We start from the raw sequence: 113,162 nt of genomic DNA, 5'->3' as shown, positions 1-113,162 counted from the left end.
TTCAAAGGTGATGCTGCGCCCTGAATCGACTTTTCCGACTCGATAAGGGCCGCTGCCCAGTGGTGGTTCATAGCCGCCCCCCCCGGCGAAATCGCGGCTCTTCCACCAATGCTCGGGGAATACCGGCAGGGTCGCGATGTCCAGTGGCAGGGTGCGGTTTTCATTGCTCTTGAAGTCGAAACGCACGGTCAACGGGCCTTCCACTTCGACGCCTTTGACGTCAGCAAACTGGGTGCGATAACGCAGGCTGCCCTGGGTCATCAATAAATCGTAGGTGTAGCGTACGTCTTCGGCGGTAATCGGCTTGCCATCAGCAAAACGTGCCTTGGGATTGATGAAGAACCGCAGCGACAGACCATCGTCCGAGCGCTCCATCTTTTGCGCGACCAGTCCGTAAACCGTGTAAGGCTCGTCCAGCGAACGCTGAGCCAACGGCGAATAGAGCAAACCATCGATCTGCGTGACGCCGATGCCTTTGTCTATATAAGGAAGGATGTGGTCGAAGTGGCCGATCTCGATGGCCGAACGGCGCATCGTCCCGCCCTTGGGCGCTTGCAGGTTGGTGTAGTCGAAGTGGCTGAAACCGGCAGGGTACTTGGCGGGTTCGCCATAAACGGTCAACGCGTGTTGCGGTGCAGCGTTCGCGCCGGCGGTGCCCGTCAGCAGGGCGAGGGCGGTGAGCATCAATGTGGGGAAAACCAGTCGCATTGTCAGCCTTGGAACCGGGAAATCGATAAGCGCAAGTTGTACGCGAGAGGCGCGTCAGTCGCCAGCCGTATATGTAACTGAAACACAACGGCCCACCAGAAGGCGGGCCGTTGGTGAGCAATCAGGCGACGGATCAGTCCTGACGGCTGGTGACTTCCAGCAGGTGATAACCGAACTGAGTCTTCACCGGACCTTGCACGACATTGATTGGCGCGCTGAAGACCACGGTGTCGAATTCCTTGACCATCTGGCCAGGACCGAACGAACCCAGATCACCGCCCTGACGGCTGGACGGGCAGGTGGAGTTGGCCTTTGCGACTTCGGCGAAATCGGCGCCGCCTTCGATCTGGGCCTTGAGTTCGTTGCACTTGTCTTCGCTGGAAACCAGGATGTGGCGGGCAGTGGCTTTAGCCATGGGGAAACTCTCCAATCTATTTCAGTAAAGTGTGGAGCCTACCGGATTCAGTGGGCGAATTCTCGGCAAAGTTCCGTTCGGTTGTCCGTGGCTTTGGTCAGAGATTCGCGGCACGCAGACGTTCGGCGTGTTCAACGTACAGTTCAATCGGGTCGGGCAGCGCAGTCACGGGGCCGGCCGAGCGACGCAGACTGTTCAAGTGGTCCAGCGGATAGTCGGAGCGGATCACTTGCCCCAGGTGAGAGCTGAAACGGCCGACGAAACCATCATTCTGTTCGGTCTCGGTCATGAAATATTGCGACAGCGCATGGCATACGTTTCGGGTCGGATCGAGTGTCGACGGACTGTCGGCGGGCAGGACGCCGCTCCAGGAGTAATAGCGCACACCGTTGACCTGTTCCGCGCCGTGCCCGCCCCAGGTGCTGGGCAACCCCTGCGGAAACCTGTCGTTGAAATCGCCCACGCCTTCGGTCGTCAGCGCATTCAGCGCCGCCAAAGCGTTTTGCGGCAGCGTCACACTGCCACTGAGCAACGAAAGAAAATTGCCAAACAGTGTCGCCACATTCTGGGCGACCGCCTCTGGCAGTCGTCCAGGCACTAATGCCTTGCGCAGAAAATCGGCCAGCTCCGAACCGTGATTCGGGCCGCTGACGGAAGTCACCGAAGCTACGGCGTGTGGCGCGAGCGCCGCAGCGTATCGGGCAGCCAGTGCTCCTTGACTGTGGCCGATGAGGTTGACTTTGTCGGCACCTGTGCCTCGCAGAACACGATCAATCTGTGCAAGCAGTTGTTCACCCCTTGTTTCGTTTTTATGAGTGGCGGAAAGGTGGGGAACAAACACTCGGCTGCCGGCCATCTTCAGAGCGTCCTTTACTTCATGGAACAGCTCGAAATGACCGATGCGCTCGAATCCGAACAGACCGTGTACCAGCAGGATGGGATAGCGAGTTGAAGCATTCCGTTGCATGTTCTTACCTTTTTCACAGAAGTTCATCGGGGGAATCCGGAGGCCACTCTAAAACACTCATCCCGTTGAAGAAGTAAGAAGAGGCTTCTCTTGGCCGTTGAATCTGGACTAGGGGCTGTACGAATTTTCAGATACTTGTGAGATCCGAATCGGAAGTTGAGGACATCTTTCGCTTGGTTGAGGGCGGTTTTGCTCACTTTTGCCTACCCCGCTGGAGGCGTTTGCCGGGTGTCTGCGGCGGATCGGGCTGACATCGAAAATATCGGGAAGCGCGTTAAATGTTGGCTGTCGACGCCGTCCATGAATGCGGCGTTTTTCCAAGGAATGGAGCCACTAATGAACACGCACGAAGTCGAGTTTTGCTACCGGATGCGCCACCCCGTCACTCCCTGTGTTTCGAGCGAACTACTGCCCGCGGCGACCCTTGATTATCCGGGGGGGACGGTGCTTGATCCTTCGCTGTGCAAGGTTGTTGTGCGTATCGCGCCTTATGCAAACATGACCTGTGGCGACCAGTTGCTGTTGAGTTGGGAGGGGCTGGATATAGAAGGCTTCGTCTATCAGCATGAAATGGTGCGCTATGTCAGCGAAGCCCAGGTCGGCAAGGATGTCGTTTTCGTTATCAAAGGCATGCACATCGCCGCACTGGATGGCGGTTCGCTGGAGGTTTACTGGAAACTGCTCAGTGCGAGCTCGTCAGTCCCAGCGTTATCTGCACGCGTGCAATTGTCGGTGGGAGATACACGGCCGCAGTTGCTTGCACCAATTGTCGAGGGAGCGATAAGGGGAACACTGGATCCGGAGCGAGTGGCGGACGGCACGCTTGTCGTGCTTCAGCCTTATGCCCGAATGGCGGCGGGGGATCGGGTCACATTGCTGTGGGGCGCTGAAGCAATGCCGGCAACGTTCAGCGACAGCCTGAAGGTCGAAACCTTTGCTGTCGCTGACGTGCTGTCATTTTGGGTTGACGGGGCGCACATCGCTGCACATCTCGGTGGTGAGGTGTCGGTGCGCTATCGAGTGGAACAGTCCGGTGGCGCGGTTCGAGAATCCGAGTCGGCAAGAATCCTCGTCACGCCGTTCCTTCGTGGTGAGCTGGACGCTCCCGACGTGCTTGAAGCTGAAGATGGCGTGTTGCTGAAAGAGGATTCGATCGACGGGGTGACCATCGTGATTGGTAATGCACAGACGCATGAAGGTGAGCTGGTGTATCTCAAGTGCGACGGAGATCTTTTCAATCACCGGGATGACCGCGAAATCACGCGGGAAACGGCGGGAAAGCCGCTGATCTTTATCGTGCCGCACCGATTCTGGCGTGAGCACGATGGCACGACCGTGCGGGTAGCCTACACAGTCGAGCGTCTGGACGATGTCAGTCAGGAATCTGCTGCCACACCGGTCCGAGTAGAGGCGTAGCGGGACCGACCATCCCTCCGGCTTGCCATAAGTCCGGAGGGATGGTCTGCAAGTCAGTCTTTGGCGTGTTCGGCGAGGCGCTGAGCGGCGGCACGCAGCAAGTGTTCTGTTGCGCTGAAACCGAGGCAGCCATCGGTGATTGAAACCCCGTAGCGCAGGGATTGGGTCAGCGGTTGGCAGCCTTCGAACAGGTGAGATTCAATCATCATGCCGATCAGCGCGCGATCACCTTGCAAGCGTTGCTCAAGCACTTCGTTGAAGACGCCTGGCTGACGCAATGGATCCTTGCCACTGTTGGCGTGGCTGCAGTCGACCATGATTCGGCTCGGAATCTTCAGCCTGTCCAGGTCCGCGTGGATTTTTGCCACGCTCTCGCGATCATGGTTCGGCCCTTTATGGCCCCCGCGCAGGACCAGATGAGTATCGGGGTTGCCAGGCGTTTGAATGACGGCCGGATGCCCTTGGCTATCGACGCCGAAATGTCGGTGCGGATGGGCTGCCGAACGCATCGCGTCAACGGCAATGGCTGCGCCACCGTCAGTGCCGTTCTTGAAGCCTACCGGCATGCTCAGTCCACTGGCCATTTCACGGTGGATCTGCGATTCAGTGGTACGCGCGCCAATGGCCACCCAGCTCAACAGGTCATCGAAGTACCCGGCCGCCATCGGTTGCAGTAATTCGGTGGCCACCGGCAAGCCGAGGCGGATCATTTCCAGCATGAGTTCCCGCGAGAGGGTAAGACCGCCAGCCATGTCATCACTGCCGTCCAGATGCGGGTCATACGCCAGGCCTTTCCAGCCGACCGTGGTACGCGGTTTTTCGACATAGGCGCGCATCACCAAAAGCATTTCGCTGCTGACTTCTTCAGCCAGTCGAGCGAGCTTGCCGGCGTACTCGAGTGCGGATTGGGGGTCGTGGATAGAGCAGGGACCGACGATGACCAGCAGACGCTGATCCTGGCCATTGAGAATGGCGCGAACCGCTTGGCGATGGGCGGCGACTTGCAGGCTCAAGGGATTGCTCAGAGGCAATTGCTGTTTGAGTTGCAACGAGCTGGGCAGACGCAGGGTCAATGCTTCGTTGGCAGAGTTCAGAGTGGACAGTGGCAGAGCAGAAACGGACGAGTTCATATTCGGTTTTCCTGGGCTGGCGGCGGGTGCTTCCCGCTCGCTCGGCCCTACTGGGGTGTTCGACAGTTGGCCGTATTGGCTACGTGTGTGTGCTTGCCACCTGAAGGTGACCGATCGGAGGCGGCAGGCTGTCCCGAGCGGAGGCTGGTAAATCGCCAGGCGCTAAAGCTGTCGTAACGGTAATAAGTGGCGTAGTTCATTTCGTGATTCCTCAAAGTGTCTGGTGTGCTGCTGAAAAAGTTGGGGCTGAAAAAACAAAACCCCCGGTCGGGAGGCCGACCGGGGGTTGAGAATTCTCTGGTAGGCGACCCGTTGTCATGGGCGCCGTTTGGGTATCAGGCGCGCCAGTGGCTAAACCAATACCCAAAATAAAAGCTGACCGGAGCGCAAACGTCATTCACCCGGGCAGCCGCAACCGAGCGCAGGGCGCTGGTGGTAGGAAGCTGTGAGAGGGCGATGAACATGGTCTGTCTCCAATGAATGGGCCGAGCTTACTAGAGGCCGATACGCCTCAGCAATCAGAAATTGCTATCGCATTATCAACAAAATGCCTATTGCCTGATTTGGCCAAGAGTGGTGACACTCAGCATTTCGCATGATTGCCAAGGATGAACCGTGTCGACACTGACCATTGCCGCTGCCCAAAGCCTCTCCCTTGCCGGGGACCTTCCCGGGAACATTGCCCGACATTGCCGCTTTATTGAGGCAGCAGCGGAGCAGGGTGTCGAGTTGCTGGTTTTTCCCGAGTTGTCGCTGACGGGCTATGAAGGGCAGGATGCGGCAGCATTGGCGATCGACCCGCAAGATGCTGTGCTACGTCCCCTGAGGGATTTGGCCCGAGAGCTTAAGGTGACTGCCGTTGTCGGTATGCCTATCCGGTTGGAGGGCAGTGTTTCGGTGCTGATCGGTGCTCTGGTTCTGGGCGCTGACGGCTCTCTCGGTGTTTACAGCAAACAGCATCTGCACACAGGCGAGGACCTCGTTTTTGCACCCGGTTCTGGCGGGCCAACCCTGAACATTGGCGAGGAAGTGGTCGCATTGGCGGTATGTGCCGATTTCTCTCATTCCAGTCATGCCTTGGCGGCTGCAGGTCAGGGCGCTGGCTTATACGCCGCCGGTGTCTTGATCAGCGAGAAAGGCTACGCGGCCGACACAGCGATACTTCAAGGCTACGCCCGGCAACACTCGATGGCTGTGCTGATGGCCAATCACGGTGGGCTGACCGGCGGTTGGCAATCCGCCGGGCGCAGTTGCGTCTGGTCTGAAGACGGTTCGCTGATCGTTGCTGCGCTGGGAACGGGCGATTTTCTGGTCGTCGCTCAACGTAACAACGGTGTATGGCAGGGACGGGTTGTTCCTGTTACGCAAGCCTGATGACATTCCACTTACGTCCTGCGGCCCCAGAAGACCTGGAATTTGCCCGCGATCTCACCTGTCAGAACATGCTGCGCTACTACATTCACCATGACCTGTTATGGCAGGACGAGGCGTTTGACGTGGCGTGGCCGGGGCGGCAGAACTGGCTGATAGTGCAGGGTGATGTGCCGGTGGGTTTTCTCAGCCTCAGTCGGGATATGCGCGCGCTGTACATTCGTGAACTGCAGATTGCTGAAGCGTTTCAGGGGCGGGGCGCGGGTTCCTGGGTGATTGATCAGGTTATCGACCTGGCCCGCAAAGAAAGACGCCCCGCTTTACGCCTGACCGTATTCGACAATAATCCGGCGAGAAACTTGTATGAAAGAAAAGGCCTACAGGCTCAGGGCGCGGACGAGTGTTTTCTGCGAATGCAGCTTGATATAAGTACACATGTGCTCTGAAACCCACGGCCGGCAAGCCCTCAATGATGAATTGAAACTTTTTAAATGACGCTTTCCGCTAGGTCTGTGGGGTACTTTTTGCTAAGGTGTCCGGCATCCCAATATGACCATATCGCGAGGTGTCTGCTTGATTAGGGTGCTAGTGGTCGATGACCATGATCTCGTTCGCACAGGCATTACACGTATGCTGGCCGATATCGATGGCTTGCAGGTGGTTGGCCAGGCCGAATCCGGGGAAGAGTCCCTGATCAAGGCCCGAGAGTTGAAGCCCGATGTGGTGCTGATGGACGTCAAGATGCCTGGCATCGGCGGCCTCGAAGCCACGCGCAAACTGTTGCGCAGTCATCCGGATATCAAGGTGGTCGCAGTGACGGTGTGTGAAGAGGATCCTTTCCCGACACGCTTGCTGCAGGCTGGTGCTGCGGGTTATCTGACCAAGGGCGCGGGTTTGCCGGAAATGGTTCAGGCCATTCGCCTGGTGTTTGCCGGCCAGCGCTATATCAGTCCGCAGATTGCCCAGCAATTGGCGATCAAGTCCTTTCAGCCGTCCAATGATTCGCCTTTCGATGCCTTGTCCGAGCGGGAAATTCAAATCGCGTTGATGATTGTCGGCTGTCAGAAGGTACAGATCATTTCCGACAAGTTGTGCCTGTCGCCGAAAACCGTGAACACCTATCGCTACCGTATTTTCGAGAAGCTTTCGATCAGCAGCGACGTCGAGTTGACACTGTTGGCGGTTCGTCACGGCATGGTTGATGCCAGCCTCTGACCATGACTGAAACATTCGATTCCGGCGCGTTTCTGTCGACAGTCAGTGGGCGCCCGGGCGTCTATCGCATGTTCGACAGCGATGCGCGCCTGTTATACGTGGGCAAGGCCAAGAACCTGAAAAAACGCTTGGCCAGCTACTTCCGCAAAACCGGTCTGGCGCCCAAGACTGCCGCGTTGGTTGGGCGCATTGCGCAGGTCGAAACGACCATCACCGCCAACGAAACCGAAGCGCTGCTGCTTGAGCAAACGCTGATCAAGGAGTGGCGGCCGCCGTACAACATTCTGTTGCGCGACGACAAATCCTATCCCTATGTGTTTCTGTCCGACGGCCAATTCCCGCGCCTGAGCATTCATCGCGGGGCGAAAAAAGCCAAAGGCAAATACTTCGGTCCCTATCCGAGCGCCGGCGCCATACGCGAAAGCTTGAGCCTGCTGCAAAAGACCTTCTTCGTTCGCCAGTGCGAAGACAGCTACTACAAGAACCGTACCCGGCCATGTCTGCAATATCAGATCAAACGCTGCAAAGCGCCTTGCGTCGGGCTGGTCGAGCCTGAGGTCTATGCCGAAGACGTGCGTCACTCGGTCATGTTTCTTGAGGGGCGTAGTCACGCGCTGACCAACGAGTTGTCGACGGCGATGGAAGAGGCGGCAATCAACCTGGAGTTCGAGCGAGCTGCCGAGTTGCGCGATCAGATCGCGCTGTTGCGCAGGGTCCAGGATCAACAAAGCATGGAAGGCGGCACGGGAGATATCGATGTCATCGCGGCATTCGTCAACCCGGGTGGTGCCTGCGTGCATTTGATCAGTGTCCGTGGCGGACGCGTGCTGGGCAGCAAGAATTTCTTCCCGCAAGTCGGGATCGAAGAAGACGTGTCGGAAGTCATGGCCGCGTTTCTCGGCCAGTACTTCATCAGCAGCCCTGAGCGCGATTTGCCGAGCGAACTGATCGTCAACGTGGTGCACGAAGATTTTCCGACGCTGATCGAAGCGATCCATGAACTGCGTGGGCGCGAATTGGCCATCAGCCATCGGGTGCGTGGTACGCGTGCGCGCTGGCAGCAACTGGCGGTGACCAACGCAGAACAGGCGTTAGGCGCACGCCTGGCCAATCGTCAACACACCGCAGCGCGGTTTGAAGCCTTGGCCGAAGTATTGAACCTGGATGAGCCGCCGCAGCGTCTGGAATGCTATGACATCAGTCATTCCAGTGGTGAGGCCACGGTTGCTTCTTGTGTGGTGTTTGGCCCGGAAGGCGCGATCAAGTCGGACTATCGGCGCTACAACATCGAAGGCGTCACGGCGGGTGACGACTACGCCGCCATGCACCAAGCCCTGACGCGACGCTTCAGCAAACTCAAGGAAGGCGAGGGCAAGTTGCCGGACATCTTGCTGGTGGACGGTGGCAAGGGTCAGCTGTCGATGGCTCGAGATGTTCTCAACGAGTTGGCCGTACCGGATCTGATTCTGCTCGGCGTCGCCAAAGGCGCTACTCGCAAGGCGGGCTTCGAAACGTTGTATCTGAATGATGCGGCGCACGAGTTCACCTTGCGTGGCGACTCGCCGGCGCTGCACTTGATTCAACAGATCCGCGATGAGGCCCACCGTTTTGCAATTACCGGACACCGCGCACGCCGAGGCAAAACCCGCCGTACGTCAACGCTGGAAGGCGTTGCGGGCGTTGGGCCAACCCGACGTCGCGATTTGTTGAAACATTTTGGTGGATTGCAGGAGCTGACTCGTGCAAGCATCGAAGAGATCGCCAAAGCCCCGGGGATCAGTAAAAAGCTCGCAGAGTCGATTTATGCGAACCTGCATAGCGAGTAGAATGCCCCTTCACCTCGTAGCCAGTTGTGCCGATGAATATCCCTAATCTGATTACCGTTCTACGCGTCCTGCTCATCCCGATCTTCATTTTGCTGTTCTATCTCCCTTACCAGTGGAGTTACATGGCCTCCGCCTCGGTGTTTGCCTTTGCGGCAGCAACGGACTGGCTGGACGGTTATCTGGCCCGTCGTCTCGAGCAAAGCACTCCGTTCGGTGCGTTTCTCGATCCGGTCGCCGATAAACTCATGGTTGCAGTGGCTCTGGTGCTGCTGGTCCAGGAACACGGCAATCTCTGGCTCACTCTGCCGGCTGCTGTCATCATCGGTCGCGAGATTGTGGTGTCGGCCTTACGCGAATGGATGGCCGAACTCGGCGCCCGTGCTCACGTAGCCGTTTCAAATCTCGGCAAATGGAAAACCGCCGCGCAGATGCTCGCGCTGGTGATCCTGCTGGCCAATCCAAAGGACTTCAGTTTCTGGGTTATCCTGGGTTATGCCTTGCTGATGGTCTCTGCTGGCCTGACATTGTGGTCGATGGTTCAATACCTTCGCGCTGCCTGGCCGCACCTGAAGACCGATGTTGAAAAGAAATAAAACTTTTTTGAATCAAGGGGTTGACGGAGCTTCTTAATTCTATAGAATGCGCATCACCAAGCGGGAATAGCTCAGTTGGTAGAGCACGACCTTGCCAAGGTCGGGGTCGCGAGTTCGAGTCTCGTTTCCCGCTCCAAGTTTAAAACGCATTTGTTGTTGTGCTACTGATAACAAATGTTTTGAGGCCGAGTAGCAAAATGGTTATGCAGTGGATTGCAAATCCACCTACGCCGGTTCGATTCCGACCTCGGCCTCCACTCTTAAAAGCCCCGTAGATCAGTGATCTACGGGGTTTTTTATTGCCTGCGGGAAAGGTGGTCTGCGCCAAAAATTTTCTTAGGCGTCACGTAAACAACCAGTTGTTTGTACTGAATTGTTCATCATGTGCTGGTTCAACCTGCCTACTTGGCAGAGGCATTACCAGCTCTGGTTTTAATAGCCCTTCTCGAACGGTCAACGCCGATCATGGCTACGAGCCTGCTGAAGATGGTGCAGCTCTTTCTCGGGGGGGAAGGGCATCCCCTCGGAGTGGCAAGAGCTGCCATCGCTCGAATAGACTAAAAATCCTGACTATCCGTTTAAGGTTGTTGAATAACTCTTAGTTTCATACCTTTTGAAATCTTTTCGCCTTTTTTCCTAAGTGGTGTCTCAATGAATCTGTAGTTCAGTTCAGAGAGAGCGAGTGTGAAGAATATAAAAACGAAAACGTATGACGCGACGCTCAGTGTGTCGTAGTTAGTATTTGTTGAGCTTTCTGCGGGGCTGAACATAAGCTGGCGAACTGTAAACAGGACTATAAAGTGGACCAGGTAGATAGCATAAGATCTTGAGCCCAGGTAATCACAGAAAACCTCCACTGGTTTCCAGCGCGTAAAGTAATTTTCGTTGTAGCTAGCAGCCCAAACGAGTAAAAACGCCCCGACAGAAGTAATCCCCATAGCAAACGGAATTGGTGCCACAGGAATCGTTATGGCTCCCAATCCGGCGATCATCAGCAATAGCAGGAGAGTGCAAAGTGGGCCGTTTCGTAGGAAGTCTGGCCTTGCGCGTTGATATGAAGCATGTTTCTGCCAGATGGCCAGGACGACGCCGAGGGCAATGGCATCAGTTCTAAATGCCCACAAATAGGGGGTTGGGTCGGTCAATTGCCTTGATAAAAAAAACTGTGCAAGGAAGACCGCACCGAAGATCATCGCCATCCGCCGCGTTCCGGCCAATACAGCGATGACAGGTAATATCAAGTAGAACTGATTCTCAAGCGAGAGGCTCCAATATATACCAACAGTGCCGCAAGTACTGGCGTCCCGGCATGCTGGGAATATGACGTTAAAAAACTGAAAAGCCGCTGCAAACGCCGGCCACGCGAAATCCTTCAGTTTAGGGATATACCCTTCGCCGCCATGCCATGCGGATAGCAAAAGACCCATCAATACCCAGAAGAACGCGGATGGCATCAGGCGCCAGAATCTTCGAGTCCAGAACGGAATAGAGAAGTCGAGAATCGATTTGAGGCTTCTTGAGGATGGTATTTCGTTGATTATTGATTTGGTGATGATAAATCCGGATATGCAAAAAAATACGTCAACGCCGTAACCAAATCGAAAGTAGGCGAGAACTACTCGGTATACAGAGTCAGGAGACAGCAAAGCAGAGATATGGGCGAAAATTACAAGAATAATTGCGAGCGTTCTGAGCGCTTCGATATCACTATTCTTTCTGAGCGTGGTGTGAGCTGTTTGCATGGGTGACTCATTCAACATACGGTTCGTGTTTTCAGCAATAGGCCATTCTGTTTTCAAAGTAATTCGTCTGAATCTTTGACGTGCATGAAGGGCCGCGATTGGTCTGGATTCTATCAAGGGCCTCCATGTCGCGGGGGGCTTTTTACCCTGGAGACAATCAGCGTCTAGCAGGTTCGGCTGCGCGCAAGCCCCGAATAACCTGACCATGGCAGCGGCAGGTAGAGTAGGACAAGCGACTCGTGCTCGGTCCGCGAACGGCAGGCAAATAAAAAACCTCGAGAAAATCACAAATACGGTCTTTAAGCGGACTACCTCCGCAGAGATAGCATTTCTCGATCGAAGCAGGATCTATTACTTCCCGAAAAATACCCTGTTGTATTGCGTCGCCCGCAGCGCGTTAAAAATCAGTAGCTTGCGAAGCGGGTATAGTGCTAACCTATTGAAATACGTAGCTTTATAGGTGGTTTGCAATCCACCTTCGCCGCCTTGGTTTCCGACCTTGGCTGTTACTTCAAGCAAGCTCCGTAGAACCATGATTTAAAGCACTTTTTATTTGCAGTGTTCGCAGGATTCAGATTTGAAAAACGCCCACTGCAAGCTTGCTTCACCGGGAAGTGATGTATATATTTCCCGCACTGCTGTTCAAGGTTGATCCTGTCAGGATCGCGACTTTGCCGCAGAAAGCAACACCGCGCTACCGCCCGAATGGCGAAACTGGTAGACGCATGGGACTTAAAATCCCCCGCTCGTAAGGGCGTGCCGGTTCGATTCCGGCTTCGGGCACCATGAATATCAAAGGCCTGCATGAGTATTCTCATGCAGGCCTTTTTTTGTGCCTTTTTTATGAGGGGCTAAACGAACGTCTGCCCGCTAAAGCCCCGAGGCAAGCGCTGAAGTCCGGCCATTGCTGTCAGCCGTTCGATCCATTCTGCGCGCCAGTTTGCTTCGCTGTGCGTGGCTTTGGTCTGGCGGGCCATTCTGCGGGCGGCATTGCGCTGATCTTTTCGTGCCTGCTTGTAGGCATCGGTATTGCGGCAGCTGCGGCATTTCACACGATTGAGTTCTCGGCTTGCCGACAGTTGTTTGCCTTTGTGACCACAGGCCAGATGCCCGTCAACGTTGAAATGGATAACCATGAACTGTCTCCTTTGCGACGTGTATTGCTTTTGACAACTCACGTACTGTGCCGTTCGGCGATGGGGCGCAGGCAAAAAAACACCCGCATGCGGGCGGGTGAGAGGGGTGTTTTGCAAAGGAGTGATTTCACTGTAGACGCGTAGATGTGATCGTTATGTGAAAAAGCGCAATCCCGGGAAGAAAATAAACATCTCGGACAGGCAAATGCGCGGTGACCTGTGTGTCACCGCTTCTGAGGCGAATTCCTGAGACCTTGGCGAGGTCGCTGTCATCTGAACCGTGGCAGTGGCCGATCGACAGGCTTGAGCGCCGACAGCGTATTGCGAATCAGCGGAGCATCCTTCTCGATGTCGTTCAGCCGGTCACGGATGCGCAGGGCGGTAGGGTGTCCGCCTTGGTGGTCGACCCAGTCGGCGATCTCTTTGCAGGCAGCCGCGAGGCGGGCTTGCCGAGCGTCGAGCAGGGTGAGGAGGGTGGTGATGGACTCTTTTTCGGACATGGAACACCTCCGTTCTATGAAACCTGAGCTGCAGCAAAAAGCCCGCGTGTTGCGAGCCTTATGCCGTGGGGTGCTGCTCCTTCAGCTGGTTTCAGTATAGACCCGCTTCCGATCGGCATCAGATTGAAGACTGGCGGGCCGGTGATGGGGAACTGGCTGCGTTGAGGCGTTTGCATTCACGTCGTGCGTCCTCTTCCGCGTCGTAGCCATCGCCGATGAAACCGTCAGTACGCGTGTCGCAGATGCGAAACCAGCTCTGCGCTTTGGCGGGATCATGCTGGCTGTCACCGGCGCGTCGACCGTAAATAATGATCTTGTTGCAACGCTTCACGACGAAAATGTCTTCCATGGCGTCACCGCAGCTGATTCGTGTCAGATCAACTATAGAAGCCCTCGGCAATCGTGCAAAAAATACACAGCTCAGCTCGTCGGTTGCCATCGCCAGCCTTCAGGGTGCCAGGTCAAATGATGGCTCGGGTTTAATGCATGAAGAAACTCTTGATCGTGGGAAACCGCGACAATCGCACCGGGAAAGTTCTGCAGGGCTTGTTCGAAAGCTTCCACCGACGCCAGGTCCAGATGATTGGTCGGTTCATCCAGCAGCAGTAATTGCGCGGGCGTCTGGCGCCACAACGCCAACGCGAGGGCTGCCTTCAAGCGTTCGCCGCCACTGAGTGAGGCGCACGGCCGGGTTACACGCTGCGCATCCAGTTGCAGTTGCGCGAGGTAGCTGCGCAACGTGCCTTCGCTCAGGGGCGTTTGCTGTGCCAGCAATTGATCGACAATCGATGTACCGGGATCCAGCAGTTTCAACTGTTGATCGAGAAAGGCGAAAGGCACATGCGTGATGCACTCGCCACCCACAGGCGCCCACTCGCCGGCCAGCAGTTTCAACAGCGTCGATTTACCACAACCGTTGGGGCCGCTGACAGCGATGCGCATCGGCCCTTGAATGGCGAGGTCAAGCCGAGAGCTGGGCGCATCCGCTGACAACCAAGGCAAACAGGCGTCGATCAGCGTGCACACACGGCGGTAACTCGGAACCGCACTGCCCGGTAGATTGATCAGCACGCCGTCGTCCGGCTGGACGTTTGCGTACGCCTCACGGACGCGTTCATCCAGATCGGATTTGCGTGCCTGATGGCCGACCTTTACGTGTCCCATGATTTCCCGCGCGGCCGCTTTCATCGCCGCCCGCTCGAAGCCCGTGACGTTGGCGGTTTGCGCATTGCGCCGGCTGCCCGCCGCGTGGCGCTGGATGGTGTCGTGCTCGCGTTGTAACCGTGTGCGTTCGCGCTGACGCTCGGTGCGAGCCTGATCGAGTTGCGCCTGTGCTGCCTGTCGATGTATTCGGCGCTGCTCGGCAAACTCCGAAAATCTTCCGCTGAAAACGCTTGCCCCCGTAGGTGAAAGTTCGACGATTCGCTGCATCTGCTCGAGTAATTGGCGATCGTGACTGACGATGATCAGTCCGCCACGCCAGCGTTCCAGCGCGCTCCTCAGCCATTGCCGACCGGCGTTGTCGAGGTGGTTGCTCGGCTCGTCGAGTACCAGCAATTGCGCCTGACTCAACAGTGCGCCGATCAAGGCAATTCTGGCCTGCTGACCACCGCTGAGATTTTCGCTGAGATCCGAAGTGGTGATATCGGTTAGCCCGGCCTCATCAAGCATCTGCCGCAAGCGCTCCGCCAGATCCCAGCGTTCGCCGATGAGGTCGAAATCGTCGGTTATGGCACAGCCGAGTTTCAGTCGTTCCAGCGCGCTGAAAACTGTGGCCGTTCCTGTCGCCTCGGCTACGGTTTGCCCAGATGTGGTGACGAAAGTTTGCGCGACGTAATGCGCGGAAGCTGAGCGTGCCACGCTGCCGGAAGTGGGCTGCAAATGCCCGGCGATCAAGCGTGCGAGCACACTTTTGCCAACACCATTATGCCCGACGATAGCGGTCGGTTGACCATCAAAATTGAGGTTCAGGGCTTCGAACAGTGTTGCGCCGTTGGCAAACTGAAAACCCAGTTGATTCAGGGATACGAGCGCGGGTGTACGCGAGACGTGAGTCATCGGCACCTCGAAAAAATGTCGTGAAAACTGACAAGCGCCTGAAGCGGCGTGTCGCGATTACATTTTTAGAAGGCTGGATTGTTCACTTCTGCAGTCGTCCGGAGGGTGAGAAGGTGGCTAGCCTAGACGACGCTGTGCAGCGGATCAAGGCACGTCGGTCATTTCGCTCATTCGCTCAAGAAACATCGCCAACGCCACTTCCTCGGCACGCAAGCCCTTGCGCACGCGCGGACGTGGCAGTTCAGCGAGGGCGCCGAGCATGAATTTTTCCACTACGGCGGGGTGGATGTAGCATTTTCGGCAGACCGCCGGGGTGTTGCCCAACTGCTTGGCGACGCCTTTGACCATCTCCACCACATGCCGTTTGGCCTCGGTTTCGGACTCCCATTGCAACTCGCGCAACACCGCCAGAGCCAAAGCGCTACCGGCCCAGGTGCGGTAATCCTTGGCGGTGAAATCGGCGCCGGTCAGGGTTTGCAGGTAGGCGTTGACGTCGGAAGAACTGACGGTGTGTCGCTCGCCGTTTTCATCCAGATACTGGAAGAGGTTCTGCCCGGGAATTTCCAGACAACGCTTGATAATGCGCGCCAGGCGTCGATCCTTGACGGTGATCTGGTGTTCGATGCCGCTCTTGCCGCGGAACTGAAACAGGATCGCGCTGCCGTTGACCTCGACATGTCGGCTGCGCAGGGTGGTCAGGCCATAGGAGCGGTTATCTCGGGCGTATTGTGTGTTGCCGACCCGAATCAGCGTGGCGTCGAGCAGGGTGATCACCGTGGCCATGACCTTGTCGCGACTGAAGCCGGGCGCCGCCAACAACGCTTCCAGTTGCTTGCGCAGTTTCGGCAAGGTCAGACCGAACTCGCGCAGTCGCGAATACTTGTCGGCATCGCGCACTTCGCGCCAGCGCGCGTGATAACGATATTGCTTGCGGCCACGGGCATCACGGCCGGTGGCTTGCAGATGACCGCGCGGGTCGGGGCAGATCCACACGTCGGTATAGGCTGGCGGCACCGCGAGGGCATTGATGCGTTTGATTTCGTCCGGATCGTTGATGCGTTGGCCTGAAGGTTCGAAATAGCTGAACTTGCCGCGCAGTTTTTTGCGGGTGATACCGGGCTGGGTGTCATCGACGTAATGCAGGTCGGATGGCAGTTCGGCAATCAGCTCGGTATCGGGCATGGCGGTTTCCTTCGGTGGCGCGACGGTCTGTAAAACCATTGACCGCACACCGCTGCCGTGGTGCCGAATGATTTAGGCGAGGACCGCGACCGCTTTGATCTGCGCCCACAATAACTGGCCCGGGTGCACGGCCAATTGATCTCTGGAATAGCGGGTGATGCGCGCGACTAACGGGGTGCCGCCAGCATCGAGACGAATCAGCACGTGGGCGGCGTTGTCTGCCGACTGCTCGCTGACCACCGTGACCGGCAGTCGATTGAGAATGCTGCTGAACTCGCTGTTCTGCAGTGTCAGGCTGATATCCCGGGCGTGTACTTTGCAACGCAGTGTCTGGCCGATCTTCATCGGTGCATGTGTGACGCGAATGCTCATCTCGGTAGCTGGTAATTGCAGGCTCAGCAACTGATATTGCGCATCGTAAGCGCTGACCTGGCCTTCAATGATCACACCGGCGTCATCGCCCATCGCCATTGGCAGATCGAGACGCGCGAGGGTTTCACCGATCGGGCCGCTGGCCAGCGCTTTACCTTCGCTGAGTAACACCAGATGGTCAGCCAGCCGCGCGACTTCGTCCTGCGCATGGCTGACGTACAGCAGCGGAATATCCAACTCGTCATGCAGGCGTTGCAGGTATGGCAGGATTTCACTTTTGCGCTGACTGTCGAGGGCCGCCAGGGGTTCGTCCATCAGCAGCAGTTTCGGGCTGGTCAGCAGTGCGCGGGCGATGCCGACGCGCTGGCGTTCGCCACCGGACAAATGCTGCGGATGACGTTCGAGCAAATGGCCGATGCCCAGAAGTTCGGTGGCCTGGGCCATGTCGACCCGACGCTGTGACTTGGCAATGCGCTTGAGGCCGAACTGCAGATTGGCCAGCACCGACAGGTGCGGAAACAGGCTGGCTTCCTGAAACACATAACCGAGCGCGCGTTTGTGTGGCGGGACGAAAATGCCGTTGTCGCTGTCCTGCCAGACTTCGTCGTTGATCTGGATGAAGCCATGTTCAGCGCGTTCAAGCCCGGCGATACAGCGCAGGCAGGTCGTTTTACCCGAGCCGGAGTGCCCATAAAGCGCAGTAACGCCACGGCCGGGCAAGTTCAGGTCGACATCGAGGCTGAAGCCCGTATAGGCCCGTTTCAGACGTACATCAATCATCGATCAGCTCCAGCCTGCGCGGGTCTTGCGGCTGGAGTACAACGCCAGCAACACCAGAAACGAGAACACCAGCATCGCCCCGGCCAGCCAGTGAGCCTGTGCGTATTCCAGCGCTTCGACGTGGTCGTAGATTTGCACGGAAACCACGCGGGTCTTGTCGGGAATGTTGCCGCCAATCATCAGCACCACGCCGAATTCACCGACGGTATGCGCGAAGCCGAGGATCGCCGCCGTGATAAAACCGGGGCGCGCCAGCGGCAAAATCACGCTGAAAAAAGTGTCCCACGGATTGGCGCGCAAGGTCGCGGCGACTTCCAGTGGGCGGGTGCCGATCGCCGAGAACGCGTTCTGCAACGGCTGCACCACGAACGGCATGGAATAGATCACCGAACCGATCACCAGGCCGGTGAAGCTGAAGGTCAAAGTGCCCATGCCCAGCCATTGGGTAAATTGGCCGAGAAAGCCGTGCGGCCCCATCATCAATAACAGATAGAAACCGATCACGGTCGGTGGCAACACGAGGGGCAGGGCGACGATCGCCCCGATCGGGCCGCGCAGCCACGAGCGGGTGCGCGACAACCACAGGGCAATCGGAGTGCCGATAACCAGCAGGATCACGGTGGTCAGGGACGCCAGTTTCAGGGTCAGCCAGATCGCCGCGAAATCGGCACTCGTCAGCGACATTTTAGAGCTGGTAACCGTAGGACTTGATCACCGCAGCGGCTTTCGGGCCTTTGAGGTATTCAACCAAGGCTTTGGCAGCGGCGTTGTCTTTGCCTTTGTTCAGAATGACCGCGTCCTGTTTGATCGGGTCGTGCAGGCTCGCAGGGACGATCCACGCCGAACCGCTGCTGACTTTGCCGTCCTTGTAGATCTGCGACAGGGCGACAAAGCCCAGTTCGGCGTTGCCGGTGGAGACGAATTGGTAAGCCTGCGTGATGTTCTGGCCTTCAACGATCTTGGCTTTGGTGGCTTCGGTCAGTTTGAGTTTTTCCAGCACTTGCGTGGCTGCCAGGCCGTAAGGCGCCGCTTTCGGGTTGGCGATGGACAGGTGCTGGTACTCGTTGTTTTTCAGCACCTCGCCTTTGGCATCGACATAACCTTCTTTCGCCGACCACAACGCCAGGGTGCCGATGGCGTAGGTGAAGCGAGAACCTTTGACGGTGTCGCCTTCTTTTTCAAGTTTTTCCGGGGTGGTGTCGTCAGCGGAGAGGAACACTTCAAACGGCGCGCCGTTTTTGATCTGAGTGTAGAACTGGCCGGTTGCACCGTAGGCTGCGACCAGTTTGTGCCCGGTGTCTTTTTCGAAATCGGCGGCGATGGCCTGGATTGGTGCGGTGAAGTTGGCTGCAACAGCTACCTGTACTTCATCGGCCTGAGCCGCGCCGATGGCGAAGACGGCGAGCAATGAGGCCAGACAGGTAGGGGCAAAACGTGAGGCACGAGTGGTCATGTAACAGCTCCGTTGTTGGCGGGTGCAGGGGGCAGTTATTGTTGGAGGTGGACTGCGCCGATGCGAGGGGGTGAATTCGCTATATAGCGGAATATATAGCGAAATGCCGCCAAACAGGAAGTGTTGGTTGAAACCCGTGTGAGGATGCCTGAATTCTCACAATGGGCAGCTTCAATGACGAGTAAGTTTTGCCAGCGCACCTTCAGCCAGTTGCCGGGTCAGTTCAGCGCTACCAATGTCTTTGCCCAAGGTGAATGCCTGACCGGCCCAGAGGTTGGCAAACTCTGCCTCGTTGATCGCTCGCAACGGCATCAGCGCACCACCGGCCAAAGGAAACGCCGGTGCTTTCGGCGACATCGGTCCCAGCTCACGCATGACGCGGTTGAGAATGCCCCGCGCCGGCCGCCCGGTGAAAATATTGGTGACCGCGGTTTCGCTTTCCTTGGCGGTGCGCAACGCTTTGTGGTGAGCGGCGCTGACTTTGGCTTCCGGCGTGAACAGATAGGCCGTGCCGACCTGAACCGCCGATGCGCCCAATACAAGCGCCGCCGCCACGCCGCGTGCATCGGCAATAGCCCCGGCGGCAATCACCGGCACTTTAACCGCATCGACTATCTGAGGCACCAAGGCGAACGTGCCGACCTGACTGCTCAGGTCATCACTGAGAAACATGCCGCGATGGCCGCCGGCCTCGTAGCCCATGGCAATAATCGCGTCGCAGCCATGCTGTTCCAGCCAGATCGCTTCATCGACAGTGGTAGCCGAGGAGAGGATTTTCGCCCCGGTTGCCTTGACCCGATCCAGCAGTGATTTCTCTGGCAGGCCGAAGTGGAAACTCACGACTTCAGGTCGAAATTCTTCCAGCACCTCGCAGGCTGCCGCATCGAACGGTGCCCGGTTGGACACGGGTGTCGGTGCAGCGAAATCCACGCCCAGTTCGCGGTAATACGGTTCCAGCAAACTCTTCCAGTCACGCGCACGTTGCTCATCGACTGCCGGTGGCTGGTGGCAGAAGAAGTTGACGTTGAATGGCTTGTCGGTGTGTTGGCGAATGGTTTTCAGCTCTTCGCGCAATTGCTCGATGCTCAGCATGGCTGCCGGCATCGAACCCAGGCCGCCGGCGTTGCAGACGGCGATGACCATGGACGAATTCGTCGCACCGGCCATCGGGCCCTGGATGATCGGCAGTTGAATGCCGAGCAGGTCGAGAATGCGCGTGTCTGGCCATTGGCTCATGAGGGAAGTTCTCCGAACGGTGTAGCGGGCAGGGGGCATAGCCGGTTTTTAGCAGCAAAACCGGATTCGGGGCCAGTTCGAAATTCAGAACAACCCGTGCAGTTTTTCAGCGTCGATGAAATCCGCCGTTCTCCGGCCTTAAGAAGCGTGATGAAAATTGCTGGTACGCCGGTGGTCGCGGCAATGGCGGACTCTTTAAAAATTTCGGCGAAACCACGACCGTCAAAAAAGCATAGTCGCCCGCCATGGAAATACTCGGTGGATTCGGCGATTGGCGCAAAGTCGAATGTGGCAGGGTGTTGCGATGTGGTATTCCAAGGCACGACATTCTGAAAACAGTCATGCGAGGCAGTCATGTTCAACGCCATTGTGATCGACAAAGACGACAGCGGTTATCGCGCCAACCTGCAGCAGATCAACGAAGAGCAATTGCCCAAAGGCGATGTCACCGTCGCTGTTGCGTATAGCACGCTGAACTTCAAGGATGGTCTGGCGATTACCGGCAGCAGTCCGGTGGTGCACAAGTTTCCGATGGTGCCGGGGATCGACCTGGCGGGCACTGTAGAAGCCAGTTCGCATCCCGACTATAAGGTAGGTGATCAGGTGGTGCTCAATGGCTGGGGTGTCGGCGAAAATCACTGGGGCGGTCTGGCGCAGAAGGCGCGACTCAATGGCGATTGGCTGATTCCGTTGCCCAAAGCCTTTACCGCGGCGCAAGCCATGGCCATCGGTACGGCTGGGTATACGGCGATGCTGTGCATTCTCGCGCTTGAGCGTAATGGCGTGACGCCGGATCAGGGTGAAGTGTTGGTCACGGGGGCCAATGGTGGCGTTGGCAGTTTCGCCATCGCTTTGCTGAGCAAGCTCGGCTATCGCGTCGTCGCATCCACCGGCCGTGTTTCCGAGCATGAGTATCTGAAGCAGTTGGGCGCCGGTGAAATCATCGACCGCGCGACCTTGTCAGCGCCCGGCAAGCCACTGGCCAAGGAGCGCTGGGCAGCGGTGATCGATTCGGTCGGTAGTCATACTTTGGCCAATGCCTGCGCGAGCACTCGATCGGAAGGCACCGTCGCCGCTTGTGGTCTGGCGCAAGGCATGGATTTCCCGGCTTCGGTGGCACCGTTCATTTTGCGTGGCGTGACCCTGGCCGGCATCAACAGCGTGACCCAGCCCAAGGCTCGTCGTCTGGAGGCGTGGGATCGTTTGGCCAGGGATCTGGATTTCTCCTTGTTGGCCTTGATCAGCCATGAAATCGGCCTGAGTGAGGCCATCGATGCAGCGCCAAAATTGCTCGCCGGGCAACTTCGCGGACGGGTTGTGGTGGACGTCAATCGTTAAGCCTGGGTCTCGCGTTCCAGCAACTGACGCTTGCGCTCAACCCCCCAGCGGTAGCCCGAAAGATTGCCATCGCTGCGCACCACGCGGTGGCACGGGATCGCCACCGCCAGACGGTTGGCCCCGCAAGCCTGCGCCACCGCGCGCATGGACGTCGGTGCGCCGATGCGCTGGGCAATTTCGGCGTAACTGGCCGTGTGGCCCGCCGGAATTTCCCGCAGCGCCTGCCACACGCGCTCCTGAAACGCCGTGCCGCGAACGTCCAGTGGCAGATCGAGACCAAGCGCCGGGGCTTCAATAAATCCCACAACCTTGGCGATCAATTGCTCGAACCCGGCATCGGCGCCGATCAGGTTGGCTTGGCGAAACTGATCCTGCAGATCGCACACCAGTTGATGCGGATCGTCACCCAACAGAATCGCGCACACCCCGCGCTCGCTTTGCGCCACCAGAATCGCGCCGAGCGAGCATTGGCCAACGGCGAAGCGGATGTCGTTGTTCTTTCCGGCATCGCGATAGTCGCCCGGTTTCATGCCCAGCAAATGATCCGCTGATTCATAGAAACGGCTGTTGGAATTGAAGCCCGCGTCGTACAGCGCATCCGTCACCGAACCACCGTCTGCCAGGCGCTCACGGACTTTGCGCGAGCGATGGGCCGTTGCGTAGCCCTTGGGCGTCAACCCTGTCGCGGCTTTGAATACGCGATGGAAATGAAACGGACTCAGGCCGGCGGTTTTTGCCAGTTCGTTGAGCGCCGGCAACGTCTCGGCGGATTCGATATGGCGGCAGGCAATGGCGACGGTCGCGGCATGCTGCGCGGCGACATCACTCTGATCCTTGCTGGTTCGTTTGCTCGGACGATAGCCGGCAGCTTCGGCCTGCTCAGCGGTATCGAAAAACTCCACGTTCTGCGGTTTCGGCAAGCGCGAGAGGCTGCTCGGGCGGCAGTAGATGCCAGTGGTTTTCACCGCGTAGACAAATTGCCCGTCCGCCTGTGGATCTCGCGCAACCACGGCGGCCCAGCGTGGATCGTTTTCGGTGTTGAAGGTGGTCGAAAGCGTTTTCATGAGGGGTTATCCGTTGACCTGTTTGATTCAGGTTAACCAGCGTCGCAAGGCACAACACTCCGGGCCTTGCGGTCAAACTTTTGCAGGTTATCCGGCGACGCGAAAGGTCAGATTGATCCGCTGTTCACCCAGACGTGGATGCCGACCCTGCTTGATCGGCAACACACCGTGATAACGCAAGCGATCAACGCCGCCCCAGACCACCATGTCGCCATGCAGCAAGGCAATGCGCTGGCTCTTGTCGCTGCGATTGAAGCTGCCAAAGAGGAACATCGCCGGCAACCCGAGTGACAGCGAAACGATCGGCGCGCTGTAGGCTTTTTCGTCTTTGTCCTGGTGCAATGACATCTTGGCGCCGGGGACATAGCAGTTGATCAAGCAGGAATCAGCGTTGAAGTCAGCAAATCCGGCTTGCGCCGCTGCCGAGTTTGCCAGCGCCGAGAATACTTCCGGCATCGCTGGCCATGGCAAATCACTGAGCGGATCGACGCTTGAGTAACGATAACCGTGGCGATCAGTGATCCAGCCCAGAGCGCCGCAACTGCTGGTGCCTACCGACATGCTGAAACCACCCGGCGTAACCATGTGGCGCAAGGGCGCGGCGGCTAGAATCGCATCCAGCGCCGGCAGAATCTGCTCGATCAGCGGCAGGGCGAAACCATGCAGCACCGACGATTGCTCGCCAATCTGTTCGGTGCGGGGGCGTTGCTCGGATTCATGATCGGCGAACAGATCGAAAGTGTTCGGGTGCATGGTGGTCAGGTGGCGTCGTGAAAGATGATGCCTAGGGTATGCCTTTTTCCACTGTGCAGGCGACTGACGCCATGACGCATCGTCACCCGATAATCACCGCGCACGCCTTTGACCGGGCGCTGGTTGACGGCAAAGATTACTGCGTCACCTTTCGTCAGGTTCAGCACGTGAGGTCGGGATTGCATGCGCGGGCGTTGTTCGGTGAGCACGAATTCTCCTCCGATAAAGTCTTGCCCGGGTTCTGACAGAAGAATCGCCACTTGCAACGGAAAAACCGATTCGCCGTACAGGTCCTGATGCAGGCAGTTGTAGTCCTGCGGGCCGTACTGCAATAGCAGAGGAGTCGGGCGGGTCTGACCGGCGGCATGACAGCGCTGTAGAAATTCGGCGTGATCCAGCGGAAAACGCTCGGTCAGGTTCATGCGTTCGTACCAGCGATTGGCCAACGTAACCAGGCGCGGGTACAGCGCGCCGCGAAGGCGTTCTACCGCTGTCGGCAGGGGGTAACGAAAATATTTGTACTCGCCGCGACCGAAACCGTGGCGGGCCATGATGACCTGCGAACGAAACGGTTCGGTCTGCGGATACAGCGCACTCAATTGATCACAGGTTTCGACCAGCAGCAGCGAACGGATGATCGCGTAGCCGTGCTGATCCAGTTGCTGCTCAAGGCTTGCCCAGTCGAGTGAATCCAGCCGGGAAGGGGACATCGACATGCTGACTCCTTGACTCATGGTCGAAGAAAGTCAGTCTAGGCAGGGCCTCGCGGCAGAACACTCCGCCGCTTGCGGTCAAATTCCTGTCGATACTTACAGCGCTTTGCTGACGGCGATGTCGCTGATCACGTCTTCAGACGAGCCGTGAAGCGCATCCAGAGCAGCCTTGGCTTCTTCTTCAGTGCCGTTTTCCAGTTGCGCGAACTCGAAGCGGCGTTCACCGTTGAGTTTGTACTTGATGACGTATTTGGTCGTTTGGGCCACGGTCATGCATTCCTTTCTGGTTGGACGGCGTGTCTCAGCTGAGTTTGGTGCTGGAACGACGGATGATCTTGATCGAGTGGGTCAGCGTCGGCTTGCGCGTGACGCTGATCGGCCGACGGTTGACGGTGTCGATGGTGATGTTCCAGAAACCGGTGCTCGGCGCGGTGATACGGGCCGGGAAGGTGTCGAAGGCGCCGCCGTGATAGGTGTGACGGCCGCCATTCTTGAAGCTGCGGAAGTTGGCGTCGTTCATCAGACGGATGTTGCACATTTGCGAGCATTGGATGACGACGATGTCGTCTTCGTTGAGGTGTTCGCGCTGGTGAATGTATTTCATGGGCGCCTCCAGAAGGGCTTTTTCTACAAAATCAAAACGATAGCTTGTAATTGCGCGCAGTTTATCAGCCCGCACGGGTTATTATCTGGCCGTCGGGCGTTGGTTTGACAATTTTGAACAGATATTCGCAATCGGATGCGGGTTAAATGCAGAAGGCCCCGGAGAAAAACGGCATTTGTGCTGTCGGACGGTCTTTAACGGAGGTTTTGTATGAAGTGGGGTGTGGTGTGTCTGCCGTTGGTTCTGGCTGTGGCTGGTTGTGCGAGTGTTTCCGAAATCAATGAAACGCTGCCGACCATGAGCGTGATCTCCGGCAAGAAACCCCATGAATATGCCCAGTGTCTGGCCGAGAAACTGGCAGACAGCCGCGGCGCGCTGCAAGTGCAGCCGCACAAGGACGGGGTTCGGGTCATCGTGCCGGGGAAACTTTCTACCGGTGCGGCAGCGGTGTTTGATATCGAAGATCGCTCCGGCGGCAGCAGCATCAAGCTGCATGAGCGCATGTCGAATGTGCCGGTTCGCCCGCGTGACGTGCAAAAGGCCGCCAATGCGTGTATTTCCGGCTGATAGACTGGCAGTCATCAGCACCGATGCCGTCGCAGTCATGCTGTGACGGCATTTTCATTTCTGGAGTCGCGATGAAGCGAGAGCAAGTACGGGAGCGCCACGTAGAGGGCCTGATCTCTGCCACCCATGTCATCCAGAACCCGGCGAATCCGGGTGAGTGGATCGTGTTTTTCAAGAAGAGCGCCGGCCGCAGTTACTTTCTGGTCGACGATAACGACGAAGTCGAATCCTTCAACCGCCTCGACGATCTGATCGAAGTGGTGCGTGGACTTGGGATCAAATTCGCCGAAATTCATATGTAAGGTCTATTTGCAGACCACGACAACGCTGCGGTTCTTGTAATTGCCGACATCGACGCCCAAGGTTTTGTCGCTCTCTTTGGGCTGGGGCGTGCCGTCAGTGCCAACGATGCGATAACCGGTGCCCGCGCAGGACGCATCGGCTTTTTCATAGCAGGTCGCCCAGGAGTTGGCTTCGCCGGAGCAATCGATCGACAGCCCCTGTTCGCCGTTGTTCAGGTACGTGGGTTGAGAGGTGGCACAGCCGGCCAGTGCCAATACCGCAATCAGCGGCAGGAATTTTTTCAGGGTCATGTTCATGGTCTTCAGCGAGGGGGACTAGACGCTCTGACAGCGCCGGTGTGAAAAGGTTATAGCGTTTGGCCACTTGTTTGTACGTGGGCACAAAAAAGCCCTGCTCAAAGGCAGGGCTAGGCATATCGCAGCAGATCAGTCCTGATCTTTGCCACGGCGCTTGGCCGATGCCGGAGTGTCGGTGAACACGGAAGCAACATCGGTCGCCATTTGCTCGCTGTCGAAAGGCCCGGCGATGTGCTCGCCATTGGTGGTGGTCAGGGTCCACTTGCCGTCTTTCTTGTCGATCACATACCCGTTGATGATTTTTACCGCGGCCATCTATCTGTCTCGTTCGCTGGTTCAAAGGCGCCATGATACCGGCAAATGCTCGCATTGGGGGGCGATGAGCGTATGGTGATTCAGTTTACCGGCAGCTTTGAGCTACGCTGATCTGGCTGCGCCCGGATGTCGATGGAACTATCGGCGAGAATATTTCTCTATGTTGGCATCGGTTAGCCAGTGCGGGGCATTGTAAGGTGCACGCCGCCTGATTAGACTGCGCCGAAACTCGTACACACAGCCCTTTCAAGGACTTATATGATCAAGAAATGCTTGTTCCCAGCAGCCGGTTACGGTACTCGCTTCCTGCCAGCGACTAAAGCCATGCCTAAAGAAATGCTGCCGGTGGTAAACAAGCCACTGATCCAGTACGGCGTTGAAGAAGCTCTGGACGCTGGCCTGACGGAAATCTCCATCGTCACCGGTCGTGGCAAACGTGCTCTGGAAGACCACTTCGATATCAGCTACGAGTTGGAAAACCAGATCAAAGGCACCGACAAAGAGAAATACCTGGTCGGCATCCGCAAACTGCTCGACGAGTGCTCGTTCTCCTACACCCGTCAGACCGAAATGAAAGGTCTGGGCCACGCGATCCTGACCGGTCGCCCGCTGATCGGTGACGAACCATTCGCCGTGGTCCTGGCGGACGACCTGTGCGTCAACCTCGAAGGCGACGGCGTGCTGACCCAGATGGTCAAACTGTACAAGCAGTTCCGCTGCTCGATCATCGCCATCCAGGAAGTCGATCCGCAGGAAACCAGCAAGTACGGCGTGATCGCCGGCGAGATGATCCGCGACGACATCTACCGCGTGCACAGCATGGTCGAGAAGCCAAAACCGGAAGATGCGCCGTCGAACCTGGCGATCATCGGTCGTTACATCCTGACTCCGGACATCTTCGACCTGATCGAACAGACCGAGCCAGGCAAGGGCGGCGAAATCCAGATCACCGACGCCCTGATGAAACAAGCCCAGAACGGCTGCGTCATGGCCTACAAGTTCAAAGGCAAGCGTTTCGACTGCGGTGGCGCTGAAGGCTACATCGAAGCGACGAACTTCTGCTTCGAGAACTTCTACAAGACTGGCAAGGCTTACTAAGAGCGCTTGATTGGTTTGCAAGAAAAACCCGCTTCGGCGGGTTTTTTCATTTTACGCCCCCATATGACTGGCAGTGCTTGCCCAATGGGTGTCTGCAGGTATGCTGATCCCCTGCCGAGGAGATAGAAATGGCCTACGATTTTGACCTTTATGTGATTGGTGCCGGTTCCGGCGGTGTGCGCGCTGCGCGTTTTGCGGCCGGTTTTGGTGCGAAAGTGGCGGTGGCGGAGAGCCGTTATCTGGGCGGGACCTGTGTCAACGTTGGCTGCGTGCCGAAAAAGCTGCTGGTGTACGGCGCGCATTTCGCCGAAGACTTCGAGCAGGCGTCCGGTTTTGGCTGGAGCCTGGGTGAGGCGAATTTCGACTGGGCGACCTTGATCGCCAACAAGGATCGCGAGATCAATCGCCTCAACGGCATTTATCGCAATCTGCTGGTCAACAGCGGCGTGACCTTGCACGAGGCGCACGCGAAAATCGTTGGTCCGCATGAAGTCGAAGTGAATGGCGAGCGCTTTACCGCGAAAAACATTCTGATTGCTACCGGTGGTTGGCCGCAGATTCCGGAGATTCCGGGGCGCGAGCACGCGATCGGTTCGAATGAGGCGTTCTTCCTCAAGGAGCTGCCAAAGCGTGTGCTGGTGGTTGGCGGCGGTTACATCGCGGTCGAGTTTGCCGGGATTTTCCACGGCCTCGGCGCCAATACGACGTTGTTGTATCGCGGTGATCTGTTCCTGCGCGGCTTCGATGGTTCGGTGCGCAAGCATTTGCAGGAAGAACTGACCAAGCGTGGTCTGGATCTGCAATTCAATGCCGACATCGCGCGTATCGACAAGCAGGCTGACGGCAGTTTGAAAGCCACCCTCAAGGATGGTCGTGAGCTGGAGGCAGATTGCATTTTCTACGCCACTGGCCGGCGTCCGATGCTCGACAATCTGGGCCTGGAAAACACCGATGTGCAGCTCACTGACAAAGGCTTCATCAAAGTCGACGAGCAGTATCAGACCAGCGAGCCATCGATTCTGGCGCTGGGCGATGTCATCGGTCGTGTGCAACTGACGCCCGTGGCGTTGGCGGAGGGCATGGCCGTGGCGCGGCGTCTGTTCAAGCCTGAGCAATACCGTCCGGTGGATTACAAGATGATCCCGACGGCGGTGTTCAGCTTGCCAAACATCGGCACAGTCGGTTTGACCGAAGAAGAAGCGCGCGAAGCTGGCCACGATGTAGTGATCTTCGAAAGCCGTTTCCGACCGATGAAGCTGACTTTGACCGAGTGTCAGGAGAAGACCCTGATGAAGCTGGTGGTCGACGGCAAGACCGACAAAGTCCTCGGCTGTCACATGGTCGGCCCGGACGCTGGCGAGATCGTTCAGGGTTTGGCGATTGCGTTGAAGGCTGGCGCGACCAAGCGTGACTTCGACGACACGATCGGGGTACACCCGACGGCCGCCGAAGAGTTTGTCACCATGCGTACGCCGGTCGGCGCTTAAGCGTCTTTCGGTTTGGCCGAGTCTGGCGCTGCCGCAACGGTAGCCGCCAGACGCTGGCTTTCTTCCAGGCTTGCCTGAGCCTTGTTCAATTCCTTCTCCAGTGACTGGTTGAGCAGCGTCTGCTCCTCGACGCTCTGTTTGAGTGTCTGGCTTTCCAGCGCCGCTACTCGCAGGCGTTCCTGGAGGAGGGTGCGTTCGCTGTCGACGCGGGTCGCTTGTTCGAGCAGTTGATCCTGGCGCTGATTGCTCTGCTTGAGCTGGTCCTGCATCAGGCTCAGTTCACGCTGCGTGCCACGGTTTTCCGTGAGCAGGCGTTCGTTGTCGCGGTGCAGTTGCGTGATCTCGTCCTGGCGGACCAGCGCACTTTGCTGCGCCTGACGCAACTCGGCCTGAATCTGCTGCACCTGTGCTTCGTGACGGCTCTGTTCCTGCTCGCGCTGCTCTTTGGTGGCGTTGCGATAGTGCTCCAGTGCATCGCGAGCGTGCAGGTGTTTTTCTTCCAGTGAGCGGATCTGCTCGTCCTTGTCCTGCAAGCGCAATTCAAAGTCGGCCAGTGCCTGATTCAGCCCGGCATTACGGGTCTGTTCGGTTTGCAGCATCGACCGTGTGTTGCCAAGCGCTTCGGACTCACGCGCCAGTGCCGCGCCCTGAATGTCGTGATCGTGTTCGAGCTTTTCCAGCGCCTGGCGAGTCTGTTTCAGCTCCGACTCCAGTGCTTCGCGCTGTTCCTCGAACTGCTCGCGGGCCTGCTCGATAGGCTCTTGCGCCTGTTCTTTGAGGCGTTGGGCGAGGCGCGAGACGAGGGCGCTCAGCTCGTCATCAATGGGCTCTGCCGAGGCTTCAACCGGCTGCGCGCCGTCATCCAGTTCTTTCAAATAGCGATGGATCGTGGTTTTCGAGCCGGTGTTGCCCATTTCAATGCGTACTGCATCGATGCTCGGGTGTTCGCCACGGGCGAGGATTGCTGTGCGCGCGATCTGCACCAGGGCTTTGGTAATGCCGCCACGGGCCATGTGAACTCCTACGGTTACGTACTGTGGTACATGCCACTAAAGTACGCAGTGTACCATTCAGAAAATAAAGGTAAACCTTTGATAATAAAGACACGGGATATACTGGTATTACCCAGTGTCAGACGGCAAAATGCGTTTCTGCATCCCTGTCTCAGTACGCCAGCGAGAAAACAGCCCATGAGCGATCTGGATCGCTATCTGCAAGCCGCCACCCGTGACAACACCCGCCGTAGCTATCGCGCGGCTATTGAGCATTTCGAAGTGAAGTGGGGCGGGTTTCTGCCGGCGACGGCTGATAGCGTTGCGCGTTATCTGGTGGCGCACGCCGAAGAGTTGTCGATCAATACGTTGAAGCTGCGGCTATCGGCGCTGGCGCAGTGGCACAACAGTCAGGGCTTTGCCGATCCGACCAAGGCGCCGGTGGTGCGTAAGGTCTTCAAGGGGATTCGCGCGTTGCACCCGGCACAGGAGAAACAGGCAGAACCGTTGCAGTTGCAGGATCTGCAGCGAGTGATTGATTGGCTCGAACATGAAGTACAAACCGCGAGAGAGCAGCAGGATCGGCCCTTGCTCCTCAAGGCTTACCGTGATCGCGCACTCATTCTGCTGGGCTTCTGGCGCGGCTTTCGCAGCGACGAGTTGTGCCGCTTGCAGATCGAGCACGTGCAGGCGCACGCCGGCAAAGGCATCACCTTGTATTTGCCGCGCAGCAAGGGTGATCGAGAAAACCTCGGGCAGACTTATCAAGCGCCGGCGCTGCTCAAGCTCTGCCCGGTGCAGGCCTACATCGACTGGATCACCGAAGCGGCGCTGGTGCGTGGCCCGGTTTTTCGCAGCATCGACCGCTGGGGCAATCTGAACGAGGAGGGGCTGCATGCCAACAGCATCATTCCGCTGCTGCGCCAGGCGTTGCAGCGCGCGGGCATTGCCGCCGAAAACTACACCAGCCATTCCTTGCGTCGAGGTTTCGCAACTTGGGCGCACCAAAGTGGCTGGGATCTGAAATCGTTGATGAGCTACGTCGGCTGGAAGGATATGAAGTCCGCGATGCGCTATGTTGAAGCCAGCCCATTCCAGGGGATGGCTCGGATTACGGATAAACCGGCTACGTCGTAGAGATCGTTTTCTTCTATTAATACAGTCAGCTAATAGCGAAAACAAATCAGCAGCATCAGGTTTGCCAATGAGCCATCCGTCGAGTGAGTGGGTAGGATTCACCCATCAACTTCATAACCCCTGACGGAGAGTCATCAATGCCTATCATCAACAGCCAAGTAAAACCGTTCAAAGCTACCGCGTTCAAAAACGGCGACTTCGTTCAAGTCTCGGACGCTGACCTGAAAGGCAAGTGGTCGGTCGTGTTCTTCTACCCAGCCGACTTCACCTTCGTTTGCCCAACCGAGCTGGAAGACCTGGCTGACAACTACGCTTCCTTCCAGAAACTCGGCGTAGAAATCTACAGCGTTTCTACCGACACCCACTTTGCCCACGCTGCCTGGCACAACACTTCGCCAGCCATCGGCAAAATCGAATACACCATGATCGGCGATCCGACCCACGCCATCTCCCGCAACTTCGACGTGCTGATCGAAGAAGTTGGCCTGGCTGACCGTGGCACCTTCGTGATCAACCCTGAAGGCCAGATCAAAATCGTTGAACTGAACGATGGCGGCGTTGGCCGTGACGCTTCCGAGCTGCTGCGCAAGATCAAGGCTGCTCAGTACGTCGCTGCTCACCCAGGCGAAGTTTGCCCAGCCAAGTGGAAAGAAGGCGAAGCCACTCTGGCACCGTCCCTGGACCTGGTCGGCAAGATCTAAGTCTGTGACACGCAACGCAGGGCGGTACGCCGCACCTTCTTAAGTACGCTGCACCGCCCAATAAAAATGCCCGGGCGAGATTCGCTCGGGCTTTTTTTCGCCTCAAATAAAGGAAATCGCCCGTATGTTGGACGCCAATCTTAAAGCCCAGTTGAAATCGTACCTGGAACGGGTCACCCAGCCGATCGAGATCGTTGCCTCCCTCGACGACGGTGCGAAATCCCGTGAAATGCTCGAACTGCTGAAAGACGTTGCCAGTCTTTCGAGCCAAATTACTTTGATCGACAGCGGTGACGATGCTCGTAAGCCATCGTTCTCGATCAACCGCCCGGGCGCCGACATCAGTCTGCGTTTCGCCGGCATCCCGATGGGCCACGAATTCACTTCGCTGGTGTTGGCCTTGCTGCAAGTCGGCGGCCACCCATCCAAAGCCAGTGTTGAAGTGATCGAGCAGATCCGCTCGCTCAAAGGCCAGTTCAGCTTCGAGACGTACTTCTCGCTGTCCTGCCAGAACTGCCCGGACGTGGTTCAGGCGCTGAACCTGATGGCCGTGCTCAACCCGAACATTCGCCACGTCGCCATCGACGGCGCGTTGTTCCAGGACGAAGTCAACGATCGCAAGATCATGGCCGTGCCGAGCATCTATTTGAACGGTGAGAACTTCGGTCAGGGCCGCATGGGCCTGGAAGAGATTCTGGCCAAACTCGACACTGGCGCGATCGAGCGTCAGGCCGAGAAAATCAGCGCCAAAGAGACTTTTGATGTACTCGTCGTCGGCGGTGGCCCGGCCGGTGCTTCGGCAGCGATTTACGCTGCACGTAAAGGCATTCGCACCGGTGTTGCGGCTGAGCGTTTCGGCGGGCAGGTGCTCGACACCATGGCCATCGAGAACTTCATTTCCGTACAGGAAACCGAAGGGCCGAAACTGGCCACAGCGCTGGAAGAACACGTCAAGCAGTACGACGTCGACATCATGAACCTGCAACGCGCCGATAAGCTGATCCCGGGCAAAAACGGCGAGCTGCACGAAGTTCGCTTCGCCAGCGGCGCGACCCTCAAAGCCAGAAGCGTGATCCTGGCGACCGGTGCGCGCTGGCGTGAAATGAACGTGCCGGGCGAGCAGGAATACCGTAACAAAGGCGTGGCGTACTGCCCGCACTGCGACGGTCCGCTGTTCAAAGGCAAGCGTGTCGCGGTGATTGGCGGCGGTAACTCCGGCGTTGAAGCAGCCATCGACCTGGCAGGGATTGTGTCGCACGTAACGCTGCTGGAGTTCGACGTACAGTTGCGCGCCGACGCCGTATTGCAACGCAAGCTGCACAGCCTGCCGAACGTCACCGTGATCACCAGTGCGCAAACCACTGAAGTCACTGGTAATGGCGAGAAGGTCAACGGCCTGCGTTACAAGGATCGCACAAGTGACGAGCTGCGCACTGTCGAGCTGGAGGGGATCTTCGTGCAGATCGGTTTGCTGCCGAACACCGACTGGCTGAAGGGCACTATCGAGCTGTCGCCACGTGGCGAGATCATTGTCGACAACCGTGGTGAAACATCGATCCCGGGGATCTTCGCTGCCGGTGACGTGACGACTGTGCCGTACAAGCAGATCGTGATTGCGGTGGGCGAGGGTGCCAAGGCTTCTTTGAGTGCATTTGATCACTTGATCCGCACTTCGGCTCCGGCATAACTGCCACGCCAGAAATGAAAAAACCCGTGAGCGATCACGGGTTTTTTTTATTGCGCGCAAAAAGCGGCCCCTCACCCCAGCCCTCTCCCGAAGGAGAGGGAGCCGACCGAGGTGTCTGGCGCTGTCCGTCGACCTGAACGATCCAGTCGATTATGGATTCAATGCCAATCGTTCAGTCGATGAGCCTCCGCAATACCACCCAATCAGCTCCCTCTCCCTCCAGGAGAGGGAGAGGGAGAGGGAGAGGGAGAGGGAGCCGATCGAGATGTCCGAAGTGGGGTGTCGATCTGTAAGACCTGATCGATTATGGGTTCAATGCCAATCGTTCAAGTCGGCGTAATTCTCCAATATCCCCCAATCAGCTCCCTCTCCCTACAGGAGAGGGAGAGGGAGAGGGAGAGGGAGAGGGAGCCGATCAAGATGTCCGAAGTGGGGTGTCGATCTGTAAGACCTGATCGATTTTGGATTCAACGCCAATCGTTCAGGTCGGCGTAGTTCTCCAATATCCCCCAATCAGCTCCCTCTCCCTCCAGGAGAGGGAGAGGGAGCCGATCGAGATGTCCGAAGTGGGGTGTCGATCTGTAAGACCTGATCGATTTTGGATTCAACGCCAATCGTTCAGGTCGGCGTAGTTCTCCAATATCCCCCAATCAGTCCCCTCTCCCTACAGGAGAGGGAGAAGGCGCCGATCAAGACGTCCGAAGTGGGGTGTCGATCTGTAAGACCTGATCGATTTTGGATTCAACGCCAATCGTTCAGGTCGGCGTAGTTCTCCAATATCCCCCACTCAGTCCCCTCTCCCTCTGGGAGAGGGTTAGGGTGAGGGGCTTTTCAGCTTTTACAGCGGCGCCGGCTGAATGATCTCGACCCAGTAACCATCCGGATCCTTGATGAAGGCCAGGCTTTTCATACGACCATCGGTCAGGCGTTTCTGAAAGTCGCAACCCAGCTCTTCAAAGCGTGCGCATGCTGCCACGATATCCGGAACCGAAATGCAGATATGGCCAAAACCACGCGGATCGGTATTGCCGTTGTGATAGGCGAAATCGGCGTCGTTCTCGGTGCCATGGTTATGGGTCAGTTCGAGGATGCCTGGAATCGACTTCATCCACTCGGTGCGCGCAGCGGCGTCGGCCGGGATCTGTGCCTTGTCGACCAGTGCGAGGAAGTACAGGCTGAACTCGGCCTCGGCGAAGTCACGCTTTTCAACCAGCGAGAAACCCAGCACGCGGGTGTAGAAGTCCAGGGATTTGCTGATGTCTTTGACACGCAACATGGTGTGGTTGAAAACGAAGTTTCGGGTTGCGCTGTCTGGCGTAGCGGTAACGCCGGGGAAAGTGTTGAGTTCGTGCAGGCTCATGGGCCCTCCAATAACTATGGGCGAGTGAATGGGCGCAATGATACGCATGCCTGTCGGCATCGCCAAATGAAAGGGCAGACTTGCCCTGCGTGCGGGCGAGCCTCAGACTTTACTGCTCAATCTGCGAGTGCGTCCGGCAATGATCCGACTGTTCAAATCCATGTTTGTTTTTTCTTTATTGTCGCTTGTGGCGGTGTGCGCGTCAGCGGACGAGCCGAGCATCACCTGGCCGGTCGGTTGGCAAGTCGAGGCGCTGCCTGAGTCATCTCCACAGGTTTCCCGTCAGCGGGCGGTCAAGAACGACGCCGATGGCAATCAGGTGATGGTGATGGAATTGACCATGACTCAGGTTGAGGAAGGTCATCAGGTCAATCTGCAAGGTGTGCTGCTGGAAATGCGCAAGTCGATACAGAAGGATTTCTTCCAGACCGGCTACCAAAGTGTCTGCAACAAAGTGCATCCGGCCACGCTGGGTACTTTGTCAGCACTGGAAACCACTTGCACGATCACCGAAAACGGTCGACATGTGTTGTCGCAAACCTTGGTGGCGGCGGTCGAGGCGAACAGGGCTTATGTTCTTTCCTACGCTGGGCAGGCAGAGGTTTATAAGGCGAGCGCAGACGAGATAGTGGCGGTGAGAAACAGCTTGAAACTTTAAGTCGCTGTACTCTTCATGGCTTGATTAGATACCCGAAGGGATTAAGCATAAAGTTTAACGCAGGGCTGCGATCGCAACATTGCGCAGCAAAATGTTTAGCGGGCTGACTCAGCAACGTTACAGAAAAGTCGAAAATTGTTAGATGAAATTCATTTCATTTGTTAGATATTGTCAATAAAAAAGCCCTGCATCATGCAGGGCTTTTTTTTGGCGTCGGATTAACCGCGCAACCAGGAATCAACGGTGGCTGCACCGTATTGTTCCTTCCAGGCTTTCAGGCCACGGTGGTTGCCGCCCTTGGTTTCGATCAGTTCACCGGTGTGCGGGTTGTGATAAACCTTGACCACACGAGCGCGGCGGGTTTTAGGCGCTGCAGAGGTCTGCAGACCGGATTTTGCCGGGTTCGGATCGAGAATGGCGATGATGTCTTTCAGGCCTTTGCCGTAGTGTTTCATCAGCCCCTGGAGCTTTTCTTCGAATTCGATTTCTTTCTTGAGCCCGGCATCGTTCTTCAGCGATTCCAGCTGCTTGAGCTGTTCCTGAAGGGCCTTTTCAGCTGCACGAAATTCAGCGAGTCTGGACAATATCTTTACTCCAATAGTGTATTTGGCTGATACCAACCGCAAACAAAGCTGTAAGCCAAGAGCCTTGAAGCGACTCGGTGATAAATGGCTCACCTGCCAATCTTGCTCAGGTTGAAAAAATTGTAGTAGTTAATGCGCCAAGAGTAAATCCTGATGTTGTCTTCATGTAACAACCGCGGTCTTTTGTATCAATTTGGTGCGTCTGGTCGGTACGCTCGTCTTAATCCGACTTAGTTAATGGTGAGTTAATGCGCTGATGAAGTCCGCCGCCGGCATCGGTTTGCCGAACAGGTAGCCTTGCAGAAAGTTGACATGATGTGCGGTCAGATAATCGGCTTGCGCCTGGGTTTCGACACCTTCGGCAACAATACCCAAATCAAGCTTGGCCGACAGTTCGATAATGGTATCGAGAATGTGTCGGGACAGCGCATCGATGCCGATCATGGCGACAAAACTCTGATCGATCTTGAGGAAATCCACATTGAATTTGCGCAAGTAGCCGAGGCTAGAGTGGCCGGTACCGAAGTCGTCAATCGCGATCTTCACGCCCAGCGCGTGCAGTTGCTCGAACAGTTTCCGGGTAATGTCGGTCGGCTCGATCAATTCGCGCTCGGTCAGCTCCAACACCAGGCTGATGCTGTCGGGCGCGAACGCGGCGAGAAACGTTCGGCAGTCCTCCACCAGTTCCAGGTCCTTGCAATGGCTCGCGGTGATATTGATGCCGATATGAAACGGCGGGGTAAACGTTGAGGACAGCGGCCCCAGCAGCGCTGCGGTTTGTTGCATCAGTGCGCGAGTCATCGGCACGATCAACCCCGAATGCTCGGCGAACGGAATAAACAGGTCCGGGCGCACCAGACCTTCTTTGGGATGAGCCCAGCGCATCAACACTTCGGCCCCCGACCATGCCTTACTGTCGCCATGCACCACGGGCTGAAAGTAAGGAATGAACTCGCCTGCCTCGAGCGCCCGAAGCATCTCGTGGCTCGGAGACGTAGAGCGCTTTTGCAAGGCATGGCCGATGGCACCCGACACCACGCCAAAAAAGATCAACAGACTGAACAGCGGCGGGTATTCATCGGCCATGTAGCGCCAGATTTCGCCCTCGGGAAACCCTGCAGAAACGCTGAACGCATAACGCGAAGAATCCAGTGTGTGTTGTGCTATCGGCAACGCGGGGAGGGCGCCGGTGTGTACTTTGCCGTCGGCCGACAGCCAGTTGTCGCCCACTTGCAGCACCAGCAACATGTGCCGGCCGATCAGACGCAACATGTTGCTTAGATGATAGCCGTCGAGTGTTGTCAGGGCGCCGCCGCGACCCTCGCTGAGCCGATAGACCAGCAGAGCGGTGTTGGGTGTCACCGGATTGCCATTCATCAGCCACAACTTGCCCTGGTTGTAGTCGCCCGCGTTGACGGCTTCTTTATAGTCGCCAAACAACGAGCTGCAATAGAGATTGTCGTCCCACACCAGATTGGTCGAGCGCACGAACGGGCGGCGGGTTACTTGTTCGCGTAAAGCGAGTTTGACGTTCTCACACGTCTGGCCGGCCAGTGGCAGTAATTCACGGGCTGCCTGGGCGGTGTTGTCGAGCATCAATTCGAACTGGCGCAATGCCTCTTCGGCAGTCTGTTGTGAACCCTGTTCCAGCGTGCGTTCGGCCTGCATATAGAGAATCGCGCTGCCCAGCAGCACCGGAAGTAAACCGCAGAGCAGTGTAAATACGATGCGGGTGCTGCGCTTGCGGCGGGGTCTGACGGTCAACGGCATGAGCGCATCCTGTCGCGGTGGAGTGGGGCTCTCGAATGCAGGCCGGAAACGGCGCGCCGCTGAAAACCGATCAGCCAGAGGGGAGGATAGATGGCCGAAGGCGCTTGCGCCGCTCATCAGTGCTTCATTCGCGTTGCCAACTCGATAAAGGCCAGAGTCGCGGGTGACGCCTGACGCTGATCGAGGACGGCAAGTCCAATCTGACGCAGCACGGCGGGCAACAACGGCTTCTTCACGTAGCGAGGCGTGGCTTCCTCCGGCAAAGACCCTTCGGCAACAATCGTGATGGCATCGCCACGGCTGACCGTGTCGAGAGTGCTGAGCAGTTGCGAGCAGCGATAGCGAATGTTCGGTTGCAAGCGCGCGGCCATGAACAGTCGCGACACCAGTTCCGCAGAACCGGCCTCGGTCAGCACGAACGGGGTGTCGCACAAGTCCTTGAGGCTCAACGCCGACCGTGCTGCCAGCGGATGGCTGACAGGGAGCAGGGCAACCATCTGATCTTCGAGCAAGGCAAACGTGTCGAAGCGCTCTTCGGGCAACACCACAAAACCGATGTCGATCCGCCGCTCCTCCAGCCATTGAGTCACTTGCCGGTCCGGGCCTTCATCAATGTGCACTTCGATGCCCGGATGCGCTTCTCGATAGCGTCGCAGGATATTGGGCAACAGTTTTATCGACGAAGTTGGCCCGAACGAGCCGATGCGCAAGGTGCCGCTTTTCATCCCGCGAGCATCGGCGGCCTCCTGGCGCAAAGTGTTGGCCAGACCGAGCATGGCGCGGGCGCGCAGCAACAATTGCTCGCCGATATCGCTGAGTTCCACTGGCGACTGATGTCGACGCAGCAGTTCAACACCCAGTTCCTGCTCCAGCGACTTCATTGCGTGGGATACCGCTGACTGCGAAATCCCCAGCCGATGGGCCGCGAGGGTGAAACCGCGCAGTTCGGCGACCAGCGAGAAAATCTCCAGTTGCGTGAGGGTCATGAGTGTTTGCTCATTTTACGATGATGGGGAATGAGGTGAATGATACGGCAATCCTCAAGTTCTTAGGTCTGGAGCGTTATGCGCAACGTCGAGCAGCTGTATACAACATCGTCGGATATCCCCGTTTACCTGACACTGGCGGTGGTGACCATGATCTGGGGCGGGACCTTTGTCGCCGGACGTTTCCTGGCCGGCAGCCTGAGTCCGATGTTCGCCGCCAGCCTGCGCTTCCTGCTCGCCAGTGCGGCGTTGCTCGGCTTTTTGTGGCTGGCGCGGATCCCCTTGGTGCGGCCGAGCCCACGGCAGTGGCTGCAACTGCTGCTGTTGGGGTTCTTCGGAATTTTCTTCTACAACCTGTGCTTCTTTTACGGTCTGCACTACATCAACGCCTCGCGCGCCTCGTTGATCGTCGCGTTAAATCCGGCGGTGATCGGCTTGGCCTCATGGTGGTTGTTCAAGGAACGCCTGGGCCGGATGAAAACCGCCGGTATCGCCACCTGTATTGCCGGCGCCGGTCTGGTAATTGTCAGTCGCAATCCGCAATTACTGGCTGCAACGCCGGATGCATGGATCGGTGATCTGTTGATTCTCGGCTGTGTGTTGGGTTGGGGTGTTTACTCGTTGTTTTCCCGTGAATTGAATCAAACACTGGGGCCGGTGCAGACCGTGACGTACTCGATCCTGATCGGCACGCTGATGTTGTGGATTCTGGCGGCCGTACGCGGCGAGCTGAGCTGGCAGGCGCTGGATAACCTCGGCCTGCCGCAATGGCTGAGCCTGATCTACCTCGGCGTCCTCGGCTCGGCGCTGGCCTACATCGGCTATTACGATGGCATTCGTAAAATCGGCGCGACGCGTAGCGGCGTGTTTATCGCTTTGAACCCGTTGACGGCAGTCATCCTTGGCGCGCTGCTGCTGGGCGAGCAACTGACGCCGACCATGTGCTTGGGCGGTGCGCTGATCCTGGGCGGCATCTACCTGTGCAACAAACCCCTTGCAGCGGGCGCAAAAAAGCGGATTTTATAGGGAGGGCAGACAAGCCTATTTACGCTGTGTAGAATCGGGTTACGCATACAATAATAATCGTCTTCTGGCAGCAGAAGCCTCGCCCGCAAGAGCCTTGGGTCGACAATGAAGATATTCGGGTTTCAACTGATCTACGGTGACTTCCTCGCCCGCAGTGTGCGTGGCATCTCCTGCGCGCCACCCACCGACCTCACATGACTGACAAATAACCCTGGTTAATTGATAAGAAATGATGAGGCGCCACCATGGCAGATTTATACGAAAACCCAATGGGCCTGATGGGCTTTGAATTCATCGAGCTCGCATCGCCGGTGCCGGGCACCCTGGAGCCGATCTTCGAGATCATGGGCTTCACCAAAGTCGCCACCCACCGCTCGAAGAACGTGCACCTGTATCGTCAGGGCGCGATCAACCTGATCCTCAACAACGAACCGAACAGCGTTGCTTCGTACTTCGCTGCCGAGCACGGCCCGTCCGTGTGCGGTATGGCGTTCCGCGTCAAGGATTCGCAAAAAGCCTACAACCGCGCACTGGAACTCGGCGCCCAGCCGATCCACATCGAAACCGGCCCGATGGAGCTGAACCTGCCGGCGATCAAAGGCATTGGCGGCGCGCCGCTGTACCTGATCGACCGTTTCGGCGAAGGCAGCTCGATCTACGACATCGACTTCGTGTTTATCGAAGGCGTTGATCGCAATCCGGTCGGTGCCGGCCTGAAGATCATCGACCACCTGACGCACAACGTGTATCGCGGTCGCATGGCCTACTGGGCGAACTTCTACGAGAAGCTGTTCAACTTCCGCGAGATCCGTTACTTCGATATCAAGGGCGAATACACCGGCCTGACCTCGAAAGCGATGACCGCACCGGACGGCATGATCCGCATCCCGTTGAACGAAGAGTCGTCCAAAGGCGCGGGCCAGATCGAAGAGTTCCTGATGCAGTTCAACGGCGAGGGCATCCAGCACGTCGCGTTCCTCACCGACGACCTGATCAAGACCTGGGATCAACTGAAGAAGATCGGCATGCGCTTCATGACCGCGCCGCCAGACACCTACTACGAAATGCTCGAAGGCCGTCTGCCGAACCACGGCGAGCCAGTTGATCAGCTGCAATCGCGCGGCATCCTGCTCGACGGCGCCTCGGAGCAGGGCGACAAGCGTCTGCTGCTGCAGATCTTCTCGGAAACCCTGATGGGCCCGGTGTTCTTCGAATTCATCCAGCGCAAAGGCGATGATGGTTTCGGTGAAGGTAACTTCAAGGCACTGTTCGAGTCGATCGAGCGCGATCAGGTGCGCCGTGGCGTGCTCGCTACCGAGTAATCGGCCACTGAAATGAAAAAATCCCGGCCTGCAGAGATGCAGAGCCGGGATTTTTTTTGCTTCATACAAAACCTGTGGGAGCGAGCCTGCTCGCGAATACGTCCGTTCAATCAGCAACGATGTTGAATGAAAGACCGCATTCGCGAGCAGGCTCGCTCCCACATTTTCGTAGTTGCAGTCAAGGGCGGCGTTGCCGCATCAGGTGCTTGAAGCCTTCGAAGACCAGCACCACAACCGCCAGCCAGATCGGAATATACGTCAGCCACTCCCCGGACTTGATGCTCTCACCGAGCAACAACGCCACACCGAGCAGCAACACCGGCTCAACATAACTCAACAAGCCAAACAGACTGAACGGCAGCAAACGGCTGGCAATGATGTACACCACCAACGCCGACGCACTGATCAGGCCGAGCAACGGAATCAGCCACAGCAACCCCGGGTACTGATCGAACACGCCGAAACCTTGCTCGCCACCCTGCACAAACCACCAGGCGACGGGCAGCATCAGCGTCATGTCGACCCACAAGCCGCCCAGATTGTCAGTCTTCAGGTATTTGCGCAGCACGAAGTACAACGGGTAGCCAACCACGACCACCAGTGTCGCCCAGGAAAATCCGCCAACCTGATACAGCTCGTTCAACACCCCCAAAGTGGCGAAGAACACCGCAACCTTTTGCAGGTACGACAGGCTCTCGCCGTAGGCAATCCGCCCGGTCAGCACCATCGCCAGCGGCAGCAGGAAATAGCCCAGGGAGACGTCGAGGCTGTAGCCGTTGAGCGGCGCCCACATGAACAACCATAGCTGCACACCGAGCAGGGCGGCCGAGACGAGCAGCCCGGCGATCAGTTTTGGCTTTGCCGCAACCACGCGAATCAACTCCAGCACCCGCCGCCATTCTCCGGACACCAGCATGAACACGGTCATGCACGGCACGGTCAGCAGCATCCGCCAGCCGAAAATCTCTACGCCACTCAACGGCGTGAGCAGCGAAGTGTAGTAATACATGACGGCAAACAGCACCGAGGCTGAAACCGATAGAGCGATACCTTTAGACAAACTGTCCTCGCGGGTTGATGGTCAAACGGGGCGCGAAGGATACGTGGTTTTTGTGCTGAATATTGGCCGAGTGATCAATATTCCCCACACAAGCCCCTCACCCTAACCCTCCCGAAACGTCGGACCGCCCTGAGGGAGAGGGGACTGACCTGGGATGCTTCACGATATTCAGCGACGTGAAATATCGAGTCGATTATGGATTCACAACGAAAGTTTCAGGCAAAAGCGTAGCCTCAATATTCCCCAATCGGTTCCCTCTCCCTCTGGGAGAGGGCTAGGGTGAGGGCAGGGATCTCAAGCCGAACGCGGTTTACGCCCAGACACAAAATGGCTTACATCATTGAACCCCGGTGTCGATGAATGCCCCGGTGTCACCAGCGAGTCGATAAACGCTTCATCCTCCGCCGTGATCTTCACCGCCTGCGCTTTGCTGTACGCATCCCATTGCGCCTCAGTGCGCGGCCCGACAATCGCTGACGTTACCGCGCCGTTGTTCAACACCCAGGCAATCGCAAACTCAACTATCCCGACGCCGCGCTGCTCGGTGTACTGCTGAATCTGCTGGGCAATGCGCAGCGATTCCACGCGCCATTCGGTTTCCAGAATGCGCTTGTCCTGACGCCCGGCGCGGCTGTTGGCGTCCGGTGTCGCGTCCGGCGCGTACTTGCCGCTGAGTACGCCACGGGCCAGCGGACTGTAAGGCACCACGCCAAGGCCATAGGTTTGCGCCGCCGTAATCTGTTCGGTCTCGGCCTGACGGTTGACGATGTTGTACAACGGCTGACTGATCACCGGGCGATCAACGCCAAGGTTGTCGGCGATGCGAATCACCTCGGCAATCCGCCAGCCGCGATAGTTCGACAAGCCCCAGTAGCGAATCTTGCCCTGACGAATCAGATCGCCAATCGCCGACACGCTCACTTCAAGCGGCGTGTTGTGGTCTTCGCGGTGCAGGTAATAGATGTCGAGATAGTCAGTACCGAGCCGGGTCAGGCTGGCATCGATGCCATTGAAGATATGTTTGCGGCTCAAACCGCTGCGATTCGGCACACCGTCCACCGGGCCGAAACCGACCTTGGTCGCCAGCACCCATTCATGCCGATGGCGGGCAATCGCTTCACCGACGATCTCTTCGGAGCGGCCGTTGGTGTAGACGTCGGCGGTGTCGATGAAATTGATGCCCTGATCCCAGGCCTTATTGATGATGCGCAGCGAATCATCTGCGCTGGTCTGCTCGCCAAACATCATCGTGCCGAGGGTGAGGGTGGACACCTGCAAGCCCGAGTGACCGAGTGTACGGAAGCTCATGCCGAAATCCTTTTGTCGGTGGGAAAGGGTTAATCAAATACCAGAAGCGTGCAATGCGGCAAAGTGAATTATTGGCTAAACACAGCCCTCACCCTAACCCTCTCCCGGAGGGAGAGGGGACCGACCGAGTTGTTTGAAAGAGATACGCCGACGTGCAATACCGAGTCGAGCTCAAGTCTTGAAAAGCACCCAAATCTGCTCCCTTTCCCCAAGCCGTCATTGAGAGAGAGGGGACCGACCGAGGTGTTTGAGCGAGCAACACCGACGTGCAATACCGAGTCGAGCTCAAGTCTTGAAGAACACCAAAATCGGTTCCCTTCTCCCGAGTCGAACTCAAATCTTGAAAAGCACCGCAATCGGCTCCCTTTCCCCCTCGCCCCCTTGGGGGAGAGGGCTGGGGTGAGGGGGAAAAAATCTACAGGACGCCACAAACTCCAAGCCGAACCCCAATAAAAAACGACCCTGAAAAGGGCCGTTCTCCTGTGCATCAAAAACTCAAACCCGCAACGTCCGCGTCATGCGCAACGCCAGCAAACTCCCGCCGACAATCACCCCCGCCAGCAGATACAACGCCGCATCCGTCGACCCCGTGCTGTCCTTGACCCAACCCACCAGGTACGGGCTAAGGAACCCAGCCATCTGCCCCATCGAGTTGATCAACGCCAGCCCACCGGCCGCAGCCCCCGCGCTCAACATCGCCGTCGGCACCGGCCAGAACATCGGCAGACCCGTCAACGCGCCCATGGTGGCAATGGTCAAACCGAGAATCGCAATCGCCGGGTTAGCCGCGAAATTCACCGCGATCACCAGACCGATCGCGCCCATCAGCATCGGTACCACCAAATGCCAGCGACGTTCCTTGCGCAAGTCCGCCGAACGCCCGACCATCAGCATGAACACCGCCGCCAGCAGATATGGAATCGCACTCAGCCAGCCGATCACCAGGTTATCGCTGAAGCCAAGGTTCTTGATGATCGACGGCAACCAGAAGTTGATCGCGTACACGCCGCTCTGGATGCAGAAGTAGATCAAGCCAAACGCCCAGATTGCCGGGTTCTTGAACACCGCCAGCAGCGAGTCGGAGGTGGTCTTCGGCTTGTTCGCCAGGTCTTCAGCCTGATCCGCCTCAAGCACCGCACGCTCATGCGGGCTCAGCCATTTGGCGTTGGCGAAGCTGTCGCTCAGGAGGAAATAGGCAAGGGCGCCGAGGATCACCGTCGGAATACCCTGCAGAAGGAACATCCACTGCCAGCCGGCCAAACCACCTTGCCCTGCGGCGAAGTGATTGAGAATCCAGCCAGAGAACGGGCTGCCGAGCAATCCGGACACCGGGATCGCCGACATGAACAACGCCATGATCCGCCCACGGCGGAAAGTAGGAAACCACTGCGAGAGGTACAAAACAACGCCCGGGAAGAACCCGGCTTCAGCCGCACCGGTAAACAGCCGCAGAGTGTAGAACTCGGTCGGGGTGGTGACGAACAGCAGGCAGGTCGACAACGTACCCCAGGTGATCATCATCACGGCGATCCAGCGCCGTGGGCCGAATCTGGTCAGGGCCAGGTTGCTCGGCACGCCGCACAGCACGTAGCCGATGAAGAAGATACCGGCACCGAGGCCGTACACGGTTTCGCTGAATTTCAGTGCATCGAGCATCTGCAGTTTGGCAAATCCAACGTTGACCCGGTCGAGGTAGTTGAACAAGTAGCAGATGAAAATGAAGGGGATCAAACGCAGGGTGATGCGTTTGTAGACGGCGTTTTTATCGTCATCGATGGTCTGGGTAGCTGCGGCGCTCTGCGACATAGCGGCTCTCTCTTTATTATGATTTTTTGCGATGCAAAGGGTAACGTTGATCGCCCCGAGAGTCTCGGTCACCTTTGGCCGGATTGTCTTTGTGCCTGAGCACAGGGTTTGCCGCCAGACCCTGTGCGGGTGAACAACCGACCGCCGCGTTATTCAAGGATCTTGCCCATCATGTTTGAACTCGATCACGACCTCGCCCAGGACATCGTCGACCGGGCCATGGCCATTTTGCCCTACAACGTCAACGTCATGGACAGCCAAGGGCTGATCCTCGGCAGCGGTGAACCGGAGCGCATCAATACCCGTCACGAAGGTGCGCAACTGGTGTTGGCCAATGGGCGCGTGGTGGAGATCGACGCGCAGACCGCTGTGCATTTGAAAGGCGTGCAACCGGGGATCAACCTGCCGCTGTTGCTCGATCAGCGCTTGATCGGTGTGCTCGGCATTACCGGCGAACCGGAGCAACTGCGCACGTATGCCGAACTGGTGCGCATGACCGCCGAAATGCTCGTCGGCCAGCGCAACCAGCAAGCCGAGCAGCAATGGCGGCGCCAGCGTTGTGATGACTTGCTGGCATTGTTGTTGAGCGAGGCAGGGGACTCGCCGCGACTGGTCGATGAGGCGCAGCAACTTGGGCTTAAACCGCAATTGACGCGGGTGCCGTATCTGTTTGAGCTGGGACTTGAACATGGGCCGGGGCAAACCGTCGAGGCGCTGAGTGCCTGGCTGATCTCGCGTTATCCCGATAGCTGGTGCGTGAGTTCGGCGAAGTCGTCACTGCTCTGGTGTCGGCCGGCGAGTCAGCAGGTCGAGCATGATCGCCTGCTGGAAAAACTCGATGGCCTGGGCTGGAAGATTCTGCGCATCGCCGTGGGCGGGCAGGCCGATGGACTGGTGGGGTTGCGCCGTTGTTATCGGCGCGTCGGTGATTTGCTCGCCTATGGTCGGGAAGTGTTGCCGAACTCACGGCTGCTGACGTTGAACCGCTATCGGTTGCCGGTGATGTTGTGGCGGCACCGCAATGACGACGCACTGGACGAATTGCTCAAACCCTTGCGCAAAGTGATCGCCAAGGACGCCAACGGGCAGTTGCTGGCGACGTTGCGCAGTTGGTGCGAGCACGATGGCCAGAGTCAGGCGTGTGCCGATGCGTTGGGGATTCATCGCAACAGTTTGCGGTATCGGATGGAGCGGATTGCCGAGTTGAGTGGGGTTGATCCGCTCAGGCTGGATGGGATGTTGGCGCTGTATCTGGGGGTGCAGTTGCTGCCGCAGACTGATCCGAATTGATTGGGCGCCTTCAAAGACGCCATCGCGAGCAGGCTCACTCCTACATTTGGAATGCATTCCCCTGTAGGAGTGAGCCTGCTCGCGATGGCGGCGGTACATTCACCGCAGAGCCTTTTGTGAAAATGAACAATAAACGCCCCCGCCACTTGTGCAGCGGACAGGCGTCAATACGCAGGCCGACTGGCAGCATGAAGGGCATTGCAACCGGAGAATTCCCATGAAGATCGTCATCGCCCCCGACTCGTTCAAGGACAGCCTGAGTGCCCAAGGCGTCGCCGAAGCCATTGCCCTCGGCCTCGCTCAGGTGTGGCCGCAGGCAACGATGGTCAAATGCCCGATGGCTGACGGCGGGGAAGGCACGGTCGAGTCGATCCTCGCCGCGTGCGAAGGCGAACTTCGCCGCACTCGTGTGCGTGGCCCGTTGGGCGCGTCGGTCGACGCGGCGTGGGGCTGGTTGCCACACAACCACACGGCAATCATCGAAATGGCCGAGGCCAGCGGCCTGCAATTGGTGCCGCTCAGCCAACGCGATGCCTGCATCAGCAGCACCTTCGGTACCGGTGAATTGATTCGCGCAGCGCTGGATGCCGGCGCGCAACGGGTCATTCTGGCGATTGGCGGCAGTGCGACCAACGATGGTGGCGCCGGAGCGATGCAGGCGTTGGGCGTGAAGTTGCTCGATGCGCAGCATCAATCGCTGGTGCCCGGCGGTCTGGCGTTGGCGCAATTGGCGCAGCTGGACCTGAGTGAACTCGACCCGCGTCTGGCGCAGGTGCGCTTCGATATCGCTGCTGATGTGAACAACCCGCTGTGCGGCCCGCACGGTGCCTCGGCGATTTTCGGTCCGCAAAAAGGCGCCTCGCCGGCGCAGGTGCAGCAACTCGATCAGGCGTTGGGGCACTTCGCCGAACTCTGCGCGCGAGCGTTGGGCAAAGACGTTCGTGACGAACCGGGCAGCGGCGCGGCGGGTGGTTTGGGGTTCGCGGCCAAGGCATTCCTTGGAGCACAATTTCAAGCCGGGGTTGAAGTGGTTGCCGAACTGGTCGGCCTCGCCGAAGCCGTTAAAGGCGCCGACCTGGTAATCACCGGGGAAGGGCGATTCGATGCCCAGACCTTGCGCGGCAAGACGCCGTTCGGCGTCGCGCGGATTGCCAAGCAACACGATGTGCCGGTGATTGTCATCGCCGGCACCTTGGGCGAGGGTTACCAGGCACTCTACGATCACGGCATCGATGCGGCATTCGCCGTGACCAGCGGGCCGATGACGCTGGAGCAGGCCTGCGCCGAAGCACCACGTTTGTTGCGCGAACGCGCGACCGACATTGCCCGCGTCTGGCAGATGGCGAAACACAACGTGTGAAACAGGTCCACAGGGTGTTTCAATCTTGTAACACCCTGAAAAATAATTGCGCTTGACCCGCAATCTTCCTAAAGCCTGGCCGATACAGCTAACAGGCGCGCACATAACTTCCTAAAACAGTGACGCCTTACTGAGCCCGCCCCCACGGGCCAGTGATGACGCATGGACGCTCGTAGTTTCTATCTTTCGAGAGCTCAACTATGTCCCTGCGTAACCTCAATATCGCGCCCCGTGCCTTCCTCGGTTTTGCCTTTATCGCCTTGCTGGTGATCGTTCTCGGCGTGTTCGCCGTCAATCGCATGACCACCATCCGTCAGGCCTCCATAGACATGGATACCAACCAACTGCCCAGCGTGACGTACCTTGGCGTGGTAACGGAAAACGTTCTGCGCCTGCGGATTCTGTCGTTCCGGATTCTGGTCAACCGCGACCCTGCGGGTCTGCAAGAGGCGCAAACACGCATTGGCGTGCTGGTGGACAAGGTACGCGGTGCTCAGGCGAGTTATGCCGCGCTGCCTGCAGAGGCCGATGAGCGTGCCTTGTATCAGGCTTTCGCGACGACGCTCGACAACTACTTGCAAGCGCAAAATCTGATGATGGACCTGTCGCGCCAGGACAAAGTCGATGAAATGCGCACTCTGATCAACACGCGAATCAAGGACGGCACCGATCAGATGGGCGAGCAGCTCAACAAACTCATTGCGATCAACGCGGCTGACGCGAAAGCCGCTTCCAGTCAGGCCGGCGAACATTACGACAGCGCGATTACCGGCATTATCATCGTGTCGGTATTTGCAGCGCTGGCCACCGTGTTGCTGGCCTGGCTGCTGACGCGCAGCATCGTCACGCCGCTGAACCGTGCGGTGCAGGCCGCGCAAACCATTGCTGACGGCAACCTCACCAAAGTCATCGAAATCGATGGCAAGGATGAAGCGACGCAGTTGCTGCAGGCGCTCGCTACCATGCAAACCAACCTGCGCAAAACCATCGAGCAGATTGCCGGTTCCGCCACGCAACTGGGCGCTGCTGCCGAAGAACTCAGCGCGGTGACCGAAGAAGCCTCCCGTGGCCTGCAGCAGCAGAACAATGAAATCGAACAAGCCGCCACCGCCGTCAACGAGATGACCGCCGCCGTCGAAGAAGTCGCGCGCAACGCCGTGTCGACCTCCGAAGCCTCGAACCAGTCGACCCACGCCGCCCGCGAAGGTCGTGATCAAGTGGTGAAAACCGTCGACGCGATCCAGACCATGACCCACGACGTGCAGAACACCGCGCACATGATCGAAGGCCTCGCCGCGCAGGGCCGCGACATCGGCAAAGTCCTCGACGTGATCCGCGCCATTGCCGAACAGACCAACCTGCTGGCACTCAACGCGGCCATTGAAGCCGCACGCGCCGGTGAGGCGGGGCGGGGTTTCGCGGTTGTGGCGGACGAGGTCCGAGCACTGGCCCATCGCACCGCGCAGTCGACTCAGGAAATCGAAAAAATGGTCGCCGGTATCCAGAACGGCACCGGCGAAGCGGTTTCGTCGATGCAGCAAAGCAACCAGCGCACCCAGACCACCCTGGAAATGGCCCGCGCGGCCGGCGTGGCGCTGGAGCAGATCACCCAGTCGATCCATCAGATCAACGAGCGCAACCTGGTGATTGCCAGCGCCTCGGAAGAACAGGCGCAAGTCTCGCGCGAGGTCGACCGCAACCTCGTCAACATCCGCGATCTGGCCACGCAATCGGCCGCCGGGGCTAACCAGACCAGCGCCGCAACCCACGAACTGTCGCGTCTGGCGGTGGATTTGAATGCGATGGTGGCGCGTTTTGTGATTTGAGAAAAATGGAATTGCCTGAAGTGGGCTGAAACAGGTTATTGCTTCAGCCCGTTTTGACAAATCGCTGTTTCAAGAAAGGTTTACTTTAATACTTTCGTAAGCTGAGAACGGTCCTTTATTTTCTGCAAGATCTGCAAGCCTGTAAAAAACAAGTTTATCGCCGGAGCCATGCGCACGGATAATCTCGCCACTCAGTTTAATAACAGTAGGTGAGTTCGAGTCATGCACCGTTGTAATGATGACAGGACTATTCGTAAGTGAGCCATAGTGACATTCGATACTGTCGCAGGCTCGTTGCTGCAGATAGACGGGAATGATTCCCAAAACTTCATCACCGTGCTCGTCTAGATACTTCTGTGTAATCCCGTCACGGATGATCTCTGGCGGAAACTGTACGATTTCTCCAGGATTGCCGAAATTTGGAGCTGTTTTATCGATCGTAAAAGGCGTGTTCGCTGACGTCGCTGGATTCCCTCCTGTATTCACTATGTATGAAACCTTGTGTACGCCTTCCTGTTGCAGGTATTGCTCGGGGATATGGGCTTCAAACGGGAAAAGCCCAGGGTAAATAGGCGTCATGAAAGCAAAATCTGCCACTCCGATCCCGTTTAATAACAGCGTCAACGTTACGGGTACGCCTGGTGGATGATCTGAATCCGGCCATTTCTCAATCAATGTTTGCAAGGGGGCTGCCAACGCACTCAATGGCAACAAGTTAATTTGACTGCCAGGGAAGTTTACTAACGCGGCGGGGATTTCCGGTGGGGCCAGTTCGAGAATTGCTTTATTAAGATTTGTCATTGTTTAACGCTCCGTTGTTTCGATAAGAAAGACCTGCAAATGTTTCCGCAGGCTAATTAAGGGGGTGTTCTTGAAATTGGTCTACTGTCAACTCTGACAGGTAGGCATCCGACCGGAAATCGAGCACAGTACGAAGTTTTTCTTCAAACCCATCTTGCGGACAAAACGGCTGGCGCGTTTCGTGATTTGAGATACGGTGAAGGCTGGAGACCGCGCAATCAGGAGACGTACATGCGCTATTCAGCCTTGACCCAACGAATCGCCGGGGAGGGAGCCGCTGCCTGGCAGATTCACGACCGAGCGCTGGAGTTGCGCGCCGAGGGTGTCGATATCCTGCTGCTGAGCATCGGCGATCCGGATTTCGACACGCCTCTGCCGATTGTCCACGGCGCGATCGACAGCTTGTTGGCCGGCGATACCCATTATTCCGATGTGCGTGGCCGTTTGGCACTGCGCACGCTGATTGCCGAACGCCATCGTCGGCGCAGCGGTCAAACAGTCGATGCTGACCATGTGATCGTCATGCCCGGCGCGCAATGCGCGGTGTATTCAGTGGCGCAATGCTTGCTGGATCCGGGCGATGAAGTGATTGTTGCCGAACCGATGTATGTCACCTACGAAGGCGTGTTTGGCGCTTGCGGCGCGACGGTGGTGCCGGTGCCGGTGCGCCCGGAAAACGGCTTTCGCGTCGACCCGCTCGATGTCGCTGCGCGCATTACGCCGAAAACCCGCGCCATGCTGTTGAACAGTCCGAACAATCCCAGCGGCGCGAGTCTGTCACTGCTGATCTGGCAGGAGCTGGCGGCGTTATGCGTACGGCATGACTTGTGGCTGATCAGCGACGAGGTCTACAGCGACTTGCTGTACGAGGGGCAGCACGTCAGTCCGGCGAGTCTGCCGGGCATGGCTGAGCGCACTGCGACGATCAACAGCCTGTCGAAATCCCACGCCATGACCGGCTGGCGCATTGGCTGGATGATCGGGCCGAAATCGCTGGCCGAGCATTTGGTCAATTTGTCGCTGAGCATGTTGTTCGGCCTGCCGGACTTTGTGCAGAAGGCCGCAGAGATTGCGTTGCAGTCAGACCTGCCGGAAGTGACGCAGATGCGCGAGGAATATCGCCTGCGCCGGGATCTGGTCTGCGAGCGTTTGAATGGTTGTCCGGGGCTGTACCCGATTCGCCCCGACGGCGGCATGTTTGTGATGGTCGATGTGCGCCAAACCGGTTTGGGCGCTCAGGCGTTTGCCGAGCAGTTGCTGGAGGGCTATGGGGTTTCAGTCCTCGCCGGTGAGGCGTTCGGGCCGAGTGCGGCGGGGCATATCAGGATTGGTTTGGTGTTGGATCGGGTGAAACTGGCGGATGCTTGTGCACGGATTGCGTTGTGTGCGGCGCAGTTGTTACAAGCGCGCAGTGCCTGATGGTTTTGCAGCGCCGTTACTGGCCTCATCGCGAGCAGGCTCACTCCTACAATGATTTGAGGTGTACACAAATTCAGTGTTCACCCGGACCCTTGTAGGAGTGAGCCTGCTCGCGATAGCTATTTAACAGGCAATAAAATCTCAGCCCTGCCAAGCCAATGGATTCACCAGATTCGCCGGTTTCTCCCCACTCAACGCCGTCAACAGATTCTCCACCGCACAGCGCGCCATCGCCTCGCGCGTCTCATGCGTCGCCGAACCCATGTGTGGAGTCGCCACCACATTATTGAGCTGCAACAACGGCGAGTCATGCTGCAACGGCTCACGCTCAAACACATCCAGTCCCGCCGCCCGAATCCACTGATGACGCAGCGCATCGATCATCGCCGCCTCATCGACCACCTTGCCCCGCGAGATATTGATGAAGATGCTTTCCGGGCGCATCAGCGCGAACTGCTCGGCGCCGATCAAGCCTTCGGTCTGCGCCGTCAGCGGCAAGGTCAGGCAAATGAAATCGGCCTGCTTGAGCAAGTCTTCAAGGCTGCGATAGTGCGCATCGAAACGCGCCTCGACCGCCGGTTTGCGCGACTGGCTGTGATAGATCACCGGCATTCCAAACCCGAAATGCCCGCGCTGCGCCAATGCTTCGCCGATGCGGCCCATGCCGATGATGCCCAGCGTCTTGCCATGCACATCGGTGCCAAAATGTGCCGGGCCGATATTGCGGTTCCATTGGCCGCTGCGCACCATGTTCGCCAGTTCGACCACACGCCGCGCGGCGGCGAGGATCAGGGCGAAACCGGTGTCTGCGGTGGTTTCGGTGAGCACGTCCGGGGTGTTGCTCAGCAAGACCTTGCGCTGACTCAGGTAATCGATGTCGTAGTTATCGACGCCGACTGAGACGCTGGCGATGGCTTCGAGTTGCGGCGCCAGATCGAGCAGCGCGGCATCGAGCTTCAGGCTGGCGCCGAGCAAGCCGTGGGCACGGGGCAGGGCATCGCGCAGTTGCATGAGGCCGTCGGCGTCGAGGCTATTGATCAGCGTCACTTCGCACTGTTCTTGCAGACGCGCCATCAGCGCGGGCGAAAGTTTCTTGTACAACACGACCTGTTTTTTCATGGCAAAAGTCTCTTCAGGAGTGCGCTGGCACGGCACGCGTGGCAACGGCTTTGGCGACGACGCGATCACTGGCGCCGGGCTTGAGAAAAATCGTCAGCACCACCGACAGCAGCAACGCGCCGCTCATCAGCAGATACGACGCGCCGGGCGAACCGGTGGAGCTGTTCAAATAACCGACCAGGTACGAGCCGCCGAACGAGCCGAGTGCGCCCATGCTGTTGATCAGCGCCATCGCGCCACCGGCAACGTTGGCCGGGAGAATTTCCGGGACGATGGCAAAAAACGGCCCGTAAGGCGCGTACATGCAGGCGCCGGCAATCACCAGCAGCGTGTACGACCACCAGAAATGTTCAGCGCCCAATGCGTAGGAGCCGTAAAACGCGATCGACGCGATCAGCAGCGGCGGCCAGACAAAGCGTTTGCGCTTCTGCAACTTGTCCGAACCCCACGACACCACGAGCATACCGATCACCGCCGCTAGATACGGTAGCGCCGACAGCCAGCCAGCCTCGATCATGTCCATTTGCGCGCCGGCCTTGAGGATCGACGGCAACCACAGCACGAAGCCGTAAACGCCGATGCTCCAGCAGAAAAACTGCAGCGCGAGAATGATCACCTTCGGCGAACGGAAAGCCTCGGCGTAGTTCTTCACCGCTTTGATGCCGACCTGTTCGGCGGCCAGTGCGCTTTCCAGATCCTGTTTCTCCTGGTCGCTGAGCCACTTGGCCTGCGCCGGACGATCGTCGGCCAGACGCCACCAGATAAATGCCCACAGCACCGCCGGCAGGCCTTCGATGATGAACATCCAGCGCCAGCTGAAATGCTGCACCAGATAGCCCGAAACCACTGACATCCACAGCATGGTCACCGGGTTGCCGAGGATCAGAAAAGTGTTGGCCCGCGAGCGTTCGGCACGGGTGAACCAGTGGCACAGATAGACCAACATTGCCGGCATTACGGCCGCTTCAACCACGCCGAGCATGAAGCGGATGACGATCAGCCAATAGGCGTTGGAGACTACGCCGGTCAACGTGGCGAGACCGCCCCAGAGAATCAGGCTGACGAAAATCAGTTTCTTCACGCTGTGCTTTTGCGCGTAGATCGCACCCGGTACCTGGAAGAAGAAGTAACCGAGAAAGAACAGTGCGCCGAGCAGTGATGACAGGCCCGGGGTGATCATCAGGTCTTCGGCCATGCCCGATGCAGCAGCGAAACCGTAGTTGGCGCGATCCAGATACGCCAGGCTGTAGGTGATGAACACGATGGGCATGATGTACCACCAGCGGCGGGTGGCGAGGGTTACGGTTTTCATGGGTGTTGCTCCTGAGCTTGTTGTTTTTGTCGCAGCAGGTTCAATTATTTGCAGTGACTAGGCGGGCCTCTTCGCGAGCAGGCTCGCTCCTACAGTGGATTTTCTGAGCTCACATAACCCCTGTGGGAGCGAGCCTGCTCGCGAAGGCGGCCTCAAATTCAACCGATAACTCCTGGCGGGTAGGCAACCCCTCCATATCCCCGCGACTCTGCACCGCGCGACTGCCAATCCAGTTCGCGCGCTGCACCGCCTCGGCAAAACTCTGGTGCTCCAGCAGGGCGCTGATCATCCCCACCGCAAAACCATCACCGGCACCGACCGTATCGACGACATTGGCCACCGGCACGCCGGCGACAAAACCCTGATCCAGGTGCGTGCGGTAATAAGCGCCTTGCGGCCCAAGCTTGATCGCCACCGCCTCAGCGCCCTGATCGAGATAAAACGCAGCAATGTCGGCCGGGTCTTCGAAACCGGTGAGCAAACGACCTTCACTCAGCCCCGGCAACACCCAATGGGCAAGGCCGGCGAGGCGGTTGATCTCGCGGATCATTTCGTCTTCGCTGGCCCACAGGCTCGGGCGCAGATTGGGGTCAAACGACACGCTGCGCCCGGCGTTGCGCATACGGGTCATCAGTTCGAAAGACATCTCCCGCGCCGAGGCGGACAACGCCGGAGGAATCCCAGTGGCGTGCAGATGCCGCGCGCTGAGCAGGCTGGCGTTGATCGACTGCGGCGACAGATGACTGGCCGCCGAACCGCGACGGAAATACTCGACCTGCGGGTCGCTGCCATCGTCATTGCGCGATTTGAACTGGAAACCGGTCGGGTGCTGTTTATCGACGTCGACGTGACTGCAATCCAGACCTTCCTTGATCAAGGTCTCGACCACAAAACGCCCGAGCGAATCATTGCCGACCCGGCTCAGCCAGGCGACGTTGAAACCCAGACGCGACAGCCCGATCGCAACATTGCTGTCGGCCCCCGCGATACGCTTGTGGAAGTGTTCGACCGAGGCCAGATCACCGGTCTGCTCGGCGACCAGCATCGCCATGGTTTCGCCGAACGAAAGAATATCGATCTCAGACATGAGCAGGCTCCAGGCGGGATTGGCCGAGGCGGGCGAGGGCGGCGACATGCTCGCTGGTCAGTTGCACCAGATCTTCGCCCTGCAACGGGTATTCGGCGGCGCGCATAACGCCTTGGGCCATGTGCCGCAACAGTTGTTCCCACAGATGCAAGTCACTGACCGCTGGCGGCACCGCCACCAGTTTGCCGTCGGCGCGACGGGCCACGGCTTTACAGTGGACATAACCGACATGCCGGCCAAGCAAGCGCGCGGCGCTGGCGGCGGACTGGTCCTGCCACTGCCAGTTGCCGATGTCGAAAGTCATTTTGATCGGCAGATTGTGCTGTTCAACCGCGGCGAAGAAACGCTGAAACGGTTCGATGCGCCCGCCATGCAAGGTCTGGTCGTTTTCCACCAGCAACTGCACCGGACTGTGCTGCAAGCGTTCGGCCAGGGCTTGCAGATCGTTGGTGTCGGTGAAATAGCCCAGCGACACTTTCAGCCATTTCGAACCAAAGGCTTCGGCCTGTTGCAGGGCGGTGATCAGTTCTGGATTGGGTTGTGCCTGACCGGCCAGCCACAGCTCGGTGGGTGAGGAATAGATGCTGAGCAGGCCCTGCGCCTGGGTGGCCTGAGCCAGTTGCGCCGGGTCTTCACGGGTCAGCAATTCTTCGCGCCATTCGATGCGATTGGCGCCGGCGGTGGCCAGCACATCGATGAAGGATCCTTGACCGCGCTGACGCACAAGCTCGGCGCCGTAGCTGGACAGACTGATGGAAACGGCGGGTTTGTTCATTGTTATTGACCTCTGAAACCGGTTTCATTTTTGTTCAAAAAAATATCAGGTGTTTCTGTGTTGTTCTCTCGGGCGCTATCGCGAGCAGGCTCACTCCTACATTTGGAATGCGTTCCCCTGTAGGAGTGAGCCTGCTCGCGATAGCGTCAGCTCAAACAACGCTAATCCCCAGGGTCGACCCACGCTCAACCAGCACCGGCGCAAAATCCACCACCCGCGCCACCTCATCATCCCCACGCAAGCGCTTGAGCAAACACTCAAACGCCCGCGCACCAATCTCTGCCGTCGGCTGAGCCAGCGCAGTAATCCCGCTGCCCACCAACGGATACCAATCCAGATCATCCAGGGCAATCACCCCGACATCCTCGAACAACCGAACACCCAATACTCGTAACGCCGATGCGGCCGCCAACGCTGCCACACCATTGGCGCAAAACAGCGCTTTCGGACCATTGCCGGGTGTGTTTAAAAAGGTTTGAAGTTGCGCGTTCAGATCATCGCCGGTTTCCAGCACCGCCCCGGTCAACCCCGAGCGCTGCGCAATCTGCGCCTGAAAACTGCTGACCCGCTCGATCCGCGAACTGGTGCCGTCATACGGTTCAGTCACCAACAGCAGATCCCGATAACCACGCTGCTCCAGATGCGCGAGCGCCATCTGCACCGCTTGCGGGTTGTGCAGCCCGACCATGTCGCTGTCCAGCCCGTCGACTTTGCGATCCACCAGCACCAGCGGCATCTCGCGACGCAGCTCATGCAGTTCATCACGGTGATGGCCCAGCGTGTTCACGATCAACCCTTCGATGTTGTACGAGCGCAACAGCGCCAGGTGCTGGCGTTCCTGCTCGTCATCGCGGTCGGTGTTGCACACCACCAGGCTGTAACCGTGCGCACGGCAAGCGGTTTCCACCCCGTGCATCACGGCAATCGAATAAGGGTTACGGATATCGGCGACGAGCATGCCGATCAGGCGTGTGCGCCCGCGTTTCAGACCGCGAGCCATCTGGTTGGGGCGGTAGCCGAGTTCGCTGATGGCCTGTTCGATGCGCAAGGCAATGGCATCGGAGAGCAGGGCGCGATCATCGCCGATGAAGCGCGAGACGCTGGCTTTGGACACCCCGGCGCGTTCGGCGACATCAAGCATGGTCACGCGGCTGCGCTGGGCGGCGGAGAAGTCGTTCACGGTCTGAAACCTTGTTATTGGATTTATAGGCTCAACGTCTGAATACAGCGCTGAAACCGGTTTCAGGAAACACCAAAAACAAATCTTCCGTCAAGTGAATGATTACCTGCCATCAACGGGCTGCCGACGGGCGGGGTCGCGTCAGCCGAACAAACCCGCGGCGATATTGATCGAAAATCCCAGAATCGCGGTGTTGAACACGAATCCGATCAACGATTGCGCCAAGACGATTTTGCGGATATCGCGGGTGGCCACGCCGACATCTGCAGTCTGTACGGCCACGCCGATGGTGAACGAGAAGTACAAGAAGTCCCAATAGTTGGGGGTCGTCAGCCCTTCGGCGAAGCGCAGCGCCGGTTCCTTGCCATTCCAGGTGTAATACAACCTGGCGTAGTGCACGCAGAAAATCACCCCGATCAGCAGCCACGAACCGATTACCGTGAGGGCGGTGAAGCCGTAGTGCAGCAGTTTGCGCGTGGTTTCCAGGTCCTTGCTGCCAGCCAGCTCGAAGGTGATGGTCGCCAAACTCGCCAGCGCGGCGATGCACACCACGAACAGCACCAGCCCGGCATTTTCGTCTTCGACTTCAGCGATGCGTTTGACGTCCGGAGCCTTGGCGCGCACGGTCAGCCAGAACATCAGGATCAGATAAGTCCAGACACCGGCGTTCCAGCCAATGAGGATTTTGCTGACGATGGAATCGGCGGGGACCAGGAGACCGGTGGCAAGGCCGAGGAGAGCGGCGGCAGACAGGCGAGGGTGGGTGCGGGCGAGGAAGCGCATGGGGACTCGATGGGCCAGGGTGATTCAGACACCTTAGCCCAGCGATGACAGCTGTGACCACTGTACTGGATGTTTGCGGAACCCCTGTGGGAGCGAGCCTGCTCGCGAATGCTTCCGGTCAGTCAACATCAACGTTGAATGTACCGACGCTTTCGCGAGCAGGCTCGCTCCTACAGTTTGGATCAGTGGGATTTGGTGAAGCGTTGTACGAGCTTCATAACGACGACGAAGAAGACAGGTACGAAGATGACGGCCAGCGTCGCAGTGATCATCCCGCCAATCACCCCGGTGCCGATCGCTTGCTGGCTTGCCGAACTGGCGCCAGTGGCAATGGCCAGTGGCACCACACCAAGAATGAACGCCAGCGAAGTCATCACGATCGGCCGCAGACGCAACCGCGCTGCCTGCAACGTTGCATCGATCAGGTCGTGACCTTCGTCATACAGGCTCTTGGCGAACTCGATGATCAGGATCGCGTTCTTCGCCGACAGCCCGATGATGGTGATCAGGCCGACCTTGAAGAACACATCGTTGGGCATCCCGCGCAACGTCACGGCCAGCACCGCGCCGAGCACACCCAGTGGCACCACCAACAACACCGAGGTCGGAATCGACCAGCTTTCGTACAGCGCCGCCAGACACAGGAACACCACCAGCAACGACAGACCGAGCAGGATCGGCGCCTGATTGCCGGACAAGCGTTCCTGCAACGACAGCCCTGTCCATTCCTGACCCAGGCCTTTCGGCCCCTGCGCCACCAGACGTTCGATTTCCGCCATGGCCTCACCGGTACTGTGCCCCGGCGACGGTTCGCCGGATATCGCAATCGCCGGATAGCCGTTGTAACGGGTCAATTGCGCCGGGCCCTGAATCCAGTTGGCCTGCACGAACGCTGACAGCGGCACCATGTGCCCGGCGTTGTTGCGCACGTGCATTTTCAGCAGATCGGCGACCTGGCTGCGTTGATCGCCTTCGGCCTGCACGACAACGCGCTGCATGCGCCCCTGATTGGGAAAGTCGTTGATGTAGCTGGAGCCCACAGCGGTGGACAGCATGTTGCCAATGTCGGCAAACGATACGCCCAAGGCGTTGGCCTGTTTACGGTCGACGATCAATTGCACTTGCGGCGCTTCGGCCAACGCGCTTTCACGCACGTTCATCAGCACCGGACTTTTCTCGGCGGCAGCCAGCAACTCAGTACGCGCCTGCATCAAAATCGCATGGCCGAGGCCGCCGCGATCCTGCAAACGGAACTCGAAGCCGCTCGACGTGCCGAGGCCATCCACGGGCGGAGGCAACACCGAGAACGCCATGGCGTCCTTGATTTCGCTCAGCGCAATATTGGCGCGATCGGCAATCGAGCTGGCGGAGTCATCACTGCTGCGCTGCGACCAATCCTTCAGCGTCGAGAACGCCAACGCTGCGTTCTGGCCGCTGCCGGAGAAGCTGAAACCGAGAATCACCACACTGTCGCTGATCCCCGGCTCGCCGGCGTTATGCGCCTCAAGCTGTTCAGCCACTGCCACGGTACGATTCTTGGTCGCACCGGGCGGCAGTTGAATGTCAGTGATGGTGTAGCCCTGATCTTCCACCGGCAGGAACGAGGAGGGCAGACGCGCGAAGCACAGGCCCAACCCGACCAGCAACACGACGTAAATCAGCAGATAACGGCCACTGCGTTTCAGCGCATAGCCGACCCAGCCTTGGTAACGATCGGTGAGGTGCTCGAAGCGGCGGTTGAACCAGCCGAAGAACCCGGACTTTTCATGATGCTCACCCTTGGCGATCGGCTTGAGCAGCGTCGCGCACAATGCCGGCGTCAGGGTCAGGGCAAGGAACGCCGAGAACAGAATCGACGTCGCCATCGACAGCGAGAACTGCTGGTAAATCACCCCGACCGAACCTTGCATGAACGCCATCGGAATAAATACCGCGACCAGCACCAGCGTGATGCCGATGATCGCGCCGGTGATCTGCGTCATGGCTTTGCGCGTGGCTTCCTTGGGCGACAGGCCCTCGGTGGCCATGATCCGTTCGACGTTCTCCACCACCACGATGGCGTCGTCCACCAGAATACCGATGGCCAGCACCATGCCGAACATGGTCAGCACGTTGATCGAGAAACCCAGCGCCAGCATGGTCGCGAACGTGCCCATCAATGCCACCGGCACCACCAGTGTCGGGATCAGCGTGTAGCGCACGTTCTGCAGGAACAGGAACATCACCGCGAACACCAGCAGCATCGCTTCGCCCAAGGTGTACACGACTTTGGTGATCGAGACTTTGACGAACGGCGAAGTGTCGTACGGGATCTTGTATTCCACGCCTGCCGGGAAGTAGCGCGCCAGCTCATCCATCTTCGCCCGCACCAGCGTCGCGGTGTTCAGCGCGTTGGCCCCCGGCGACAACTGCACGCCGACCGCAGTGGACGGCTTGCCATTGAGGCGCGTGCCGAACTGGTATTCCTGACTGCCGATTTCCACGCGTGCGACATCGCCGATGCGCACGGTCGAGCCGTCGCGATTGGCCTTGAGGACAATGTCGGCGAACTCTTGCGGCGTCGACAACTGACCCTTCACCAGAATGGTCGCGGTGATTTCTTGGTTCGACGGATTGGGCAGGTCGCCGATGCTGCCGGCGGACACCTGGGCGTTCTGCGCCACAATGGCTTCATTGACGTCAGCCGGTGTCAGGTTGAACGCGATCAGTTTCTGTGGATCGATCCAGATGCGCATGGCCCGTTCGGCGCCATACAACTGCGCCTTGCCGACGCCATCCAGACGCTTGATCTCGTTCATCACGTTGCGCGCCAGATAATCACTGAGCGCCACGTCATCGAGCTTGCCGTCGCTGGACGTCAGGGTGATCAGCAACAGGAAACCGGACGAAACTTTTTCGACCTGCAAACCTTGCTGATTGACCGCTTGCGGCAGGCGCGACTCGACTACCTTGAGGCGGTTTTGCACGTCGACCTGCGCCAGTTCCGGGTTGGTGCCCGGCTGGAACGTGGCTTTGATCGTCGCGCTGCCAAGGCTGCTTTGCGATTCGAAGTACAGCAAGTGATCGGCGCCGTTGAGCTCTTCCTCGATCAGGCTGACCACGCTTTCATCGACGGTCTGCGCCGAGGCGCCCGGGTACACAGCGTAGATTTCGATCTGCGGCGGGGCGACATCGGGGTATTGCGCCACCGGCAACTGCGGGATGGCCAGCGCACCGGCCAACAGGATGAACAACGCGACGACCCAGGCAAACACCGGGCGGTCGATAAAGAACTGCGGCATAGAAAAGCGTCCTGCTTACTGACCAGAGGTCTGGGCAAGTGGAAGAGGGGTGTCGTCGATCTGCACGGTTTCGCCGGGACGGGCGTGTTGCAGGCCTTCGATGACGATACGGTCGCCGGGCTTGAGGCCGCCGGTAACGATCCAGCGATTGTTCTGCACTGCACCGAGTTGCACCGGTTGTTCGGCGACGCGCATTTGCTCGTCGACGGTCAGCACCTGAGCAATGCCGGCGCTGTCACGCTGTACGGCGCGTTGCGGCACGGTGATGCCGTTCTGGATGGTGGCCTGCTGCAGACGCACGCGAATGAAACTGCCCGGCAGCAAGTCGAGATCCGGGTTGGGGAATTCGCTGCGCAGGATGATCTGGCCAGTGCCCGGGTCGACAGTGATGTCGCTGAAGAGCAATTTGCCCGGCAGCGGATACAGGCTGCCGTCATCCTGAATCAGCGTGGCTTTGACCTGATCCTGGCCGACTTCCTGCAACTGCCCGGAGCGGAACGCGCGGCGCAATTCATTGAGTTCACGGGTCGACTGAGTGAGGTCTGCGTGAATCGGGTTGAGTTGCTGAATCAGTGCCAGCGGCGTGGTTTCGTTCTGCCCGACCAGTGCGCCTTCGGTCACCAGTGCACGACCGACACGGCCGGATATCGGCGCGGTGACGGTGGCGTAACCGAGGTTCAGTTTTGCCCGTTCGACGGCAGCCTTGTTGGCCGCAACGTCAGCGGCGGTCTGCCGGGCGTTCGCACGGGCGTTGTCATAGTCCTGAGCGCTGATGGCCTTGTCGTCGATCAACTGCGCGTAACGTTGCTCCTGCAGTTTCGCTTGAAACGCATTGGCTTCGGCCTTGCGCAGGGCGGCTTCGGCGCTGTCGAGGTCAGCCTTGAACGGCGCCGGGTCGATGCGGAACAGCACATCGCCCTTTTTCACGTCACTGCCTTCGCGGAAAGTGCGCTGCAACACCACACCGGCCACCCGTGCGCGCACTTCGGCAATCCGTGGCGCGGCGATGCGGCCGCTGAGTTCGCTGCTGATCGTCAGGGGGTGCGCTTCGATCGTCTCGATGCGCACCGTGGCCGGTGGCGTCTGATCCTCTGCCTTCGAGGACGAATCACAGGCGCTCAGCGTCAGCGCCATCGCGATCAGGCCGAGCCCGGCCAGCAGTTTGTTCGACATGTACAACCCCCAATATTGATGTCCGCATCCTACGGGCAGACGCCGAGATTAGCGGTGAAGCTTTGTAGGCGCTGTGTGAAATTGTGTAAGGGTTTTACTCAGGGACGGGCGGGGGCGTATATCCTTCAGGTCTTGAATTCTTTTGTGACGGTTAAACCGCTTTCGCGAGCAAGCTCGCTCCCACACTTGGAATGCGATCCCTTGTGGGAGCGAGCTTGCTCGCGAAAGCGGTCTGACATCCACCACAGCAATATCTGGATCACCCATGCCCAACATCCTCCTGGTCGAAGACGACACCGCCCTCGCCGAACTGATTTCCAGCTACCTGGAGCGCAACGGTTATTCCGTCAGCGTGATCGGCCGTGGCGACCATGTGCGTGAACGGGCGCGGGTCAATCCGCCGGATCTGGTGATCCTCGACCTGATGCTGCCCGGCCTCGATGGCCTGCAAGTCTGCCGTTTGCTGCGCGCCGATTCGGCGACGCTGCCGATCCTGATGCTCACCGCCCGCGACGACAGCCACGATCAGGTGCTGGGCCTGGAAATGGGCGCTGACGATTACGTGACCAAACCGTGCGAGCCACGGGTGTTGCTGGCGCGAGTGCGTACCTTGTTGCGCCGCAGCAGCCTCGGTGAACCGTTGACCGTCAACGACCGCATCGTCATGGGTAATCTGTGCATCGACCTGTCCGAACGCACCGTCACCTGGCGCGATCAACCGGTCGAGTTGTCCAGTGGCGAATACAACTTGCTGGTGGTGCTGGCGCGACACGCCGGTGAAGTGTTGAGCCGCGACCAGATTCTGCAACGCCTGCGCGGTATCGAGTTCAACGGCACCGACCGCTCGGTGGACGTGGCGATTTCCAAGCTGCGCCGCAAGTTCGATGACCACGCTGGCGAGGCACGCAAGATCAAAACCGTGTGGGGCAAGGGCTATCTGTTCAGCCGTTCCGAATGGGAATGCTGAGCTGATGTTTCGCATCCTGTTTCGCCTGTATCTGGTGACGATCGTCTCCTACAGTGCGGCAATCTATCTGGTGCCGGATCTGGTGGTCATGGCGTTCCGCGAGCGTTTCGTCACCTACAACCTCGATTATTCACGCGGTCTGCAATCGCTGATCACCCGCCAGTTCCATGCGGTGCCGCAGGAGCAGTGGCCGGCGCTGGCGACGTCGATGGACAAGGATTTCCAGCCGCTGCACATCGTCTTGGCGCGGATCGACGATGCCGAGTTCACCGCCATTGAGCAGGAGCGCCTGCGTCGCGGTGAAAACGTTGTACGTATCGGCGATTGGGGCTGGCGCACGTTGGCGGTGACGCCGCTGGACGACATCTCGGCCGTGCAAATGGTCGTGCCGCCGGATCCGCTGGACGTCAATCTGTTGTACTGGAGCATCAACGTGCTGATCGGCGCGAGCCTGCTCGCCTGCCTGCTGATGTGGCTGCGCCCGCACTGGCGTGATCTGGAACGCCTCAAAGGCACCGCCGAACGCTTCGGCAAGGGCCATTTGAGCGAGCGCACGGAAATTGCCCCAAGCTCCAACATCGGCAGCCTCGCCAATGTCTTCGACACCATGGCCGGTGACATCGAAAACCTGCTCAACCAACAACGCGATTTGCTCAACGCCGTGTCCCACGAACTGCGCACGCCGTTGACGCGTCTGGATTTCGGTCTGGCCCTGGCCCTGTCCGATGACTTGCCGACCGCCAGCCGCGAGCGCTTGCTGGGGCTGGTCGCGCACATTCGCGAGCTGGATGAGCTGGTGCTGGAGTTGCTTTCCTACAGCCGTTTGCAGAACCCGGCGCAATTGCCGGAGCAGGTCGAAGTGTCACTGGACGAGTTCATCGACAGCATTTTGGGCAGCGTCGATGAAGAACTCGAATCGCCGGAGATCGTCATCGACGTGTTGCTGCACGGTCAGCTCGAACGTTTTTCGCTCGATCCGCGCCTGACTGCGCGGGCGATCCAGAATCTGCTGCGCAATGCCATGCGCTATTGCGAGAAGCGCATTCAGATTGGCGTGCAGGTCAATGCCGAGGGCTGCGAGATCTGGGTCGATGATGACGGCATTGGCATTCCCGATGACGAACGTGAGCGGATTTTCGAGCCGTTCTATCGGCTGGATCGCAGTCGTGACCGGGCTACGGGTGGTTTTGGCCTTGGCCTGGCGATCAGCCGTCGGGCACTGGAAGCGCAGGGTGGCACGTTGACGGTGGAGTCTTCGCCGTTGGGCGGTGCGCGGTTTCGGCTGTGGTTGCCCACTAACGCCTGAGCTTCATGCCTTTGAACATATCTCTGTGGGAGCGAGCCTGCTCGCGAAGGCGGTATGTCAGCCAAGTATGCGTTGACTGACCCGACGCCTTCGCGAGCAGGCTCGCTCCCACATGGGGATGTGTTGTTCAGACCAGTTCTGTGGATTGAATCAACCCGACCCCGGCACTTTGCATCCGCTCAATCGCTGCCGCCAGTGATCCATTCATATCGATCGCCCGGCACGCATCCAGCACCACATAGGCATTGAAACCCACCGCCCGTGCATCCAGCGCCGAAAACATCACGCAGAAATCCAGCGCCAGACCCACCATGTAGACCGTATCGATCCCGCGCTCTTTCAGGTAGCCGGACAGCCCCGTGGTGGTGAGGCGATCGGCTTCCAGAAAGGCCGAATAGCTGTCGATATCAGGATCGCAGCCCTTACGAATGATCAACTGGGCATGAGGCAAGTCGAGTCCCCGGTGAAACTCGGCCCCCGGTGTCGATTGCACACAGTGGTCGGGCCAGAGTGTCTGCTCGCCGTAAGGCAATTGAATGACATCGTAGGGCTGGTGACCGGGATGACTCGAAGCAAAGGATCCGTGACCGGTCGGATGCCAGTCCTGGGCAATAACCACCTGCGTGAACTGGCGAGCGAGCTGGTTGATCAACGGCACAATCAGGTCACCTTCCGGTACTGCCAATTGGCCGCCGGGGGTGAAGTCGTTTTGAACGTCGATAACCAGTAAGGCAGAACGCGATGAATCAGGCATATTGGAGTCGTCCTTGGAAGAATACTCGATCAGCATAGTGCAGGATCTAGCCGGTAATTAAGCGGCTTTTCAACAGCTTCGCCTTGTCTTCCAGTGCTACCGGGGCGTCGTGTCCGATCAGCATCCACGCGTGTTCACGTTCGGTCCAGTACACCACGTTCATCTCGCTTCGACGCTCATGGGCCAACGGCTGAGTGCCGCTGTTCGAGCGTGTGACACACAGCGCCAGCGGCCCGTGTTTCGCATCCAGATAAACAATCTGTGCAATCGGCACGCCGTCGTACTCAAGCATTTGTGCCCGTTTGAATTCGACGCCCGGCAATTTCAAAGTGGCTGGCGAAAGATTCAGGCCAAGACGCGCATCGACCGTACGCAGTTGCGCGCGTTGGGAGGCTTCATCGGTGGGTAGATGATCGAGCGTCTGCGGCACGTACAGCGCCATGTAATCGCCGACCAATGCGCGCCAGTTGTTCGATTGCGCAGCATGCCAGCCGAGGAACAACCGATCGGCCAACACTCCACCGGCCAATAGCGCTGCGGCGGCACCACCGATAAACCAGCGGCGGTTGAAGCCCGGACGCTGCGGCGCCGGGATGGCATCCAGCCGCGCTTGCAGGCGTTCCAGCGGCGCCTGTTGCGCCAGTTCGTCATAGGCGTTCTTGTACGGCAGGTTGCTGCGGCTGAGCCATTGCACGCGCAGACTCAGCAGCGAGTCTTCAGCAATGGCACTGTCGAGTTGGTCGCGATACTCGCCGTCAAGTTCGCCGTCGAGGTAGGCGACCAGTTGCTCATCCGAAGGTGTGTTCATGATCGGTCTCCTTCGGTGGATTTCGGCACCGCTTGCAGTGGCGGGTATTCGGCGAGTTTCAGCCGTGCGGTGGCCAGGCGACTCATGACCGTGCCGATCGGTACCTGCAGGATCTCGGCGACTTCGCGGTAGGACAAGCCTTCGACATAGGCCAGATAAACGGTCTCGCGCTGAGTTTCCGGCAGCGCGTCGACGCGGCGAATCACTTGTGCGGCCATGACGTGAGTCTGCGCCGCGTATTCACCATCGAACGCCAGTTGGCCATCGGCATCGACCTGACCCGCACCCTGACGCACGCGTCGAGCGCGCACTTCGTTGAGCCAGATCGAATGCAGAATACTCAGCAACCAGCGATCCATACGCGTGCCGGCGGCGTATTGACCGGCGCGCTCCAACGCGCGCACACACGTGGCCTGCACCAGATCCTCAGCCAAATGCCGATTGCGCGACAGCAACAAACCGTAGCGCCACAATCGCGCCAGATGCTGTCCGAGTTCTGCTGTGAATGCCTGATCGTTGACGATGATGGCGGCCCTTATAAGTGCTCAGGTTTTCGATGAATCGTTGATGGCTTCGGCCAGATCCTGGTATTCCTCGCAGGACATACCGCAAATCGATTTGATCTGCTGCAACTGTTCCTGCGCCAGATCGACGCGGCCTTTGATCACATAGGCTTCGCCGAGATATTCGCGCACTTGCGCGTACTGCGGATCAAGCTTCAGCGATTGCAGGTAATAACCGATGCCCTCGTCGGTGCGCCCCAGTTTGCGCGTGGCGTATCCGCGATAGTTGAGCGCCTTGGCGGTGTTCGGTTGCTTGAGCGTATCGAGCAGTGCCAAAGCTTCTTCGTAGCGACCGACCTTGGCGAGGCGATAGGCATAATCGGTACGGTCGGCATCTGAAAGTGCTTTGCTGACTTGCATCACGCACTTTTGCGTTTTGCTGTCCCAGACCTGTCCTTTCGGGCATTCGGGTTTCTGCACCGGTGCTTCTTCATCACCATTGGCCAAGGCCAACTGGCTGGACATCGCCGCGACCAGCAGCAACGGGGCGGCGAACATAACGGAACGGATAGTCATGGGCAAGGCTCCACAGGGGCTTATGTTTCACTTTGAACACCACAGGGTGAATTTTTATTCATTGCTTTATCAGTGACTGTTCAAGTTCAGCGTAAATTCAAGCGCTATGCTCGTCAGCGTCTGCCGTCGATCCGATGTTTTGCCGTAAGGAGCGTTGCCATGACCGACCACGTCCATCATTCAGCCGCTGCCGGTTATAAAACCGCTGCCGAGACTTACGTCAAAGGGCGGCCGGACTATCCGCCGCAGGGCAGTGAGTGGTTGACCGCGACACTGGGTCTGGATGGGCACAAGACCGTGATCGATCTGGGCGCCGGTACCGGCAAGTTCACCGGACGTCTGGTGGCGACCGGTGCGCAAGTGATCGCCGTTGAACCGGTGGCGCAAATGCTGGAAAAGCTCTCGGACGCCTGGCCTGACGTGCTAGCCGTGAGCGGCACCGCGACCGATCTGCCGTTGCCGGACGCCTCAGTCGATGTGGTGATTTGCGCGCAAGCGTTTCACTGGTTCGCCAGCACCGAGGCACTGAGCGAAATCGCCCGGGTGCTCAAACCCGGTGGCCAGTTGGGGTTGATCTGGAATCTGCGCGACACCCAGGTCAGTTGGGTGCCGAAACTGGACGCCATCGTCAATGCGCTGGAGGCTGACACGCCACGCTATTACACCGGCGTCTGGCGCACAGCGTTTCCGCACCCGGCGTTCGCGCCTCTGCAGGTTGAACGGTTTCACCACAGCCATACCGGCTCGCCGGAAGACGTGATCTTCAACCGCGTGCGCTCGACCAGTTTCATCGCCGCGCTGCCGGAGGGGCAGCGGGCGAAGGTTGATGAGCAGATTGGTGCGTTGATTGCCGCCGAGCCTGAGTTACGCGGCAGGGATGTGGTGACAGTGCCGTATGAAACGGCGGCGTTCGTCGCTGTAAAAAAAGGCTGAATCCCACGACATTCCAGTGTAGGAGTGAGCCTGCTCGCGATAGCGGAGTGTCAGTCACCTCATTTTTGGCTGACACTCCGCTATCGCGAGCAGGCTCACTCCTACAGGGGTTTCAGGTGTTCATACTATCTGATTGCACTTTTCCACCAATTTCCGGCGTTCGCGAACCCCGCGCACCACCAGATACAACAACGGCCCAACCGATACGAAAACCGCCGTCAACAACAAATACGGCAGCACCGACCAAACCGACTGCCCACGCGACCGGGCATCCTTGACCATCCAGATACCCGCCAGCGTGGCCAGCAGATACAGATCAATCACCACCTGCGCAGTATCGGGCCGCGACATCAGGCTGATGCCGAAGTCGATCAATGACTGTTCAGCCTGGAGCATCACCGAAACGGTGTAACCGCTAAAAGCGAGCAGAGCCGTGAGGGGCAGGGCGATAGCCATCATGCATTCCTTCCTTGGTGTGATGAGAGAGTCGCCAGACTAACGCCGCCGGCAAAAATTGGCCATTGACTTGCCAGTAGCGCGCAGGCTAATTTCCAGCCCATGACTTCGACTGTATCGCGCTGCCAGCCAATGATTATTACCGCCATTCCTCATTTGGCGGGCTAGCTCACGACTGCAGCACCCAACCCGCCCTAGAGGCGGGTTTTTACTTTCTGTCTCCGGGGTTTTTGAAATGTGGCTCATGTAGGAGCTGCCGAAGGCTGCGATCTTTTGATCTTGTTTTTGATTTAGAAAAACCAAAGTCAAAAGTTCGCAGCCTCCGGCAACTCCTACAGGGACCGTGTGAATTCTGCCAAGGAGATGTTCATGAGCTACACATACGATCAGCAAACCCTGCTTGAGCACTACGTGAAAAAGATCCTCGCCGCGCCGGTGTACGACCTCGCGGTGCGCACGCCTTTGCAAGCGGCGCCGGCGCTGTCGGATGCGCTGGGCAACCGGATTCTGCTCAAGCGTGAAGACCTGCAACCGACGTTCTCCTTCAAGATCCGTGGCGCCTACAACAAACTGGTGCAACTCAGTGACGAGCAAAAGGCGCGCGGGGTAATCACCGCATCGGCCGGCAATCACGCGCAAGGCGTGGCGCTGGCAGCTCGCGAGCTAGGGATTGCGGCGACCATTGTCATGCCGGCGACAACGCCGGAACTGAAAGTGCTGGGTGTGCGCAGTCGCGGCGCTGAAGCGTTGCTGCACGGCGAGAGTTTCCCGTTCGCACTGGCCCATGCGCTGCAACTGGCGGAACAGAGCGGGCGCACCTTCGTGTCTCCGTTCGATGACCCGGAGGTGATCGCGGGGCAGGGCACCGTGGCAATGGAAATCCTCCGCCAGCATCAAGGTACCCTGGATGCGATCTTCATCCCGGTGGGCGGCGGTGGTCTGATCGCCGGCATCGCGGCGTACGTCAAATACCTGCGCCCGGAAGTGCGGATCATCGGCGTTGAATCGGAACATTCAGCGTGTCTGAAGGCCGCGCTGGAAGCCGATCAGCGTGTCGTGCTGCCCAATGTGGGGACGTTCGCCGATGGTGTGGCAGTAGCGCAGATCGGTGCGTTCGGGTTTGAGGTTTGCCGTTTCTGCGTCGACGAAGTGATCACCGTCAGCAATGACGACCTCTGCGCAGCGATCAAGAATATCTACGACGATACCCGCTCGATCACCGAACCGTCCGGCGCCTTGGCCGTGGCGGGAATCAAGCAATACGTAGCGCAAACCGGGGTGCGCGAGCAGACATTCGTGGCAATCGACTCGGGCGCCAATATCAACTTTGACAGCCTGCGTCACGTCGCCGAGCGCGCCGCGGTGTACGGCGTCTCGGCGTGAAGCGGTTTACGGCAGCAAAGGGCGCAGGAAGCTGCGCTCGTAGCTGACGATGAACTTCTTCTCGACCAGACTGGCCACCAGTGCGGTGCTTTCCGGATCGGTCATCGCGATGTGCCGATAGCTTTCGTAATCCGCCAGTGACGGAAAACTGAACAGGCAATAAGCGATGTTGCTCGCGCCCTCGGACGGCAAAAAGTAGCCGTGATGAGTGCCGCCCAAGCGCTCGACGATGCCGAGCCAGGCCTTGGCATAGGCCTCGAACTCGGGCAATTGGTAGGGATCAATGACATATCGGACGTGGCAGGTAATCAAACGACGCACTCCTTGTTCGGGTTATTCCTGCAGGGCGGTACCGACTTTGTCCGAGGCCGACCAGATGCGATAGCGCACTTCGACGTCCGACGGCGCGTATATCACGACCGGCAACTTGCTGTTGTACCGCAGCATGAAACCGTCACCGACGACCGGCACGAACGCGCGCTTCTTCTGGCTGCCGGGCGGGCAGGCCATCATCGTGCTCATCGGCCCAATGACTTTTTCCAGGCGATAGAACGGATAACCCCAACCTTCAAGATTCTTCTCATCGAGAACACCGCCCAAACGCTGGCGGTTGCAATCCACTTCCAGAGTTTTGCCGGCGAGGATTTCCACCTGGAAGTTCTCTTCCTGCTCTTGCTTGGGCAAGTGAATGACCTGGCGGGTGAACCCGGCTTCAGCCTTCGGGTACGGCGCGACGTCTTCAAGTTTGGCGGCGTGGGCGAGGGTGGACAGGCTGGCGATGAACAGCCCGGTGGTCGCGTAAACGCGGAAAGAACCCATGGAAGCCTCCGTGCGGGTGTAGGGTGGATAACGGGCATTCTTACCGTCATGGGCCGTGATTGCAAACCAGCGTCGAGTTGCAAATTGCAGTACCCGCCGAGGCCATTCTTGCAATTTGCAAGTAGCCAAATACTGGCGCCGCCGCCAAGTGCTTGATTTCATGAGGGTGAAAATGAACCGATGAAAGGCACGCTTTATGCGTCTTTTCAGTGCGGCGCACCGGCCTTGGGCGCCTACACTCCAATGGGCATTTCGCAGTACCACCGCTTGTCGCACCAGGGAAACAGCGGGGACACACCCGTGCAGGGGCAGCAACGGTCAGCGTGAATACTTGATTGGCATCTCACAGTAAGGAGAGGGTTTCGCCATGTTTCTGTCTGCGTTGGAACTACGCAATATCATTGAAAGCAGTTTTCTGCCGAAACGCTGCCAGTGCACGCTGTCGCCGGACTTGTCGATGACCGTCAAGGTTTTCGGCGATCACCAGACCGATCAAGTCGATCTGCTGGTCAGTGGCATCGACGCCAGCCACCTCAATGGCTGTCGTGAAATCAACGAACTGATCGCCGGGCTGCGATCGGATCTGAACCAGCAAACTGTGCAACATCACTACAGCCCACGCTCCAGAGTCGTCTAACGCACCGTTTCACCCAGTTCGACCGTCACGCGCCGGGCCTGCACAAAACCAAGGCCCAGCGCGAACTCGACCAGCACCGCGAGCAAAATGCCGGGGCCGGCATGACCGTTGAGCCATTCCGCAAAGCCCAGCACCGCCAAACCAAAACAACCGACGATAAACCCGTTGCTCAGCGCATTGCGCCCCAGCGACGGCGGCGCATTGCGCACCAGATAAAACATCACCCCCAACGCCGCAAACAGCACCGCACTGCGCCGCGCGACAAACCCGGCAGCGTCGGAGTACTCGATGCTCCAGATCGCCAGCAGCCTCTCCGGGAAAATGCCCCAGGCCAGTGCCAGCAAAAAACACAACGAACACGTGAAGCCCGACAACGTGCGAAACGACAACTGCATGGCGAATCCTTGCGGCAGTGAGGAGGGCTCCGAGCATAACCGCCGAAACACCCCACGCCTACCGCAAACCCGCAAATCAGACGTTTCTGTCAGTTCTGGAAGTTGCACGCGTCAGACAATTTCCGGTAGCTGATTTCCTCGGGCTTACCGGCATTGTCGATGTACTTCATATCGGCCGTGACCACTTTGCACAGTTGCGTTGGCGGCTCGGTCAACGACACCACTTTGGCCACATGCAGCGGCATGCCGTACTCATACGGCACGGCTTTGGACGTGGCGGAAGTGTCATTGGCCTGTGCCAGCCCGGCAAACGCGGTGGAGGCGAGGGCGGCGGTGAGCAATAAAGGACGAATGTTCATGAAAGGACTCCCGAGTGGCGGTTCTAGCGTTCGGCGCGATTCAGCCGAACCTGCCGCACTGGGCAACAGCCAAAGCGGCTGAGGGCGTGCGGTTCAGTAGAGTTTTTGACCACGGCGTTAAGGGATGGTTAACCAAGCTGAACGCCGGCTGTCAGGGAGTGGGGTGGTTTTCTTCGGGATGTTTGGCGAATTCCTACAAAGGCTGGTGCCTTGTCTGCTTTCGGCGGCTGGAGCGGGGCGGTTATTGTCGGTTGCCGCTGCAAAATCAGTGGTTCGGGTTTGGTCACCTGAGAAAAGTTCATTGCATATGTGCCATCATTTGCATCGCTCGGATTTCACGATCCGTGAAGTGCATTGCTGTGGCGGCTGTGTGCAGGACGCCTTCGGGCGAGCTGAGTTTGAACTGTTCTCGGTTGACCAAGCCTGTACACGGCCGCCTCCCACCGTTTGGTCACGGCTATGGCGGTTACCTTCTAATACAGTTGAGTAATCAAAATGCCAATAATTAAACTGCTACAAAACCGCTATCTCCCCCTCAGCAGCAACGTCACCGAAACCCCGACCCTGCTCATCGACACCCAAGCCAACCCGAAAGACATCCTCGAAGCCGCCGTCCAGCGCATCCGCGCCGCCGCTGACCTGCTCGAAACCCTGCATTGCCTGTGCTTCAAACACGCCGACGTGCAAGACATTCCACACATCACCCATGCGCTTTACCTGCTGACGCAGGATGGCAATGATTTGCTGCAGGTGGCGCAGCAGCAGATGTTGAGTTGGAAGGCGCCGGTTTGATGGGCTAGTGAAAACGGCAGGGGTGAACAGCTGAATTTACGCGGGCTGATTCACTTGCTGCCGGTTAATGCAAGCGGGGTGTTGTGCGACTAACCGCTGGGGCTGCGGTCAATCTCCTAGTTTGTCAGGGAAAAATGAGAGGGGTGGGTGAGTGTCTTTCCACTGTTTTGCGAAAACTTTTGATTGCTCGATTTGCTCGGGTGTCATCTTCTCAGCAATTTTTTCTATCTTCCGGTCAACATAATCTTGAATGCCTCCGGCATCATTCAAGTCTTTCATTAGATAGAACATCGCATAGCCTTCGACTAGATTCAGTGGGTAGCCAATTTTATCTGGCGTATGCGAAATGTAAGCACCATAGTTGCTCATAGCATCTTGCTCGCCAGTTTCAGCTGCAATTTTTAGCCAATGATGGACAGCCTGCATGTCGCCGTCCCTGTAAAGAATTTCCAGATAGTTATTCATCGCTTTAGGGTATCCACCCTCTGACGAAAGCCTTAACCAATTTCGGACCGATTCGTCGCGTTTCCCAGGGATAAAAAAGAATCCCTTCCCCTGCCGCTTACTCACCGCCATCCAATACTGCGCAAGTGGGTAACCAGCGTTTGCTGACTTTTCAAGCCATTCGTCATTCAAAGTTATTTCATACATCAAGAATAGAGACTCAGCGTCACCGCTGTTCGCTTTTGCCAACGCTAGTTCTTTGGCATACGCAAACCACTGAGCAGGACTTTTGGAACTGGCAGGGCAGTTATCCATTATCTTGCACAAATCCGAATTTTTACGGCCTAGCTGAATCATCGCGTATATGGAACCATTCATCGCAGCCGTTTCATACCAGTGCTGTGCTTCGGGCGTCATGTATCGGTTTCGCTTTCTTAGCGCTTCGCCTAGGTAGTATTGCGATTCCACGTTTCCAGCTTGCGCTTCTTTTTCTAATACAGGAAAGGCTGCATCAAGCTTTAGCTGATTATATAAAATAATGCCTGCAGATACTTCGTGCGCTGGCTGCGACGCAAAAGTAAGTGTGGCACTTGTTAAAAATGTCGCGATAATAAAATATCTAAATGGCCTCACTGGCGTTAATATCCTAGCTTGTCCGGAAAAAATGAGAGTGGCGGGTGAGTGGTTTTCCACTCTTTAGCTATTCTTTCTGAATCTTCAATCTGTGCTGGTGTCATTTTCTCGCGAATTTCTTCACCTTTTCGCTCAACATATCTTCCGATTCCGCCAGCATCACCTAGATCTTTAAGCAATGTAAAAAGCGCATAACCTTTAACTAGATCTAGGGGGTAATCCAGTTTGTCTGGAGTGTGGGAAATATAGGCACCATAGCTGCTTACTGCCACTTGGTAACCACTGCGGGCTGCTAACTCAAGCCACTGGCGAATACTCGCTGTGTCGCCTTCTCTATGTAAAATTTCTAGGTAATCCATCATTGCTTTTGGATATCCGCCTTCCGACGAAAGCAAAAGCCATTTTTTACAGATGCATCACGTTTTCCTGGAATCAAGAAGAAACCTTCGCCCTGACGCTCGCTGACCGCCATCCAGTACTGCGCGAGCGAGTATCCCGCGTTTGCAGATTTCTCTAACCACTCACGATTAAGAGTGATTTCATACATTAGATACAAGGATTCGGGATCGCCTTCCTGCGCCTTTGGTAGAACTAATCCTTTAGCTTGTGCAAACCATTCCGCTTGGGTTTTCTTGAATGGAGGGCAGTTGCCAATCTTCTGACAAAAGTCATTTTTGTGTCGGCCCAGTTGAATCATTGCATAGATATTGTCTTTTTCTGCCGCCTTTTCATACCAATGTTGCGCTTCGGGGGCCATGTAACGGCTTTTTTTACGAATGATTTCCGCCAAATAGTATTGAGAGTCCGAGTTTCCGTCGTTGCTTTCAATTTGGAGTTGTTGAGTCGCTGCGTTAATATTGAGTTGGTTGTATAGAACTAATCCTGAAACTTTTTCAGGGGCGCTGTCTGCCGCCAGACTTGGTTCCGCCCAAGAAAAAAGAGCAATTAATAAAGGCCAAGTCAAGAATCTTGTCATTCTAATTATCTGCCTAGCTTTTCGGGGAAGAAGGAGAGCGGTGGGTGAGTGGTTTTCCATTGCTCAGCGACAGCTTTAGAACTTTCTATCTGTTTAGGTGTCATTTTGCTGCCAATTTCTTCGAGAGTATCTTGAACGAAATCTTGAATAGCGCCTCCACCATCCAGCTCTTTCAGAAGGCTAATCAGTGCATAACCTTTAACAAGATCGAGGGGATAACCAACTTGGTCGGGTGCATGGGCAATGTAAGAGCCATAGCTGCTAATTGCTTTTTGATCGCCCGTTTCAGCTGCTGCCTGAAGCCAATGGCGCACCCCATCAAGATCGCCTTTCTTATACAGGATCTCAATGTATTCCATCATTGCTTTTGGATTGCCGCCTTCAGAGGCAGCTTTCAGCCATTTGCGGATGGCCTCATCACGTTTTCCAGGTATAAGAAAAAATCCCTCACCTTGTCGATCTCCGACGGCCATCCAATATTGAGCGAGTGGATATCCTGCATTTGCAGATTTCTCTAACCACTTATGATCCAAGGTGATTTCATACATTAAATACAGAGATTCTGGATCGCCGTCATTTGCCTTCGGCAAAGTGACCTTCTTGGCTTCCACGAACCACTCGGCTTGAGTTTTTTTAGACGGTGGGCAGTTTTCCATTATTGCGCAAAGATCGTTTTTTGCTCTGCCCAACTGAATCATAGCGTAAATCGAGCCATTCATCGCCGCTGTTTCATACCATTGCTGTGCTTCAGGCGTCATATATCGGTTACGCTTTCTTAGCGCTTCGCCTAAGTAGTATTGCGACTCCACATTTCCAGATTGCGCTTCTTTTTCTAATGAGGGAAAGGCTGCGTCAAATTTTAACTGATTATATAACGCAATGCCTGCAGAAACTTCGCGCTCTGATTTTGACGCAAAAGCAGGCGTGGTACTTATTAAAAATGTTGCGACAAAGAAATACCTGAATAGCCTCACTGGCGTTAATATCCTAGCTTGTCAGGGAAGAACGAGAGAGGCGGGTGGTTGGCCTTCCACGTTTTGCGAGTTCTTTTGCTTTCCCTATCTGCTCTTTTGAAAGGTTTTTTTCCACTTCTGGCAAAACATCGTTAACATTGTTTGTTACGTTTCCACCACCATCAAGCTCTAGTAGATTTGATAGTAGCGCATATGACGTCACTGGGTCTGAGGTGAATCCGTATTTTGGTTCAACTTCGCCTATATAAGAAGCATAACCAAAAACCGCTGATACGTAGCCTGAATCTGCAGCTTTTTCATTCCAAGTTCTAAACGATGAAAAGTCGGCTTTTTCAAGCCTGGCAGCGGCAAATCCCATCATAGCTGGAGGATAGCCATTCTCTGCAGACGCTTTCATCCACTTTTCGATTTCATCTGATCTTCTGGAGGGCAGTAGGAATACTCCGCCACCTTCTTGATATTTAGTCGCTAAACGAAATTGCGCCAATGCGAAACCTTTTCCTGCAGATTTTTCTAACCATTCATCGTTCCCTGTTATTTCCCATAACAAGTACATAGACTCAGCATTTCCATGAGATGCCTGATCAGTTGCAAGCTTCTTAGCTTCATTCATCCAGCCTTCAGGCGATTGCTCAGAGGGGGAACAATTCTTCATGGTTACGCACAAGTCTTGGTCCGCTCCTCCGAGCCGGATCATAGAATAAATATTGCCTTTTTTTGCTGACTCCTCGTAAGCTTTTTGTGCTTCCTGAGTCAAGTATCTGTTGTTTTTTCTTATTGATTCACCTAGGTAGTAGAGTGCCTCATCATCGCCACCATCAGCTGCGATCTTCAAAAACTCAATCGCAGAAGTGGCTTTGTATTGATTGTAGAGTTTTATCCCCTCGCTTTTTGATTTTTGTTGTTGGGTGGATAGCTCGGAGTTTGCATGCTTGCTAAACAGCATGCATGCAAATGCCAAGCTTAGAGTCAAGATTTTGAGTGGTTCAAAGTAACTTGGTCTTGCAATTATGCTTGTTTTTAATTGTAGAGGCTGATGCAAGATTAAAAGCCTATTTTTTCAGGGAAGAAAGAAAGAGGCGGGTGAGTAGCCTTCCATTCAATCGCATATTTTTTTGCTTCCTCAATTTGAGCTGGCGTCATTTTCTCTGCTATTTGAGGTAACTTGCCATCGACATAAGCTTGAATGTTTCCACCGCCATCCAGTTCTTTAAGCAAGGATACGAGTGCGTAGCCTTTAACTAGATCTATGGTATAGCCAACCTTGTCGGGAGTATGGGATAGATACGCACCATAACTTGCAACGGCGGTTTGGTAGCCGGTTTTTGCCGCCACTTCCCACCAATATCGAACACTTTCTAAATCGTTTCGTTGGAAAAGGATCGATATATATTCAATCATCGCTGGGGGATAGCCACTTTCTGAGGCGGATTTTAGCAACTCCTCCTCAGCATTCTTCCTCTTCCAAGGAAGTAAAAATGTGCCTTCGCCCTCGGCATAACGATTGGCGAGTAACCACTGTGAAGGTGCATATCCAGCTGCCGCTGACTTCTCCAACCACTTTAACTCTGCAGTTGCATTGTACAAAATCGCCATTGCTTCGCCATCTCCACTTACGGCGCGAGGAGTTGCGGTTTTTATCAATAGGTCTAACCATTCACTCGGTTTTTTGCTTCCTGGAGGACATTGATTGATGACGGAGCAAAGATCTCCTGAAGTCGTTGCAAGTTTGAACATTGCATAGTAATCGCCCTGGGAGGCTGAAGCCTCATACCATTTTTTTTCTTCTTTATTACTATAGCGCTTCTTTTTGCGAAGTTCTTCCGCTAGGTAAAATTGGGCCTCTGCATCTCCAGCTTCCGCAGCGATACGTAACTGCATCTCAGCAGCTTTGTATTGGTTGTAGAGTTTTATCCCCTCGTTTTTTGATTTTTGTTGTTGGGTGGAGAGCTCGGAATGTGCATGTTTGCTAAACAGTATGCATGCAAACGCCAAGCTTAGAGTCAAAATTTTGAGTGGCTCAAAGTAACTTTGTCTCGCAGTTGAGCTTGGTTTTAATTGTAGAGGCTGATGCAAGATTAAAAGCCTATTTTTTCAGGGAAGAAAGACAGAGGGGGGTGTGTAGTCTTCCACTTGGTAGCAAAGTCTTCTGCTTCCTGAATCTGCGTCGGGGTCATTTTTTCTGAAATTTGTGGAAGTGTCTCCTCAACATCTGTTTGTGCTGCTCCGCCGCCGTCTAGCTCTTTCAGCAGAGAAATTAATGCATACCCTTTGATTTTATCTTCCGTAAATCCGAGTGCTTTAGGGTCGACGGCTAAAAAGTAGCCATAGTTATAGACGCCGGCCTCATATCCAATCGACGCCGCTTTTTCTACCCAATAGCGGGCTTGTTCCAGTTCGCCTTTTTCTCTATATATACCAAAAAGTTGCATCATTGCTTTAGGGTTTCCTGCTTTCGCAGAAAGTAAAAACCAATGTTCGACTATCTCTTGGCGCTTCCATGGAAGAATAAAGCCTTCTCCTTGACGATCACCAATAGCCATTCGATATTGGGCGATTGCATCTCCTGCGAGTGCTGATTTCTTTAACCACTCTCTCTCTGCGGTCAACTCATACATTATGTAAAGGGCTTCCGCATCACCGCGATCGGATTTGTCTTTCGCGATTCTCGTCGCTTCAGCCAACCATTCTTTTGGTTCTTTTTTTCCTATTGGACAATTCTTCATTGTCAAACATAGGTCATTATCGGTTCGGCCGATTCGAATCATCGAATAAAGGTCGCCTTGGGTGGCTGCCGCCTCATACCATTGAAGAGCTTCAGCATTAAGGGTTATTGTTTGTTGTCGGAGTTCTTCGGCTAAATAGAATTGTGCTTCAGTATCTCCAGCCTCAGCCGCAATGCGTAGTTCGTGCTCGGCTTTTTTATGTTGATTGAATAGCTTGATTCCTTGCAGTTTTGCTACCTGTTGTTGTGTGCTCAACTGCGCCGACGCGTAAATGGGAAATATGAACGAAGTCAAAAAGGTGAAATAACCAATACACAATTTTTTTGTAAGGCGCGTTCCTTTTGTAGAATAAAAATGTTTCGTCAAAATCCATATTTTCCGGGATAAAAGGATAGGGGAGGATGCGTATTTTTCCACTGCTGTGCAAATACCCTGGCTTCTGCTATCTGCTCAGCACTCATTTTTTCAGAAATTTCTGGCAGAACTTCATCCACGTAAGGCTGTATATTCCCACCGCCATCAAGTTCCTTCAGTAATGATGTCAGTGCGTAACCTTTTACTAGGTCAAGCGGAAAATCATATAGGGAAGGGGCATGAGCAAGGTAGGCTCCGTAGCTGCTGACGCCAGACTCGTACCCCGTTTTTGCCGCCTCTTCGATCCAATGCCGGGCTACCCCGATATCGCCACCGTTTTCATAAAGAAATGCGGAGTATTCAAGCATTCCTGCGGGGAAACCATTTTCAGCTGACGCTTTTAACCAACGTCCGACTTCTTCAGTTCGTTTCCAAGGCAGAAAAAATTTTTCACCTTCTTTGTAGCGATTTGCCAAAAGCCACTGGCCTCTGGAGAAGTTAGCTGCTGCGGATTTTTCCAGCCACTCTAATTGCCCAGACGACAGATATTTAATGTACATTGCTTCGCCATCACCATTATCTGCTTTTTGTTCACTTTCTTTGTTTAATAACTCCAGCCAGTCAGTGCGTTTTTTCGTGCCCTCAGGGCAATTGTTCATGACCTCGCATAAGTCATTATTTGATGTCGCTAGTCGTAACATTGCGTACAAATCGCCTTGCAAAGCTGCGGCTTCATACCATTTTTGAGCCTCGGCAGTAATGTATTGTTTTTGCTGTCGAAGTTCCTCTCCCAAATAATATTGCGACTCGGCATCACCCGCTTCGGCGGCAATTTTTAATTCTGCAGCCGCAGGTTTGTATTGGTTGTAGAGTACCAGGCCTCTCTCTTTTGCTTCTTTTTGTGATGAGGAAAGATCGGCATGCGCTTGGCTGCACAAAGTTATGGCAAGTAATCCTGCGAACCATTTGGATCTGATTGGCATAAATAATCTTCTGTTTAGTGTTTTGGGTCAACGTAAGTTGCTTGGCCGCTCGGCAAGAATGTATTGCCATAGTATCTTGTACGTTTGCAATATCCATCCAAGCGTCCGCCAAGGATCTCAACGTGTTTTTTGTATCGGCTGCGCATTCTGTCGTTATCAACGCTAGCTAGTCTTAAGACCGCTTCAGACATGAAATTGTCCATTCCCAGTCTGTTTTCACAATAAGTTTGCTCTGCGGCGCTGGCGGCTTTTGTCCCAAAGCGATTCATGCTCATGCACGCCTCTTCAAACTGTGCTTGTGCAAGAGGGACTGTTCCTTGTGATTCTGCTTGGCGAACAATCAGTCCAAGTATACGTTCTATAGCTTGTTGTTGAAGTAGTTGGCACTGGTCTTTTGAATATGTCTTTGTTTTTGCGCCGCTTCCGCCGTATTCCTCTATCTTAAATTCTTCAGCAGCGGAAATTAGTGTCATGAACATAGGCCCAAGCGCACCAGGGGTTGCTGCTAAGATCCATTGGTCCAGCTCAGTTTGATTACGATAGTTCATAATCGTATGAGCGATCGTCGCCCCTTTACCTCCGCCGGTTAACGCCTCATACAACGACATTACGATATCAACACCTTGCATGTAAAACATTGCAACTTCAAAGCCATTAGCACCTAGGAAGTTCAGTTTGTCGATGTACTCGGCAGCTTCATCCGTAACAAAAATCAGCGATTTATCCTGATTTTTGTGCATCTCACGGCGCAGGAGGTTAATCAGGTCAATGACGCCGTCATAACCGACTTCGAACTGGAATTCGCCGCCGGCTCCGGCACCGACAATGACGGATGCCTTGAACCGCATGATGAAGCGGCCTTCGTGCAAGGAAATACCGATGTCTGCTGATGCACCGAGGCCGTATGCGGCGGTGAAACCGGCGGTCAGTCGCGCCAGACTCGACCATTGGCTGGCTTTGGTGCTGTTGACGCTGTTGGTCATTCCTGGTGAAGGTGCGGTTCGCAATGCTGCGATTTCTTTTGGCGGCGCCCAGTTCAAGGCGCCTGTCAGTAGGATCCCTGCCTGCACTCCCGCAAAGAGGTTGAACTGGGCTTTGGCGCCGTCCTCTACCCGAACTTTTGCCGCGTTACCTTCCAGCACCGGTTCGCTTCTCGCGGTTGCAGCGGTTGCATGTGTCGTATCCGGTCGTTTTGCGTCGGTGATTTCCGGTAGGTTCAGGCCGCCTTGTACGTTTGCCCGTCCCAACTGCACGCTGGAGGAAAGGAGGAGGGTGGCGCCGGTGTATCCCCAGGCTCTAGCGCCCAGGTGGATCGAGAACCGACCTAGATTCAGGTTTTTGCGGTTTTTCTCATAGTCGAGGTAAGGGATCAGGATGTCTTGGGCCTGATCTCTGCCCGGAAGATCCATTTTCATCAATTCAACTTCGCCACGGGCGAGGTCAATGCCCAGACTCACTTCTGCCTTCGCGGAGGCTTTGAAGTTATCCGCCACACTGAATGTCGGGCCGGTTATCTTGGCGCCGGTGTGGATTGATGGCTGTGGCGGTGTGAGGCAACGCACGAGTTGAGCTTGAGGACTATTGTCGAACAGGCGCAAGGAGCTTCTGACTTCTTCCTTGAACAGCAACTGACGAAGACGAAGTCCCCAATCCTTGCGGGCTCCGGCATCCTCAAAGGTTTCGACCTTGTAGTTCTTCGATTTCAGGTAAGAGTGGAACATTTCCACATCAAACCAGCCTTTCTCATCAAACCAGTCACTCTGCTGATCTTTGATGGCGAGTGCACCTTCAAGCCGCAGCCACTCATGGAAAGGATTGTCGTCAGTGTCCGACGTTGCTTTCCCGGTGCTGTTCCCCGGAAGTTTCTGCAAGTCTTTGCTTGCCTTGGCGCCGATTTCACTCGCGTCCTTTTTCAATACCTTTGTGATGCCCTCGAGATTGAGCAGGCTCAGGTGTTTGACAGGACTGTTGGGGCTATTTAAAAGTGCTACTTCGCGCAAAGGAAAGCCTGCTTTGACCAAGCGTTCTTCCGGTTTCGGCTGAAATTGCTCGGGCTCCCACAGCAGATGTCGCAGCGGCAGGGCTGCGGCCACTGCAGCCTCTGCGTCATCGCGAAGTTGCAGGCGATCTTGCTGAATGCGCTGCCATTCTGCCCGTTCCGCCTCCACGATACCTGCAGGTGCCGCGACGTTTTGCCCGCTGGCGTCAATCCAGGCTTTATATTTCGTGCGGATCTGCTCCGTGAGCTTGATCTGGCGCTGCTCCATCTCGAGATATGCCTTGAATTTCTCGATACCTGCGCTGATGTCGCCAGTGTCAGGAATTAGCGCAAATTCCGGTAGGGCCAGCCCATAGTCGGCAACTTTCAAAATCGCATCGATATAAGCAGCAAAGTCTTTTTCGACTTTTTCGCGCTCGTTGGCGACTTCCTTTAAATAACCGCACATCCGGGCTTTACCATCAATGACGCAGTTTGTGGCGTCCAGATAGGCCTTTTTGTTTTTCTGAAGGTCTGCCTCTTTCAGAGTCGTCAACTTGCCACTCTTGGTGAGCGCAGCGCGGGCCTTCAAGTAAGTCTGCACGCGATTTCTTGCTTCGATCGCCCCTGGGGAAAACAGGTTGCCGCTTTCGTAGGTGTAGCCAGCAGTTTTTGCCTGTGCGACTGCAACCGCTTTCAGCTTTTTCCATTCGTTGTAGAGGCGCTGCAGTTTCTGCCCATCAGAGTTGGCTTCAAGCAGGCTCGCTTGCTGTTGATTGGCAAGCTCCCGATTGCGAGCGTATTCGCTTTGGTCCGGCAGTTTGTCCAGCGCTGCGGAGTTTCGAGCCTCTCGGCTGACAGCCTTCAATCGCATAGCCATCGTGGGCTGCGCGATATCGGGTTCCTGAGCCTCGATTTCGAGCATTCGGCTTTTTTGCTCGCCTTGCAGGAAATTACTCAGCTTCGGCTCCAGAAAGTATTCCAGAAGCCCCGCGGTGTTCATCCCCTTGAGTCGTTCTTCTGGAGACTTGCTGGCGCTGATATGTTGCTCGAGTTCATTCATCGCCTCTTTGATCGAGCTGGCCGCACGTTTAGGCAATAGGTAAAACATTTTTTCTTTGGTGGCGTAGATCACTTCGCCATATTCCGTCGAGCAGGCCGTCTTTACCTGGTCGAACGCGTTGGAACAACTGTCAGGCGCTTCAGGCTGGGGATCAAGTTCCAGGGCAGGCTTGCTCTCGACCGGTACCGCTGAAGTCGATGGGTTCGCAGCTGGTTTGTTGAAATCTACCTTGGGTGCTTCCGAGATATCAGTTTCCATTTCGCTTCCATTCATTCTTTACGGACGGGTCATCAAGCAGCGCTGGTAGTCAGTTGCTGCAATTGTTGCACTTTGATGAACGACTCTTCCCTGGATTGCAGGATGGCCATTGCCTGAGGCTGCGTCTCGAGCAGCGGGCCGTTGGTGATTTGGCCCAGCTTCAGTAAATGACGACCTTCGTAAATGTTGTGGGCAACCAGCACGTTGAGGTTTTCCACGAGGTTGGGCAGCTGTTCGTCGGTGGGTTCACCGTAGGCAGTGTATTGCTCGTCTGCCCAGTAAACCCAACCCAGATGCTCCTGAACCTTTGGCGCTGTTGGCGGCAGGTTGAACGCTGAGACGTCGCCCAGCCATTCAAGTTCCGAAACGGGGCGCCAACTGAACCAGCGACCGCGATTGCGCCCGAAGTGGACCGGTGCCGGGCTGTAAACGTGTTGCCAAGGGCCGAAAAGCTGATGCGAAGTTTCACCAGCGGTGTAGGCCAGCGCGGCCCACAGGCTTGGCTTGTGATAGCTCAACAGGCTTTGGCCACCGGAGCCATCGTTGGCACGCAGGAGCCAGCGGGCATGTGCCAGTGCCTTGGCTGGATCTGTTGTGGAGAGGGCAATGCCGGAGAAATTTTCTTCGCAGAGCTTTGCCGCTTCGGCTGCGAGTCGACTGCCCCACGGGGCGACCAGCCAGAGAGGACCGTCAGCGGCAATTTCAGCGAAGTTGGTGTTGAGAAACAGACCTTGCGTGTCTACGGGCTCGCCGACACGGTACAGGCGGCTCATGGCTTCCGGCTGACGGACGCGATCAATGATGAAACACAGGGTCAGGTCGGAGCTTTCTCTCGGCAATTCCTCGAACCCATGGCGTGGCGCTTCGAGGAGGGCGCTTAGCGCTTTTACATGCATGTGCAATCCTTACGGCTGCAGGCGCCGTTGCTTTGTTTTCCGCACAACGGCGTGATACCCGACTCGTTCAAGCGTTTGGGCAGCGGGATAGGGACCGTACCGGCCTTATCCGCATCCGCTACCTTCATCGGTCCCGGCAGCAATGGTGCCGCAGGCGTCCCAACCCCCGGCGAGCCGCCGGTATTGATCTTCACTTCCGCGCCGCTGATGGTCACTCCACCCGCATCGACCTTGACGAAACTCCCGCCAGCCTTGGCCGTGAGTTCCATCGCACCTTCGATCACAACCTTCTGGCCGGCGTAGTAATGGATTTCTGACCCAGCCTCAACAAACTGCGCGGTCCCGACCTTCAGATGCTGAGTCACCGCCACCGTCAAGTGATCATCCGCACGCATCTCGCTAATCCGATCAAGATGGGTAATCCGGTGCTCTTCAACCTTGAATTCGCTCAGCGTGTTGGCTTCAACGGTGTCATGCCGTTCGTTGCCCACCCGAATCTTCTGGTCGTGCTCGATGTTCTCGTCCCAGTCGCGCTGGGCGTGGATGTAGATCTGCTCGGCGCCTTTCTTGTCTTCGATGCGGAACTCGTTGTAGCCCTTGCCGCCCGGTGAGCTCAGGGTTTTGAAGGTGCTGCGGGTCTTGTTTGCCGGCAGGTCGTAGGGGACGACGTTTTCCTTGTGGTACAGGCAACCGGTGACTAGTGGCTGGTCGGGATCGCCTTCAAGGAAGGTGACGAGGACTTCCATGCCGATGCGCGGGATGGCGATGCCGCCATACGCCGCGCCGGCCCAGCCGCTGGCGACGCGCATCCAGCAGGTGGTTTTGTCGTTGGACTGGCCGTCGCGGTCCCAGTGGAATTGCACTTTGATGCGGCCGTATTGGTCGCAGTGGATTTCTTCGCCTGCGGGGCCGGTGACGACAGCGGTCTGGCTGCCGAGCACTTTTGGTTTCGGGTGTTCGAGGGCAGGGCGGTAGTGCGCGTCCCACGGGGTGGCGAGGAAGCTGTTGCGGTAGCCCTGGTGGAAATCGCTTTTGTTGTCGGTGACGTCGCTGGTGACGTTTTCGCCGAGGACTTGCGGTTGTTTGCCTTCGTGGAAGACTTCCAGCAGCAGCCACAGGTCGTTCCATTCGGCGCGCGGGTGTTCGGCGAGCGTGAGGAAATGGCCGCTGGTGAGGGTCGGTTCGTCACCTTTGCCTTCGGCGAGTTTGTAGTCGCTGCGATGGCGTTCGAGGGCGCGGGTGGAGAGGAACTTGCCGCGCTCGCGGGTGGTGAAGCGGCCGGGGTAGTCGTAGTCCTCGAGGTCCGGGGCGAACTCGGTTTTGACCGCGCCTTCGGGGAGGATCTTCGGTTTTTCGAAGTCGTAATCGCGGCGGCTGACGCGGGTGGTGCGGGTTTCCAGACGCAGGTTGAAGCGTTTGATCACCGGTTTGTCGGCGGCCATGCCGGAGTCTTGCTGGTAGCTCACCGGTTTCAGCTTGCGGAACACGGTCTGGTCGTCGCCGAACACCAGTTTGTGGCCGCTGCTGCTGTGCTGGAAGTGAAAGTGAATACCTTCTTCTTCGCACAAGCGCTGGATGAAATGCAGGTCGGATTCGTCGTACTGCACGCAGTAGTCGCGTTCCGGGTATTCGGCGCCGAGCTGAAAGCTGTAGGCGTCGGCGAGAATGCCGCGATCTTCCAGCACCTGAGCGATGATCTTCGGTACGGTCAGTTGCTGGAAAATCTGCTGATCGTGGTTGTGCCGCAGGTAGGCCAGTTGTGGCACCAGACTGAGGCTGTAACGGGTCAGGGTCTTGCCGGAGTCGCCTTGCTCGATGCGATAGACCAGACCGTGGATCTTGCCTGCGCCGGTGGCGCCGAAAGTCAGGACGCCGGGCTTGTGCAGCAGCTCTTCGAGTTTCAGGTCGGGGCGGGCGCTGACGAGTTCGAGGTCGAAACGGAACGGTTCGTTGAGGGCTTCGCGACCGGTGAAGCTGAGGACTTGCAGGTCGGCGTTGGCGCCTTCAAGCGTGAGGGTAATGTGGGTTGCGTTGGCGTCCAGCATGCCTTGAATTCCGTCCGTTGAATAAGCAGGTGACGGATGATGGAGGATTAAGCGGCCTCGTTCAAGGCACAAAAGCCGTAGGTCTGGCAGGTTTGCGGTATAGGGAAAACCCTTAGGTGAGGTGTTTCGCCCAATGAAACCGGGCGTTTGCTGCGAATTGGCGTTGATTGCCGGCAACTTTTCCCACGACCCTGGGTTGAAGAATCCTCAGTCAGATTCAGACTAAAGTCGCCTGTAGCCCGTCAAAGCCATCTGCCATCATTGCCGCTCACCCCTGCGTGTTCACTTTCTCCTGGTTCAATTCGACCCGGGACGGGAGCTATTTTTCTGGCTTGTTGCGCGCTTGCGCAAACGCTGCATTGTTGGAGTTTTTCATGCGTCCCCCATTTCCCCTCATCACCCCGCGCCAGTCGTTTGGCTTCGGAGCCGTTGTGCTGTGCGCAGGTTTTACCGCACAGGTTCAGGCCAGCGGATTTTTTGAAGACACCACGGCGAAAATCGAATCGCGCACGGTGTACTTCAACCGCGATTTCCGTGATGGGCACACCACGAACGATCAGGGCGCGTCCAAGCGTGAAGAGTCGGCACAGGGTTTTATTCTCAACCTGCAATCGGGCTACACCGACGGTACCGTGGGTTTTGGTATTGATGCGCTGGGCATGCTTGGCTTTCAACTCGATTCCAGCCCGGACCGCAGCAACAGCGGCTTGCTGCCTTCCAGCGGCAACGATCCACGCGGCTCGAAAGGCCAGTACGCGAAAATGGGCCTGACCGCCAAGGTCAAGATTTCGGACACGGTGCTGAAGTACGGCGCGTTGTTGCCGGATCTGCCGTTGCTGAAATACAACGACGGTCGTTTGCTGCCGACGATGTTCAACGGCGCCATGCTCACCTCTAAAGAGCTGAAAGACCTGACCTTCATGGCCGCGCGTCTGGACAAGTACACCGCGCGTGATTCCACCGATTCGCAAGACATCCGCGTTCACTGTAAAAACAAACGTTATGCCTGCAACACCACCGCCGACCATTTCGACATGTACGGCTTCGACTACAAGATCAATGATCGCCTGACTGCGCAGTATCACTACGCCGAATTGGAAGACATTTATCGTCAGCACTTTGTCGGGCTGTTGGGTAATCAACCGTTAGGCGGCGGTGTACTTAAAGCGGATCTGCGCGTGCTGAAAAGTGCCGACAGCGGTGATGCCAAGGCCGGTTCCATCGATAACCGGGCGTTGAGCGGCATGCTCTCTTACGCGCACAGCGGCCACACGTTCAGCGCCGGTTGGCAGCGTATGAACGGCGACAATTCGATGCCGTACCTCGATGGCAGCAATCCGTATCTGGTCAACTACGTGCAGGTCAACGACTTCGCCGCTGCGCAGGAACGCTCCTGGCAACTGCGTTATGACTATGACTTCAAGGCCATTGGCATTAATGGTTTGAGCTTCCTGACGCGTTATGTGAACGGTGATCACATCAAGGTTTTGGGCAGTGATCAGGAAGGCAAGGAGTGGGAACGTGACAGCGAGTTGAAGTATGTGATTCAGACGGGCACGTTCAAGGATGTGAGTTTGCGTTTGAGGAATGCGACGTATCGCACCAATTACGAGAAGTTTGCCCGGGATGTGGATGAGACCCGGTTGATTGTGAGTTATAGCTTTTCGGTGTTGTAGGTCTTGGATGTGTAGTGCTTGATCGGGCGCTATCGCGAGCAGGCTCACTTCTACAGGGGATCTTCAGTGGACGCGGATATCGTGTTCAACATTGATCCATTGTAGGAGTGAGCCTGCTCGCGATGAGGCCCTTGAAGTCACCGTTACAACCAATGCCAGAACCGGCTCCAGAACCCCCGATTCAAATCCTCTTTGCACCCGGCATATTGCCGCGCATACACGTCCGAGCGGTTCTGCACTTTGCGCGCCGTCGGCATCAGCCAGGCTTTGCTCGCGTAAGTCTTGTTGCGAAACCCGCCCCAGCCTTCGTGGTAGTTGAGGTACTGGTTATAGGCGTCGTACTTGTAGACGCCGTTGATCGAATAGGTCTTGTCCATGTACCAACCGACAAAGTCGATGGCATCGTCGAAGTCTTCGCGATCGGCGCCGCTGCGGCCGGTGCTTTTCTGGTAGTCGGCCCAGACTTCATCTTTGGCTTGCGCATAACCCGAGGCGGTCGAGACGCGGCCCCACGGGATCACCCACAGCAGGTATTTGCGCGGGGTCTTGGCGTCGTAGCGGTAGCCGGATTCCTGATACATGATCGCGAAGGGCACCTGAATCGGCACGCCCCAGCGTTTTTGCGTGACTTGCGCAGCGTCGTACCAGTCGCTTTTTTCCCGAAAGATTTCGCAGATGTCTTCCGGCGAACGGGGCGGCGAGGTGCCGCACCCGCTCAGTAGCGTTGCCAGTGTCAGTAGTCCAAGCGTCTGCCCGTAATTCAAAAGCCGTTATCCCGTCGTGCGCAAAAAGGCCGACAGTCTACGCGCTCAGCTCAATTGGTGACGATAGGGCAGATCCGGGCCGGTCTTGCTGCAGGTCAGCGCGGCGGCTTGTACGGCGAACCTGAGCATGGCGTCGATCTGCTCGCGAGCGAGTTGCTGCACGCCTTCGACCGAATCCAGACCGTGCTCGGTCAGCCAGGTGATCAGCGCGGCCTGGAAGGTGTCACCGGCGCCAACGGTGTCGGCAATCTTCACCGAGGCCGCCGGCACTGACCAGTTGCCATGCTGGCGGCTGAACACACTGGCACCGTCGCCGCCACGGGTGAGGAAAACGATCTGGCAGCGATGTTCGAGCCAGCCTTCGATCACGCGTTGCGGGTCTTGTTCGGGGTAGAGCAGGCTCAAGTCTTCGTCGCTGACCTTGATCAGATCGGCCAGTGGCACCAGCGTCGCGATGCGTTCGCGCCACAGGTCGATGTTCGGCTCGGGATTGAGGCGCACGTTCGGGTCAAGGCTGATCAGGCGTTTGCCGCTCTCGCGCTGCACCAAGGTCAGCAAGGTGTCGCCGATCGGCTGCACGACCAGCGAGAATGAGCCAATGTGCAAGCCGCGCACCTCAGGGCCCAACACCGGCAGATGCGCAAGATTCAGTTGCCGATCGGCACAGCCTTCACCACGAAAGCTGTAGTGCGGCGAGCCATTGGCACCGACGGCGACCATGGCCAACGTGGTCGGTGCGGCGAAGTCCACCAGATAGTCCGGGCGCACACCTTCGTCCTGCAGCACTCGCTGCAAGCGGCGGCCGAGGTAGTCGGTGGACAGCCCGCCGAACAGGGCCGAGTCCACGCCCAAACGGCGCAAACCGACGGCGACGTTGAACGGCGAGCCGCCGGCAATCGCCTTGAAGTTCACTTTCGAAGCCAGACCGCTGGCGTCGTCTTCACTGAAAAAATCAAACAGGGCTTCGCCACACACCAAATACATAATTGTTTGCTCTTTATAGGGTTGCGACATGCTGTTGATAGCGTTCATAGGCCTGCTGAAACGCCGCGACGTTGGCGGCAATCGGCAGGGTTTCACTGCTGGAATCGAGTTTCACGCAGCGCTGGCACAGGTCGGCGAGGGTGTCTTCGTGGCCGTTCGACCAGGATTTACACCACGCCGCTTGAATCGCCGCGCCGAGGGCGGCGGCTTCGCTTTGTTCGGTGCAGATCACCGGGGTGTTCATGATGTCGGCGACGATCTGCCGCCACACCGCGCTTTTCGAACCGCCGCCGATCAGGCAAATGCTGCGGCTTTGTAAACCATTCTGGCGGAGCAAATCCAGCCCGTAGCGCAAACCGAAGGTGGTGCCTTCGACGGCGGCGCGGCACAGATTGGCCTGGGTCAGGTTGTCCAGCGTCAAGCCGTGCAGGCTGCCGGTGGCGTGGGGCAGGGCGGGGACGCGTTCGCCGTTGAGGAACGGCAGCATGCTCACGCCGTCGGCGCCGATGGGGGCTTGGGCGACGAGGTCGTTGAACTGCCGCAGGTCGAGGTCGAACAGCTCGCGAATCGCGCCGGTGGCGTTGGTCAGGTTCATGGTGCAGATCAGCGGCAACCAACCGCCGCTGGACGAGCAGAACGTCGCGACCGAGGCGTCCGGGCTGACTTTCGGCACTTCGGAATAGGCGTACACCGTGCCGGAAGAGCCGAGGCTCATGGTGATCGCGCCGGGCTGAATATTGCCGGTGCCGATGGCGCCCATCATGTTGTCGCCGCCGCCGCTGGAGACCAGCGCATTGGGGTTGATGCCGAGGTGTTCTGCGATGGCCGGGAGGAGGGTGCCGACGTTTTGGTGCGCATCGATCAGCTCTGGTAGCGCCGCTTGCAGGCGTCCGCTGGCGTCGATGTCGCGCAGCAGCTGCAAGTCCCATTGGCGCGTGCGCACGTTGAAATAGCCGGTGCCGGAGGCGTCGCCGTACTCACTGCAGGCGCGACCGGTGAGCCAGAAGTTCAGGTAGTCGTGGGGCAGCAGAATGCGTGCGATGCGTGAGAACACCACGGGGTGCTGTTCTTTGGTCCAGAGCAGTTTCGACACGGTGTAGCCCGGCGCGATAACCACGCCGAGGCGTTCCAGCGAGCCTTTTTCACCGCCCAGATGAGTGAGTAGGCGGTCGTTCTCGGCGCTGGTTTCGGTGTCGCACCAGAGCTTGGCCGGGCGCAGGACTTCACCTTGATCATCGAGCAGGACCAGACCGTGCTGCTGGCCGGAGACGCCGATGCCGAGGATCGACTGGCCGTCGACATTCGCCGCGAGTAATGCACGGCGAGTGGCGAGGGCGAAGGCTTCCAGCCATTGCTGGGTGTCTTGCTCGCGGCGGCCGTTGGCGCCGCTGATCATTGTGTGTGCGGCGGCGCCTTGGCCAAGGACTTGACCGCTGATGGCGTCGAGGATGATGGCTTTGGTGCCTTGGGTGCCGCAGTCGATGCCGAGGAACAGTTGTTGTGTTGTCATGTGTGAACCACTCGGGGTGTGGTGAGGATCAAGAGCTTACCCCCTCACCCCAGCCCTCTCCCCCAAGGGGGCGAGGGGGAAGGGAGCCGATCGGGGGCTGTTCAAAACCTGAATTCGACTGTGGATCTCTCAATCAGGGGCTTTTCAAATTTTTTGTTCGACTGCGGATATCTCAATCAGGGGCAGTTCAACATCTGAGTTCGACTGCGGTGCTCTCAATCAGGTGCTGTTCAAACCCTGAGTTCGACTGCGGTTCTCTCAAACCGGGGCTGTTCAAAAGCTGAGTTCGACTGCGGTGCTCTCAATCAGGTGCTGTTCAATACCTGAGTTCGACTCCGGACTTTCAGGTCGATGTATTCCGCAAGAACGCCTCGGTCAGTTCCCTCTCCCTCCGGGAGAGGGCTAGGGTGAGGGGCTTTTCAATCCAGAATCCGCTGCAAAGTCCGTGTCACACCCTGTTCACGCAAGCTATTGCAGCACCACTCAAACGCCGCCACAAACTCCGCCGAACGCGGAATCGCCGTGCCAAAAATCTCTTCGACCGCCAACAACCGCTGCGTGATTAAAGCATCATCCGCCACCAACGCCTGACAAAAAGCCGCGCGCGGATCCGGGATCGAATAGGTATCACCATTCTCATCAACCCCCTTCAAATACAACGCCCACGCCGCCACCACCAACGCCGCGCGCTTGGTCTCCTGCCCATCGGCAATCAACCGGTTGATGGTAGGAATGGTGAACTTGGGAAACTTCGACGAACCGTCCGAACACACCCGCTCCAGTTGATCGGCAATCGCCTGATTGGAAAACCGCGCCACCAGGGTGTTTTTGTATTCGGTCAGATCAATGCCCGGCACCGGCGCCAGTTGCGGGGTCACGTCGAGATCCATATAAGCACGCATATAGCGCACGAACAGCGGGTCATTCATGGTCTCGTGCACAAACCGATAACCCTTCAAAAAGCCCAGATAGGTCAGCGCCAGGTGGCTGCCGTTGAGCAGTTTGATTTTCATCTCTTCATACGGCGAAACATCGTCGGTGAACTGCACGCCGACCTTTTCCCAAGCCGGGCGGCCGTTGACGAATTTGTCCTCCAGCACCCACTGCACGAACGGCTCGCAGACCACCGGCCAGGCATCGTCGACGCCGTGTTTATCGGCCAGTTGCAGGCGATGCGCGGTGCTGGTCATGGGAGTGATGCGGTCGACCATGGCGTTGGGGAAACTGACGTTGGCGTCGATCCAACTGCACAGATTGCTATTGCGCAGCGTGGCAAAGGCCAGCAGCGCCTTGCGCGTCACGGCGCCGTTGTGTGGCAGGTTATCGCACGACATCACGGTAAACGCCGGGATGCCCGCCGCCCGGCGTTTTTCCAGGGCTGCACACAAAAAGCCGAACACGGTTTTCGGCGTATCCGGGTTAGCCAGATCGTGCTGAATCTGTGGCAGGTGCGCCATGAATTCGCCGTTGCTGTCGTCGATGCAATATCCACCCTCGGTGATGGTCAGCGAGACGATACGGATTTGCGGGTCGGCGAGTTTGTCGATCAGCGCCTGGGCGCCGTCCTCGGCCAGCAGCATGTCGCGAATCGCGCCGATCACGCGCACTTCGGTGTCGTCGCTGTCACCGAGTTCGAACAGGGTGAACAGGTAATCCTGCTCCTTGAGATCGTCGCGGGCGCGGCGGTCTTCGGCACGCAGGCCAACTCCGCAAATGGCCCAGTCGAGCGCTTCGCCGGTGTTCATCAGGGCGTCGGTGTAATACGCCTGATGCGCGCGGTGAAAACCGCCGACGCCAATGTGGGCGATGCCCTGGCGCGTGTCGTTGAGGCTGTAGGCCGGCAATTGCACTTCGCTGGCCAGACGATGGAGATTCTGTTGATTGAGTTTCATCGGGAGTTCTCGAAGTCAGGCCGCAGCACGCAGAGGACGGGTCAACGCGATACCTTCGGCATCGAATAAATGGCACTGAGCCGCGTCCAGGTGCAGGCTCAATTGTTCGCCGTAACGGCTGGCCAGATCACCGCGCACGCGCATGGTCAGGGCTTCGCCGGCGTTGGTGGTGACGTGGCAGAAGGTGTCGCTGCCCAGGCGTTCGCTGACGTCAGCGGTGACTTGCAGGGTGCAATCACCGGGTTGCGCCAGTTCCAGATGTTCCGGGCGAATGCCCAGGGTCACGGCGCTGCCGACACTGAGGTTGGCGGCGTTGAACGGCAGGGTGATGCGCGTACCGGCGTCCAGCGAGACTTCGCAGCTCTGGCCATCGACGCGGGCAATCTTGCCTTTGAGGAAGCCCATTTTCGGCGTGCCGAGGAACCCCGCGACGAACAGGTTCGCCGGGTTGTGATACAGGTCCAGCGGCGAGCCGACCTGTTCGATCTTGCCGCCATTGAGCACCACGACTTTATCGGCCATGGTCATCGCTTCGACCTGATCGTGGGTCACGTAGATCATCGTCGCTTGCAGATCCTTGTGCAGACGCAGCAGCTCGAGGCGCATCTGCACGCGCAGCGCGGCGTCGAGGTTGGACAGCGGTTCGTCGAACAGGAAGATTTTCGGATTGCGCACGATCGCGCGACCAATCGCCACCCGCTGACGCTGACCACCGGAAAGCTGTTTCGGCTTGCGCTCAAGCATCGGCCCGAGTTCGAGAATCCGCGCCGCTTCGCCGACTTTTTTCTCGACTTCGGCTTTCGGCACGCCGGCCAGATCGAGGGCGAAGGACATGTTTTTCTTTACGGTCATGTGCGGGTACAGCGCGTAGGTCTGGAACACCATCGCCAGATCGCGCTTGGCCGGGCTGACTTCGGTGATGTCGCGGCCATCGAGTTCGATGGTGCCGTCGCTGACTTCTTCCAGACCCGCGATCAGGCGCAACAGGGTGGATTTGCCGCAGCCCGAGGGACCGACGAAGACCACGAATTCCTTGTCATTCACTTCCAGGTCGATGCCCTTGATGATGGAGAAGCCTTCGAAGCCTTTTTGCAGATTCTTGATTTTCAGGTTGGCCATGATGATGGGCCTCCGCAATTTATTATTCAGTTGAATCGAACGCGTTTTTGTAGGAGTGAGCCTGCTCGCGATAGCGGAGTGTCATTCAACAATGATGGCGACTGACACGCCCTCATCGCGAGCAGGCTCACTCCTACAGGGGAATGTGTTGGGTTCGGGATGTTCATTTCACGGCGCCAAAGGAGAGGCCGCGCACCAGTTGCTTCTGGCTGATCCAGCCGAAGATCAGAATCGGCGCACAGGCCAGGGTCGATACCGCCGACAACTTGGCCCAGAACAAACCTTCGGGACTCGAATACGAGGCGATCAAAGCGGTCAGTGGCGCAGCTTTCGACGAGGTCAGGTTCAGCGACCAGAACGCCTCGTTCCAGCACAGAATCAGCGACAGCAACACGGTCGAAGCAAGTCCACCCTTGGCAATCGGCAGCAGCACGCGGACCATTTCCTGCCACAGTGTGGCGCCGTCGAGGCGGGCGGCTTCGAGGATGTCTTTGGGGATGTCCTTGAAGTAGGTGTAAACCATCCAGACCACGATCGGCAGGTTGATCAGCGTGTAGATCACGATCAGCGCGATGTGCGTATCGAGCAGGCCGAAACTCTTCGCCAGCAGGTAGATCGGCATCAGCACGCCCACCGGCGGCAGCATCTTGGTCGAGAGCATCCACAACAGCGTGCCTTTGGTGCGCTGGGTTTCGTAGAACGCCATCGAGTAAGCGGCGGGCACCGCGATCAGCAGGCACAGGGCTGTAGCGCTGAAGGAAATCACCACCGAGTTCCAGGCGAAACTGAAGTAATCGCTGCGCTCATTGATGTGCAGGTAGTTCTCCAGCGTCGGCGTGAAGATGAACTGCGGCGGCGTGGCGAACGCGTCGATTTCGGTTTTGAAACTGGTCATCACCATCCAGAAGATCGGGAAGAAGATCACGATCGCGATGGCCCAGGCCAGGGTGCCGAGCAGCAGGCTTTGCAGCCGGCGGGATTGTTGGAGAGTCATGGCAGGCCTCAGGCTTTGTCAGTCAGGTTTTTGCCGATCATCCGCACCAGAATGATCGCGGCGATGTTGGCGATGACCACGGCAATCAAGCCGCCCGCCGAAGCCATGCCGACGTCGAACTGCACCAGCGCCTGGTTGTAGATCAGGTAGGCGAGGTTGGTCGAGGCGTAGCCGGGGCCGCCGTTGGTGGTGGTGAAAATCTCGGCGAACACTGACAGCAAGAAGATCGTTTCGATCATCACCACCACGGCAATCGGCCGCGCCAGATGCGGCAGGGTCAGGTGCCAGAAGATCGCGATCGGCCCGGCACCGTCGAGGCGCGCGGCTTCTTTCTGTTCCTGGTCGAGGGACTGCATGGCGGTCATCAGAATCAGGATGGCGAAGGGCAGCCACTGCCACGAGACAATGATGATGATCGACAGCAACGGGTAGTGCGCGAGCCAGTCCACCGGTTGCGCGCCGAACAGCTTCCAGATGTAAGCGAGGATCCCCGAGACCGGATGGAAAATCAGGTTCTTCCAGATCAGCGCACCGACCGTGGGCATGATGAAGAACGGCGAAATCAGCATGACTCGCACAATGCCACGGCCGAGGAATTCGCTGGCCTCGAGCAACGCGCTGATCAACACGCCCAACACCACACTGATCAGCAACACGCTACCGACCAGCAACAGTGTGTTGGTGGCGCCGGGCATGAAGCCCGAATCAGTCAGGAAATAGCTGAAGTTCTCCAGCCCGACGAATTCGTTTTCGCCGGGGTAGAGCAGGTTGTAGCGGATCATCGAGAAGTAAATGGTCATGCCCAGCGGCACGATCATCCACAGCAGCAACAGGGCCACCGAAGGGCTGACCAGAAACCAGCCGGGATTGCGTACGCGGACCTTGCGCGCAGGCTGCGACAGGTCGAGGTGGGCTTTGGCAGTTGAAGTATTCATGGCGATCACAACCGAGTCATACAGACCTATGGAGATCTAATGTAGGAGTGAGCCTGCTCGCGATAGCGGTTTTCCATCCAACACCGTCGGTGACTGATACACCGCTATCGCGAGCAGGCTCACTCCTACAAAAGGCAGGAGCGAGCTGTTGCGGTTACTTGGGATAACCGGCGCGCTTCATCTCGCGTTCAGTGGTTTGCTGGGCGGCAGCCAAGGCTTGATCCACCGTGGTCTGGCCGATCAGCGCCGCCGAGAACAGCTTGCCGACCTGGGTGCCCACGGCCTGGAACTCAGGAATGGTCACTAGTTGAATGCCAATGTACGGCACCGGTTTCAGCGTCGGTTTGCTAGGGTCAGCCACTTTCAACGATTCCAGGGTCACCTTGGCGAACGGCGCCGCGCTCATGTAAGCGTCGCTGTAGGTCGAGGCGCGAGTCCCCGGCGGTACGTTGGCAATGCCGTCAGTCTTGGCCACCAGGTCGCCGTACTCTTTGGACGTTGCCCAGGCGCTGAATTCTTTAGCGGCGTCTTTGGCTTTGGAACTGGTCGGAATCGCCAGCGCCCACGAATACAACCAGGCCGAACCTTTGTCAGTCACTTGATGTGGGGCAAAAGTGAAACCGACGTGATCGGCAACCTTGCTCTGGGTCTTGTCGGTAACGAACGAACCGGCGACGCTGGCATCGACCCACATTGCGCATTTGCCGCTGTTGAACAGTGCGAGGTTTTCGTTGAAGCCGTTGCTGGAAGCGCCCGGCGGGCCAGATTTCTTCATGGTGTCGACGTAGAAGTTCAGCGCGTTTTTCCACTCAGGGCCGCTGAATTCCGGTTTCCACTGCTCATCGAACCAGCGTGCGCCGTAAGCATTGGCGACGGTGGTGATCAGCGCCATGTTCTCGCCCCAGCCGGCCTTGCCGCGCAGGCAGATGCCGTACTGCTCCTTGTCCTTGTTGGTGAGTTTTTCGGCGAACCCGGCGATCTGTTCCCAGGTCGGACGCTCGGGCATGGTCAGCCCGGCATCCTTGAACAGGTCAGTGCGGTAATAGGTGATCGAGCTTTCCGCGTAGAACGGCAAGGCGTACAGCGAACCCTTGACTGACAGGCCTTCACGCACCGACGGGAACACGTCGTCGAGGGCGTAACTGGCCGGCAGATCCTTCATCGGCTCCAGCCAGCCTTTGGCACCCCACAGTGCGGCTTCGTACATGCCGATGGTCAACACGTCGAACTGCCCGCCCTGAGTGGCGATGTCGGTGGTCAGGCGTTGGCGCAGGACGTTTTCTTCCAGCACGACCCAATTGAGCTTGATGTCCGGATTCTCGGTCTCGAAGGTTTTCGAGAGTTTTTGCATGCGGATCATGTCGCTGTTGTTGACGGTGGCGATGGTCAGGGTCTGGGCGCCAAGGCTGACGCTGCTGAGGGTCATGCAGGTGAGGGCAAGCAGAGCTTTTGCAGTGGGTTGCATCGTGCACTCCTTTTCTGCACCCGGTGGGTAACAGAAGGACAGTTATTGTTTTTGTGTCTTCCTGTGCAGGAAGAATGTGCGCTGATTACAGCCTTCAATCGCGGGGCTGACAAATCATCCCTAACACTTTTGTCGATACTTTTTTGCACTGGGCTTTGACGTGGTGAATGCAGAGAAGGGCTTTTCAGCGCCGAGGTGCTATCGAATGCGTACAGGTTTCTGATGCCGACACAGCCCCTTGTAGGAGTGAGCCTGCTCGCGATAGCGGAATGTCGGCCAACATTTCTGCAAGCTGACCCACCGCTATCGCGAGCAGGCTCACTCCTACAGGGGAATTGCGTTGTCAGTGGTGGTTTTGTTCAGTCAGGCGCTGCACGGCGAGCCGCCGGTAATGCGACGGCGTCATTCCTTTAAGCTGCTGAAAGCGCCGATTGAAGTTGGAAATATTGTTGAACCCCGATTCAAAGCACACCTCGGTCACCGGTTTGTCGCCGTCGGCCAGCAGTTCGCAGGATTTGCTGATGCGCAGGCGATTGACGAACTCGATGAAATTGCGCCCGGTGGCTTGTTTGAACACCCGGCTGAAATAGGTCGGTGTCATGCCCAGATGCTCGGCGACTTCTTCCAGCGAAATATCGCGGGCGTAGTGGCTGAAAATGTAATCGACCGCCCGGTTGGTGCGATCGATATTGTGCTCATCGGCCAGTTGCGGAGTGGTGGCGCCGGACAACAACTGAAAATCATCGCTGGCGGCAAGCAACTCCATCAGGATGAAAAAGTGCCCGAGGCGGGTAATGCCCTTGCTGTCGGCGATGCGTTGCATGAGCGTCATGGCCTGGCGGATGGTGCGCTTGCAGCGAAACTCGATGCCGTACTGCGCGCGCTCCAGCAGGGGCGCCAGGGTTTTCAGTTCGGCAAACACCTGGTGGCCACTCTCGAACAGCTCGTCGGTGAAGTTGACCAGCATGTCGCGCTTCTCAACGACCTCGTCCTCGGCCACCTGGCTGATCCAGTTGTGCGGCAAGTTAGGGCCGGTGAGAAACAGGGTTTCTGGGTAAAAATTGCCGATGTAGTCGCCGATGAACACCTTGCCGGAGCTGGCCACGATCAAGTGCAGCTCGTATTCCTTGTGGAAATGCCAGCGCACCAGCGGGCACGGAAAACCGTGCTGGCGGTAGATGATGGACAAGCCGTTATGGTCATCCATCAACTCGTAAGAAGGGTCGGTCACGCGGGCGGTTCGGGTCATGGCGAGCTACTTTTCTTGTTATCGCCTGCCGATCATGCCTCGTTTCTCGGGGTGTGCGCCAGCTTCACTCAAACGGCCCGTTCGTGAACCATGCTGCGGGACTTATCAACGGCTTTTTCCTGATTGACCCGCTGGCAGAAACGCACAATGTTCGAGTTTTTAATAAAGTCGAAATTGATGATGTTGCACTTTTTTGCCCAGTCGGATTTGTCAGGGTCGAACCACATGTCGAGATCGTCGAGAATCCGTTGAGGGCCGCCAAGGGTAAAACTGGTTGCCGACAGCGACCATGGGTATAACGTGCTTTTGTGGATTTTCAATACTTCTTTGATATAACCCTGCAGGTCTTGCGCACTGACAAGCTGTTTATTGATCCACATATGCTCGATTCTTCCATAAATTCGATAATCCTGTGTTTCCCAGGACATCGGGGCTGCCACCATTATTCTTTGCAATGGACTGATTGCCTTGAGCTGGCCGAGGGTCATATGCAGATTCCGATTGGGAATCATTCGTTCACCCAGATGTTCCAGTATCAACGCCTGAAACTCGGAATGATCAAAAGGATCCTTGCCATTTCCCAGTTCATGAAAGTCCAGAATGATGAACTCATTGGTGTTTCTTTCATAAAAGCCTTTCAAGTCACGTACAAGTTCTTCGAGCGTACGAGAAGAAAGATAGCCGTTGTGGTGAAAACGAAACTTAGCCAGACCTGTCGCCTTGTTATCGACCGTCAGGCGTACATCGAGGGCCCGCGCGCCGCGATTCAGCTGTGAATAGAAGGATACGTCCTGACAGGCGAGCCAGTTCTTGCCGGGGATCAGCGCATAACTCGCTTCCCCGTCGCAGCCGGCATTATGTGTGCCTGGCAAGGTCAGTTCAAAAAGCGACAAGTTGTCAATTTGCGGTGTGTCGGCCATCCATTGGGAGGCCTGGAAATTTTCAAGCTGGTTCATGTTATACATCCTGCGATGGATTTAAAGTTTGTAGGAGGTTTTGCGCGCAGGATGTTTATAACGGTTGTCGGTTAATTGGCAAAGTTGGCTTTTAATGCAAGTCGTGTAGAAGTCATTGCTTATGAATTTTGCACTTGTTGGCTGCTGTTGTTTTTTGCTTCAATCCATTGCGACATATATTGAGTGCTTTTGTGGGCGTGATGGCGAAGCATGCTGCCCGTGAAGTTTTTCGCTCTAAGGCTATGCAGGTGTTGTTGGCAATAACGCAGTTTCTCTATCAATGCAAAGCCATGTACCGACTGTGGGTAGCGTTGTTTCAATAGCGTATATCCTGCCAGACGGGCTTCCTGCCAACGTGCCTCGTCGTTATAAAGCGCCACGGCATTGTTGGCGAACTCGACGGCGCTGCTCGTAACTGCACCGGGCCACGCGTGATCGCCATGCATGGCCTCGGCACCCACCGGTGTCGTGACGCTGGGCGTGCCACACAGCATGGCATCAATCAGTTTGCCCTTGATCCCGGCACCAAAGCGCAAAGGCGCCAGGCAGACCCGTGCGGCAGACATGACCTGCAACGCATCTTCGGCCCAATTCATGATGTGGAAGCCTTCGCTGGCGTTATGCAGTGCGGTGGCTTTCGGCGGCGTATACGCGCCGTAGATGTGCAGTTGGGCCCGGGGCAATTGCTCGCGAATCAGCGGCCAGATCGTGGTTTTCATCCACAGCACGGCATCCCAGTTGGGCGCATGACGGAAGTTGCCGATGCTCAAGAAGTTCGCCCTGTCTGCAAATATGGCAGGTGCGGCCGCAGGCGGATCGATCATCAACGGGCACCAGTGCAGCAACTGCCGAGGCAAACCGAACTGCTCGATCAGCAATTCGATTTCCACTTCCGAGATCATCAGGTTCAGATCGCAACGATACAGTGCGGCAATTTCGCGCTTGGCCAGATCGGTTTCGGCCATCAGTCCGAATTCATCGCGCAGGTCTGGGGCAAAGACATCACTGAAATCATTCTGGTCAGGATTGACCTTGAGGCGCGACTTGAGTCGCTGATGACGCGCATGCCGCAGGCTTTGCAGGTCGGAAGTCTCCAGCACGCGCAGCGCCTGAGGACAGTGCTTTTCAACCCGCCAGCCGAACTGCTCCTCCATCATGAACTGGTCGAACAAGACGATGTCCGGTGCCAGTTCGCTAATGAATGCATCGAAGCTGCTGTTGTTGAGTTCGATCGGCACCTCGCGGATCCCCAACGCCGTCAGGTCGGCCTTGTGCTCGCCTGGACCGGCCGGGCTGCTGAACGTGATCTGCCAGCCTTGCTGCAAAAACGTTTCAAGGATCTGCATGACATGCCCGCTGGCAGCCGAAGAGCGTGGTTCCGGCCAGACGTAGCCAATAACCAGGACTTTGGTGGAGGGGGCTTGGTTCATGCGCGGGTATTCCTTGAGGCGGGCTGTGGCAAAAAAAGGCGCGCAATTAAACCACAGGTCGCCCGGTACTCAGGTGTTCTGGTCGAGAACAGCCTTGACCTTGTCGCGCAGTTGATCGATCGAGAACGGCTTGCCGATAACGTGCATGCCCGCCGGAACATCAATCGATTCTGCGTAACCACTGGCGAACAGGATCGGCAGGGCGGGGCGCAGTTTGCGTGCTTCGGTCGCCAGTTGGCGGCCATCCATGCCCGGCAGACCGACGTCGGTCATCATCAGGTCAATGTGTTTGGTGGCGTCCTTGAGAACCTGCAGAGCCTGTTCGCTGCCGTCAGCTTCGAGCACCTCGAACTCCAGCTCCTCGAGCACATCGACAATCAGCATGCGCACGATGTTGTCGTCTTCTACGACCAGGATGGTGGATGGGGTGGCAGACATATTAAGGCTCTCGAAAGTCAGTTCAGGGTCGCCGGTCGATCAAAAGTGCCGGGCTCTTTCATCAGTAAGTGGCGCAGTGCCACAAGTTCCCCGCCCGAGACAAAAAAGCATAGCCGCAGATGGGGCCGCAAGGATAACTGTTCGGGGGCGCGAACATGCCGGTGAGCGTAGGAATTTGCTGCGAAAGGTGTGAGAAAAATGGATCCACGCCGTCGTTTTGGGGCAAACTGCCTGTTTTTCAACAGTTCGACAAGGCTGCCCCATGTCCTCTCCGTCTACGGTTGATGAGCAACGGTTTCGCAAACTCCTGAGTCGCAACATCAGTCTGCCTTTGGGCGTCGGTGTGCTCAGTGCCGTGTTCTTCGTGTCGCTGATCACTTATCTGCTGTCGGTGATCCAGTGGGTGGAGCACACCGACCGGGTGATCAATAACGCCAACGAAGCGGTGAAACTTACCGTGGATCTGGAAACCGGCATGCGTGGTTTCCTGCTCAGCGGTGACGAGCACTTCCTCGATCCGTATGAAACGGCCAAGCCACGCATCGCCGTGGCGCTCAACACCTTGCTTGAATTGACCGCCGACAACCCGGTGCAAACCGATCGCTTGCGCCGTCTGCAAGCCTTGCAGATCGAGTGGGCCAATTACGCACAGTCGATGATTGATCTGCAGCGTTCCAGCGGCGATTACCGGGGCGCGGTGAAGGCCGGACGCGGCAAGCGCCTGACGGACGAAATCCGCAAGCAATTCGAAGATGTCATCGAGACCGAACAGGTTTTGCGCACCACGCGCAATGAAGACGTGCGCCGCACCACGATCTGGAGCATCAGCCTGTACCTGCTGTTCATTGCCGGTATCAGTGGCTTGCTGGCCTATATCGGCCGTCGCGATCTGGTCAATCTGTCGACCAACTACAGCGCCAACATGGCCGCACAGCAAGCCAGCGCCGAGCGCCTGGAGCAACAGGCGTGGTTGCGCAATGGTCAGACCGAACTGGCCGAGCAGGTGCTGGGGCAACTGACGCTGAATCTGTTGGGACGCAATATTCTGCAGTTCTGCGCGCAATACCTCGGCACCGCCGTCGCCGCGCTGTATGTGCGGGAAGAGCACGGTGGCCTCAAGCGTGTCGCCACTTACGGCTTCTCCCGCGAGCAGGAAGAGCAGGACCAGTCGATCTACAGCGGCGAAGGTATCGTTGGCCAAGTGGCGCAGCAGGCGCGGCTGATTCGTCTGGATTCGGTGCCGTCGGACTATTTCAAAGTCAGTTCAGGGCTGGGCGAAGGCTTGCCGCACAGCGTGCTGGTGGTGCCGACCAGCGATGACGATCGGGTCAACGGCGTGATCGAACTGGGTTTCCTGCGTCCGCTCAATGACCGCGATATTGAACTGCTGGAGCTGATTGCCGGCAACATCGGCACCTCCATCGAAGCTGCACGCTACCGTCAGCGTTTGCAGGAGGTGCTGGCGGAAACCCAGCAGCTCAACGAAGAGTTGCAGGTGCAGCAGGAAGAGCTGAAAACCGCCAACGAAGAACTGGAAGAGCAGTCGCGGATTCTCAAGGAATCCCAGGCGCATCTGGAAACCCAGCAAGTCGAACTGGAACAGACCAACGAGCAGCTTGCCGAGCAGGCGCAGACTTTGGCCGAGCAGCGCGACGCCATGGACCTGAAGAACACCGAACTCAATCAGGCCCAGGTACAGCTCGAAGAACGCGCCGAAGAGTTGCAGCGCTCGAGCAAGTACAAGTCCGAATTCCTCGCCAACATGTCCCACGAACTGCGCACGCCGCTGAACAGTTCGCTGATTCTGGCCAAATTGCTGGCGGAGAACCCGCAGGACAACCTCAGCGCCGAACAGGTCAAGTTTGCCGAGTCGATCTATTCTGCCGGCAACGATCTGCTTAACCTGATCAACGACATTCTGGACATCTCCAAGGTCGAGGCGGGCAAGCTCGAAGTGATTCCCGAGAACACCAGCGTCGCGCGCCTGGCCGAGGGCCTGCGCAATGTGTTCGAGCCGTTGGCGGCAGACAAGCAGCTGACCTTCAGTGTCGATTTGCAACCCGGCACACCGGCGATGTTGTTCACCGACCGACAGCGTCTGGAGCAGGTGATCAAGAACCTGCTGTCCAACGCCGTGAAATTCACCGAGAAGGGCACCGTCAGCCTGACCATCGCTGGTCAGCCGGATGATCGGATTGCGTTCATTGTGCGTGATTCGGGTATTGGCATTGCCGCTGATCAGCAGGAGAGCATTTTCGAAGCGTTCCGCCAGGCCGACGGCACCACCAACCGCAAATACGGCGGCACTGGTCTGGGCCTGTCGATTTCGCGGGATCTGGCAAACTTGCTCGGCGGTTCGATCAGCGTCAGCAGCGCGCCGGGGCAGGGCAGTGTGTTCACGTTGGTGTTACCGCAACAGTTCGACGAGTCCAGCGACGTACCGTTTGCGCCGTTGACCTTTACTCCGCCAGCGGCGGCGGCCAGCGCGCCATTGGCGCCGGTGGTTTCGCCGTTGGCGCCGGTGCACATTCCGCGCTTCGCCGACGACCGCGACAAGGCGCCATTCGCCACGCGTTGCATTCTGGTGGTGGAAGACGAGCCGAACTTTGCGCACATCCTCTACGATTCTGGCGCATGAACTCGGTTATCAGTGTCTCGTGGCCCATGGCGCAGACGAAGGTTATGACCTGGCAAAAGAGTTTGTGCCGGACGCGATTCTGCTCGACATGCGCCTGCCGGATCACTCTGGCCTCACCGTGTTGCAGCGCCTGAAAGAGCACGCTGAAACCCGCCACATTCCGGTGCATGTGATTTCCGTCGAGGACCGCGTCGAAGCGGCGATGCACATGGGCGCCATCGGTTACGCGGTCAAGCCGACCACCCGCGAAGAGCTCAAGGACGTGTTCGCCCGCCTCGAAGCCAAGCTGACCCAGAAGGTCAAACGCGTGCTGTTGGTCGAGGACGACGATCTGCAGCGCGAAAGCATTGCCCGACTGATTGGCGACGAAGACATCGAAATCACCGCCGTTGGCCTCGCGCAGGATGCTTTGGAGCTACTGCGCACGACGATCTACGACTGCATGGTTATCGATTTGAAGCTGCCGGACATGCTCGGCAACGACCTGCTAAAGCGCATGTCCACAGAGGATATCTGCTCGTTCCCGCCGGTCATCGTTTACACCGGGCGCAACCTGACCCGCGATGAAGAAGCCGAACTGCGCAAGTATTCGCGCTCGATCATCATCAAGGGTGCACGTTCGCCGGAGCGTTTGCTGGACGAGGTCACACTCTTTCTGCACAAAGTCGAATCGCAGTTGTCCCATGAACGGCAGAAGATGCTCAAGACCGCGCGCAGCCGCGACAAGGTCTTCGAGGGTCGCAAGGTGCTGCTGGTGGACGACGATGTGCGTAACATTTTCGCCCTCACCAGCGCTCTGGAGACCAAAGGTGCAGTCGTGGTCATCGGCCGTAACGGGCGTGAGGCGATTGAAAGACTCAATGAAGTCGAGGACATCGATCTGGTGTTGATGGACGTGATGATGCCGGAAATGGACGGTTTCGAAGCCACCATTGAAATCCGCAAGGATCCGCGCTGGCGCAAGCTGCCGATCATCGCGGTGACGGCCAAGGCCATGAAGGACGATCAGGAGCGCTGCCTGCAGGCGGGCGCCAATGATTACCTGGCCAAGCCCATCGACCTGGATCGGCTGTTCTCGTTGATTCGCGTGTGGTTACCGAAGATGGAACGCATTTAGTGGAAAGCAGTACGCCAGCCGAACGAAACAGTGAAATCGAACTGCGCTTGTTGATCGAGGCGATTTACCTCAAGTACAGCTACGATTTTCGCGATTACTCCGGCGCTTCGATCAAGCGCCGGGTGCAGCACGCGCTGAGCCAGTTCGAGTGCGCGACCATTTCCGCATTGCAGGAAAAGGTTCTGCACGATCCGACGGCGTTCATGCAGTTGCTGCAATTGCTGACGATCCCGGTCAGCGAAATGTTTCGTGACCCGTCGCACTTCCTCGCCATTCGCAGGGAAGTGGTGCCGTTGCTGCGCACGTATCCGTCGATCAAGATCTGGATCGCCGGGTGCAGCACGGGCGAGGAGGTCTATTCGATGGCGATTCTGCTGCGCGAAGAAGGCCTGCTCGATCGCACGATCATCTATGCCACCGACATCAACCCGCGCTCGCTGGACAAGGCCAAGCAGGGGATTTTTTCGATGGAGAATGTTCGCGCGTACACCGCCAACTATCAGCAGGCCGGTGGTCAGCGCTCGTTTGCCGACTACTACACGGCAGCGTACGGTTACGCGATTTTCGACAAGAGCCTGTGCGAAAACGTGACCTTCGCCGACCACAGTCTGGCGACCGACAGTGTGTTCTCCGAAACCCAGTTGATTTCCTGCCGCAACGTGCTGATCTACTTCAACAAGAAGCTGCAGGATCGGGCGTTTGGCTTGTTCCATGAATCGCTTTGCCATCGTGGCTTTCTGGTGCTCGGCAGTAAAGAGACGCTGGATTTTTCCAGCTATGCCAACCAGTTCGAAGCGCTGGTGAAACAAGAACGGATCTACCGCAAAACATGAACGAGGCCGTGGATTTACCTCGCGTCGAGGCGATTGTGGTCGGTGCTTCCGCCGGTGGCGTTGAGGCTTTGCTCGCGCTGCTCGGGCCGCTGCGCCAAGGCTTCGTGCTGCCGATCATCGTCGTGCTGCACCTGCCCGAAGAGCGCCGCAGTCAATTGGCTGAGGTGTTTGCCCGGCGCCTGATGCTGCCGGTGGAAGAGGCGACGGACAAGCAGGACATCGCTCCCGGGACGGTTTATTTCGCCACGCCGGGTTATCACCTGTCGGTGGAGCAGGATCGCAGCCTGTCGCTGAGTCTTGAGGACCGCGTGCATTATTCCCGGCCTTCGATCGACTACCTGTTTGAATCGGCCGCCGACGCGTACGGTTCATCACTGGCCGCTGTCCTGCTGACCGGCGCCAATCACGATGGCGCGCGCGGGCTGGCGCAGGTCAAACGCTGTGGCGGATTGACCATTGTCCAGGATCCCGAAGAGGCGCAAGTCGCCACCATGCCCCAGGCTGCACTGAACATTCAGCAGCCGGATCATGTCCTACCCATTCACGGCATCGGCCGTCTGCTTGTCGAGCTGGAACGAATCGCATGCTGAGTAATATCCAAGCCAAACTGCTGATCGTCGACGATCTGCCGGAGAACCTGCTGGCACTCGAAGCGCTGATCAAGCGTGAAGACCGTACTGTCTACAAAGCGTTGTCGGCGGACGAAGCACTGTCGTTGCTGCTGCAACACGAGTTCGCCATGGCCATCCTCGACGTGCAGATGCCGGGCATGAACGGCTTCGAGCTCGCCGAGTTGATGCGCGGCACCGAGAAAACCAAGAACATCCCGATCATTTTCGTCAGCGCCGCCGGCCGTGAACTCAATTATGCGTTCAAGGGTTACGAGAGCGGGGCGGTGGACTTTCTGCACAAACCGCTGGATATCCATGCGGTGAAGAGCAAGGTCAATGTCTTCGTCGATCTGTACCGCCAGAGCAAGGCGATGAAGCAACAGCTCGAAGCGCTGGAACAGGCTCGACGCGAGCAGGAAGCGCTGCTGCAACAACTGCAGAGCACTCAGCTGGAATTGGAGCAGGCAGTGCGCATGCGCGACGACTTCATGTCCATCGTCGCTCACGAAGTGCGTACGCCGCTCAACGGCCTGATCCTCGAAACCCAGTTGCGCAAGATGCACCTGGCCCGAGATAACGCCGCGGCGTTCACCCTCGACAAGATGCACGCCATGGTCGACCGCGATGAGCGGCAGATCAAAAGCCTGATCCGCCTGATCGAAGACATGCTCGACGTTTCACGCATTCGTACCGGCAAGTTGTCGATCCGCCCGAGTCGTTTCGATCTGGTGCAACTGGTGAGCAACCTGCTGCAAAACTTCGCGGCACAGATCGAAGCCGCTGAAACCGAAGTGTCGTTCACCGCGCCAGCGCCGGTGGAAGGCAACTGGGACGAGTTCCGCATCGAGCAGGTGGTCACCAACTTGCTGACCAACGCCCTGCGCTACGGCGGTCGCAGCCCGATTCAGGTGCGGGTTTACCGTGAAGGTAATGAGGCTCGGGTCGAGGTGCAGGACCGTGGCATCGGCATCAGCCAAGAGAACCAGAAGCGTATTTTCCAACAGTTCGAACGGGTTTCCGCCAAGACGGTAGTGGCCGGGCTCGGGCTGGGTCTGTTCATTTCCGAACAGATCATCGCCGCCCATGGCGGCTCCATCGTCGTCGAGAGTGAAATCAACGAAGGCGCCCTGTTTCGCGTTTGTCTGCCAATTCAGGAAAACGGCACATCCGACGCAACCTCTGATTGACCGTACGGTCGTATCAGCAGCTATTGACCGAACAAAGGCTTCCCATGAGCGTAGATGCACAAGATGTAGTACTCGTCGTCGAGGACGAACCGGTTATCTTGATGGTCCTGACGGATTACTTGTCAGGGCAGGGGTATCGCGTGTTGCAGGCGGAAAACGGCGAGCAGGCGTTCGAGATTCTTGCGAGCAAGCCGCATCTGGACATGTTGATCACCGATTTCCGTCTGCCGGGCGGGATCTCCGGCGTGCAGATCGCTGAACCGGCGGTGAAATTACGCCCGGACCTGAAGGTGATTTTCATCAGCGGTTATCCGCAGGAAATCCGCGAAACCGGTAGCCCGATCACGCGCAAGGCGCCGATCCTGGAAAAGCCGTTCGACCTGGATGTGTTGCAGGAAAAGATTCAGGAATTGCTTGCCTGACCACCCGGCCTGCTTCAGCAGGCCGTATTCTCCCGATCAGCTTTTGATCATCTCCCGCACCTTGGCGGTCAACAGGTCAAAAGTGAACGGTTTGGTGATCATCTGCATCCCTGAATCGAGGAAGCCGCCACGTACCGCCGCGTGTTCGGCGTATCCGGTGATAAACAACACCTTCAGACCTGGCCGATATTGACGGCCGACTTCCGCCAGTTGCCGGCCGTTCATGCCCGGCAGGCCGACATCGCTGATCAGCAGATCAATGCGCTGCGTCGAGTTCAGAATCGGCACGGCGCTGTCGGCATCCCAGGCTTCGACAAAGGCATAACCCAGCTCACCAAGTACCGCGCAGACCAGCACGCGTACGGCCGGGTCATCTTCGACGATCAGCACGGTTTCGCCGTCCAGTGCATCTGGCAGTTGTTGAACATCGGGGGCAGGGCTAGCCAGTTCCTCACCGCGAAAGCGCGGCAGATAAAGCCTGACCGTGGTGCCTTCATCGATTTCGCTGTCGATCGAGACATGGCCACGGGACTGCTTGCTGAAACCGTAGATCATCGACAGACCCAGCCCCGTGCCCTGGCCGATCGGTTTGGTGGTGAAGAAAGGATCGAACGCACGGTTGATGACACTTTGCGGCATGCCGCTGCCGTTGTCGGTGACACTGAGCATCACGTAATCACCGGGTTCGAGGTTGCTGTAGGCTTCAGTGAATTCACGTTTGAGCACTTGATTGCTGGTCTCGACCACCAGTTTGCCGCCGTCGGGCATGGCGTCGCGGGCATTGATCACCAGGTTGAGCAGGGCGCTTTCCAGTTGATTGGGATCGGCCTCGGCCACCCATAATTTGTCGTTGAGGCGCATGTCCAGTTGAATGCTTTCGTTGAGGCTGCGTTGCAGCAACTCACCCATGGACAGCACCAGCGTGTTCATCTGCACGGCTTTGGAGTCGAGCGACTGGCGGCGTGAAAACGCCAGCAAACGATGGGTCAGACCGGCAGCGCGGTTGGCCGAGGTCACCCCTAGATCAATCAGACTGTCGAGGTCATCCGTGCGCCCACGGGCCAGACGTCGACGCAGCAACTCAAGGCTGCCGATGATGCCGGTGAGCATGTTGTTGAAGTCGTGGGCGATGCCGCCGGTGAGTTGGCCGACCGCTTCCATTTTCTGCGACTGACGCAGTGCTTCTTCGTTGTGGCGCAGTTGCGCGGTACGCTCCTCGACTTGTTGCTCAAGGGTTTCCAAGGTCGATTGCAGGCGCCGTTCGCTTTCGCTCAAGTCGATCAGCCGGTCGCGGGCCTCGTACTGTCGTCGTCGGCCGCGCAGTGCGGCCGAGACCATACTGACCAGTGTCGCCGGATGAAACGGTCGCTCAAGAAATGTCACGTTGCCCAGCAGATCGCTCAGGCGCGAGGAGGGGCCTTGTTCCTGGCCGCCGTGATGGGTCAACAGCACAATCGGCAGATCCGACCACGCAGGTTGCTGTTCCAGATGCCGGAACAGCACTTCCAGTTCCGGCCCGCGCAAGGCTTCCGCGGCGACCAGCACCAGACCGGCGCCTTGCTCGAGCTCCGTGCACAGCGACCCCAGATCGGGCGTGACGACTCCGCCGTAGCCGGCCTCTTTGAGGATCATCAGCGCAATCTGGCTGTCGCGACCCACGGGCGCCAGAATCAGCGCCCGTTCGGCCAGCGGCACTTGAACCGTCACAAGTGCTCTTCCTGCAACAGCGGGTTACTCGCGCCGAGGTAGGTGGGGACGCCACGCAGTACGCCCTGAAAGGCTTCCAGTGGTTCACCGATGGTCATGCCTTGGGTGGAAATGCGGTATTCACGAATGGTCGATTCGTGGCTGCCGGTGCGTTTCTTGATGATCGAGATCGCGCGGCGGACTTTGCCCAGTGCTTCGAAGTAGCGCAACAGAATCACCGTGTCAGCCAGATAAGTAATGTCGACCGGCGCTTGCATGTCGCCAACCAGACCATGTTGGGCAACGGTCATGAAGGTCGCCGCACCTTTGCGGTTCAGGTACAGCAACAGTTCGTGCATGTGTAGCACCAGCGCGTTTTCTTCCGGCATTGCCGCCTGATAGCCGTTGATGCTGTCGATGACCACGGTTTTGATTTGACCTTCATCGACGCAGCGCCGCACGCGATGAGAGAACTCGCCCGGCGACAGTTCGGCGGCGTCGACCTGTTCGATCAACAGATTACCGGTGGCTTGCAGCGCCTTGAGGTCGATGCCGATGTTTTTCATGCGTTCGAACAGCAGGCCGAGTTCTTCATCGAAGATAAACAGCGCGGCTTTTTCCCCGCGTAGTACCGCAGCGGCGGCGAAGATCATCGAGATCAGCGATTTACCGGTACCGGCAGGGCCGAGAATCAGCGTACTGGAGCCGGTTTCGATGCCGCCGCCGAGCAGGGCGTCCATTTCCGGGATGCCGCTGGACAGCTGCAAACGCGCATAGTCGCCGCGATGTTCAGCCGCCACCAGCCGTGGGAACACATGCACGCCATCGCCCATGATGGTGAAGTCATGGAAACCACCGCGATACTTCTGGCCACGGTACTTGACCACCCGCACGCGTCGGCGCTCGGCGCCGTAGTTGGGTGTCAGTTCTTCAAGACGAATCACCCCGTGGGCCACGCTGTGCACGGTTTTGTCGAGGGACTCGGTGGTCAGGTCGTCGAGCAGCAGTACGGTGGCGTTATAACGCACGAAGTAATGCTTGATCGCCAGAATCTGTCGGCGATAACGCAACGAACTCTGCGCCAGCAAACGGATCTCGGACAAGCTGTCGAGCACCACACGCGTAGGTTTGAAGCGTTCGACCGCTTCGAAAATCTGCTTGGTGGCTTCGCCCAGTTCCAGGTCGGAGGAGTACAGCAGGCTCTGCTGGTGTTCAGCATTGAGCAGGCTTTCCGGGGGCGTCAGCTCGAAGATCTTGATGTTGTCATCCAGCGTCCAACCGTGGGACAACGCCCCTTGCCTTAATTCGCGCTCGGTTTCCGAGAGCGTGATGTACAACGAGCGCTCGCCGGCTTTCGCGCCGGCCAAGAGAAAATGCAAAGCGACCGTGGTTTTGCCGGTACCGGGTTCACCCTCCAGCAAAAAAACATGACCGCGAGACAGACCACCGGCGAGGATGTCATCCAGACCCACAATGCCGGTAGCGGCTTTCGCACTGATCAACTCGTTAGAAGTAGACAAAAAATGCCCTCTCATGACTAAGGGAAGCGAGGCCGCCAACTTATCGAGCGGTCTGAATAACTTGACCTTGCGCCGTGATGGCAGTTCCGAAATTCCTTGCCAAATGTGTCGATTGAACGGTCAAAAGTGGCTCAGAGACCCTGCTGCAAGGCCGGATCATCCGGGTTGAGCTGTTCCAGCTGCGCCAACAGAATCTGCACGTTCTGCAATTGGCCGCTCTCTTTCCAGTAGTTGATCAGCAACACCCGCGCCTTGCGGTCAGCGGGGTGACGCTGAACGATTTCCTGCAACTGGTTTTGCGCCGCTTCCAGTTCTTCGGCGCTGTGCAGGGTGGTGGCGAGGTCGTAGCGATAATCCTTGTTGTCGGGTTCCAGCTCGACGGCTTTGGACAAACCGAGCAGGGCGTATTCGCGCTGATCGTGATGCAACAGCCAGAGACCCAAGGCATGTTGCAGGTAAGCAGAATCGGGTTGTGCTTTGAGCTGCTTGACCAGCAGTTGCCGGGCGGCGTCGGTCTGGCCCTGGCGATCGAGAACATCGATCTGCATCACCAGCGCCTGCAGATTGCCGGGTTCCAGGCGCAGGGTATTGTCGAGCGCGACCTGTGCCTCTTTCAGCTCGGCGTTATGGATATGCAGTCGGGCCAGTTGCGCGTAGTTCGTGGCGCTTTCCGGCTGCGCCTTGAGCGTTTGTTCCCAGCCGTCGATCGCTTGTTGCAACGGCGCGAAATACAGACCCAGTTCATCCGGCGTCAAGCCGAGCAGGGCGTTGATCGCGGCAAAGCGCACGGTTTGGTCGTCATCCTCGAGCATCGGCCCGAGCAACAGGCTGCGTTGCCCGCCCGGCACCAGGCCCACCACGCTTTTGATCGCCGCCAGCCGCACGGCGGCGGCTTCGTTCTGCAGGTCGGTGTCGGCCAGTTTCAACGCCTGTGGACTCGGGTAGTTAGGCAGCTCGCCATGCAGCCACACGCGGCGTTTGACCGAAATGTCCGGGCGGCCCAGTTGCTGATACAACTGACGCGCCGCGCCCGGTTGACCCTTGCGGGCAGCATCGAGCGCTTCGCTATAACCGTGCTTGATTGCATCGGGTATGACCGGGACGGTGCTGCGCACCGACAGCCAGGCCACGACGACGACAAGCACAAGGCCCAGGCTGATAAGCAGGTAGCGGCGAGACTGAGGCATGCAGGTTTCCGAAACAGGCGTACTTGAGCAGAGCGGCAAGCTTCGGTCAGGTCGGGCCACGAGTCAAACCCTGTGGATGCGAATCGCCCT

Annotated in this window: 105 protein-coding genes, 3 tRNA genes and 2 pseudogenes (1 of these 110 running past the window's edge); 36 read left to right on the top strand and 74 right to left on the bottom strand. The window is 57.4% G+C overall.

What is annotated here, in order from left to right; all coding sequences use genetic code 11:
• The 3 genes from KBP52_RS04765 to KBP52_RS04755 form a co-directional block, all read right to left on the bottom strand.
• On the bottom strand, positions 1 to 708 hold the 5' portion of the coding sequence (locus tag KBP52_RS04765; protein WP_212622212.1) for an extracellular solute-binding protein. 1,161 nt of this gene lie to the left of the window's left edge; 708 of the gene's 1,869 nt are visible here — the first part of the coding sequence; it begins with the start codon at positions 706 to 708; its stop codon lies beyond the left edge, outside the window.
• A gap of 133 nt (positions 709 to 841) precedes the next feature.
• Positions 842 to 1,123, bottom strand: a complete 282-nt coding sequence (locus KBP52_RS04760; protein ID WP_007912303.1) for a peptidylprolyl isomerase — start codon at positions 1,121 to 1,123, stop codon at positions 842 to 844.
• A 97-nt stretch (positions 1,124 to 1,220) separates the two neighbouring features.
• Positions 1,221 to 2,090 carry a triacylglycerol lipase gene (locus tag KBP52_RS04755; protein ID WP_077573191.1) on the bottom strand — a complete coding sequence of 290 codons (870 nt, stop codon included), beginning with the start codon at positions 2,088 to 2,090 and terminating at the stop codon, positions 1,221 to 1,223.
• Positions 2,091 to 2,426: 336 nt separating this feature from the next.
• Here KBP52_RS04755 and KBP52_RS04750 point away from each other — a divergent pair, with 336 nt between their 5' ends.
• The gene (locus KBP52_RS04750) at positions 2,427 to 3,506 is read left to right on the top strand and encodes a hypothetical protein (protein ID WP_212622211.1); all 1,080 of its coding nucleotides are present in this window, start codon (positions 2,427 to 2,429) and stop codon (positions 3,504 to 3,506) included.
• 53 nt (positions 3,507 to 3,559) lie between these two features.
• Here the strand turns inward: KBP52_RS04750 and KBP52_RS04745 are convergent, their stop codons facing one another.
• On the bottom strand, positions 3,560 to 4,636 hold the full coding sequence (locus tag KBP52_RS04745) for a 3-deoxy-7-phosphoheptulonate synthase (RefSeq protein ID WP_212622210.1): 1,077 nt from the start codon (positions 4,634 to 4,636) through the stop codon (positions 3,560 to 3,562).
• A 615-nt stretch (positions 4,637 to 5,251) separates the two neighbouring features.
• Between KBP52_RS04745 and KBP52_RS04740 the strand changes: the two genes are divergently transcribed.
• From KBP52_RS04740 to KBP52_RS04710, 7 genes are all read left to right on the top strand, one after another.
• Positions 5,252 to 6,010, top strand: a complete 759-nt coding sequence (locus tag KBP52_RS04740) for a carbon-nitrogen hydrolase family protein (protein ID WP_212622209.1) — start codon at positions 5,252 to 5,254, stop codon at positions 6,008 to 6,010.
• Positions 6,010 to 6,453 (top strand): GNAT family N-acetyltransferase, encoded by a 444-nt coding sequence (locus KBP52_RS04735; protein WP_212622208.1) that lies wholly within the window; start codon positions 6,010 to 6,012, stop codon positions 6,451 to 6,453. Before KBP52_RS04740 ends, KBP52_RS04735 begins: the two co-directional genes overlap by 1 nt.
• Before the next feature lie 127 nt (positions 6,454 to 6,580).
• Positions 6,581 to 7,222: a UvrY/SirA/GacA family response regulator transcription factor gene (gene uvrY / locus KBP52_RS04730; RefSeq protein ID WP_016984198.1), complete on the top strand. Its 642-nt coding sequence runs from the start codon at positions 6,581 to 6,583 to the stop codon at positions 7,220 to 7,222.
• A gap of 2 nt (positions 7,223 to 7,224) precedes the next feature.
• Positions 7,225 to 9,048, top strand: a complete 1,824-nt coding sequence (gene uvrC, locus KBP52_RS04725; protein WP_110719179.1) for an excinuclease ABC subunit UvrC — start codon at positions 7,225 to 7,227, stop codon at positions 9,046 to 9,048.
• Between the two features lie 32 nt (positions 9,049 to 9,080).
• Positions 9,081 to 9,641, top strand: a complete 561-nt coding sequence (pgsA, locus tag KBP52_RS04720) for a CDP-diacylglycerol--glycerol-3-phosphate 3-phosphatidyltransferase (RefSeq protein ID WP_007950102.1) — start codon at positions 9,081 to 9,083, stop codon at positions 9,639 to 9,641.
• A gap of 60 nt (positions 9,642 to 9,701) precedes the next feature.
• Positions 9,702 to 9,777, top strand: a tRNA-Gly gene (locus tag KBP52_RS04715).
• A gap of 47 nt (positions 9,778 to 9,824) precedes the next feature.
• Positions 9,825 to 9,898: transfer RNA gene (locus KBP52_RS04710), tRNA-Cys, on the top strand.
• A gap of 321 nt (positions 9,899 to 10,219) precedes the next feature.
• Here the strand turns inward: KBP52_RS04710 and KBP52_RS04705 are convergent.
• On the bottom strand, positions 10,220 to 11,383 hold the full coding sequence (locus KBP52_RS04705; protein WP_077573115.1) for an acyltransferase: 1,164 nt from the start codon (positions 11,381 to 11,383) through the stop codon (positions 10,220 to 10,222).
• Between the two features lie 699 nt (positions 11,384 to 12,082).
• On the opposite strand from KBP52_RS04705, the gene KBP52_RS04700 reads away from it, so the two are divergent.
• A tRNA-Leu gene (locus KBP52_RS04700) sits at positions 12,083 to 12,169 on the top strand.
• A gap of 65 nt (positions 12,170 to 12,234) precedes the next feature.
• Here the strand turns inward: KBP52_RS04700 and KBP52_RS04695 are convergent.
• From KBP52_RS04695 to KBP52_RS04650, 10 genes are all read right to left on the bottom strand, one after another.
• Positions 12,235 to 12,519, bottom strand: a complete 285-nt coding sequence (locus KBP52_RS04695; RefSeq protein WP_212622207.1) for a hypothetical protein — start codon at positions 12,517 to 12,519, stop codon at positions 12,235 to 12,237.
• Positions 12,520 to 12,788: 269 nt separating this feature from the next.
• Positions 12,789 to 13,019, bottom strand: coding sequence for a hypothetical protein (locus KBP52_RS04690; RefSeq protein WP_008082703.1), 231 nt, complete (start codon positions 13,017 to 13,019; stop codon positions 12,789 to 12,791).
• Between the two features lie 118 nt (positions 13,020 to 13,137).
• Positions 13,138 to 13,368 (bottom strand): hypothetical protein, encoded by a 231-nt coding sequence (locus KBP52_RS04685; RefSeq protein WP_212622206.1) that lies wholly within the window; start codon positions 13,366 to 13,368, stop codon positions 13,138 to 13,140.
• 71 nt (positions 13,369 to 13,439) lie between these two features.
• Entirely contained in the window at positions 13,440 to 15,077 is a 1,638-nt protein-coding gene (locus tag KBP52_RS04680) for an ATP-binding cassette domain-containing protein (RefSeq protein WP_212622205.1), read from the bottom strand.
• Between the two features lie 144 nt (positions 15,078 to 15,221).
• Complete coding sequence (locus KBP52_RS04675) at positions 15,222 to 16,259, bottom strand: DNA topoisomerase IB (RefSeq protein WP_212622204.1); 1,038 nt, start codon at positions 16,257 to 16,259, stop codon at positions 15,222 to 15,224.
• A gap of 72 nt (positions 16,260 to 16,331) precedes the next feature.
• Positions 16,332 to 17,411 carry a molybdenum ABC transporter ATP-binding protein gene (gene modC, locus KBP52_RS04670; RefSeq protein WP_116028992.1) on the bottom strand — a complete coding sequence of 360 codons (1,080 nt, stop codon included), beginning with the start codon at positions 17,409 to 17,411 and terminating at the stop codon, positions 16,332 to 16,334.
• Between the two features lie 3 nt (positions 17,412 to 17,414).
• Positions 17,415 to 18,095: a molybdate ABC transporter permease subunit gene (gene modB, locus KBP52_RS04665; protein WP_212622203.1), complete on the bottom strand. Its 681-nt coding sequence runs from the start codon at positions 18,093 to 18,095 to the stop codon at positions 17,415 to 17,417.
• A gap of 1 nt (position 18,096) precedes the next feature.
• Complete coding sequence (gene modA, locus KBP52_RS04660; RefSeq protein ID WP_116028990.1) at positions 18,097 to 18,864, bottom strand: molybdate ABC transporter substrate-binding protein; 768 nt, start codon at positions 18,862 to 18,864, stop codon at positions 18,097 to 18,099.
• Between the two features lie 171 nt (positions 18,865 to 19,035).
• On the bottom strand, positions 19,036 to 20,100 hold the full coding sequence (locus tag KBP52_RS04655) for a nitronate monooxygenase (protein ID WP_212622202.1): 1,065 nt from the start codon (positions 20,098 to 20,100) through the stop codon (positions 19,036 to 19,038).
• Positions 20,097 to 20,456, bottom strand: coding sequence for a hypothetical protein (locus KBP52_RS04650; RefSeq protein WP_212622201.1), 360 nt, complete (start codon positions 20,454 to 20,456; stop codon positions 20,097 to 20,099). The genes KBP52_RS04655 and KBP52_RS04650 overlap by 4 nt, the downstream gene beginning before the upstream one ends.
• Between KBP52_RS04650 and KBP52_RS04645 the strand changes: the two genes are divergently transcribed.
• Entirely contained in the window at positions 20,455 to 21,438 is a 984-nt protein-coding gene (locus KBP52_RS04645; protein WP_212622200.1) for an MDR family oxidoreductase, read from the top strand. The two genes, KBP52_RS04650 and KBP52_RS04645, sit on opposite strands and share 2 nt — an antisense overlap.
• On the opposite strand, the gene ada is transcribed toward KBP52_RS04645, so the two are convergent.
• The 5 genes from ada to KBP52_RS04620 all read right to left on the bottom strand — a co-directional run bounded on the left by ada (position 21,435) and on the right by KBP52_RS04620 (position 24,572).
• Entirely contained in the window at positions 21,435 to 22,502 is a 1,068-nt protein-coding gene (gene ada, locus KBP52_RS04640; protein ID WP_212622199.1) for a bifunctional DNA-binding transcriptional regulator/O6-methylguanine-DNA methyltransferase Ada, read from the bottom strand. The two genes, KBP52_RS04645 and ada, sit on opposite strands and share 4 nt — an antisense overlap.
• Positions 22,503 to 22,589: 87 nt before the next feature.
• Positions 22,590 to 23,255, bottom strand: a complete 666-nt coding sequence (gene alkB / locus KBP52_RS04635; RefSeq protein ID WP_212622198.1) for a DNA oxidative demethylase AlkB — start codon at positions 23,253 to 23,255, stop codon at positions 22,590 to 22,592.
• A gap of 5 nt (positions 23,256 to 23,260) precedes the next feature.
• The gene (locus tag KBP52_RS04630; RefSeq protein ID WP_212622197.1) at positions 23,261 to 23,971 is read right to left on the bottom strand and encodes a 2OG-Fe(II) oxygenase; all 711 of its coding nucleotides are present in this window, start codon (positions 23,969 to 23,971) and stop codon (positions 23,261 to 23,263) included.
• Positions 23,972 to 24,064: 93 nt separating this feature from the next.
• Positions 24,065 to 24,241, bottom strand: coding sequence for a hypothetical protein (locus tag KBP52_RS04625; RefSeq protein ID WP_193559261.1), 177 nt, complete (start codon positions 24,239 to 24,241; stop codon positions 24,065 to 24,067).
• A 28-nt stretch (positions 24,242 to 24,269) separates the two neighbouring features.
• Entirely contained in the window at positions 24,270 to 24,572 is a 303-nt protein-coding gene (locus KBP52_RS04620; protein ID WP_212622196.1) for a DUF1883 domain-containing protein, read from the bottom strand.
• A 210-nt stretch (positions 24,573 to 24,782) separates the two neighbouring features.
• On the opposite strand from KBP52_RS04620, the gene KBP52_RS04615 reads away from it, so the two are divergent.
• Positions 24,783 to 25,139, top strand: a complete 357-nt coding sequence (locus KBP52_RS04615) for a hypothetical protein (RefSeq protein ID WP_077573101.1) — start codon at positions 24,783 to 24,785, stop codon at positions 25,137 to 25,139.
• 71 nt (positions 25,140 to 25,210) lie between these two features.
• A complete protein-coding gene (locus KBP52_RS04610) occupies positions 25,211 to 25,441 on the top strand; it encodes a hypothetical protein (protein WP_008082673.1) in 231 nt (76 codons plus the stop codon).
• 3 nt (positions 25,442 to 25,444) lie between these two features.
• Here the strand turns inward: KBP52_RS04610 and KBP52_RS04605 are convergent, their stop codons facing one another.
• Complete coding sequence (locus KBP52_RS04605) at positions 25,445 to 25,732, bottom strand: hypothetical protein (RefSeq protein ID WP_064117930.1); 288 nt, start codon at positions 25,730 to 25,732, stop codon at positions 25,445 to 25,447.
• A 135-nt stretch (positions 25,733 to 25,867) separates the two neighbouring features.
• Complete coding sequence (locus KBP52_RS04600; RefSeq protein WP_007912238.1) at positions 25,868 to 26,053, bottom strand: hypothetical protein; 186 nt, start codon at positions 26,051 to 26,053, stop codon at positions 25,868 to 25,870.
• A 258-nt stretch (positions 26,054 to 26,311) separates the two neighbouring features.
• Between KBP52_RS04600 and galU the strand changes: the two genes are divergently transcribed.
• Both galU and gorA read left to right on the top strand, forming a co-directional pair.
• Positions 26,312 to 27,151 (top strand): UTP--glucose-1-phosphate uridylyltransferase GalU, encoded by an 840-nt coding sequence (gene galU / locus KBP52_RS04595; RefSeq protein ID WP_007912230.1) that lies wholly within the window; start codon positions 26,312 to 26,314, stop codon positions 27,149 to 27,151.
• Positions 27,152 to 27,279: 128 nt separating this feature from the next.
• Positions 27,280 to 28,638, top strand: coding sequence for a glutathione-disulfide reductase (gorA, locus tag KBP52_RS04590; protein ID WP_008082669.1), 1,359 nt, complete (start codon positions 27,280 to 27,282; stop codon positions 28,636 to 28,638).
• Here gorA and KBP52_RS04585 read toward each other — a convergent pair.
• Positions 28,635 to 29,651, bottom strand: a complete 1,017-nt coding sequence (locus tag KBP52_RS04585) for a DNA-binding protein (protein WP_212622195.1) — start codon at positions 29,649 to 29,651, stop codon at positions 28,635 to 28,637. The genes gorA and KBP52_RS04585 overlap by 4 nt on opposite strands.
• A 177-nt stretch (positions 29,652 to 29,828) precedes the next feature.
• On the opposite strand from KBP52_RS04585, the gene KBP52_RS04580 reads away from it, so the two are divergent.
• From KBP52_RS04580 to ahpF, 3 genes are all read left to right on the top strand, one after another.
• Positions 29,829 to 30,767: a site-specific integrase gene (locus KBP52_RS04580; protein WP_160058162.1), complete on the top strand. Its 939-nt coding sequence runs from the start codon at positions 29,829 to 29,831 to the stop codon at positions 30,765 to 30,767.
• 137 nt (positions 30,768 to 30,904) lie between these two features.
• Positions 30,905 to 31,468 carry an alkyl hydroperoxide reductase subunit C gene (ahpC, locus tag KBP52_RS04575; protein WP_212622194.1) on the top strand — a complete coding sequence of 188 codons (564 nt, stop codon included), beginning with the start codon at positions 30,905 to 30,907 and terminating at the stop codon, positions 31,466 to 31,468.
• Positions 31,469 to 31,592: 124 nt separating this feature from the next.
• Entirely contained in the window at positions 31,593 to 33,155 is a 1,563-nt protein-coding gene (gene ahpF, locus KBP52_RS04570; RefSeq protein ID WP_137217864.1) for an alkyl hydroperoxide reductase subunit F, read from the top strand.
• 838 nt (positions 33,156 to 33,993) lie between these two features.
• Here the strand turns inward: ahpF and gloA are convergent.
• Positions 33,994 to 34,515: a lactoylglutathione lyase gene (gene gloA, locus KBP52_RS04565; RefSeq protein ID WP_102901879.1), complete on the bottom strand. Its 522-nt coding sequence runs from the start codon at positions 34,513 to 34,515 to the stop codon at positions 33,994 to 33,996.
• Between the two features lie 139 nt (positions 34,516 to 34,654).
• Between gloA and KBP52_RS04560 the strand changes: the two genes are divergently transcribed.
• A complete protein-coding gene (locus KBP52_RS04560; RefSeq protein WP_212622193.1) occupies positions 34,655 to 35,173 on the top strand; it encodes a DUF4946 domain-containing protein in 519 nt (172 codons plus the stop codon).
• A 218-nt stretch (positions 35,174 to 35,391) separates the two neighbouring features.
• On the opposite strand, the gene KBP52_RS04555 is transcribed toward KBP52_RS04560, so the two are convergent.
• The 3 genes from KBP52_RS04555 to KBP52_RS04545 all read right to left on the bottom strand — a co-directional run bounded on the left by KBP52_RS04555 (position 35,392) and on the right by KBP52_RS04545 (position 38,513).
• A complete protein-coding gene (locus tag KBP52_RS04555; RefSeq protein ID WP_077573093.1) occupies positions 35,392 to 35,757 on the bottom strand; it encodes a histone-like nucleoid-structuring protein, MvaT/MvaU family in 366 nt (121 codons plus the stop codon).
• A gap of 234 nt (positions 35,758 to 35,991) precedes the next feature.
• Positions 35,992 to 37,527: a cyclic diguanylate phosphodiesterase gene (locus KBP52_RS04550; protein WP_212622192.1), complete on the bottom strand. Its 1,536-nt coding sequence runs from the start codon at positions 37,525 to 37,527 to the stop codon at positions 35,992 to 35,994.
• Between the two features lie 116 nt (positions 37,528 to 37,643).
• Entirely contained in the window at positions 37,644 to 38,513 is an 870-nt protein-coding gene (locus tag KBP52_RS04545; RefSeq protein ID WP_077573091.1) for a LysR family transcriptional regulator, read from the bottom strand.
• 78 nt (positions 38,514 to 38,591) lie between these two features.
• Here KBP52_RS04545 and KBP52_RS04540 point away from each other — a divergent pair, with 78 nt between their 5' ends.
• Both KBP52_RS04540 and hppD read left to right on the top strand, forming a co-directional pair.
• Positions 38,592 to 39,539 carry an EamA family transporter gene (locus KBP52_RS04540; protein WP_116028979.1) on the top strand — a complete coding sequence of 316 codons (948 nt, stop codon included), beginning with the start codon at positions 38,592 to 38,594 and terminating at the stop codon, positions 39,537 to 39,539.
• Positions 39,540 to 39,784: 245 nt separating this feature from the next.
• Complete coding sequence (gene hppD, locus KBP52_RS04535; RefSeq protein ID WP_007912211.1) at positions 39,785 to 40,861, top strand: 4-hydroxyphenylpyruvate dioxygenase; 1,077 nt, start codon at positions 39,785 to 39,787, stop codon at positions 40,859 to 40,861.
• Positions 40,862 to 41,039: 178 nt separating this feature from the next.
• On the opposite strand, the gene rarD is transcribed toward hppD, so the two are convergent.
• From rarD to KBP52_RS04520, 3 genes are all read right to left on the bottom strand, one after another.
• A complete protein-coding gene (gene rarD / locus KBP52_RS04530) occupies positions 41,040 to 41,921 on the bottom strand; it encodes an EamA family transporter RarD (protein ID WP_077573089.1) in 882 nt (293 codons plus the stop codon).
• Positions 41,922 to 42,215: 294 nt separating this feature from the next.
• A complete protein-coding gene (locus KBP52_RS04525) occupies positions 42,216 to 43,229 on the bottom strand; it encodes an aldo/keto reductase (RefSeq protein ID WP_123595583.1) in 1,014 nt (337 codons plus the stop codon).
• A 495-nt stretch (positions 43,230 to 43,724) separates the two neighbouring features.
• Positions 43,725 to 45,035, bottom strand: a complete 1,311-nt coding sequence (locus KBP52_RS04520; protein ID WP_116028976.1) for an MFS transporter — start codon at positions 45,033 to 45,035, stop codon at positions 43,725 to 43,727.
• Positions 45,036 to 45,206: 171 nt separating this feature from the next.
• Here KBP52_RS04520 and KBP52_RS04515 point away from each other — a divergent pair, with 171 nt between their 5' ends.
• From KBP52_RS04515 to KBP52_RS04505, 3 genes are all read left to right on the top strand, one after another.
• Positions 45,207 to 46,325: a sugar diacid recognition domain-containing protein gene (locus KBP52_RS04515; protein WP_212622191.1), complete on the top strand. Its 1,119-nt coding sequence runs from the start codon at positions 45,207 to 45,209 to the stop codon at positions 46,323 to 46,325.
• Between the two features lie 217 nt (positions 46,326 to 46,542).
• Positions 46,543 to 47,685 (top strand): glycerate kinase, encoded by a 1,143-nt coding sequence (locus tag KBP52_RS04510; RefSeq protein ID WP_116028975.1) that lies wholly within the window; start codon positions 46,543 to 46,545, stop codon positions 47,683 to 47,685.
• A gap of 200 nt (positions 47,686 to 47,885) precedes the next feature.
• Positions 47,886 to 49,511, top strand: coding sequence for a methyl-accepting chemotaxis protein (locus KBP52_RS04505; RefSeq protein ID WP_212622190.1), 1,626 nt, complete (start codon positions 47,886 to 47,888; stop codon positions 49,509 to 49,511).
• Positions 49,512 to 49,580: 69 nt separating this feature from the next.
• On the opposite strand, the gene KBP52_RS04500 is transcribed toward KBP52_RS04505, so the two are convergent.
• Positions 49,581 to 50,312 carry a hypothetical protein gene (locus KBP52_RS04500; protein WP_212622189.1) on the bottom strand — a complete coding sequence of 244 codons (732 nt, stop codon included), beginning with the start codon at positions 50,310 to 50,312 and terminating at the stop codon, positions 49,581 to 49,583.
• Positions 50,313 to 50,543: 231 nt separating this feature from the next.
• Between KBP52_RS04500 and KBP52_RS04495 the strand changes: the two genes are divergently transcribed.
• Positions 50,544 to 51,731 (top strand): aminotransferase class I/II-fold pyridoxal phosphate-dependent enzyme, encoded by a 1,188-nt coding sequence (locus KBP52_RS04495; protein WP_212622188.1) that lies wholly within the window; start codon positions 50,544 to 50,546, stop codon positions 51,729 to 51,731.
• Positions 51,732 to 51,872: 141 nt separating this feature from the next.
• Here KBP52_RS04495 and KBP52_RS04490 read toward each other — a convergent pair whose 3' ends face one another.
• From KBP52_RS04490 to KBP52_RS04455, 8 genes are all read right to left on the bottom strand, one after another.
• Entirely contained in the window at positions 51,873 to 52,850 is a 978-nt protein-coding gene (locus KBP52_RS04490) for a D-glycerate dehydrogenase (protein ID WP_212622187.1), read from the bottom strand.
• A gap of 13 nt (positions 52,851 to 52,863) precedes the next feature.
• Positions 52,864 to 54,162: an MFS transporter gene (locus KBP52_RS04485; protein WP_212622186.1), complete on the bottom strand. Its 1,299-nt coding sequence runs from the start codon at positions 54,160 to 54,162 to the stop codon at positions 52,864 to 52,866.
• Between the two features lie 109 nt (positions 54,163 to 54,271).
• Complete coding sequence (locus tag KBP52_RS04480; RefSeq protein WP_212622185.1) at positions 54,272 to 55,249, bottom strand: sugar kinase; 978 nt, start codon at positions 55,247 to 55,249, stop codon at positions 54,272 to 54,274.
• On the bottom strand, positions 55,242 to 56,024 hold the full coding sequence (locus KBP52_RS04475; RefSeq protein WP_077573080.1) for a TIM barrel protein: 783 nt from the start codon (positions 56,022 to 56,024) through the stop codon (positions 55,242 to 55,244). The genes KBP52_RS04480 and KBP52_RS04475 overlap by 8 nt, the downstream gene beginning before the upstream one ends.
• A gap of 151 nt (positions 56,025 to 56,175) precedes the next feature.
• Positions 56,176 to 57,204, bottom strand: coding sequence for a LacI family DNA-binding transcriptional regulator (locus KBP52_RS04470; RefSeq protein ID WP_282961187.1), 1,029 nt, complete (start codon positions 57,202 to 57,204; stop codon positions 56,176 to 56,178).
• Between the two features lie 141 nt (positions 57,205 to 57,345).
• On the bottom strand, positions 57,346 to 57,987 hold the full coding sequence (locus KBP52_RS04465) for a DUF1345 domain-containing protein (RefSeq protein ID WP_007912177.1): 642 nt from the start codon (positions 57,985 to 57,987) through the stop codon (positions 57,346 to 57,348).
• Between the two features lie 182 nt (positions 57,988 to 58,169).
• Positions 58,170 to 61,268 carry an efflux RND transporter permease subunit gene (locus KBP52_RS04460; protein ID WP_212622184.1) on the bottom strand — a complete coding sequence of 1,033 codons (3,099 nt, stop codon included), beginning with the start codon at positions 61,266 to 61,268 and terminating at the stop codon, positions 58,170 to 58,172.
• 15 nt (positions 61,269 to 61,283) lie between these two features.
• A complete protein-coding gene (locus tag KBP52_RS04455; RefSeq protein WP_212622183.1) occupies positions 61,284 to 62,441 on the bottom strand; it encodes an efflux RND transporter periplasmic adaptor subunit in 1,158 nt (385 codons plus the stop codon).
• 265 nt (positions 62,442 to 62,706) lie between these two features.
• On the opposite strand from KBP52_RS04455, the gene KBP52_RS04450 reads away from it, so the two are divergent.
• Entirely contained in the window at positions 62,707 to 63,408 is a 702-nt protein-coding gene (locus KBP52_RS04450) for a response regulator transcription factor (protein ID WP_016984459.1), read from the top strand.
• 4 nt (positions 63,409 to 63,412) lie between these two features.
• Positions 63,413 to 64,714 (top strand): ATP-binding protein, encoded by a 1,302-nt coding sequence (locus KBP52_RS04445; protein ID WP_212622182.1) that lies wholly within the window; start codon positions 63,413 to 63,415, stop codon positions 64,712 to 64,714.
• A 127-nt stretch (positions 64,715 to 64,841) separates the two neighbouring features.
• On the opposite strand, the gene pncA is transcribed toward KBP52_RS04445, so the two are convergent.
• From pncA to KBP52_RS04425, 4 genes are all read right to left on the bottom strand, one after another.
• Positions 64,842 to 65,468, bottom strand: coding sequence for a bifunctional nicotinamidase/pyrazinamidase (gene pncA, locus KBP52_RS04440; protein WP_212623101.1), 627 nt, complete (start codon positions 65,466 to 65,468; stop codon positions 64,842 to 64,844).
• A gap of 46 nt (positions 65,469 to 65,514) precedes the next feature.
• Positions 65,515 to 66,276: a transcriptional regulator gene (locus tag KBP52_RS04435; RefSeq protein ID WP_212622181.1), complete on the bottom strand. Its 762-nt coding sequence runs from the start codon at positions 66,274 to 66,276 to the stop codon at positions 65,515 to 65,517.
• On the bottom strand, positions 66,273 to 66,749 hold the full coding sequence (locus tag KBP52_RS04430; RefSeq protein WP_249122256.1) for a sigma-70 family RNA polymerase sigma factor: 477 nt from the start codon (positions 66,747 to 66,749) through the stop codon (positions 66,273 to 66,275). Before KBP52_RS04430 ends, KBP52_RS04435 begins: the two co-directional genes overlap by 4 nt.
• Positions 66,750 to 66,821: 72 nt before the next feature.
• Positions 66,822 to 67,355 carry a tetratricopeptide repeat protein gene (locus KBP52_RS04425; RefSeq protein WP_212622180.1) on the bottom strand — a complete coding sequence of 178 codons (534 nt, stop codon included), beginning with the start codon at positions 67,353 to 67,355 and terminating at the stop codon, positions 66,822 to 66,824.
• A gap of 159 nt (positions 67,356 to 67,514) precedes the next feature.
• Here KBP52_RS04425 and KBP52_RS04420 point away from each other — a divergent pair, with 159 nt between their 5' ends.
• A complete protein-coding gene (locus KBP52_RS04420; RefSeq protein ID WP_212622179.1) occupies positions 67,515 to 68,288 on the top strand; it encodes a class I SAM-dependent methyltransferase in 774 nt (257 codons plus the stop codon).
• 120 nt (positions 68,289 to 68,408) lie between these two features.
• Here the strand turns inward: KBP52_RS04420 and KBP52_RS04415 are convergent, their stop codons facing one another.
• Positions 68,409 to 68,747: a DUF2834 domain-containing protein gene (locus tag KBP52_RS04415; RefSeq protein WP_212622178.1), complete on the bottom strand. Its 339-nt coding sequence runs from the start codon at positions 68,745 to 68,747 to the stop codon at positions 68,409 to 68,411.
• A 360-nt stretch (positions 68,748 to 69,107) separates the two neighbouring features.
• Here KBP52_RS04415 and ilvA point away from each other — a divergent pair.
• Positions 69,108 to 70,103: pseudogene (gene ilvA / locus KBP52_RS04410) on the top strand (threonine ammonia-lyase, biosynthetic); the annotation flags it as partial.
• Between the two features lie 30 nt (positions 70,104 to 70,133).
• Here ilvA and KBP52_RS04405 read toward each other — a convergent pair.
• Both KBP52_RS04405 and eco read right to left on the bottom strand, forming a co-directional pair.
• On the bottom strand, positions 70,134 to 70,439 hold the full coding sequence (locus tag KBP52_RS04405) for an NIPSNAP family protein (RefSeq protein ID WP_064362707.1): 306 nt from the start codon (positions 70,437 to 70,439) through the stop codon (positions 70,134 to 70,136).
• Between the two features lie 21 nt (positions 70,440 to 70,460).
• The gene (gene eco / locus KBP52_RS04400; RefSeq protein ID WP_212622176.1) at positions 70,461 to 70,946 is read right to left on the bottom strand and encodes a serine protease inhibitor ecotin; all 486 of its coding nucleotides are present in this window, start codon (positions 70,944 to 70,946) and stop codon (positions 70,461 to 70,463) included.
• A 367-nt stretch (positions 70,947 to 71,313) separates the two neighbouring features.
• On the opposite strand from eco, the gene KBP52_RS04395 reads away from it, so the two are divergent.
• Positions 71,314 to 71,583 (top strand): DUF1652 domain-containing protein, encoded by a 270-nt coding sequence (locus KBP52_RS04395; RefSeq protein ID WP_007912157.1) that lies wholly within the window; start codon positions 71,314 to 71,316, stop codon positions 71,581 to 71,583.
• Here the strand turns inward: KBP52_RS04395 and KBP52_RS04390 are convergent.
• Both KBP52_RS04390 and KBP52_RS04385 read right to left on the bottom strand, forming a co-directional pair.
• Entirely contained in the window at positions 71,580 to 71,978 is a 399-nt protein-coding gene (locus KBP52_RS04390) for a hypothetical protein (protein WP_212622175.1), read from the bottom strand. The two genes, KBP52_RS04395 and KBP52_RS04390, sit on opposite strands and share 4 nt — an antisense overlap.
• A gap of 89 nt (positions 71,979 to 72,067) precedes the next feature.
• Positions 72,068 to 72,337, bottom strand: a complete 270-nt coding sequence (locus KBP52_RS04385) for a DUF2790 domain-containing protein (RefSeq protein ID WP_150730144.1) — start codon at positions 72,335 to 72,337, stop codon at positions 72,068 to 72,070.
• Between the two features lie 495 nt (positions 72,338 to 72,832).
• Here KBP52_RS04385 and KBP52_RS04380 point away from each other — a divergent pair, with 495 nt between their 5' ends.
• Complete coding sequence (locus KBP52_RS04380; protein WP_007912147.1) at positions 72,833 to 73,129, top strand: hypothetical protein; 297 nt, start codon at positions 72,833 to 72,835, stop codon at positions 73,127 to 73,129.
• A 108-nt stretch (positions 73,130 to 73,237) separates the two neighbouring features.
• Here KBP52_RS04380 and KBP52_RS04375 read toward each other — a convergent pair whose 3' ends face one another.
• From KBP52_RS04375 to KBP52_RS04330, 11 genes are read right to left on the bottom strand one after another with little or no spacing between them, the layout of a single operon-like run.
• On the bottom strand, positions 73,238 to 74,266 hold the full coding sequence (locus KBP52_RS04375) for a sel1 repeat family protein (RefSeq protein ID WP_249122255.1): 1,029 nt from the start codon (positions 74,264 to 74,266) through the stop codon (positions 73,238 to 73,240).
• Positions 74,212 to 74,565 (bottom strand): hypothetical protein, encoded by a 354-nt coding sequence (locus KBP52_RS30440; RefSeq protein WP_249122254.1) that lies wholly within the window; start codon positions 74,563 to 74,565, stop codon positions 74,212 to 74,214. The genes KBP52_RS04375 and KBP52_RS30440 overlap by 55 nt, the downstream gene beginning before the upstream one ends.
• Entirely contained in the window at positions 74,565 to 75,170 is a 606-nt protein-coding gene (locus KBP52_RS30435; RefSeq protein WP_249122253.1) for a hypothetical protein, read from the bottom strand. Before KBP52_RS30435 ends, KBP52_RS30440 begins: the two co-directional genes overlap by 1 nt.
• A gap of 17 nt (positions 75,171 to 75,187) precedes the next feature.
• Complete coding sequence (locus KBP52_RS04365; protein ID WP_186615951.1) at positions 75,188 to 76,156, bottom strand: sel1 repeat family protein; 969 nt, start codon at positions 76,154 to 76,156, stop codon at positions 75,188 to 75,190.
• Between the two features lie 13 nt (positions 76,157 to 76,169).
• On the bottom strand, positions 76,170 to 77,198 hold the full coding sequence (locus tag KBP52_RS04360; RefSeq protein WP_249122252.1) for a sel1 repeat family protein: 1,029 nt from the start codon (positions 77,196 to 77,198) through the stop codon (positions 76,170 to 76,172).
• A gap of 2 nt (positions 77,199 to 77,200) precedes the next feature.
• Positions 77,201 to 78,232 (bottom strand): sel1 repeat family protein, encoded by a 1,032-nt coding sequence (locus KBP52_RS04355; protein ID WP_249122251.1) that lies wholly within the window; start codon positions 78,230 to 78,232, stop codon positions 77,201 to 77,203.
• A gap of 2 nt (positions 78,233 to 78,234) precedes the next feature.
• Positions 78,235 to 79,299, bottom strand: a complete 1,065-nt coding sequence (locus KBP52_RS04350) for a tetratricopeptide repeat protein (protein ID WP_224796885.1) — start codon at positions 79,297 to 79,299, stop codon at positions 78,235 to 78,237.
• Positions 79,245 to 80,219, bottom strand: a complete 975-nt coding sequence (locus KBP52_RS04345; protein WP_150706583.1) for a sel1 repeat family protein — start codon at positions 80,217 to 80,219, stop codon at positions 79,245 to 79,247. The genes KBP52_RS04350 and KBP52_RS04345 overlap by 55 nt, the downstream gene beginning before the upstream one ends.
• 14 nt (positions 80,220 to 80,233) lie before the next feature.
• A complete protein-coding gene (locus KBP52_RS04340) occupies positions 80,234 to 83,518 on the bottom strand; it encodes a hypothetical protein (protein ID WP_249122250.1) in 3,285 nt (1,094 codons plus the stop codon).
• Positions 83,519 to 83,550: 32 nt separating this feature from the next.
• Positions 83,551 to 84,414 carry a DUF4123 domain-containing protein gene (locus tag KBP52_RS04335; protein WP_212622173.1) on the bottom strand — a complete coding sequence of 288 codons (864 nt, stop codon included), beginning with the start codon at positions 84,412 to 84,414 and terminating at the stop codon, positions 83,551 to 83,553.
• Positions 84,405 to 86,459 (bottom strand): type VI secretion system tip protein VgrG, encoded by a 2,055-nt coding sequence (locus KBP52_RS04330; RefSeq protein WP_212622172.1) that lies wholly within the window; start codon positions 86,457 to 86,459, stop codon positions 84,405 to 84,407. Before KBP52_RS04330 ends, KBP52_RS04335 begins: the two co-directional genes overlap by 10 nt.
• A gap of 374 nt (positions 86,460 to 86,833) precedes the next feature.
• On the opposite strand from KBP52_RS04330, the gene KBP52_RS04325 reads away from it, so the two are divergent.
• Positions 86,834 to 88,135, top strand: a complete 1,302-nt coding sequence (locus KBP52_RS04325; protein WP_212622171.1) for an OprD family porin — start codon at positions 86,834 to 86,836, stop codon at positions 88,133 to 88,135.
• 143 nt (positions 88,136 to 88,278) lie between these two features.
• On the opposite strand, the gene KBP52_RS04320 is transcribed toward KBP52_RS04325, so the two are convergent.
• From KBP52_RS04320 to KBP52_RS04265, 12 genes are all read right to left on the bottom strand, one after another.
• Complete coding sequence (locus tag KBP52_RS04320; protein ID WP_116028949.1) at positions 88,279 to 88,899, bottom strand: hypothetical protein; 621 nt, start codon at positions 88,897 to 88,899, stop codon at positions 88,279 to 88,281.
• A 45-nt stretch (positions 88,900 to 88,944) separates the two neighbouring features.
• On the bottom strand, positions 88,945 to 89,883 hold the full coding sequence (locus KBP52_RS04315; protein ID WP_123595631.1) for a carbohydrate kinase: 939 nt from the start codon (positions 89,881 to 89,883) through the stop codon (positions 88,945 to 88,947).
• A 13-nt stretch (positions 89,884 to 89,896) separates the two neighbouring features.
• A complete protein-coding gene (gene xylB, locus KBP52_RS04310; protein WP_212622170.1) occupies positions 89,897 to 91,393 on the bottom strand; it encodes a xylulokinase in 1,497 nt (498 codons plus the stop codon).
• Between the two features lie 419 nt (positions 91,394 to 91,812).
• Entirely contained in the window at positions 91,813 to 93,285 is a 1,473-nt protein-coding gene (locus KBP52_RS04305) for a mannitol dehydrogenase family protein (protein ID WP_212622169.1), read from the bottom strand.
• A gap of 15 nt (positions 93,286 to 93,300) precedes the next feature.
• A complete protein-coding gene (gene ugpC / locus KBP52_RS04300; protein ID WP_123595639.1) occupies positions 93,301 to 94,404 on the bottom strand; it encodes a sn-glycerol-3-phosphate ABC transporter ATP-binding protein UgpC in 1,104 nt (367 codons plus the stop codon).
• 163 nt (positions 94,405 to 94,567) lie between these two features.
• A complete protein-coding gene (locus KBP52_RS04295) occupies positions 94,568 to 95,398 on the bottom strand; it encodes a carbohydrate ABC transporter permease (RefSeq protein WP_212622168.1) in 831 nt (276 codons plus the stop codon).
• 8 nt (positions 95,399 to 95,406) lie between these two features.
• Complete coding sequence (locus KBP52_RS04290; RefSeq protein ID WP_095121016.1) at positions 95,407 to 96,333, bottom strand: sugar ABC transporter permease; 927 nt, start codon at positions 96,331 to 96,333, stop codon at positions 95,407 to 95,409.
• Between the two features lie 154 nt (positions 96,334 to 96,487).
• Positions 96,488 to 97,798, bottom strand: a complete 1,311-nt coding sequence (locus KBP52_RS04285; protein ID WP_212622167.1) for a sugar ABC transporter substrate-binding protein — start codon at positions 97,796 to 97,798, stop codon at positions 96,488 to 96,490.
• Positions 97,799 to 98,141: 343 nt separating this feature from the next.
• Positions 98,142 to 99,047 (bottom strand): AraC family transcriptional regulator, encoded by a 906-nt coding sequence (locus tag KBP52_RS04280; RefSeq protein ID WP_077573033.1) that lies wholly within the window; start codon positions 99,045 to 99,047, stop codon positions 98,142 to 98,144.
• Positions 99,048 to 99,115: 68 nt separating this feature from the next.
• Positions 99,116 to 100,003, bottom strand: a complete 888-nt coding sequence (locus KBP52_RS04275) for a phospholipase (protein WP_212622166.1) — start codon at positions 100,001 to 100,003, stop codon at positions 99,116 to 99,118.
• Positions 100,004 to 100,122: 119 nt separating this feature from the next.
• A complete protein-coding gene (locus KBP52_RS04270) occupies positions 100,123 to 101,433 on the bottom strand; it encodes a glycosyltransferase (protein ID WP_212622165.1) in 1,311 nt (436 codons plus the stop codon).
• A 69-nt stretch (positions 101,434 to 101,502) separates the two neighbouring features.
• Positions 101,503 to 101,871 carry a response regulator gene (locus tag KBP52_RS04265; RefSeq protein ID WP_212622164.1) on the bottom strand — a complete coding sequence of 123 codons (369 nt, stop codon included), beginning with the start codon at positions 101,869 to 101,871 and terminating at the stop codon, positions 101,503 to 101,505.
• A gap of 262 nt (positions 101,872 to 102,133) precedes the next feature.
• Between KBP52_RS04265 and KBP52_RS04260 the strand changes: the two are divergent.
• From KBP52_RS04260 to KBP52_RS04240, 5 genes and pseudogenes are all read left to right on the top strand, one after another.
• Positions 102,134 to 105,626: pseudogene (locus tag KBP52_RS04260) on the top strand (response regulator).
• Positions 105,626 to 106,459, top strand: coding sequence for a protein-glutamate O-methyltransferase CheR (locus KBP52_RS04255; protein WP_123595650.1), 834 nt, complete (start codon positions 105,626 to 105,628; stop codon positions 106,457 to 106,459). The pseudogene KBP52_RS04260 and the gene KBP52_RS04255 overlap by 1 nt, the downstream one beginning before the upstream one ends.
• The gene (locus KBP52_RS04250) at positions 106,456 to 107,049 is read left to right on the top strand and encodes a chemotaxis protein CheB (RefSeq protein WP_212622163.1); all 594 of its coding nucleotides are present in this window, start codon (positions 106,456 to 106,458) and stop codon (positions 107,047 to 107,049) included. The genes KBP52_RS04255 and KBP52_RS04250 overlap by 4 nt, the downstream gene beginning before the upstream one ends.
• Entirely contained in the window at positions 107,043 to 108,257 is a 1,215-nt protein-coding gene (locus KBP52_RS04245) for a hybrid sensor histidine kinase/response regulator (protein WP_077573026.1), read from the top strand. The genes KBP52_RS04250 and KBP52_RS04245 overlap by 7 nt, the downstream gene beginning before the upstream one ends.
• Before the next feature lie 44 nt (positions 108,258 to 108,301).
• Complete coding sequence (locus KBP52_RS04240) at positions 108,302 to 108,679, top strand: response regulator (RefSeq protein ID WP_003225116.1); 378 nt, start codon at positions 108,302 to 108,304, stop codon at positions 108,677 to 108,679.
• Between the two features lie 36 nt (positions 108,680 to 108,715).
• Here KBP52_RS04240 and KBP52_RS04235 read toward each other — a convergent pair whose 3' ends face one another.
• The 3 genes from KBP52_RS04235 to KBP52_RS04225 form a co-directional block, all read right to left on the bottom strand.
• Positions 108,716 to 110,386 (bottom strand): ATP-binding protein, encoded by a 1,671-nt coding sequence (locus KBP52_RS04235; RefSeq protein ID WP_116032646.1) that lies wholly within the window; start codon positions 110,384 to 110,386, stop codon positions 108,716 to 108,718.
• A complete protein-coding gene (locus KBP52_RS04230; protein ID WP_038367629.1) occupies positions 110,383 to 111,885 on the bottom strand; it encodes an ATPase domain-containing protein in 1,503 nt (500 codons plus the stop codon). Before KBP52_RS04230 ends, KBP52_RS04235 begins: the two co-directional genes overlap by 4 nt.
• A 131-nt stretch (positions 111,886 to 112,016) precedes the next feature.
• Positions 112,017 to 113,072 carry a tetratricopeptide repeat protein gene (locus KBP52_RS04225; protein WP_077573024.1) on the bottom strand — a complete coding sequence of 352 codons (1,056 nt, stop codon included), beginning with the start codon at positions 113,070 to 113,072 and terminating at the stop codon, positions 112,017 to 112,019.
• Positions 113,073 to 113,162 lie beyond the last annotated feature (90 nt).

It is taken from the genome of Pseudomonas sp. SCA2728.1_7, assembly GCF_018138145.1.
Classification (GTDB): Bacteria; Pseudomonadota; Gammaproteobacteria; order Pseudomonadales; family Pseudomonadaceae; genus Aquipseudomonas; species Aquipseudomonas koreensis_A.
Note: the sequence above shows the minus strand (reverse complement) of the source record. Positions and strands in the feature narration are given on the sequence as shown.

What these genes read in the sequence shown, in the direction of transcription:
- KBP52_RS04760 (WP_007912303.1), bottom strand. Translation starts at nt 1,123, where the DNA reads ATGGCTAAAGCCACTGCCCGCCACATCCTGGTTTCCAGCGAAGACAAG.
- KBP52_RS04755 (WP_077573191.1), bottom strand. Translation starts at nt 2,090, where the DNA reads ATGCAACGGAATGCTTCAACTCGCTATCCCATCCTGCTGGTACACGGT.
- KBP52_RS04750 (WP_212622211.1), top strand. Translation starts at nt 2,427, where the DNA reads ATGAACACGCACGAAGTCGAGTTTTGCTACCGGATGCGCCACCCCGTC.
- KBP52_RS04745 (WP_212622210.1), bottom strand. Translation starts at nt 4,636, where the DNA reads ATGAACTCGTCCGTTTCTGCTCTGCCACTGTCCACTCTGAACTCTGCC.
- KBP52_RS04735 (WP_212622208.1), top strand. Translation starts at nt 6,010, where the DNA reads ATGACATTCCACTTACGTCCTGCGGCCCCAGAAGACCTGGAATTTGCC.
- uvrC (WP_110719179.1), top strand. Translation starts at nt 7,225, where the DNA reads ATGACTGAAACATTCGATTCCGGCGCGTTTCTGTCGACAGTCAGTGGG.
- pgsA (WP_007950102.1), top strand. Translation starts at nt 9,081, where the DNA reads ATGAATATCCCTAATCTGATTACCGTTCTACGCGTCCTGCTCATCCCG.
- KBP52_RS04705 (WP_077573115.1), bottom strand. Translation starts at nt 11,383, where the DNA reads ATGCAAACAGCTCACACCACGCTCAGAAAGAATAGTGATATCGAAGCG.
- KBP52_RS04695 (WP_212622207.1), bottom strand. Translation starts at nt 12,519, where the DNA reads ATGGTTATCCATTTCAACGTTGACGGGCATCTGGCCTGTGGTCACAAA.
- KBP52_RS04690 (WP_008082703.1), bottom strand. Translation starts at nt 13,019, where the DNA reads ATGTCCGAAAAAGAGTCCATCACCACCCTCCTCACCCTGCTCGACGCT.
- KBP52_RS04685 (WP_212622206.1), bottom strand. Translation starts at nt 13,368, where the DNA reads ATGGAAGACATTTTCGTCGTGAAGCGTTGCAACAAGATCATTATTTAC.
- KBP52_RS04680 (WP_212622205.1), bottom strand. Translation starts at nt 15,077, where the DNA reads ATGACTCACGTCTCGCGTACACCCGCGCTCGTATCCCTGAATCAACTG.
- KBP52_RS04675 (WP_212622204.1), bottom strand. Translation starts at nt 16,259, where the DNA reads ATGCCCGATACCGAGCTGATTGCCGAACTGCCATCCGACCTGCATTAC.
- modC (WP_116028992.1), bottom strand. Translation starts at nt 17,411, where the DNA reads ATGATTGATGTACGTCTGAAACGGGCCTATACGGGCTTCAGCCTCGAT.
- modB (WP_212622203.1), bottom strand. Translation starts at nt 18,095, where the DNA reads ATGTCGCTGACGAGTGCCGATTTCGCGGCGATCTGGCTGACCCTGAAA.
- modA (WP_116028990.1), bottom strand. Translation starts at nt 18,864, where the DNA reads ATGACCACTCGTGCCTCACGTTTTGCCCCTACCTGTCTGGCCTCATTG.
- KBP52_RS04655 (WP_212622202.1), bottom strand. Translation starts at nt 20,100, where the DNA reads ATGAGCCAATGGCCAGACACGCGCATTCTCGACCTGCTCGGCATTCAA.
- KBP52_RS04645 (WP_212622200.1), top strand. Translation starts at nt 20,455, where the DNA reads ATGTTCAACGCCATTGTGATCGACAAAGACGACAGCGGTTATCGCGCC.
- KBP52_RS04650 (WP_212622201.1), bottom strand. Translation starts at nt 20,456, where the DNA reads ATGACTGCCTCGCATGACTGTTTTCAGAATGTCGTGCCTTGGAATACC.
- ada (WP_212622199.1), bottom strand. Translation starts at nt 22,502, where the DNA reads ATGAAAACGCTTTCGACCACCTTCAACACCGAAAACGATCCACGCTGG.
- alkB (WP_212622198.1), bottom strand. Translation starts at nt 23,255, where the DNA reads ATGCACCCGAACACTTTCGATCTGTTCGCCGATCATGAATCCGAGCAA.
- KBP52_RS04630 (WP_212622197.1), bottom strand. Translation starts at nt 23,971, where the DNA reads ATGTCGATGTCCCCTTCCCGGCTGGATTCACTCGACTGGGCAAGCCTT.
- KBP52_RS04625 (WP_193559261.1), bottom strand. Translation starts at nt 24,241, where the DNA reads ATGACCGTGGCCCAAACGACCAAATACGTCATCAAGTACAAACTCAAC.
- KBP52_RS04620 (WP_212622196.1), bottom strand. Translation starts at nt 24,572, where the DNA reads ATGAAATACATTCACCAGCGCGAACACCTCAACGAAGACGACATCGTC.
- KBP52_RS04615 (WP_077573101.1), top strand. Translation starts at nt 24,783, where the DNA reads ATGAAGTGGGGTGTGGTGTGTCTGCCGTTGGTTCTGGCTGTGGCTGGT.
- KBP52_RS04610 (WP_008082673.1), top strand. Translation starts at nt 25,211, where the DNA reads ATGAAGCGAGAGCAAGTACGGGAGCGCCACGTAGAGGGCCTGATCTCT.
- KBP52_RS04605 (WP_064117930.1), bottom strand. Translation starts at nt 25,732, where the DNA reads ATGACCCTGAAAAAATTCCTGCCGCTGATTGCGGTATTGGCACTGGCC.
- KBP52_RS04600 (WP_007912238.1), bottom strand. Translation starts at nt 26,053, where the DNA reads ATGGCCGCGGTAAAAATCATCAACGGGTATGTGATCGACAAGAAAGAC.
- galU (WP_007912230.1), top strand. Translation starts at nt 26,312, where the DNA reads ATGATCAAGAAATGCTTGTTCCCAGCAGCCGGTTACGGTACTCGCTTC.
- gorA (WP_008082669.1), top strand. Translation starts at nt 27,280, where the DNA reads ATGGCCTACGATTTTGACCTTTATGTGATTGGTGCCGGTTCCGGCGGT.
- KBP52_RS04585 (WP_212622195.1), bottom strand. Translation starts at nt 29,651, where the DNA reads ATGGCCCGTGGCGGCATTACCAAAGCCCTGGTGCAGATCGCGCGCACA.
- KBP52_RS04580 (WP_160058162.1), top strand. Translation starts at nt 29,829, where the DNA reads ATGAGCGATCTGGATCGCTATCTGCAAGCCGCCACCCGTGACAACACC.
- ahpC (WP_212622194.1), top strand. Translation starts at nt 30,905, where the DNA reads ATGCCTATCATCAACAGCCAAGTAAAACCGTTCAAAGCTACCGCGTTC.
- ahpF (WP_137217864.1), top strand. Translation starts at nt 31,593, where the DNA reads ATGTTGGACGCCAATCTTAAAGCCCAGTTGAAATCGTACCTGGAACGG.
- gloA (WP_102901879.1), bottom strand. Translation starts at nt 34,515, where the DNA reads ATGAGCCTGCACGAACTCAACACTTTCCCCGGCGTTACCGCTACGCCA.
- KBP52_RS04560 (WP_212622193.1), top strand. Translation starts at nt 34,655, where the DNA reads ATGATCCGACTGTTCAAATCCATGTTTGTTTTTTCTTTATTGTCGCTT.
- KBP52_RS04550 (WP_212622192.1), bottom strand. Translation starts at nt 37,527, where the DNA reads ATGCCGTTGACCGTCAGACCCCGCCGCAAGCGCAGCACCCGCATCGTA.
- KBP52_RS04545 (WP_077573091.1), bottom strand. Translation starts at nt 38,513, where the DNA reads ATGACCCTCACGCAACTGGAGATTTTCTCGCTGGTCGCCGAACTGCGC.
- KBP52_RS04540 (WP_116028979.1), top strand. Translation starts at nt 38,592, where the DNA reads ATGCGCAACGTCGAGCAGCTGTATACAACATCGTCGGATATCCCCGTT.
- hppD (WP_007912211.1), top strand. Translation starts at nt 39,785, where the DNA reads ATGGCAGATTTATACGAAAACCCAATGGGCCTGATGGGCTTTGAATTC.
- KBP52_RS04525 (WP_123595583.1), bottom strand. Translation starts at nt 43,229, where the DNA reads ATGAGCTTCCGTACACTCGGTCACTCGGGCTTGCAGGTGTCCACCCTC.
- KBP52_RS04520 (WP_116028976.1), bottom strand. Translation starts at nt 45,035, where the DNA reads ATGTCGCAGAGCGCCGCAGCTACCCAGACCATCGATGACGATAAAAAC.
- KBP52_RS04515 (WP_212622191.1), top strand. Translation starts at nt 45,207, where the DNA reads ATGTTTGAACTCGATCACGACCTCGCCCAGGACATCGTCGACCGGGCC.
- KBP52_RS04510 (WP_116028975.1), top strand. Translation starts at nt 46,543, where the DNA reads ATGAAGATCGTCATCGCCCCCGACTCGTTCAAGGACAGCCTGAGTGCC.
- KBP52_RS04505 (WP_212622190.1), top strand. Translation starts at nt 47,886, where the DNA reads ATGTCCCTGCGTAACCTCAATATCGCGCCCCGTGCCTTCCTCGGTTTT.
- KBP52_RS04500 (WP_212622189.1), bottom strand. Translation starts at nt 50,312, where the DNA reads ATGACAAATCTTAATAAAGCAATTCTCGAACTGGCCCCACCGGAAATC.
- KBP52_RS04495 (WP_212622188.1), top strand. Translation starts at nt 50,544, where the DNA reads ATGCGCTATTCAGCCTTGACCCAACGAATCGCCGGGGAGGGAGCCGCT.
- KBP52_RS04490 (WP_212622187.1), bottom strand. Translation starts at nt 52,850, where the DNA reads ATGAAAAAACAGGTCGTGTTGTACAAGAAACTTTCGCCCGCGCTGATG.
- KBP52_RS04485 (WP_212622186.1), bottom strand. Translation starts at nt 54,162, where the DNA reads ATGAAAACCGTAACCCTCGCCACCCGCCGCTGGTGGTACATCATGCCC.
- KBP52_RS04480 (WP_212622185.1), bottom strand. Translation starts at nt 55,249, where the DNA reads ATGTCTGAGATCGATATTCTTTCGTTCGGCGAAACCATGGCGATGCTG.
- KBP52_RS04475 (WP_077573080.1), bottom strand. Translation starts at nt 56,024, where the DNA reads ATGAACAAACCCGCCGTTTCCATCAGTCTGTCCAGCTACGGCGCCGAG.
- KBP52_RS04465 (WP_007912177.1), bottom strand. Translation starts at nt 57,987, where the DNA reads ATGCGCTTCCTCGCCCGCACCCACCCTCGCCTGTCTGCCGCCGCTCTC.
- KBP52_RS04460 (WP_212622184.1), bottom strand. Translation starts at nt 61,268, where the DNA reads ATGCCGCAGTTCTTTATCGACCGCCCGGTGTTTGCCTGGGTCGTCGCG.
- KBP52_RS04455 (WP_212622183.1), bottom strand. Translation starts at nt 62,441, where the DNA reads ATGTCGAACAAACTGCTGGCCGGGCTCGGCCTGATCGCGATGGCGCTG.
- KBP52_RS04450 (WP_016984459.1), top strand. Translation starts at nt 62,707, where the DNA reads ATGCCCAACATCCTCCTGGTCGAAGACGACACCGCCCTCGCCGAACTG.
- KBP52_RS04445 (WP_212622182.1), top strand. Translation starts at nt 63,413, where the DNA reads ATGTTTCGCATCCTGTTTCGCCTGTATCTGGTGACGATCGTCTCCTAC.
- pncA (WP_212623101.1), bottom strand. Translation starts at nt 65,468, where the DNA reads ATGCCTGATTCATCGCGTTCTGCCTTACTGGTTATCGACGTTCAAAAC.
- KBP52_RS04435 (WP_212622181.1), bottom strand. Translation starts at nt 66,276, where the DNA reads ATGAACACACCTTCGGATGAGCAACTGGTCGCCTACCTCGACGGCGAA.
- KBP52_RS04425 (WP_212622180.1), bottom strand. Translation starts at nt 67,355, where the DNA reads ATGACTATCCGTTCCGTTATGTTCGCCGCCCCGTTGCTGCTGGTCGCG.
- KBP52_RS04420 (WP_212622179.1), top strand. Translation starts at nt 67,515, where the DNA reads ATGACCGACCACGTCCATCATTCAGCCGCTGCCGGTTATAAAACCGCT.
- KBP52_RS04415 (WP_212622178.1), bottom strand. Translation starts at nt 68,747, where the DNA reads ATGATGGCTATCGCCCTGCCCCTCACGGCTCTGCTCGCTTTTAGCGGT.
- eco (WP_212622176.1), bottom strand. Translation starts at nt 70,946, where the DNA reads ATGGGTTCTTTCCGCGTTTACGCGACCACCGGGCTGTTCATCGCCAGC.
- KBP52_RS04395 (WP_007912157.1), top strand. Translation starts at nt 71,314, where the DNA reads ATGTTTCTGTCTGCGTTGGAACTACGCAATATCATTGAAAGCAGTTTT.
- KBP52_RS04390 (WP_212622175.1), bottom strand. Translation starts at nt 71,978, where the DNA reads ATGCAGTTGTCGTTTCGCACGTTGTCGGGCTTCACGTGTTCGTTGTGT.
- KBP52_RS04385 (WP_150730144.1), bottom strand. Translation starts at nt 72,337, where the DNA reads ATGAACATTCGTCCTTTATTGCTCACCGCCGCCCTCGCCTCCACCGCG.
- KBP52_RS04380 (WP_007912147.1), top strand. Translation starts at nt 72,833, where the DNA reads ATGCCAATAATTAAACTGCTACAAAACCGCTATCTCCCCCTCAGCAGC.
- KBP52_RS30440 (WP_249122254.1), bottom strand. Translation starts at nt 74,565, where the DNA reads ATGGATTACCTAGAAATTTTACATAGAGAAGGCGACACAGCGAGTATT.
- KBP52_RS04345 (WP_150706583.1), bottom strand. Translation starts at nt 80,219, where the DNA reads ATGCCAATCAGATCCAAATGGTTCGCAGGATTACTTGCCATAACTTTG.
- KBP52_RS04340 (WP_249122250.1), bottom strand. Translation starts at nt 83,518, where the DNA reads ATGGAAACTGATATCTCGGAAGCACCCAAGGTAGATTTCAACAAACCA.
- KBP52_RS04335 (WP_212622173.1), bottom strand. Translation starts at nt 84,414, where the DNA reads ATGCATGTAAAAGCGCTAAGCGCCCTCCTCGAAGCGCCACGCCATGGG.
- KBP52_RS04330 (WP_212622172.1), bottom strand. Translation starts at nt 86,459, where the DNA reads ATGCTGGACGCCAACGCAACCCACATTACCCTCACGCTTGAAGGCGCC.
- KBP52_RS04325 (WP_212622171.1), top strand. Translation starts at nt 86,834, where the DNA reads ATGCGTCCCCCATTTCCCCTCATCACCCCGCGCCAGTCGTTTGGCTTC.
- KBP52_RS04315 (WP_123595631.1), bottom strand. Translation starts at nt 89,883, where the DNA reads ATGTATTTGGTGTGTGGCGAAGCCCTGTTTGATTTTTTCAGTGAAGAC.
- xylB (WP_212622170.1), bottom strand. Translation starts at nt 91,393, where the DNA reads ATGACAACACAACAACTGTTCCTCGGCATCGACTGCGGCACCCAAGGC.
- KBP52_RS04305 (WP_212622169.1), bottom strand. Translation starts at nt 93,285, where the DNA reads ATGAAACTCAATCAACAGAATCTCCATCGTCTGGCCAGCGAAGTGCAA.
- ugpC (WP_123595639.1), bottom strand. Translation starts at nt 94,404, where the DNA reads ATGGCCAACCTGAAAATCAAGAATCTGCAAAAAGGCTTCGAAGGCTTC.
- KBP52_RS04295 (WP_212622168.1), bottom strand. Translation starts at nt 95,398, where the DNA reads ATGACTCTCCAACAATCCCGCCGGCTGCAAAGCCTGCTGCTCGGCACC.
- KBP52_RS04290 (WP_095121016.1), bottom strand. Translation starts at nt 96,333, where the DNA reads ATGAATACTTCAACTGCCAAAGCCCACCTCGACCTGTCGCAGCCTGCG.
- KBP52_RS04285 (WP_212622167.1), bottom strand. Translation starts at nt 97,798, where the DNA reads ATGCAACCCACTGCAAAAGCTCTGCTTGCCCTCACCTGCATGACCCTC.
- KBP52_RS04280 (WP_077573033.1), bottom strand. Translation starts at nt 99,047, where the DNA reads ATGACCCGAACCGCCCGCGTGACCGACCCTTCTTACGAGTTGATGGAT.
- KBP52_RS04275 (WP_212622166.1), bottom strand. Translation starts at nt 100,003, where the DNA reads ATGAACCAGCTTGAAAATTTCCAGGCCTCCCAATGGATGGCCGACACA.
- KBP52_RS04270 (WP_212622165.1), bottom strand. Translation starts at nt 101,433, where the DNA reads ATGAACCAAGCCCCCTCCACCAAAGTCCTGGTTATTGGCTACGTCTGG.
- KBP52_RS04265 (WP_212622164.1), bottom strand. Translation starts at nt 101,871, where the DNA reads ATGTCTGCCACCCCATCCACCATCCTGGTCGTAGAAGACGACAACATC.
- KBP52_RS04250 (WP_212622163.1), top strand. Translation starts at nt 106,456, where the DNA reads ATGAACGAGGCCGTGGATTTACCTCGCGTCGAGGCGATTGTGGTCGGT.
- KBP52_RS04245 (WP_077573026.1), top strand. Translation starts at nt 107,043, where the DNA reads ATGCTGAGTAATATCCAAGCCAAACTGCTGATCGTCGACGATCTGCCG.
- KBP52_RS04240 (WP_003225116.1), top strand. Translation starts at nt 108,302, where the DNA reads ATGAGCGTAGATGCACAAGATGTAGTACTCGTCGTCGAGGACGAACCG.
- KBP52_RS04225 (WP_077573024.1), bottom strand. Translation starts at nt 113,072, where the DNA reads ATGCCTCAGTCTCGCCGCTACCTGCTTATCAGCCTGGGCCTTGTGCTT.